The organism is Shewanella sp. MTB7, assembly GCF_027571385.1.
Taxonomy (GTDB): Bacteria; Pseudomonadota; Gammaproteobacteria; order Enterobacterales; family Shewanellaceae; genus Shewanella.
In genome coordinates, this window is the sequence record NZ_CP085636.1 from 806,974 (window position 1) to 922,316 (window position 115,343).

A 115,343-nucleotide genomic window follows, 5' to 3' on the forward strand; every position below is an offset into this window, starting at 1 on the left:
AAATATGGGGTGGTTTCGGTACCAACTACCTAGTGCCGTTTTCGCAGGGTAGTTGGTTTTAGGCAGTAAGTTTTTATGACGTTGATACAAAGCTGCAGGATGATAACTAATCGCGTCACTACCGGAGAGCTGCGCATGGGTGAACTTTTCATGGGGTAAACCCAGCAGTTTGATCACTTCGCCAATCGCGTGGAGCATAGGACCTGCAACGTCATCAACATAGACCTGGTCACCACTGAGCATCAAAAGCGCAGGTCTGGCTTGCGGACCTATATTCTCTTCGAGTTGGCTATCTGCCGCCACTAAAGCATCACCACTGTGATGGTGGGCATTACGGCATGAGCCATGGAGCATATGATCAATTTCAGGCTTGATGACAAAGTTTGGCGTTATTTGTTGGCTGTAGTTCAGGCCATCTATGCCACTGAAAATAGGACCCTGTTGTTTATCTGCTAAAGAGTAGTTTATCTGAACATTGATTGGCAGCAGTTCTGGCTTACTAAGATGAACCATATATTGATAAGCTTGGCTGCCTAACTTGATGCAATCTAGTTGCTCAGTATCTAAACACTCATTGAAAAATGTTTGCTCTTCTCTTACATCGCTAACAAGACAACTGAGTGTCAAAGTGAGGGATGTCATGGGTTGACTGGTAACAAACCAGAGCGTGAAGTTGTCGCGATCACAATGACGGAGCATGGGACCTGCAATTAACAGGGGAAGAGGGGCTACAGACATCATCAACTCAATATATCAAACTTATGTTATTACTTACCAGACTAAACAAGTGGATATGAATTGCAAAGGGAATTCAATGAAAAAGGGTTAATGATAGTTGGGGATTTATAGAGGGTGTTCCTTGTACTGTAAGGAACTGTAGTGAGATCACTCTTCTTTAGTGATAAAGGGATCCGCATAGATATGTTTGATCTCGGCTCCGGCTAAATAGGCTCGCTTTTTCATTTTAGCGACCATTGCTGGGTGCCCGCATAGATATACCTGCCAACCTTTTAAACTCTTATGATTTTTTAGTGCTAGATCGTCAGCGTGTATACGATCAGCCCCTTTCATCTCAGTACCTGAAACAGCGCCGCAGTAATGAAAGTTGCCAAATTTCTTGGCAAGATTGGTCAGGAAATCTTGGCCGTATAGGCCATTTATGGTTCGACTGCCATGATAAAGGTATATGTCGCCTTGATGGTTGTTATCTAGCGCATCGCGGACTATTCCCATCAAAGGAGCAAGTCCACTGCCGGTTCCTATCAGCAGTATAGGTGCTGATTTTGCCATTTTTTGATAGTAACAATGGCCGAAAGGACCACAAATGTCGACGCTGTCTCCCACCGATAACTCTTGATGGATCCATTGACTCATGGTGCCTTTTTCCATCTGCTGAACATGGATTTCAAGCATGCTGTCCTGTGTTGGTAAACTGGCGAGTGAGTAGCTCCGCTTAAGACCATCGGTGCGTTTAAGGTTGATAAACTGCCCCGCGTGATAATCGAATGGTGTTGCGGGATCGAAGGTGACGCGACAGATGCGTTCACTTAAATGTTCAATGGCAGTGACACGGGCAGAGGTAAATATCTCATCTTGCTCTATGGCCGCTAAGGTGAGTTCCCCTTCAGGATGACAAATACAGGGCAGAAAATATCCCAACTCCTTCCAACTGGCGCGTATATCAGGCTGGGAATCTGTGACATCGCCCTGTTCAGCTTGCAACATACAGGTATGGCAGTTGCCACTTTTACAAGAATAAGGCAGGTCAATGCCCTTTCTAAGCAGAGCATCGAGCACACTTTCTTGTTCATTTAATACTATGGTTTGCCCTTGCCAATAGACTTTGAACATTGGCTATAGGCCTAGTACATCATCATGGGTGCTACCAGCGATTGTCATGACCTGTTCGATTAACTCATCAGGCACGCTTAGCTCTTGTAGTGTTGCTTGTAAGTGTCCGGCTACCGTGGTGAAGTGGCTAGTATTGACTCCTTGTTTAAGCAGTGGGGCATGGGCTTCGCGTAATGAAGCGCCTGTGTAGCTATTGGGTCCACCAAATGCCATGGTTAAAAAACTTTTTTGCATTGCTCTCATGCGATCCATATCGACATCATCAAAAAACGGACTAATGCTGTCATCGGTTAACACTTTACGATAGAAAATATCCACTGCCGCATCGACAGCCGCATCGCCACCGAGTTGTTCAAAAAGAGTTGTCATGATCTTTCCTTGTCTTTTTGTTAAAACATAACGAATGGTAGAGACTGATAAGGAGTCTCTGAGTAAACAATAAAAAAATGGTATCTTTTTGAGGTTAGAACACTATTGTCAGACGTCAAGGTTATTGGGTACCTTAGCCTAAGCGAGTAAGTGATAAATAATATTAAGAATCAATAGAGTTTGAGAGACTATGGAAAAATTAATTAACACCCCAATGGGTAGACTAAGTCGGTGCCTCTACCTGATCTTGGCATTAATCAGCTTGCCGTCCGCCGCCGATATCGGTGATACGCCAGTTATCGGTGGTGTGTTTAATGCTAGTGAGATAATGAGAGATCAAATTGTCTCCTCCTTGAGTGCTTCTACTAAGCTGACTCGTGATATCACACTGTTTACCATTGCGGGTGTCTCTCTCGATGTGTACATCCTGACACTTCCTCTGGACAGTAAGGTTAAAGCCAGCGTTATCGCTCAGCTTAGCGATCCGACTTACGCCATTCCCTTGGGTCATTTCCTCTATAGTTTTTACGATCAATATACCGGCGTGAGCGCGGATGATGAGTTTAAGCAGTATCTGAATCGTGTTTATTCTTCTGAGCAACTTAAGGATTTTGAGCACAGTTTGTATCAGTACGGAGATAAGCTAACTCCTGAGGATAAGCAAACATCTGGTGAACAGGATAATAGCCAAGGGATAAAAACGGATAGCCGGTTTATCCCTTCTATGGTGACCATTTATGATGCTTTAGTGGAGATTGGTGAGTGGCAGGATATGGACGCATTACCGCATCACTACACCTACCTTACCCAGAGTCCAACAGATCTAGCTTTGATAGGTAAAATTCAACCAATTATTGTTGAGCTAATGGTAAAAGCGACTGGGGGAATGGAAGCAGGAGAAATGAAAGCTGCGCTACAGACTATCATCGAAGATGGTAAGCCTGAGCATCGAAATCGAGTGGATAATAAGGCCCAAGCGTTAACCATTACCCTAATCGACTTCGTTCGTCTCAATGTACTTAAAGCTTATCGTCAGTTTGTATTTAAGCAAGAACGAGAAGAGGCATTAAATGCTTGGATGCAGGATACCTTTGATGAAAGTCCCGATAGCTTAATTCAGTTTCTAACCTCACAGCAGGAGCGACGTTATGGAGTACAAGTGGCCGTTGATGGTTTGCAACAGGGCTTGCTTGAAGGCCTAATTGACCCATCAACACCTTTTATCAAACATGCTAATCAGATCCACGAATCTCGTACAAGTTTTAAACCTAAAAGTGGGGAGGTCAAACAGCCTGAACATGAGCAGCAAGTTAAGTTTATGGGAATGTTGGCAAAGACTCAGTATGACGATCCCCATTATTTACCTTTCTTTAAGCAATTATATAAAACTAATCGGGACTCAATTGCTCAGGTGGGGATCTCATCGACGCCAACCATTAGTGTGCGTAATCTGCCTATCATAAAAACTGGTGCCAAGGTTTCTGGAGAGCGAGGAACGGGGATCCCCAACTTTCACTTTGTAGACAGAGAAGAGGACAGGGCTTATTACTTCTTTGGTAACGATGCTCTGCAGCTGGACAGGTTAATGGAAAGCTCAGGCGTGCAAACCATGTTTGACCGATTGGCTTACCTCATCACCCTTAATTGCAATGCGCAGTATGATTGGAACGCCCATACCAGTTTTGACGGATTAGTGAATCTGGGATTGGGTGAAGTGCAACGAGATTATGGTGAGAAACGGTGCTTAAGAGAGTTAAAAGATCGCGCTAAGGTTGAAGTTAAACTGCGTCAATTTCGTCAGGGCTTGATTGAGGATATACAGGGCTATCAAGGGATTTATTTTCTCGATATTTTTACTAAATTAACTAAAAAATGGAAAATAGAGCAGAGGATAACTGAACTGGCAAGTCTGGATGGACAAGGGATGCCAGATTTCACCTTGATCTATAACCCCTGGCCGGATCATTTTGCGCATTTTACCGGCCCCTTTAGTGACGAGATCATCATGCCAACGGGGGAGCTAAATAGATTGGATTATTGGCTATCTCGAACTGAGCTAGTTTATAAAGAAGCTGGGATCTATGATCAAACCTTGTGGGGCATGGCTGGAGATCATGGTTTAACACCTGTTTTCTATGCACTCAACCCCGAAAAATCAGTATTTTCAGCGTTGTCAGAGGAGCTAGGGTACCCAATTTTAGTGAAAAAAATATCCTCTGATGAGGGCGAAGGCCCTAAGATCACCAATGCATTGAATTACTCGAGTAACAAAGGCGTTGATATTCTTGTCGCATCGACAGCTGGCGGCAACATGATGATGGATCTGTTTAATTCTGCATTGGGATGGAAGGTGCAGCCGACTTATAAAGAGTTAATTCGCTGGACAGCCATCAATGCAACGGATCCATCCCAGACGATTGATATCGTGGCTGAGACAGTTAACAGATTGGCGGACAGTCTTGATTATATGGTGTTGCGGGAGCAACAGTGTAGGTTTAACCAGTGCCAAATTCGCCTGATTGGATACCGCGACGGGGTACGTCTTGATGAGCTGGTGGAGCTAAGGGGAGATAAGTTGCTCTATACCAGTGTATCCGTTACTGAGTCAGGGGGCGCTGAGCCCGATATTGAGCCAAAGTTGCTCGACATCCAGACTCTCAATCCATATCGAGAGCAGCCGACAGCAGCAGAATTGAACAAATACTCCGCTTTAAAAAACAGATGCTTGCACCAAGCCAAAGAGCAGGAGCCAGAGTCATGGTGCAGTGTCCAACAATGGCGAGCACTAACAAGATTTACCTTAAGGCCTGATGCCGTGAATCAAGTGGCAAGACTGTATGAAGAGGATAGGGCGGGGACAATCAATCTGTTCCCTAAGGCGGGAATAGGCTTCAACACTAAAGTCCCTGGTCGCCATGCTGGTGAAGATTATCTCGAGAAAGACGCCTTTATCGGATTTTGGGGAGCGCCAATAGGTGATGCAGTCACGCCGTTAACGATCGAGGAGAACGGTTCACTGGCGCCAACCATCTATGAATTTTTAACTGGAGAAGCTGTTGTGCCCGGTAAAAATGGTTGGGGCTATCCATCATTGCTTGAAAAGCTAGATGTTCAATAAGTTGAGCGAACTTCAAATAAGAGAGAGAAAGTATATTTATTTTAATAGGCTATTTAGAACTTGTTTTTTCATGTGACTCAAATGCCCTGTTTTCGTGACCTTTCTGTGATATTTAAAGCTTATAGTCGATATTTCCAGTTTAATATATTGACGTTAAATATAGATTTAATCCTTTTAATTACAGTGAGATCTATGACATGGAACATATTAAAAAATTAAGTTTAATGCTTTTTGCGATTTGCTTATCTCCGAGTTTGTTTGCCGAGAGTTATGCCGGTTATCATCGTGAAGCCGTTTATGAAGTGACGGTGACTAATTTGACCAAAGGCATCGCATTTACCCCATTATTAGCAGCGACTCACAAGCCTGAGATGCAGCTGTTTACACTAGGTGAGCCATCCAGTGAGAATATCGCTAATGTTGCTGAAGGTGGTGATATTAGTGGTTTAAAAGATGAACTAGACAGTTCATCTAGAGTCGCCAATACAACAAGCACGGATGGATTGCTGACCAATGGTCAAAGTGTGACTTTTGAAATTAGTGCGAGTCGCAGATTTAGCCGTATCAGTTTGATTTCGATGTTACTGCCAACAAATGACACTTTGGTTTCATTAAGAGCAAAAAAATTACCTAGAAGACGTGGTCAAACTGTTCACTACAATATGCGTGCCTATGATGCAGGTTCAGAAGCAAATGATGAGTTATGTGTGAACATTCCAGGTCCTGTGTGTGGTGGTAATCCCTTCTCTGCACCTGATGCCAGTGATGAAGGTTACTCATACCCAAGCCCAGGTATTCACGGTGAGGCCGATTTAGCTCAGTCACTGTACGATTGGAGTGGTCCTGTTGCTAAAGTCAAAATTAAGCGTATTTACTAACTATTCACTAGCTTTAGTTATTTGATAGATGTTGAATCATTTTGCGAGTCATAAGACTCGCTTTTCCCCCCTGATGATTCCATTTTCTATTCATCAACTTGACAAGTTCTACGTCGCCTTAGGATTAAGGTAAATATCATTAAGCTGATGATACCAAGGGCTGTGACTATCAACCAGAAAAGGTGTTGGTGATGATGGTAAAAGGCGAGTATAGGCGTGAGTTCATCACGGATCAGTACCGGCCCTAAGCCAAAGAGTGTGAGCCAAAGGCCTGTGGCAAGCGTGTTACCGAGCAGAAACTTGTTAAGTGACATCTTGGCCATACCACAACCAATAAAAATGGTCTGTTTAAGGCCTTCAATAAAGCGACTGAGTAACAGAGCGACTAAACCATACTTACCAATAAAACCGTGGAGTTTGGCTTCTGTGCTCTCTTTTATCCAACCTTTTTTTAGTAGAACATCCCCAAATTTGATCCCCAAAAAATAACCTAAACTGTTGCCAATAAAGGCACTGCTACCAGCGACGATAAGTACAAGTGGAAGTGACATCTGTCCTGCAGCAGCAAGCAGGCTGGCGACGATCAACAAGGATTGACCGGGAGCTGGGATCCCTACGCCTTCGATGGCGATAGCAAGCGCTAGAATGAGATAGCCGTATTGCTGCAGCCAAGGTGTCATCTCAGTCATGATATGTTGTAAAGCTTCAGGCATGAGCAGTCTGTCAGAGTGAAGGTGAGCTTGTTCTATAATAACGCTTGTTTACATGATGAAGGCAAATGTTTCCAAAATTTAATCTATCACCTGTTCTACTACTTTGAGCTTCCAGATGATGAGCGATGCCAGTTGCACCAATGCCAGTATGCTTAAAATGTGTAAGCAGGTATTGATATCAGAGCCAGTAAGCCAGAGTACACCGGCGCCTAACCCATAACCCACAGTTTGATATTTAGAAACTAATCCGGTAGCGATCGCTTTGCATCCTTTGCCAGCTAACTGGCACAACAAGGTGGTGATCTGCAGTTGTAAGATGGCGAATGCTCCGCTGAGTAGAGGAACGGCGATGAATAGAATGTGTGGGATCGCCAGTTGCATCAAAGTCAGAGACAGCAGTAACATCATATTGGCCAGCAACATCATTTTAAAATGGTCGACTTTGTTTAATCGGGATGTCAGGCCATGGCTAATGACCATAGTCACAGCGGCTAAGGTCATTAATAAAGAGAGATACTGACTGGTCTCTTCGCTGGAGTAGTGCATCGTCTCTTGTACCATAGGGGTTAGTAAAAAGGTAACGCTGCTGTAGGTGATACAGATTAAGGTGATACAGATAAGCAGGCTATGAGCGAACTTATTGTCGAGCTTACTTTGCCTGAGGTCTTTATTGGTCGCTTCCAGTTCAGTGTTGCCTATGTGTGTCTGAATTGAGCGGCTAAACCTAAACACACTGAATAGACAAATTAGGGGAGCAAAACAGAGGAAGAGTATAGGTGCCAGCCAACCAAGCCAGATTAGGAACATAGCGAGTAGTGGGCCAATAAGCCTGCCAACTGCCATGGTTGCTGACAGTTCTGCCAGTTTTTTCATTGTCTGTTTCACATGGCTTAATTCGGTCAACCAAGCTTGGCAACTCGGTACAATTGCTGAGGCTGTCATGCCATAAATGAGTCTAGAAATGATGAGGATTAATACGACCCATAAAAGCGGCCATTGCAAAGAGGCACTTCCCCACAGTGCCAACAACATCACGATAAAACTCACACTGAAACCTAATATCCCCCTCAATAACACCTGAGCATATCCTAAACGCAGTGAAAGTTTGGCCCAGATAGGAATACTGAATAGAAATAGTATTGAGCCTAGGCTCATCAGCATGGCAAGGCTTTCGATTGAGAGCTTTGTTTTATCGATAAAAATGGGGGTAAATACAACTAAGATACTTTGACTTAATCCTAACAGCGGCGCCGAAACAAACAGAGGCCAGGGACGTTTTTCCATCTTCCATATTCGAATATGTAAACCTTGTTGACATGTTAATGGTAATGATTATCATTTGCAACTTAATATATTGTTAATTAGATACGGGTGTTATAGGGATGTTGAATAACGAGCAGAGTGAGCATGTCGATTTGGCCGCTCAATGTTTTTTTAATGGATTACTGAAAGAGTTCCATGTATGGCGACAGGACGCTAATCATAAATTCGTATCGATAAACTTGCCTGAATGCGGTGTTGAATTGCAGCTTTCGTATGCCCATTTATCCCATTGCGGACCCCATACGTTTACTTTCCCAATTCGTTATCTCGATGGTAATCGTGAAGGCTCATTGAGCTTTGAGCGTGCTTTAGCCTTAATTCTCAATGAGCCTTCGATTGTCGGTGAGCTGTCTGAAGAAAGCAGAGATCTATTTAAAGACAGAGTGATACAAAGTGCCGCGAATACTGCTAATGCAATCAGCAGCAGATTCGATGATCTTGTTCATATCTATAAAGGTAAATTGAACTTTATTGAAGCTGAACAAGCCCTGTTAGTGGGACATAACATGCATCCGGCGCCTAAAAGCCGCAGTGAGTTTAGCGGTGCCGACATTCGTTTTGCTCCTGAGAGTGGTGACAGTTTTGGACTTCACTGGTTTGCGGTTCATCGAACAGCTTGGCAGGGGGAAGTTTACGGCAGTGATGTACAGACGACTATCGCTGTTATTGCTGAAGATCTTAAGTTGGATTTTGGCATTCTACCGGCTGATTTCCAGCTTATGCCGATGCACCCTTGGCAGGCCGCAGTACTTAGAGAACGGGATGATATAACTCACCTATTCGCATCAGAGCTGATTTTAGATCTCGGTATTCACGGCGAAGGCTGGCGGGCGACCACATCACTGCGGGCTATCTATCATCCCGATTGCCGGTTCATGATCAAATACTCATTGAGTGTGAAATTAACTAATTCAGTACGCCATCTTTCGTTGAAAGAGGTGCGCAGAGGCATGTTGCTCGAACAGATATTGGATGCGGATAAGGGGCTGGAGCTGCAGCAGCGTTACCCGGGAATGACCATTATGCGCGAGCCCGGTTTTGCTGCGCTACAAACATTGGAAGGTGAGGCCATAGAGGAGAGCTTGTTTGCCTTTAGGGTCAATAGTTTCTGGAAGCAGCCTGAGCGTGAATCTTTAGTTCTGGCAACCTTGACTCAAGCGGATCCCTTAGGCGGAAACAGTGCATTGGCTAATATGGTACTTGGTCGCGCAGAGGAGCGTGGAGAATCGACATCAAGGGTTGCACAGCAATGGTTCCAAGGGTATTTAGAACAAGTATTGGAACCCTTAGTGACAGCCCGAAGTGATTACGGGGTGATTTTTCTAGCCCACCAGCAAAATATTGTGGTGGATATCGAAGATGGCCTGCCTGTAGGACTCTTCTATCGGGATTGCCAGGGAACGGGTTTCACCTGTGCAGCTCAAGAGTGCTTTGCTGAACAGTTAGGCGATGTCACCCCAGAAAACTTTATGTCACACCAGTTTGTTGACCCCTTTATTAGTTACTACCTGATATTTAATAGCAGTTTTAGCGTGATTAGCTCCATGGCTTCGGCAGACTTGGTGAAAGAGTCTGTACTCCTGACTCAGTTGAGATTGTTTATGGGACATCTACAACAGAAGGGGTATAAAGATCCTGGATTTGTCGACTATCTTCTAAATTCAGAGTCGTTGATATTTAAAGGTAATTTTTTTGTTTACTTGAGCAATATTAATGAAAACAGTATCGAAGATCCAAGTGAAATTTATCAAGAGATCCCAAATCCACTCTATCTAAAGCCGGATGGAAAATGCTTGGTGAAACGCTTGCCAGATCACAGTCTGATGGGATTTACCGAAGGCAATAGAATCTGCGTTGAAACAGCTGAGTGTTTACTCGACGTTTATCTGACTGAGCATGACGGCATGAGAATCTTGCTGCCCGCCAGCCCAAACTGTGAACAGTCACGACTCTCCTATCTACAGATGTTGTCGCTGCTTGAACACAGTATCTTTTGTGGCGTAGCCAAAGGCATCAGTTTGTCGTTATCCCATTGGGGTCAGCTTTGTTATGACAAGCCTGCACGTTGGATGTGTGTCGATGATAATGCGTTGTTTATTGGCATCTCTCAATTTGAACAAAATCCGGATCTGTGGCTACTCATCTCTAACCAGTCCCTGCCCGAGAGTCTAGTTGAGGAGGAAGTTACCCACCCTTTAAGGCCCCATCATCCCCAAGGTGTTTTCTATCGCCGTTTTAGCTATGAACTCGGCCAAGAGCTGAGCTTACGGCTTGTTGATCCTGAGACTGATCTTGAGCTCTTCCACCAATGGATGAATCAAGCGCGAATCGCAGAGTTTTGGGAGCTTGATAAGTCTAAAGAGGAGCTACTTGCATATCTGCACAAGGGAGTGGCGCTGAAGCATCAGTTTCCTGCTATAGGCATGATTAACGGTAATGCTTTTGGCTATTTCGAATATTACTGGACTAAAGAGGACAGACTTGGTCCTTACTATGACGCCGATAATTATGATCGCGGTATTCACCTCTTGATCGGTAATGAAAGGTATCTTGGCAACCAATACTGGAAGGTATGGGGCAATTACTTTATCCAATACAGTTTTCTCGCAGATAGCAGGACAAAACATCTGGTTGGTGAGCCCAGAATAGACAATAAAAATGTGATTAAGCTATGGCAATACTTTGATTTTGAAAAGGTGAAAGAGTTCCACTTCCCCCATAAGCATGCAGCCTTAGTCGTAGGTAAACGTGAGCGCTTTTTCGAGCAGATGGCACGTTACTATCGGGAGAGTCAATCATGAGTAAAGATATGAAGCATTTCGATCTTTTTGGCATCGGCATTGGTCCCTTTAATTTGAGCATTGCCGCGCTCTCTCAAGGCATAAAAGGACTCAATATTGCATTTGCTGATGCCCACAAGTCGATGACTTGGCATCCCGGGTTACTGCTTAATGATGCAAGAATGCAGACCAGCCCCCTAAAAGATATGGTGACGGCTGTTGAGCCGACGAACCCTCTCTCTTTCCTCTCATATCTGGTGAATAAACGTAAGATTTACGCTTACATGGCGGCGCAGATGAATACGATAAGTCGTATCGAGTTTGCCGATTATCTAGCTTGGGTCGCGGATAGAGTGGATAACCTCATGTTTGATAACCCCGTCGATGCGGTGGAGTTTTCCGGTGATAAGTTTCTTATTCACAGTAAGCGGGGGATCTATACCAGTCAGCATATCTGTCTTGGTACGGGCAAAATTGCTCATTTGCCAGCGTGTGTTAAGCCACATATGAGCTCTAAATGCCTCCATGCCAGCCGTTTAGCTTTAAGGGAACGAAATTATCAAGGAAAAACGGTGGCCGTTGTTGGCGGCGGACAAACCGGCGCCGATGTATTTCTTAATCTTCTGCAGCGTCAATGGGGCGAACCTACACGGGTTATCTGGATCTCAAGACGACCTAACTTTCAGGCGTTAGATGAAGGTGTATTTACCGACCAATATTATACGCCGGGCTATGGACAGATTTTCTATGGACTGAGTGACGGAGTTAAGCAGCAAGAAGTGAAACATCAGAAGCTTTCCAGCGACGGTATTACCAATGTGTCACTCAATGAGATATATCAGCATCTTTATCAGGAGCGGTTTATTAAAGGTGAAAAAGATAGTGACAAATGGAGTTTGCGACCCCACAGAACTTTAACTGAGATGCGTCAGCGCGATGACCAGTATGAACTCACATTGGTTAACGGCATCACAGGTAACAGCGAATTGATCAAAGTGGACGAGTTGATTTTATGTACTGGATTTGAGTCGCAGATCCCAAGTTATCTATCGCCGATTAAGCAGAAGCTGGATATCGATCAATATGGTCAGTTTAACCTGAATCGTGAGTTTTCTGTCGCTTGGGATGGACCTAAAACCAACAGGGTCTATGCGGTTAATGCAGGAGTTCATAGTCACGGTATTTTAGAGCCGCAACTTAGTCTCACTGCTTGGCGTAGCGCCACCATCATCAACGACATGCTTGGCTACGCTCACTTCGACCTCTCATTGGAGGAATCAATTATAGATTGGGGCGAGGGAAAGCTGGTCTCAGAAACAAGAAATATTATTAATCATCAGGGAATATAATCGTGTCAAAGTTCAAATTAGCCCCAATATCGACCGCCATTTTGCTCTCCACTTTTGGGGCTGCAGCATGGGCTGAAAGTGATAAACTTAGTTCGGATAACCGGGAGATGGAGATCATTCATGTTACGGCGAAACCTTTCGACACACCGGTTTCTTCACTGCCTGGCACAGTTCAAATTATCGATCAGGAGGCGATTCAGGCACAAATTAGTCTGAGCGCTGATCTCTCTAGCTTGTTGGCGAATCTGGTGCCGAGTTATGGCCCTGAAACTCAGATGATGTCGAGTACTTATCAAGGATTTCGTGGCCGTAAAGCGATTGTCATGATCGATGGTGTGGTTGTGTCGAACAGCTTACGGGATACCAGCCGGGTACTCTCCTCTATTTCGGTGGAGAATATCGCGCGTATCGAGGTGATTCAAGGAGTGAGTGCTGTCTATGGTAATGGTGAGTCCGCTGGAGTGATCAACTTGATCACTCATCAGGCGAGTAGTGAGGCAATTGCATTTTGGAGCGAGGCTAAAATAGCTGGTTCGATCCATGATGCTGACTCAATTGGTTATCAGCTAAGCCAGCGTATCTCTGGGACCCAAGGCCAGTTTAACTATCTGGCTCAGCTTAATTGGCATGACTCGGGTACCTTGTTTGATGGCGAAGGAACTCAAATTCCTTCCGATCCTGCTGGGCGTGGCGGTCAAGGTGAGCTTGAGGATTTCGACGCCTTAGTTAAATTAGGGTATCTGTTCGCTGATGATTCGACCATGACACTCAATCTACACAGCAGAAAGTTAGAAAACCAGCTCAGTTTTTCACGAAAAACCGTGTTCGATGAAACCGTAGTCGTCGATACCTCAAAGCCTTTTAGTGGGGATGCGCCCTACAGTGAAAACAAGTACGTTCAGTTTACCTATAACGCGCCTTCGATGGGGGGTCATCAGGTCAATATTGAGTTAAGTGCTAGCGAGAGTGAGAATACTCAGGCCAACAAGGTATTGACCCAATCTAAAAAATGGGCGCTGCGTATTGCTGCGCAGCCTCTTGTGTTGCCTAGGGAGCAAGATAGGTTGATCTATGGTATCGATTATCAAGTCGATAAAACAAAGCAGATCAGCGCTAAAGGCGTGTGCGAGATCTGTAATGTTGAGCAGACAAATATTGCGCCCTTTGCCGAGTATGAGTTTAATCAAGATAATTTCATGCTGCAGTTTGGGGTGCGTTACGAGAACTTTGACCTTGATGTTCCGGACTATCTGGCAACGGGACGATATGGTTATACCCCCTTTAGTGGCGAAACAATTGAGGGAGGCAGTTTAAGTTATCGTAAACCTGTATTTAATCTAGGTGGTGTTTATCATTTTGAAACGACTGAGATATATGCTGCATTCTCTCAAGGATATGGATTAGGTGATCTACGCCGACTTCGCTCGATTGATGTGGCAGGAGTTGAACAATATGATAACAAAATGGAGCCAACCGAAGCCAATAACTTCGATCTGGGTTACCGAGGGCTGTTCGACAATCTAAGTTTTGACATAGGCTTGTTTTATACTCGGTCTGAGCGGGCTCAAAGCTATGTCGATATTTTGGATCAGGTGATTTTTAGCACGTTAGCTTCTTTAGATCCGCGTCTAGTATACGATCAATCTAAGACGCTAAATCCTGATGCTATCGATGCAGTGGTGAGTCGAGATGAGAAGACCTACGGTATAGAGCTGCTTTCATCCTATGCCATTAATGATATCTTTACCCTTGGCGGGAACTTTAGTTACACCCAAGGCGAGTATCGCCATCCAACAAACGGGTGGGTGAAGATGAATAACGCTCGGATTAGCCCGATGAAGGCTAATATCTTCCTTGATATGAACTTGAACGATGAGTTTGGCGGCCTGTTGCAGGTTAATTATGTTGGCTCACGTGACGAAGGTTCAGAGATAGATTTGGCGCTGCCACAAAATGGCATGTGGGGAACCTTTAAAGGTTACAGTTACTACAATGCACCGACTGAGAGTTATACCACTGTCGACTTGAGTCTATTTTATCGCAGTGACTTAGGTCAGTTTACCTTAGGTATCAAGAATCTGTTCGATAAGGTTTATCGCCCAACCTATGCACAGATGGGCAGCGGAAGTGTATATGGTGGGATAGACCTTCCAAGCGATCCTACGTTAGATCAACTTGAAGGTTTAGTCCGAGACTACGCATTTAAAGATAGCTATAACGCCCAAGGCACCACGTTCACTCTAGGGTATCAGGTTAATTACTAATACCAATTTGCATAAAGACCGATATAGATGAAATAGCAGTAGGTGCCACTTTTGGGCCTACTGCTTTTTACTGCCTTTATATCAATTGACTGTTCATATTGTTGTGCAGAAGATGTGAAAATCATTAGACTAGATGGCAGTTAAGACAATCAAATTTGGAGTTGGAGTGGCAAAAATTATGATCACCGGGGCGACAGGCCTCTTAGGTAGGGCTGTGGTTAAACAGTTGGCATTATCGGGTGAGCATGAGCTGATTGCCACCGGTTTTAGTCGGGCTCAAGCTGGTATATACAAGTTAGATCTTACCGATAATAATGCCATTGAACAGTTTATCGTCTCTCAACAACCAGATGTCATCGTTCATTGCGCTGCGGAGCGCAGGCCAGATGTTTCAGAACAATTCCCTGAAGCTGCGCTGGCACTGAATCTTGGTGCTACAGCCGCGTTAGCTAAGGCCGCTAAGCAGCAAGGAGCTTGGCTTATTTACATCTCCACCGATTATGTGTTCGATGGTACAAAGCCAAGTTATATTGAAAGTGATGCACCCAATCCAGTGAATTTTTATGGCGAATCTAAACTGCGTGGTGAGCAACTGCTGCTTGAAACATCCGCTGACTTTGCAGTACTCAGGCTTCCCATTCTTTATGGTCAAGTGGAGCAAGTAGAGGAATCAGCAGTCTTAGTGTTGCTGAATCAGCTATTGGATAAACAATCACAGAATGTCGACCACTGGGCGATACGTAGTCCGACATCGACACAGGATGTTGCCATAGCTATCGAGAAGATGATCGCGCTTAAACTCGATAATGAGACGCTAAAAGGGGTTTATCATTTCAGTGCCAAAGAGGTGATGAGTAAATATCAGATGTTACTTGTGCTAGGTGAACTCTTGGAACTGGATACCCAACATTTGTCCCCAGTTTCCGAGCCAACAGACAGCGCTAAGCGACCACATGATTGCACCTTAAGTTGCCAACGGTTGGAGAGTATTGGGATCGTTTCTCAAGTGAGCTTCATGCAAGGCTCGCACGATAGTTTAATAAGTTCACCAAAGGCCTTGTCTTTAATCGGTATTGAACTGAGTTAATTGTTATATTTGATACCCAGTGAATTGAGTCGGTGATATTGATGCTAAAAGGTGTTTTTCCACAAGGTTTCCCGAATTTAAACGCGTCGGATCAACTGGTTGCTTTACGTACTTTAGGTCTTGCGCTTAAGTTGGTGCTGACTTTTTTAGTTGCGGAAACGTTTGGGCTTTCAGTGGATAGTCCTGCGATAAAGTATGCGTTAATGCTAGAAACGCTCTACCTAGCGGTAACGTTTAGCGTGCGTAAGCCACTGCAGTTGACGGATTCTGGACTATTTATTGCGCTTTTGCTCGACACCGTTTTTTGGATCACTTGGCTTTACTTTACCGGCGGTGCTACAAACGCATTTATCTCACTCCTTTTACTGCCTATTGCGATAGCTGCGGTGATCTTACCCCGTTGGGCACCATGGACATTAACCTTTATCTCGACGCTTGCTTATAGTTTGATGCTATACAGTGTGCCGTCAGAACAGATGCAGCACCATGGCATGGATATGGGCTCCCATTACTTGGGGATGTGGCTTAATTTTGTGATCTCATCTTTGGTGTTAACCACCAGTGTCGCCTTTATTGCTAAGCGTATGCGTAGGCAAGATGCTGAGCTGGCCTATATGCGTGAAGCCCAGTTAAGACAGGAGAAGTTACTCGCTTTAGGCACAGCTTCGGCTCAAATGGCACATCAGCTCGCGACGCCGTTATCTAGTCTGAGGTTATTGGTTGAGGAGGTGGCTGAGGAGTCCGATGTGAATGCGCCAGCAGTAAAAGAGATGAATGTGGCGTTAAGCCGTTGTGAGAAAACCTTGGCTGATTTACGGCTGGCAACAGAGTCGATTCGGGAACAGAAAAAGTTTGAAATAGATGCTCGCGAGTTGTTACATCAGCTTGAGCAACAGGTGAGTCTGTTTATGCCGCAGGTGTTGCTTGAGATAGCGTCGGATCCAGAAATTCAATACTCCTCAGTTCAAACCGACACGAGCCTGTTACCTGCTATTTTATCGTTAATCGAAAATGCCGCCCACGCCAGTTCAGAGCATATGGGGCTGCAGAAAGTTAACATTGAGCTTGATGTGGATAATGAACTGGCTTGTTTGAGACTAAGGGTCAGAGATTATGGTAACGGGATCCCCAGTGGGCTAGTGATGCAATTGGGGCATAAGCTGGTAGACAGTCCGACAGGTATGGGGGTCGCGCTTATGCTGAGCCATGCGAGTTTTGAACGCTTGGGCGGGCAGTTAATCTTAGGCGCACACTTAGAGGGGGGTACTGTGGCTGAAGTGACGTTACCTTTAAACGGAACCCTATAGATGATTAATCATAGGTTATTGATTATAGAAGATGATCTAGCATTTGCTAGCGTGTTGGATAGGCGCATGTCGCGTCATGGCTTTAGTTGTCTTCAGGCCCATAATGCTAGCCAGGCCCTATTGGAAGCCCGGCAGTTTAAACCCAGCCACATACTGCTTGATATGAAGCTTGAAGAGGATAATGGATTGCGGTTGATCTATCCTCTACGTCAAAGCTTACCTGATGTGGTGATGGTGCTGCTCACCGGTTACGCCAGTATTGCCACCGCAGTCGAAGCGATTCGCTTAGGCGCAGATAATTACTTGGCTAAGCCTGTCGATACCGCCACCTTATTAAATGCGTTAACGGATAACAAGATTAAAGCGGGTAGGGATGATATTCATGAGTTGGATGAGCAGCCTATGACGCCTAAGAGACTGGAGTGGGAGCACATTCAGCAGGTGTTGAATTTAAACAAAGGCAATGTGTCGGAGACAGCTCGTCAACTTGGTATGCATAGGCGAACATTGCAACGCAAACTCCTCAAAAAACCTACCTTAGATAACCGTAAGTCTGAGACGTATTAAGCATTTGTCTGAATTTCTTCTACGCTTAATAAGCAGCCTAATACTATATAAACCATAAGCCGCTTTTCCCTCAATATGTAGGAAGAGCTAAAGTCTGTTACTGCTAAGTCGATATTTCAATTAAATTTTGAAGATTATTCTGATTGGTATTTCACCAAAGGGAGTTGATGATGACGAAAAATGCAGTATTTGAAACCAATAAATTCTTACTCGACAATCCTAATGATTTAATCTCGCTGGATAAATGGCAAAAAACAGTAAACCTGTTAGCTAAATTATTCGATGCCCCTGCCGGTTTTTTGGTGCAACATACCTCCACTGGATTTCAGGTCACTATCGCCAGTGAGCAAGACACTAATCCCTATCCTGCTGGCGTCGTGATTCAACCTGAGGTAAATATCTTCTGCCGTAAGATTGTTGAGACAGGTAAGGAACTCTACGTCTCAAATGCAATCATTGATCCCAGTTGGGACACCAATCCAGAGGTTCATAATGACGGTTTTTCCTCCTATCTTGGGGTTCCCGTTTTTTGGCCTGATGGTAAAGCCTTTGGTACTTTCTGTGTGATGGACTACAAAGAGACCCATTATAAGGAAACTTACCTTGAGCTGATAAGACATCTTAAAGATATTCTCGAAGCCGATCTTTCCATGTTAGGCATGTACGAGCAGGCACAAAAATTAGCCCTTACAGATGCCTTGTGTGGCATCAATAATCGCAGGGGATTTTCAATCTTGGCTGAGCAAAGGATCAGGTTTGCCAAACGAACAAATAGTCAATTGGGACTCCTGTATTTGGATATTGATAAATTTAAATCAATCAATGACCTTTATGGGCACAATAGTGGTGATAAGGTCTTAAAACACTTGGCTTTAGTGCTAAATACCTGTGTACGTCAATCGGATGTTATAGGTCGCATGGGTGGAGATGAGTTTGTTGCTCTGGTTTTGATCGATGGTGAGCAGGATATGGAGAGGATTAAACAGCGAATTACAGCAGGCTTTGCTAAGGCAGATAATAAGGAGGTGACAGAAAAGATCACCGTGTCGATTGGCGAGGTAATAATAGATAACGTGGCAGATATTTTGTCATTAATCGATAAGGCTGATAAAGATATGTTGCTGCATAAACAACGCAACCGCTAGATCTATTTGGAGTTTAACTTTCTAGGACAAGGTTTTTCGGTTAGGTGACTATCAAATGAACTGTTACATATTCTGAAACATCATCTCTACTCTAAAGGTGATAATGGTGTGATCTAATCTCTCTTCGTCGATCTCTTTAGTCCAGCTATATTCAGGAGTGATTTCGAAGAACAGCCATTCCCGAATGAAATTTTGTCGATAGGTTACGGCAATTCTGGCATTTTCAACATAATGATATGGTGTGTCTACACCATAGATACTGGCAATATAGTTAAGGGCCTGTTTGTTACTGATGTAATGATAGAGATTCACACTGCTGCCAAATTCCCAACCATTATTACGATTTTCATATTGAGCAACGGCGCTCCAGCGCAGTAAGAAATCCTCATCGAAAGAGTGTTCAATATCAAATTCGGTAGACTCCCCTGTCATCTTTTTCTCTTGGTAGAGCTTCTGGGTTAGGCGGGCGACAGTGCTTTGTGAAATAGGGTAGGTATAGCGCCACCTCGCTTCTAATTTAGGTTTGAAATTTGCTTTAATATTAAAACTGATACGGTCTTGCGCATACCAGTCATACCTGAGTCCTATATCCCGTTCTCCGTTGTCATTTGGCCCTTTTAGGAATGCGAAGGGATCATCCTCACCTTGTGAGTTAATGATGACTTTAAGTTTTTTGTTAACACCAGGAAGATTAAATCGGGCATTAAGATTTGCTCTATATTTGAAGCCTTCTTTATCGTAATAGGAAAAGTCATTAGTCCAACGTACTAGGGTGCCAGCCCGAGCATCATCTTGAGTTCGCTCATCAACAAAAAAACTATCGAACCAGATAGCAGGCTGACAAAACTTAGTATTGAGATAATCAAAAGCGTTGTCGAAAGTGGTATTGTCAGCAGATTGAGTTAAGCAGGGATCTTCCTCCTCGCCAGCTTGCTTGTCGGGATATTCATCGAAGGCCACGGGCTCTGCTTGTCTAGTTGACGTTGGCTCAGGTTTTATCACTTCAACAGGCAGCTCAATCTCTTTGGCTTGAACTGAGACAAGTGCCATAAGGAAGAAAGAGATAGAAAAACCGAGTGAGCTTATAACCTGCAACAGCTAACATCCAATGTCATTGTAATATTGAGAACTAAGATAGTAACACTAGTAAGGTAATCTTGTTAACTATCAGAATATTGAATCTAAATAGCATTGAAGGGATGACTTAGGTTTAGGGGAGAGGGGATCACTTTAAACCTTCAAATGAAGGCTAGTTGCATTTTCTTATTTAGCTTCTGGCCGATTTGATATTTGCTGGTGTGTTTGAAGGCCGTTCCTTCACTGTTATCTTGGATTGTTTAGCAAAAAGACAAAAGCTTGTTCTCACCACGGAGCGCTGCGCTTCACTTCACGGAGTACACGGAGGTAAAGATGGAGGTAAATCTACTTTGAACAGGGTTACATTTTTTGATTTAGCTTTTGACTGAGTTGGTATTGGGGTTAATCTTTTTTGCCGTTATCCTGAACTAGTTTCAGGATCCAGCTTGTTAGCCTTCGAATGAAGATTGATTACATTTTCTGGTTTGGCTTTCGGCTGAGTTGGTATTGAGCCGGACTGTTGAAGGTTGCACCTTCATTGTTACCTATCACCTGCGGTGGGCGAATGTGCACTATTTCTTTGAGAGGGTTCTGCGAGACGCCGCAAGCACATCTGACCTCCAAGGACGGAGGAAATGTCGAAAAATGTAGGGAACTGAATAGGCCCTGTGGGCTCTACCAAAACATCCATGTTTTGGAAGCTCGCAGCCGAATCTACACCTGGTTATCTATTTCTTCGATTTGATTTTTATTCTTCTTGATGTTAGCTACTTTTAGGATGTTCGATGTCAATCTAGTAAGGTAAGCTGCTTTAAAATGTTTGTAAAATAAAGGTTTGGTAGAATGTCTAATAATCAAAGTTTAATTCAGAGATCAAGTAAGAAACCTGTTTATGAGTTTTTGCGTGATATTTCAGAGATGGGATTAGACCAAGCTATTCCTCTAGTTACTGATGGACAGCTACTTAAAGAGTTACCGATAATAAAATGGCTCTTTTTAGGTAACGAAGTTCATTCGTCTATTCAGTCTGTATTCTTTTTAAAAAAGTATGCGCACTTTATTGGACCAATAGTTAACTATCGAGATGAAGATATTGAAGAATTATTACTTGTTGTAGGTGATGATAAGACTCAAGAGAAGATAGTTGATCAGACTCTCATTTACTTGGACCGTTTTCATACAGAGTTCAAGGCAAAACTACTTGGTGAATTGTTTGTGCAAAATTAGACTTCCAACCTCTAGCTACATCAGGTTTACTGACTTTGCCAATTGGTGCAAGTCGAATGGGGAACTTGGGTGGAGCTACTTTAAATGATAAAGGTAAAAACTTTTATGAGTTCGTAGTCGTTAATTGTTAAGGTTCTAAATTTCTACTTATTTTTGAGTCTCGCTATAAAGTATTTAACTCTGCGTTATGAAAACTATCCACATCGAAGAGATTAATTACCTAGTGAAAATGCGGCTGTAACCGTCCGTGACATGGATGTCACAGAAGTATTTACACATTAGGTCGCTCCTTGGCATCCTGCCACTGCGATATTGGTGCATCCCTGCACGGAAACTTCTGCAACTAATTGATTAAGCGTGAGGTTATGGTTCTCATCAAGAGATCCAAACACCAAACCAGTCCAATGAACCCAACCCCAAAAAGATATGTGAAACTTGTGATTCGACAAGTTCAACCCATTTTAATGTATCAAATCGGAGACCAGTTTCCATTGTCTACGACCTGTCTCTAATATGATGCCAACGGCCAATCCGGCTGCTGTGTTCACCAGTAGACAGATAGCAGCTGTCGAGAGAATGACGAAGATACAGAAAGGTCTACCATCGATTAAGCGTTTCGACCAAGCCAGCTGAGTGCCTGCAATGGCTAACATACTGCCGAGTATTGCCAATGGGATCAGCGATAACATCGTCGCGATCCCGTCTCCCCAAGTGACTGCAATGAGTAAGCAAGCACTCCCGAAGATCGTTGGGGCTATCCAAGTTCTGGCGCCGAAATGATATTGCACTGCGAGACCTCCTGCGCCGTGACACATAGCGGTTGCGCCAAAAGGAGCTAACAACAAGTTGGCTAAGCCTGAGCTGGTGGCCAGGCGTTTAGGGGTAAATTTCTCCTTGTCACAGGGAAACTTTTCAGAGGCTATCGCTGAAATCGCGATCACAGCGTTAGTTAAGGTGAGTGCCAGTTGAGGTAGCACTAACAGGCCTGCCGCAGAGGTCCACTCATCAAGACTTGGCCAACTAGGTTGCCAGCTTGAGTGGCCAGTAAGGTCAAAACTAGGTGCGACGCCGCTATTTACCTGCCAGATAATGCCAAGAATAAGCACTAAAGGCATAGCCAAATACCTCAGAGGCATAAATTTACTGGCAAAGAGGGCCACGAAAGCGGTGATACCGATTAGCCACGTTTCGCTCATCATCTGTCCACCCATCCAGATAAGCTGGAGTCCAATGGCGAGTTGGATACCGATACTGACCGCAGGAGAGAGTTGTTTTGCCATCCAGCTGATGGCACCACTATAGGCGAGGATAAGCAAGATAATGCCCATCATCATGCCGCTGGCCTGTAACATGCCGGGAGTTAACCCCTGTGCAATGACCAGTGCTGCTATCACTTTCATCGGTTGTACCGGGATCGGACGTCGATAATAGAAAGCGGTAAATAGCGCAAATAGGCCGAAACCTAAAAATATCCCTTGGGGGGAAAAGTGATTGAGGGCAATAAGGCCCAATACTAAAGGTAAAAACGTACCAAGATCGGCGAAGGCTCCACTGAGTTCACCTGAGAGTTGATCACATCTGTTAAGAAATGTGCTTTTGCATGTCATATAGCTTGCCGTGAGAAAAGATCCTTGAAGCTAATACAAGTTTAGTGCCAATTTGTAGGAGGTTTTTTACTGGCTTAGTGGAGTAATTTACCGTTATTTTAACAGGTGATCAGACAAGTTGGCTAGATTGCAGAATTGTGCATGACAAAATGTAACTTATTAGCGAAAGCAATATTAGCCGTTTGAGTTGAAAGGGATACGCTTAAGAACGTACCCCTTATATCAAATATTAATTAAGGCTGTTGACGAGTAGCAGCCAGTACGATTTCACGTACGCACACACTTTGTGGTTGCTCAAAAGCAAATAGTGCGGCTTCAGCTATTGTCTCTGGTGAGATGACACCTCCCATCTCCTCTTTCCAGTCGGCATAGCCCGCTTTTATTTCATCGCTGGTTGTGTGGCTGAGCAGTTCAGTTTCAACGGCGCCAGGAGCGATAGTGATTAAACGTACATCATCCATAGCAACTTCTTCACGGATGTTCTCCGTCAATGCGTGCACGGCAAATTTAGTGGCACAGTAAGCAGCGTGGTTGGGGAAGGTCTTACGACCTGCTATTGAGCTGACATTGATGATGGTGCCTGTTTTACGCGCTTTCATGTCGGCAAGTACTGCATGGATACCGTTAAGAACCCCCATTACATTGATATTAAGCATGCTAGCCCATTCAGCTGGATCTTGTACATCAGCTTGGCCAAGTAGCATAACACCAGCGTTATTGATCAGTCCGCCTACAGGTCCAAATTTTTCAACGGCGGTAGCTATTGCATCTTTAATCGCTTCGCCATTTGTCACATCAACACTCATGCATAGGCAATTTTCTAATGCTAATGATTGCATTGGCTCTACACGACGAGCCAGTAACAGTAATGGATGACCCTTAGCGCTAAATGCTTTTGCCATTGCCGCACCAATTCCTGAAGATGCACCTGTAATTACGATAAGTTGTTTCATGGTTTTTCCTCTGTCATTAAGCTAACACTTAGCTGAATGAGATAATTAAATGAATCGATTCGTTTCAGTTGTGACCATTATAGTGATGGGTTTATTGTTGATATATAATTAATAGAGAACATAATTGTTTACATATGGCGTACAATATTAGGTGAAAACTCAAGTTTGCACCTAAACCTAGTTCTAAATCGAAACAAGCTATTGAAAGCGGATAAAGTAATGAATAAAGATCTGAATTTGGCTGATGTTCGAGCCTTCACTGTGATTGCTGAACAGGGCAGTTTTACGCTAGCGGCTGAAGTGCTTGGTTGTTCCCGTTCACACCTGTCAAAACAGTTGCTACAACTCGAAGGTCTGCTTAGTGTAACGCTGATAACCCGTACAACTCGTGCGCAAAGGTTAACCGAACAAGGAACTGAATTTTTTAATGCTTGTCAAAGAGCACTTGAAAACATAGATCAGGCGGTTGCTATGACAGTAGATAGCGCTCAACGCTTACAGGGCAACATCAATATTAATTGTGTTGGCGGAATTATAGGTGAAGAGATCGTTACCGCGTTAGTAAATGATTTTATCTCTGAATACCCTGATATTAGTGTGAATTTGGATTTTAGTAGCTCCAGAGTCGATCTTGTGGTCGATGAGTTTGATCTGGTATTTCGTATGGGGGAGTTAGAAGATTCGAGCATTGTTGCTCGTAAGTTAATGAGTATTGAGAATATGACCATGGCCTCACCAACCTATCTTGAACGTCGCGGTTATCCTGTTCATCCTAAAGAACTTAAAGAGCATTTGTGTATAACAGGTTCTATTGACCGTTGGTTATTTGAGAATAAAGAGGATGCTAAGAGTAAAGTAGAAGTCGATATTAAGGGCAGTTTTAAGTGTAAAAACGGTCGAGTGATGAAGAGTGCCGCCATAGCAGGTAATGGGATCGTTAGATTGCCTAAATTATATTGTCCTAATGAGCTAGCTAATGGTGAGTTAATTTCTGTCTTTGAACAGTGGCGAGTGGCCGATACGCCTTTTTATCTGCTTTACTGTAAAGATCGGTTTCAGCCTGCGAGATTAAGAGCATTTGTGTCATTTACCACTCTGAATTTTATGAAGTATGTCAGTAGTTAAGTATTAAGTATTAATTTACAATATCAAGTTTAGGATTAAGTTTAAGTGAGAAAATCTTCTACTCCTGTTATTCCAAAATATTGAACTGAGCGTTTTATTGCTATTTTCTTTGCGATTAACCCTCCATTTTTGAAAATCTTAACCACCTTCTTTCCCCCTCTGTCATTAGTGGAGTATTCATGATCATCGTTAAGTCTAAGGTTGTCGAATTGGGTTTTCATTATTAGGTGCATAGATTCTCCATCTATCTAACTATTACATATACTTATTTAACTTTAGCAGCTGCAATATGGATGGCTAGTTAGTTTTTCTAGTATTTATACATTTGAATGAATAATAGAGTATGTCCACTCTATAGCTCGAAAACTGGTGAGCTAAACTTGGTTTAACTTAGGGAATTATTCTTAATAACCTACTATTATTTGGTGTAGGAATATATTTTTTGTGTCATTTTAGCGATGAGCTTTATTGTGGGGAAGTTTGAGAACTTCTGTAGACAAGTGACTAGTTAATCTTTTATGGTATTGAATATGAGTGAGTTACCTATTTTATCCGAAGAGGAATTTAAAGAAAAATTCCCTGAAATTCATCAACAAGTCTGTGACGAATTAGGTATGGGATTTGTACCTGCTATTTTTCGCTGTGTGGTTGTTTTAAATCCTGACTTAGCTTTGTCTTCTTGGAATATGGTACGGAAAAATTTGTGCTCAGGTGAGCTTCCAAGAATAACTAAGGAACTAATGTTCTCCTATATTGCTAATAAAAAAGGGTGCAATTACTGTATGATTGCACACCATGCATTAGCCTTGCACCATGGGTTTACTGGGGATGATATGAGCATAATCCTTAATGATATGGAACAGATTAAAAACCCTGCATTAAGGTTGGTGATCAAGTTAGCCGATGCCTCTGTTGATAATAATTTCGATTTAGTGGCGCGAATAGATGAAGAATTGTCCAGTTTAGGTTTTGCTAGAGATGAGATAACTGAGCTTGTTGGCATGATCTCCTGTTCACTGTATATGGTTAATCTCGCGGACAGTATCGGGATTGATATTGATCAACGTTTTATTAATACCATAGCGGAAGCAGGTTAATTTGATGCCTGCTAAAAAGGCTTGGGATTGTGAAGCTGCCACTAAAGGGGAAGGGGCTAAGGAGATTGATAAATCTCTTTTTTATAGCGATTCTACATCAATTAAACAAACTCTTGAGGCCTCGTTAAGATCTGCAAGCTTACTGGAGCTAAGCAGTACCATCAGTGTTGATTCAAATTTTATTCGAGATTTGAAAAGTATCTATCAGAAGACACGTTTCTCCGTCGATATTGATACCTGCGTGTTGTTTCGTTTCGTTAATGGTCTATGGTGGGAGGTGATGCCTATCATTGAAGGTCATAAGTTCATTGATGATTGTCAATGGAAGAAAGTGCCTGCAAACCAAGTTAGTACCATCGAGTCGCTATTTGAAATTCGTGATGAAGTTGTAAGTCATAAAGCGGCTGAGGGTTCAAATTTAGATATTTTCCACCTACTCTCTCAAGGAAGTGTTCATTTTGAACGTTTTAAAACAGAGCATGGTGGGGTCGCATTTAAGCCTTCCGACAGCAAAGTCTTCTCCCAGTATGATAGTGCTTTTTTAGCTTATATTGCAGCGATAATTTCTTTCTGTATAGATAAGGATATTTCGAGTCATTATTTACAAGATGTATATGATTCTCTGCAAGATATTGCAGATAAACTTAATGATAGTAATAGAGATGAGAATACTATCTCGGCGATATATTTGGATCCTGCGACGGGGTTACACAGTAAGTTAGGTTTTTTAAGAGTAATTCAGTTTCTTGTGGACAAAAAACAGAAAAACAGTTTTGTTATTGTTTTATCACTTGAAATGTCGGGTGGTTCGATAAACCTATTAGATGAAGAGGTGAAAAGAGTTTTTTTAAAAATGGCGATAGTACGCTTAAAAGCAATTATTCCCGATAACAACACACTCTCGATTCTAAATAGTAGTGAATTTGCCTTTATTATGATCGACTCCAGCCAAGAAGATGTGATTAAAACGCTATCTGATGTAATGGATTCATTTCTTAATTATTTGTTGGTTGATGGTCACCCTGTTCCCTGTGAGTTGAGGGCTGGTTATAGTTGTTACCCAAGTTGTGAGTCAGAGCCCAATGAACTGCTTAGAATGGCATACATTGCACTCTATCAGGCTAAGAATACACCCTCCAGAAAACCCGTTAGCTATCAAGATGAGATAGTACAGGAGTTAAGACTCCATTTAGAGTTGGCACATTGCTTACCCAGAGCTATTGAATTACAAGAGTTTTTACTCTACTTCCAACCTATCGTCAATCCCACAAAATTGGATGAAGATATTCATCATTATGAAGCTTTGATTCGATGGAAGCATCCTGTTAAAGGGATGATCCCACCGGATCGTTTTATCGATATTGCTGAAAAGAGTGGGGATATTATTGCTATCGGCTATTGGGTTATTCATGAAGTATGTCGCTGCTTGTCACTGCCTTCAGTTCCGAATGATGTTGGTGTATCGATTAACTTATCTCCGGTTCAGTTTAAAGATGAGAGACTTGTTCAAAATATCACTAAGATAGTGAATGAATACGCTATTTCACCGGAAAGAATTACCATTGAAATTACCGAAACGTCGGCAATGCAAGATAATGAATTAACAAAAGAAAAATTCTCAGAATTCCATGCGGCAGGCTTTAAACTTTCCATGGATGATTTTGGTACAGGTTACTCATCATTAAGTTACTTGCTTAACTTTCATTTTGACATCATTAAGATAGATAAGAGCTTTATCGACAATACCTTGGTCGATGTTCAATATGAGATTATTGCACAAACGGTTGTTAAGCTTGCTCATGATTTATCTCTGATTGTAGTTTGTGAAGGGATTGAAACAGATGAACAATTTCAAATGGTTAGTGAATGGGAAACCGATATGATCCAAGGGTATTTAATCAGTAAACCCAAGATTTGGAGTGAGTTTTATTGTAATTAATCTTGCTAATATTTGCTGAGTTTATCGTCCCATAATGTCTAATTTGAACTATCTTTTAATCTGAATGATGAGAAGTACAAAATAAGAATGACATAAAGGGTTGAATAGATGAAATTGCTAAAAGTAGCGCTATGCTGTGTTGTATTATTACCTTCCTGTGTATCTGCTGGACAAGTGTATTATGAAGCTCGTAGTGATGCGATGGGCGGTGCAGGTGTGGCATCTTCTAATCGAGAAGGAGCCGCTTTTATTAATCCCGCTCTTCTTGCATTGCATGGGCCTAAATTCAATGATTTTGCTCTCTTGCTGCCGGTATTAGGCGCCGATGGAGCAGATAAAGATCAGATGGTCGATAAGTTTGATGCGCTGGAGGATTCCTATGACAGTTTAGAGGCCGCAATTAATGCTGTTGATGTCGTGGCAATCGATCGCTTTCGTCTTGAGCTAATTAACGATCTAGAGTCCTTAAAAGGCGACACCGCATATGTAAGTGCTGGTCTTGGCTTTTCACTTGTGATCCCAAGTAAAAACATGCCAATGGCTATCTTTTATAAGAGCTATATCGATGCTGTTGGTGTCACCGCAATCGAGCAATCTGATATTGATAATTTAACCGTACTTGACCCTAATAATCCCCCAGAGATCTCAGACCTTGACTCTCAAGGTGCTGTAGTCGCTGGTGCTGTTTCTGATTTTGGTGTGGCAATAAGCTTCCCCTTATCTATCGTTAATATGCCCATTTCGGTTGGGGTTTCGCCCAAGTTTCAACGTATAGATACTTATAACTATGTGGTGAGTGCGAATAACTTCGACTCCAGTGATTTTAACGATGCTAAATACCGTAATGATGAGACGACATTCAATTTGGATATCGGTGTGGCCATGGAGCCTGTAGAGGGACTTATTGTTGGATTTTCGGGTCGTAATTTAATCAGTAAAGATGTGGAAACCGTTGAAGCACAAGGTCGCAAGTTTACCTACCAGGTTGAACCTTTGTTTACCGCCGGTGTTGCCTATGATTGGGGGAGTCTTACATTGACGACGGATATTGACCTTAACGCTCATGAACGTTTCGATGATATAGAAGGTACTCAGTACTGGCGCTTAGGGGGAGAAGTGAGAGCTACACAGTGGCTGGCGCTACGTCTAGGTTATCGACATGACATGAAGGATAATACGTCGAATATCTACTCCTTAGGTACTGGATTCGCTTTTGGTCAGGCTTTTTATCTGGATGTAACCGGCATGGTCGGCAGTGACGATGCCATAGGTGGTGTGCTACAAACTTCATATCATTTTTAATGACGTTTCGAGGGCGTTCGCGGGCTAACTTAGAGAACGTTTTGCTACGAGAGTGGGAACGAGTACCCTTCGAGTGCGCCAACAAGTTGGCTACGAGGACAAGCAATACGTTGTAGGTTTGTGGCAATTCTCTTTCTCGAAGTATCGCAGATGCGCACTCACAGTGACGAAGTCACGTTCTCGGAGCGAAGCGATCTCGATTTTACAATTCCATTAACGATTTAACCGTCAATACTAATGCATTGATTGAGCATAAGATCAGTGTCATGCTTCTGGTTTTACTCTTATCAACTCTTCCCACTAACCTGCCAGCGACCAAATATCCTAGCACCACTGATGGAAGTAGCATGAGTGAAAGCCAAAGATGCTTAATCTCCAATAATCCTGCGATAGATAAGATGGCTAATGCTATGGCAGAACTAAAGATGAAGAAGGCTGAAAGCGCAGCTCTAAATTGACTCGCATCTTTTCCCGATAACAAAATAGCCAGTGGTGGGCCACCTATGGCTGCAATGTTGCCAAACACACCAGATATCACGCCTGCTGCAAACAAGCTCTTGCGGTTCACCACTAAATTGAATTTAAGTAAACTTAGGATGACCGCTGCCGCCACGATCCCTGCTATGGCTAAGCCGAGAATCGGTTGGGGAGCAAATATTAACAGAGCCGCACCGATAAATCCGCCGGGAATACGACCCAGTAGCGCATACTGTAGGCCATTAAACTCCAGTGCCCCACGTTCTCGATAGAGAGTAAGCAAAGAGATGAAGAAGCCCATAACGATGACGGGGGCCGGAACCAGATCGGGATCAACAAGATAGAGAAGTGGCGAGGCTACCACGGCAAGACCGAAGCCTATCAAGCTCTGAGTGATTGCCCCAAAGAAGATAATAATGGATGCCAGTAGTAAGGTAGTCGGTGCGATTAACTCAAACACATTTCTGTCCATAAATAGTATACCCAAGTGAGCTGGATATATACGGCAATTAAAGAACAATAAAAACAAACAGGGATCGCATCGCATCGCGATCTCTATATCAGTTCCATTAATTATTTGACCTTTCAGCGGGAGTTCAAGGTGCTGCAGGCAAGACTGGAACTTGACGCTAATAGTTATTCTCGGCTCTGGCATCCTCGGTAACTGCTCCTGCGTTACTCTACCTCCTGAATCCATTCAGTCGTGCTTCGCCCTACCTTCTGCATCTGACCTCCAAGGATGGAGGAAATGTCTTATTTTGTATGGAACAAAATAGACCATGCAGTCGTATATCTAAATCACTTAACACAGCATGGAGTACTTTGAAGCCCGCACTACGTGAGCTTTTCAAGCATTCCACTTCTGTGTTGTATTGATTTAAAAGGGAATAACCATTTCTTTATCAATACGCCTTGAATTGAAAAGCTTGAAAGGCTCTGAATTGATCAAATATTTAGTAGAACTGATATTCTTGACTGGAGTAGAGTACTTTCTATATCTAAGTCTCTTGGAACCGCAAGATTCAGTGGTCATTGAATGCGCTTAGAATGGAATTCGCGCAAAGCCACTGAAACGAGCTTTCTTAGAGCGTTAGGGTATTAATAAGGTTACTCGACGTCTTCCCACTCAATGCCCATCTCATCCATCAAGCGTTTTACTTCTACAGGAATGCTGTCAGGTTTATCTTTCGAAAGATCTTCATCATTTGGCAGTGGCTGGCCAGTATAGGCATGCAAAAATGCTTCACAAAGCAGTTCACTGTTGGTGGCGTGACGTAGGTTATTGACCTGACGGCGTGTACGCTCGTCAGTCAGTACCTTAAGCACTTTTAAGGGAATAGAAACAGTAATTTTCTTTACCTGTTCATTCTTCTTGCCGTGTTCAGCATAGGGGCTGATGTAATCGCCATTCCACTCAGTCATTGACTCACCTGTAAATTCAAAATTCGGGGCAGATTTTAACCCTTTAATTTGTACAGTCAAATTATTGCCTCTTATTTCGATTAAATGCAAATAGATTTCCATATGTTCGGACGTCTAAACGTCTAATCGGTTGACGAGGAAGTAACTCTTAGGTACATTTAGACGTCTAGACATCTCATTTTTCTAAATGATATAAAGTATGATGTCAGTAATAGGTATGATGTTTAGTAGTAGTTAGTATTAGGAGCTGTAGATGACCGAACGTAAGTTAGCCACGATTGCCGTGCGTCAGGGGATTGAATCCGATACCCAACATGGTGCCGTAGTACCGCCGATCTATCTTTCCACTAATTATTCCTTCGATGGACACAAGAATCCAAGAGATTTTGATTACAGCCGTTCGGGTAATCCAACGCGCTCTATTCTCGGAGATGCCATTGCAGCGCTTGAAAAAGGAGCCACAGGCGTGGTGACATGTACGGGAATGGCTGCAATAACCTTGGTCACGAGTTTGTTAGGTCCTGATGACCTATTACTGGTTCCCCACGATTGTTATGGTGGCAGTTATCGTCTATTCACCAACTTGGCCAAAAAGGGTCAGTTTAAGTTGATGGTGGTTGATCAAACAGATAGCCAAGCCTTAAGTGAGGCGATAGCGCTTAAACCTAAGATGGTTTGGCTTGAGACTCCATCTAATCCACTGCTAAGGGTTGTCGATATTGAAGCTATTTCAGCTGCAAGCCATGATGTTGATGCGATCGTGGTCGTCGACAACACTTTCTTGTCACCTATTTTGCAGCAGCCACTTTTATTAGGGGCTGATATCGTCATGCATTCGACGACTAAGTACATCAATGGACACAGTGATGTTGTTGGCGGTGCCGTGGTTGCGAAAGATCCTGAATTGGGTGAGTTACTGCATTGGTGGTCAAACACCTTAGGGCTGACTGGATCTGCATTTGATAGTTATCTAGCACTGCGTGGCCTTCGAACTCTACCTATTCGCATCAGAGAGCATCAAGCCAACGCTCAGCGAGTATTAGAGGTACTCACTAACAGCAACGCCGTAGACAAGGTTTACTACCCTGGGCTTAACGATCACCCCGGACATGACATCGCCGCTAAGCAGCAAAAAGGCTTCGGTGCCATGCTCAGTTTCGAGCTAAAAGGTGGTGAAGCTGAATTAGTCGCCTTTCTAGCGCAACTTTCTGTGTTTTCTATCGCAGAAAGTTTAGGTGGGGTAGAGAGTTTAGTCGCCGTTCCTGCGACAATGACCCACAGAGCGATGGAACCAGCGGCGCGAGCCGAAGCAGGGATTAAAGAGACCCTCATTCGCCTTTCTGTTGGTATTGAAGATGCTGATGATTTAGTGGCCGACATTAAAGCGGGACTCGCTGCAGCATCTGCAGTCAGCGGTTTATAAGAGTTAAAAATGACGCGTGGTCATTTAGTCGTAGATAGTTAAGTTGGACTCACTGCTTTATCTGCAGTCAGCTGTTAATTGGTTTATAGGAGTTAGAGATGGCGCGTGGTCATTTACATAAATTTGGTGGTTCTAGTCTAGCGGATGCAGATTGTTATCGCCGTGTGGCTCATATCCTTCTCACTCATGGCAATAGCGACGATCTTGTCGTTGTCTCCGCCGCAGGTAAGAGCACCAATTTTCTTTATAAGTTGCTAGCGTTAAAAGATTCGTCTCAACTGTGGCAAGAAGAATTACAGGTACTGATTAGTTTTCAGCAGAATTTGATTGAACAATTGCTATCAAATGAGCAAGCGAGAAGCTTGCGTGAGCGCTTATCTATAGATAAGTATCAATTGATCAGTTTGTTTTCTCTTGATGAACTTAATGAATATAAGCGCAGCGAAGTCGTGAGCTTTGGTGAACGCTGGTCAGCTCGTTTACTGGCTGCTCTTTTGAGGGAGTCTGGCGTGGCGGCAAGCGATGTCGATGCCAGAAGCCTACTGATTGCCGATGAGGGAGCCATTCCTCAAATCAGGCTTGATGAGTCACGTGTTCGCGTGCAGAAGCGTGTTGAAGGTAGTCCTAACGAACGTTTGATTATTACCGGTTTTATCTGTGCGAACAGCCAAGGCGAAACTTTACTGCTTGGGCGTAATGGCTCTGACTACAGCGCCACGCTAATTGCCAGCCTTGCTGATATTGGTCGTGTGACAATTTGGACTGATGTTGAGGGGGTATTTAATGCTGACCCTAACAAAATCAACGATGCAAAGTTACTCAAGAGTCTCTCTTTAGATGAAGCTAACCGCCTCGCTCATTTAGGCTCACCTGTACTGCATAATCGCTCGTTACAGCCACTGTTTGATACTGATGTGAGCTTAGCTGTGCGTTCTAGTTACGCCTCTCACACAGACTTTACCTTGATTGCACCTAAGAGTTCATCGGCTAGCGCGCCGGTTGTGACTAACCTTGCTTCGGTTTCGCTGTTTAATTTAAGGTTAACAGCAGGTTTGCATAGCGTCCTCGCACTGCTAGCTGAGTCTGGACTTATCCCGCTAGCCCATTGGACATTAGCGCAAAACCGAGTTGAATTAGCCTTCACCAATGAAAACAGTAAACAAGTTCATGCTCTGCTTGAGCTTGAAGCAGAGTCATTGGGGATAGCTGACATCAAAGTGCGGGAAGATCTGGGGTTAGTTGCGCTAGTCAGTGCTGACTCAGGCCTTTATCGCCGTGGTTTTGCTCGCTTGTTAAGTCGCGATGCCAGACCCTTGTTTAACGATGGCTTGAGCTTAGTGACCTTGGTTCCCTTTGGACAAGTTAACCTGCTGACTCAAAAAGTGCATCGTCGATGTGCAGGACCTCGTAAGCGTATCGGTGTGCTGCTGCTTGGGGTTGGTAATATCGGTGAAGCTTGGATAGAGCTATTCACCCGAGCAAGAGCTGCATTGAATAAAGAGTTAGAAGCTAGCGTAGAACTGGTGGGCTTGTTGAGTTCAAAGAAAGCCTTGCTGAAAGAGGAGGGTATTAATCTCGCTTCATGGAAAGAGGAGTTTGAACAGCAAGCCACACCTTGGTTGTATGATCACCTGTTTGAGCAACTTCAGGCGCTAGAATGTGATGAAATTATTGCTTTGGATATCAGTGCCAGTGCAGATTTAACCTTACAATACCCTGCGTTCTTTGCGCGTGGTATCCATGTCGTTAGTGCTAATAAACTTGCAGGTTCAGGTCCCTTAGCTTTCTATAATGAGCTCAAGCAGCAGTTGGGTAATCGCAGATTGTTTTGGCGGTATAATGCCAGCTGTGGTGCAGGATTACCGGTGCAACATGCGCTGAACGATCTACACAACAGTGGTGATAGTATTGAAGCGGTAGGCGGCATTTTCTCTGGCACGCTGTGTTGGTTATTCGAGAACTATGATGCTAAAAAACCGTTTTCACAACTTGTATTAGAAGCGAGAGGGTTAGGGATCACTGAGCCCGATCCTCGTGATGATCTATCCGGTCGTGATATGCAGCGTAAGTTGTTAATTTTAGCCCGTGAGATTGGTCATAATATTGAGCTAGACGATATTAAATTAAACTCGCTTGTTCCTGCGGCATTAGCAGATATTTCACTTGAGCAATTTTTAGTGAGAATAGCTGAGCTTGATGATGACTTGTTGCAGCAGTTTAGTGCGGCAGCGGAACAGAATAAGGTGCTGCGATATGTTGCAGGCTTAGATTTAATTGGTGGCGTTTTAAAGGCTGAAGTGGGCATAGAGTGGGTCGACAGAGACCATGCTTATGCTAATTTAACCCCAGGTGATAATGTGTTTGTTATCCGTAGTTCCTTTTACCAAGACAATCCATTAATTATCCGTGGACCAGGCGCTGGTAGGGAAGTCACCGCTGCCGCAGTTCAGTCAGATCTAGCGCAGATTTGTCGGGATCTGGTGCAGGAGTAAACATTGTAAAGAAGGGCACTTTGCTTTGAGTTCGTTCGAGAGCTCATATCGAGAGCGGAAACAAGTTCCCTTCGAGCTCGCCAACAAGTTGGCTACGAGAAAAGTTTTTTGCTCCTGACTTTTCTTTTCCTCGCAGTCGCCTGCGACGTACTCGAAGGTGCTTCATAGCCGTTCTAGCAGTGACGAAGTCACGTTCTAGTAGCAGCTTTGCTATATCTTATTTGAAATTACTCCTCTTTTAGCTATTGACTTCAATCTCAGCTTCTTTAATATGGATGTATAGACGTCCAAACGTCTAAGTCAGTTCTGCTACTTAAACAGGTTATGAAACAGGTTAAGAAAACAGATTAAGAGAACAGAGAGTAAAGTAGTAGAGGGAATTGAAATGAGTTTTAATCATGCACAACATTCAACATCACTAAACCAGAGCTTGGCTGAGCTGAATGGCGATATTAACGTTTCTTTTGAATTTTTCCCTCCCGCATCACCAGAGATGGAACAGATCCTCTGGAACTCAATTCGTCGCTTAGAGCCACTGAAGCCCAAATTTGTATCAGTGACCTATGGTGCTAACTCAGGGGTTCGTGACCGTACCCATGGTGTGATTGAGCGTATTCAAAAAGAGACTGATCTGGTTGCTGCGCCGCATTTGACATTAGTTGACGCCAGCGACGAAGAGCTTAAAGAGTTGGCTAAGCATTACTGGAGCTCAGGTATTAAAGATATTGTAGCCCTACGTGGGGATCTGCCTGATGGTAGTCCAAAGCCGACTCGTTTTGCTAACGATTTAGTTCGCCTGCTTCGCTCTGTTGCAGATTTTGATATCTCAGTCGCTGCCTATCCTGAAGTTCACCCTGATGCACGCAATGCACAAGCAGACCTTATTAACTTAAAGAAGAAGATCGATGCGGGGGCTAACCGTGCAATAACGCAGTTTTTCTTCGATGTCGAATCATACCTCCGATTCCGCGATCGCTGTGTTGCAGCGGGCATTGATGTTGAAATCGTGCCGGGCATACTGCCTGTGACTAACTTTAAGCAACTGAAGCGTTTTGCTGGCATGACTAATGTGGGCATTCCTGCTTGGTTACATAAGCAGTTTGAAGGCTTGGATGATGATCCTGTTACTCGTCAGATGGTAGGTGCTAACGTTGCTATTGATATGGTTAAAGTGCTCTCTCGTGAAGGAGTCAAAGATTTCCATTTTTACACATTGAATCGAGCTGAATTGACATACGCCATCTGCCACACATTAGGTGTTCGCCCGGGTAAGTAGGCTAACGTGCAGTGATGGATATGGTTAAAGTGCTCTCTCGTGAAGGAGTCAAAGATTTCCATTTTTACACATAGAATCGAGCTGAATTGACATACGCCATCTGCCACACATTAGGTGTTCGCCCGGGTAAGTAGGCTAACGTGCAGTGATGGATATGGTTAAAGTGCTCTCTCGTGAAGGAGTCAAAGATTTCCATTTTTACACATAGAATCGAGCTGAATTGACATACGCCATCTGCCATACGTTAGGTGTGAGACCTGGTCAGTAAGTTTATAGTTTTAAGTTACGAGTACGCTTCGAGTGCCGAGATAAGTTTGGTTGGATAATATTGATGCTCTACCTTAACGGGTGGAGCATTTTTGTTTCCAACTTGTATTTGTTATAAGGTATTAAAAAACAAATTAAGGATAGCTAATGACAACATGGAAAGCTGGCTTGGTATTCTCTTGCGTAGTGTTACTGGCAGCATGCAGTAATGTTTCATTTCGAACTAATATCAGCCCAGATATTGCAGAAGTAGCCACGAGGTCTATCGCTGCTTCAGATGTTAGAGAGTTTACAATTGAAGAGATCTCACGTCGTGATAAAGAGATGCTTGGAGAGGTAAGATCATCATATTGCCAAGCCGGCTTCACAACTCCAGCTCCTTCTCGTGCTTTATTGGCAACGGATATGCGCTACAAAACGACACAACTTGGTGGCAATGTTTATGTCGTAATGGAATGTTTTAATTCATCTTATGCAAGTTGTAACGCTTATATGGAATGCCGTGCTTTAGCGTATGTTGTCACAGATGGTTCCCTTTGATCGTTATTTTGGTCACTGATATTTTTGGTCTGACGGATCATCTCTTGAAACTTCAAAAAAGGATTAATGACTCGGGGTATGATTGTGAAGTGGTCGATCCCTATATTGGTGTTTATCGGCATTTTATTAGTGAGTCGTTAGCGTATCAGACCTTTATGGCTGAGTGCGGTCATGAGCGTTATCGTGATTTGGTTAAAAGCAAAGTTGAAGCTGCTAATAATCCGTGTGTAGTAATAGGCTTCAGCGCCGGAGCTTCTGCGACTTGGAAGGCACTTGAGAAGCTTAATTCTGAAGCAATATTACATTTTATTGGATTTTATCCAAGTCAAATCCGGCATCATCTGAACATCAACCCATCATGTCCTGTGAGCTTTGTTTTTCCTGCTGTTGAAACTCATTTTGACGTTAATGCAGTTATTGAACATTTATCTCAGAAACCTTTGGTGATGATTAGCCTGACTCAATACTTCCATGGCTTTATTAATTTTTATTCATCCGCTTATAATGAGCTAGCCTCAGAGCAATACGTTAATCTTCTCTGTAACTCGCAGCTGTTGAGTGATTCTGCACTAATGCAGACAAATCTTACACATCTATCCAGTGTATAGTCACCCATTAAATCAGTATTACAATTTTCACATTAAAGCCTAAGATGAAACAGTTCATACAAGGGGAATATGATAAAGTGAATTCATTTGAAGAGCGCCTTCCGCTGAATGAACAGACACTTAATGTAATTGGTATGAGGTGATAAGGTGTATCAAGCTCACTGCCATGGCGTTGATGGCCTAGGGTATTACGGACAAGCTGTTGATGGAGGTCAGAGAGACTTGGCTCTAACTCTTACCTAATAAATCCTAAGTAAGAGTCAACACTTCTTAAACTCGAAAAGGTGAGCTAATGACGGATACTACATATAAGTCACTGTGCCATTGTGGTGGAGTTGAGTTGTCACTTTCACTGCCGGATGGCTTGGTCGATCCACGTCGCTGTGATTGCTCCATGTGTCGACGACGAGGTGCGATTGTCGCTTCCATCCCGCTAGCAGATCTCAAGGTGGTGAAAGGCGCTGAGTTATTAAACTTATATCAATTCAATACCATGAGTGCCAAACACTTCTTTTGTTCAAGGTGTGGGATCTATACTCACCATCAGCGACGATCTAACCCGCATTTATATGGATTCAATGTCGCGTGTTTAGAGGGGGATCCTTTTGACATACGCACTTTACTCAAGGAGGGAGTAACCTTGTATGACGGAGTCAATCATCCTGCCGATGCTAAAGAATAAAATATGAATGAAGATGACCAGACGCAATCCATGAACTGTCCATTGTGCCAAAATACCAATAGCTGTGCTCTGAACTCCAATCAGGAGATTGAAGCTTGTTGGTGCAAGAGTGTTAAATTTCCGCCTAAATCTGTTCTGATAGAGAAACAACTTGATGGCAGTGTTTGTATCTGCCAAGGGTGCCTCGAGAGGATTAAACAGGAGCTGGCGTTAGACTTGAAAAGAGTAGACTAACGCGTAAATGTAAGAAAGGCCATCCTTGGCAGACTGAAATCGATGTTGTTTTTATTCTTTTTTTGGTTTTATTCTTATCTATTCAATCACTTTAAACCAGTTCCATACTCTGCTAACTCAATGGCCATGTTAGAACATGCTATATCTAGATTCTTAGGCTCGCTTGGGAAGACTAATAATCTGCTGCTGATATCAGATTAACGCCCCGTTGAAAACATCCGTTGATAAGCCGTTTATGCGTTACGCCTTGCAGCATAAATGAGATATTGTAACGACCCCCTTTTACCGCCTTGAATCACCATGGCCATTTGGCCTTTGGTGACATATTGCCAATCCTCATTCATGATGTTGGCTATCTGATTGTCATACAGATCAAAAATGATGGGATCATCTCCTAGGGCTCGACACTTTACCGTTTCTTCATAAGCCCTATTGTAATTCCGACCTTGTAAATTATTAAAATAGATCATGAATTCTCCCAATAAACGCATGCTGATTATACTTGTAAATATACTATTGTATAGCTGTTTGTTTTTTCTGGCTTGGAATATACTCATTAAACGTTGAAGCGGTACCTTGGTGGGGATGGATTAGTGATGATAAATCGTTAATCTCTTTCAATCTTAAAGACTATAGCACTGAGGTGTAACGTTTTAAGGCCAACAAAGAAGAGTTTTGTCAGTGAATTCAATTTTTATCTTATAGACCCAGCTTAGTTTTTGGCGCAAAATCCTTGACCTCATTTCAGTGCTCTTCATGTGTTCAAGTAGGTTCCTTTGCAACAGAACAATTTCAAAATTGGGTTACTCTTTATCTCAACAGCGGTGTTTTTTTGGGGGATATTGCCGATAGCCCTTAAACTCTCTTCAACCTTTATCGATCCAGTTTCATTAACTTGGTTTAGGTTCTTAGTCGCTTTACTCGTCAGTCTTATCATTCAATATTTTAGTGGTAGGCTGAAACAGTTTGCCTCTTTAGACAGAAGGGCTTGGATAAAGCTGTTGTTTGCTTCAGTCTTTCTGGTGCTTAACTATGTTTCGTTTGTCTATGCGTTAAAATACTTAGCCCCAGGCACTGCGCAGCTTAATTTTCAGACGTCTCCTTTTTTCTTGGCTTTTGGTGGTATGCTCTTTTTTAAAGAGAAGTTGAGTGCTATTCAAATGACCTGTTTCGCGACGTTAGCGCTAGGCATGTTAATGTTCTTTCATCCATTTCTAGAATTTAATCAATCTGAAAACTCAACATTTTGGACCGGGATGATGATCATTCAATTCTCTGTGTGTTCATGGACGAGTTATGCTTTATTGCAAAAGTCACTGTTGGAACAGTTAGATCCCAGTAATGTTCTCCTTTTTATCTATGGAATGGGGGTATTGTTGATGACTGGGTTTGTCGACCTTAATCAGTTCACAAGCATGTCGTTGAATCATTGGGGTATCGCGATGTTTTGTGCCATTAACACCTTGATTGCCTATGGCTGTTTTGGCGCTTCAATGAAGTACTGGCCAACAGCTCAAGTGAGCGCCATGATGGCGCTTACTCCCGTATTAAGTTTTAGCTGTACGGCATATATGGTGAGTTTAGGTTTGTGGCCTGATATGTTTTTTAGTGATGCTTTAGATTTTCTATCCTTAAGTGGGATAGCAGTAATTATCTTCTCTGTCATAGTGTTACAGCTATTACCTACAATAATTTCTCGTAGAGAGAGGTTGATAGCGACGAGAGCATAGTCGAGTGGCTATTTAGCTGTACTATCCATTATTTGATGTTGCTTGATTTGATTCAAGCCAAAGTTTGAGTTTTAAAATAAGTTTATCGGGGTCGATAGGCTTAGCTAAGTAGTCATCCATACCAGACTGAATACATTTATCTTTATCACCCATCATAGCGTTTGCTGTCATCGCTATGATGGTGATCTTTACATACTCTACACCAGCTTGCCCTAACCGTATTGCTCGGGTGGTTTGATACCCATCCATTTCAGGCATCTGGCAGTCCATTATAATAATGTTGAATTTATTGGTCTCGTTATTCAGTTTATCAAGTGCCTCAATGCCATTGGCGGCAACAGTTGGAGTGACACCAAACTCCTCTAGGATCCCTAACACAACAAGCTGATTAACGTAATTGTCTTCAACTAGGAGTATTGAAGCTGTCTGATTCCATTGTTGTGTCACTTTGGTTGGAGCTGGTTCATATTTGTGGCTTAGCGTGGTGAGGTAGTTGTGTGTTACTAGTGGGACTGCATTTTGTAAAGTATCACCAGCATCAACGACGATGGATAGGGCTTCGAATAGATCTTCAGTGGTTGTAGGCTTAGGAAAGTAAGCATGGAAACCTAAATCTGCAAAATATTGTGCATCTCCTTCCTGGGACATAGAGGTCATCATTATGAGTTTTATCTTATTAAAATGCGGGGAAGTTTGCAGTAGCTTACCTAACATGGCGCCATCCATTTTTGGCATGCACATATCCAAAAAAGCGACATCGAAGAGCTGTTTATCTTTTTGTAACCTAGCCTGACAGAGTTTTAGTGCTTGAGGGCCACTGTCTGCTTCTGTAACCTCAGCTCCCCAGAGCTCGAGTTGCCCCTTAAGCACCTCTCTATTGGTTTCGTTATCATCGACAATTAATAAGCTAAGTGAGTTAATATCAATTCTGGGTAGGGTAAGTTGTGAGTGGTCAATTTTTTCCAAATGAATATAGAAGCTAAAACAGCTTCCATGATTAGGTTTTGTGGTAACACTTACATCTCCATTCATCAGCAGGCATAGTTTTTTTACAATGGCTAAACCGAGTCCTGAACCACCAAATACCCGTGTAGTTGAGGCGTCAACTTGACTGAAAGAATCAAACAGTGTCGAAAGCTTATCTTCGGGTATACCTATTCCGGAGTCATTAATTGAGCATTCTAGACACCAATATTTATCATCGAAAGAGTTTAATTTCGCGCTGATTACAATCTCACCCTGTGAGGTGAATTTAATTGAGTTGCCTACTAAGTTTGTGATTATCTGTCTAATTCTTCCAGAATCACCTTTTACGTTCGCATGTTTTATACCTGATAGATCTAATATAAGTTCTAGGTTTTTATTTTGCGCCTCAATAGCCATAGACTTAGCTATTTCTCCCAATATCTGATGCACATTAAAATCTAAATTTTCTAACTCTAATTTCCCCGCATCAACCTTTGAATAATCTAATATATCGTTGATTAAGGTCAGTAAAGATTGGGCGCTGGATTGTGCTAAAAATGCTTTACGTCTTTGTTCCTTTTTTAAATCACCATTGAGCAGGAGCCCAAGCATGCCTAATACGCCATTCATTGGAGTTCGTATTTCATGGCTCATACTTGCCAGAAACTCACTTTTGGCTAGCGCTGCATCTTCGGCTGCATTCTTGGCAATGATTAACTCATTTTCTGACTTTATCCGCTGAGTGATATCCTGATAGTTCCAGACTCGTCCATTTATTTGACCATCGAGTTTCATGGGTAAGGAGACTCGCTCTAATATGCGTCCATCATTAAAATAGAGCTTATCAAAAGTAGGATGTATGTCTTGGGTATTTAATATTGTAGTTTCTAGCAGTGTATTTTTATGTTGTAGTTGTGCATTGAGGTGTTGCTGCATTTGCCCTTTGTCATCTATTTTTAATGTTAAGTTGTCCAGCTTCCAAAGAGCTGAAAACCGTTTATTCATTTTAAAAATATTGCCCTGTGTTCCTGTGACCAATATGCCACTGTCGGTTGACTCTAACGTCGACTCTAACAGTGTAAGAGTTTGTTTTATCTCAAACTCAATTTTTTTACGTTCTTCGATCTCAATATCTAAAAGTACTTTATTGGTTGTGGTTAATTGCAGGTTTTCTGCCATGGTGTTCATGGCATCTCCTAAGGTTGAAATTTCATCATTACCTAGATTAGGTACTCGATAGCTGAGATCGCCATTGCCTATCGCTTCTGAGCCAAGGCGTAAAGTATCTAACCTATTTACTACCCCATGTTTAACGAGAAAATAGAGAAAGCTAGCCAATATAAATGCGCTAAATAGAGATGTTATTAAGATCACTTGAGAGATCTCTTTTAGAGGTTGTAGTACCTTATCCTGGTCATAAACGATCAGAACTTCATTATTTTGAACATGACTACTTCCGTGGTTATGTTTGGCATTCGTTGAGGTCAGCTCCTGAGGTAACGGACTTTTCGTCATTGTTTGTTTTTGTGAGGCTGCGAAGTGTTGTACGAGTACCTGACCTTGTTTAGATCGAATAAAGGCGGCGGTGACATGATTATTTGTATAGTTGAGTTCTTCGACTAACGTTTTAAGAACGGCTTGATTGACCTTATGCCAATCAATTGAAATCACTAACCATCCTATAAACTTGCCACGTTTTTTAATTTTAGTAGCTAGCCATTGGCTTTTATCTTTAGCAACTCCAATAAGGTTGAGGTATGGATCAATGTGGTAGGTACTGTAAAATGTATCCTCTTCTGTTAATGCATTAAATAGTGGATGGATTAAAATATTGTGTAGAAGTAAATTCTCGCCATCTAGCTTTTTATCATTATGATTTCGAGTGCTAGTGGAAAAAACAGAGCCGTCAGGTTCAGTGACTAGCACATAATTAATGAATGGATAAATATAGGGAAGGTCGTTAAGAACTTGGCTAATTCCACGACTGTCGTAGAGATCTAAGGCCTTTTTAATCTCTCGATTACGAGCCGCAACTTTTAGAATATCAAGTATCTGCTGTTGTTTATCATCTATTTTCGTTACTGCTAGTTCAGCATTGCCCTCAATATGACTTGCTTGCATCTCCAACATAAAGCTTCTGACTTGGAACTGGAGATAATATCCCACTGAGCCTATGACAAGAATGACGGTAATAGAGGCCGATACGATTAATTTGGTAATTAGCTTCATGCAATATAACTTGTGATCCTAGATTCAACTGCTCAATTTAGAGCTATGGAGTTATCAGTATTATCTTATCTCTGGCCTCATTTGACAGAACGATACCTAATTGCTTGAGGCTGTCTTTATTTGCTAGAAATAGGGGCGGATTTTGTAGTTCAGTTTCGAGTCTGGTAGGAGAGATCTTCTCCAAGAGGATTTTAGCTGCCTTTTTACCCGCCATCTTACCGAGTGTATAGAAGTCTGCTACGGGGCCAAATGTTGAACCTTGTTCGATACCGCTCTTATTTGAACTAAGGATAGGGAGTTTGTGTTGCAGAGATATATCGATTAATGCCGCTTCACCGCCTCCCTGTAATAGTGTGTCAGTTGTAGTAATAAACAGATCTACTTTGCCAACTTGTTCCATTGCCATTTGTGTTAATTCATTAATATCAGAGGGCTCTAGATTGATGCTGGTGATCCCTTCTCGTTTGAGTAAGCGGATAAGGTTTGCGGCTTGGATATTGGAATTAGGCTCTCCTTTACGGTGAAAAATAGCCACCAATTTAACATTGGGTTGGATGAGGTTAAGTAAAGATATATAGTTGATTAAAGGAATAAAATTACTGGTACCAACCAGATTGTTGCCGGAGTACTCGAAAGACTCGATAAGTCCTGAATCTGCTGGGTAGGTGACAATTGAAAAAACGATAGGCATCTGCTCAGGTAATATTTCCTTCATTATGGCTGTCCCTGGTGTAGTAAGGGAGTAAACCAGATCGACTTTTAAGCGCTTAAATTCTTGTGCTACTTTTTTTTGTAGTTGTTTATCACTGCCTATTTCACCTGCAAGATAACTCACATGTATATGCTCGACGAGACCAGCATCAGCCATTCCATCTTTAAATCCTTGAATGCTAGTATTGTAGCCAGACCAAGCAGCAATCCCCACCCTATATTGAGTGTCAGCTCTCGCCTGATTAAGATGAGTAGTGATGCTAAAAACAATAATAAGAAGTAAGGCGGTTAACCGTTTTTTGTCTACTGAAGAGAAATTTACCATGTGCATAGATTCTTTCATGAATGTTCTTGATATAACAATAGACTAAAATGAATTCTTTCATCTGAAAAGATGGCTATATTAGGTATTTTGATGAGGTTATCCCCGCTTCGGCACGGCATAGGAGATGGGAAGCTATGCCGTGCAGCTTGGAAATGCAGGGTTCAGAGGATTGGCGCAAGCCCACTTCGTTGTTGTATTCGCTTAACAAGGGAGTAAATCGATAGTGAAATGAGTTTACCTTGCTTTAATCAAGATATCTTTAAGCCAATTAATGGCGCTAGTTATACCTAACTTAGTGGCTGGAAATATTTTAATATTGATGTCATCAAGAGCGACCCGTTGATTTAACTGGGGAGGAATATGCTCGTTTTGTCGGTCATGATATAAGATAGCGAGAGCTCTTTGATGCTCAAGAGAAGCCAGACAAAGTTCGGCTTCGAAAGTATAACTGTATTGGTTTTGTTTATTGATGAGCAGCGCAAAATCTCCTGGATAAAAATGGCTGAGGTAATTATCAAGTTCTTCTACCATCTCTATACCTAGCTCAACTCCGCTGTCGACAATAACCTCTGCTATATCACAGTCTAAATGGTTGATAGTGCAGCCAAAACTTAACCTTTTCATGCTTTCCTCTTTGTTGTTTTTTATTGAGAATTGCCATTAATAATATAATTGATTGCGTTGCGGGTTGCAACGCTAGAGTTTTGCGCTGTTAATTATCGGTTATCTAGTTTTATATTTTGTCGTGTGTGATAGGGCAAGGAGTACTAAACAAGGAGTTAGAGTGGGATGGAAAACTGGATGTCATTGTTGTTGGGGCTGGGGTTGTCGGGCTCGCCATTACCGCTAAGTTAAGTACTATGCGTCATAGCGTTGCAATATCGATAGGAAAGTTGATTGTTACAAGCATGCCTGAGTTTTCAGTCTATATATCACCCTCAACCAGTATCATTGATAGCCACTGTCCGAGTTAGCTTAAAACAGACGTTTCTTAGTGTAATTAAAACGTTATTATCCCAATATTGATGCCGAGAAATTACAGCCATTCGGGTATTAAAAAAGGAGCCATTTGGCTCCTTTTTTGTTTATTAGCTCACTTTATAAAAAGTGCACTGATAAATTATTTACTCACTAGCAGGACCTTTACGGTGTGGCTTTCTGTCACCCGTTGGACGACGATCGCGTGGACGACGTGCTGGGCGGCTATCGCCACCAGCAGGTAATTCTGCGCCATCTGCTTCACGTATGTTTAGTGGCTTACCACAAACACGAACTTTTCTAAGGTGCTCAAGCACATCTTTTGGCATTCCATCAGGCAGATCGATAGCTGTTATGTTATCGAATAACTGAATTTGACCAATGTAACGGCTGTCGATGTTTGCTTCGTTAGCCACTGCGCCAACAATGTTACCGACTCCAACACCATGCTCACGGCCTACGTCGATGATGTAACGACACATCTTAACGTCTGGATTGTCTTTTAGTGCATCGGCTTTACCAAGATTAGTTGGAGTCGGACGAGCATCACGACGAGGACGTTCTGCGCGATCACGCGGAGCACGATCACGAGAGTTACGGTCACCACGATCACTTGCATTACGATCATCACGACTGTCACGCTGACGTTCGTTAATTGATGGTAACTGAAGAGGGCGATCTTTTTGAACTTGTTGCAGTAATGCAGCAGCAAGAACGTCAGTATCCACTTCAAGTTGCTGACAAAGTTGTGCAACAGCGCCCTTCATGAAATCTAAAGAGTCTTTAGCAATGATTTCAGAAACTTGTTCACCTAAACGAGATAGACGACGCTCAGTTACTGTCTCTGGACTTGGTACATCCATTGGCGAGATACGGCTGTTAGTCGCACGTTCGATAGTGCGTAGCATACGCATTTCTCTATGAGTGACGAACAGAATCGCCATACCAGTACGACCAGCACGGCCAGTACGGCCAATACGGTGTACATAAGCTTCAGTATCATATGGGATATCGTAGTTAACTACGTGTCCTATGCGCTCAACGTCTAGACCACGGGCCGCTACGTCAGTGGCGATAATGATATCTAGCTTGCCACGCTTAAGCTGATCAACTGCACGCTCACGAGCCTGCTGGTTCATGTCACCGTGTAGTGGTGATGAAGCATAACCGCGAGCTTCTAGCTTTTCAGCTAGCTCAACACAGCTGTTACGAGTACGAACGAAGATGATGATACCTTCAGTCTTCTCAACTTCTAGAACACGTACTAGTGCTTCGAGCTTGTTATGCTGTGATACTTGAACGAAACGCTGTTCAATGGTTTCAACAGTTGTTGTTGTCGTTGCAATTTTAACGTGAACAGGCTCAGTCAAATACTTGCTAGCAACACGCTTAATCTGCTCAGGCATAGTAGCTGAGAAAAGTGCTAGTTGACGCTCTTTAGGTGTGTGCTCAAGGATCCATTCGATATCATCGATGAAGCCCATTTTTAGCATTTCATCAGCTTCGTCAAGTACCATAGCTTTAAGCGAATCTAGCTTAAGAGTGCCACGACGCATATGGTCCATAACACGGCCAGGAGTACCAACGATGATCTGAGGACCACGTCTAAGAGCATTAAGCTGTTGTTGCATGCTCTGACCACCATAAATAGGTAGTACGTGCATGCCCTTCATAAATTTAGCGTAGCTAGCAAATGCTTCAGCAACCTGAACAGCAAGTTCACGTGTTGGCGCTAGTACTAAAATTTGTGGAGAATTAAGGTTAGGGTCAATTCTATTCAAAAGTGGCAGAGCAAAAGCACCGGTTTTACCGGTACCTGTTTGCGCTTGACCTAATATGTCCTTACCGGCCATAAGAGGAGCGATACTCGCAGCTTGAATAGGGGTAGGCTTTTCGTAGCCAAGCTCGTCAAGAGCACGCAGCAAAGGCTCGGAAAGACCGAGTTCGCGGAAAGTTTTTTCTTCGGATGACATGGGTTGTAGCCTTGTGGAATAACAGAGTGCAAATAGTGCACTTAGGTTTATAGACAGAAAATCAACCCCGTGTCGACTTCCCGCAACAAAATTTGCTTTAATAAGCCGATTATTATAGCAGGGTGCAATTGGTATTACCAATTAAATATAAGGCAGCAATGGATAAATACGACTATTTAAAGGTAAATAGCTGGCCAATTAATAAGTTAGCGTAGAAAAAAATAATTTATTAGTCGAATTTATGGTACGTTTTCTAGCTGTAAACTGTTTATTATTAGCAGTTGGTGCGCTGAGGCGGTTACAGCGGCCAGAAATTCAAGATCTATTTTTTCTACGGTGTCGCTAGGTGCATGATAATCTTGATGAGGTGGGACGCCAAAGTAGAGCCAAGGGATCCCCGCTTTATGTAAAGGGTAGTGGTCTGAAGCCCTGAGCCAGTTGATGTGAGCCGCCATGCTTGTACGTTTTCTGGAATGGTAGGCTCTGATACAAAGCCCAGTCTCTTTTATGAGGTTTTGCTGAATTAACGAAAACTGACTGAACCCTCTTCTCCCCTCTAAATGGATCACATTGGAGCGATCTGGTCGACCGACCATATCTAAGTTAACTGCTAGCTCTATCTGCTCGGCATTAGGAATGGAATGAGGCAAGTTCAACCTTTCAACTAGGGCATAGCCACCATAGAGACCGGGCTCTTCTGCATCAGTAGCCACAAACATCAAGTTTGTGTCTTGGTAGAGTGATCTATTCGCAGCAGCATAAGTGGCAAGTTGTAACATGGCTGCAATGCCGGATGCGTTGTCATCGGCGCCTGGGTATATTTTGCCTCTTTTTATGCCTAAATGATCATAGTGGGCGACGATAAGCCGCCAATGTGAAGAGGGGCGTGATGCTGTAAGCACTCCAACGACATTACGACCTTGGCGATGATGAAAACCTTGTGAATAAATAAAGGGAACATCAAAGGCTGCATTTTTGACTTGAGAGTCGATTCGATTATCGAGTGGAGTATGGGGTTGGTCGTTGCTTCTGTGTGGTAATGCCGGATAAAACCAGGGGGTAAGTCCGATCTGAGTGAAACGTTGATTGATATAGATGCGGGTCAAAACGGCGCCTTGACTCCCCGTTTTTCTCCCCTCCAATTCATCAGAGGCAAGTTTAGCAATATCGGTTTGTAGACTCTTAGTATCGACCCAATTTGATGTTAGTTGGGTTTTACAGCTAGGTTTAAACGTGGAACATGCACTGAGTAATAACACAGAGGCCAGCATTAATAAGTGCTGGAGATGGATTTTCTGCAAGAACCTAACCGCGATCTTTTCGTCAGTAAAACCCATCTATATTCCTCTGCTTTTATTTGCCTAGTTTTAGTTTACTTCCAATAAAGGTTTAAGAAAGCGTGCCGTATGAGATTCAGTATTCTCGGCGACCTGCTCAGGTGTTCCTGCAACGAGTATTGTTCCACCGCCATCGCCGCCTTCTGGTCCTAAGTCGATGATCCAATCGGCGGTTTTAATCACATCTAAGTTATGCTCAATAACCACAATGGTGTTGCCGTGAGCCTTTAATCGATGCAATACATCCAGCAAGAGCTGAATATCGGCAAAGTGGAGACCTGTCGTTGGTTCATCGAGAATATAGAGGGTTTGGCCTGTGTCTCGCTTAGAGAGTTCTTTTGCCAGCTTAACACGTTGCGCTTCACCACCGGATAGGGTCGTGGCACTCTGCCCCAAACTGATATAAGAGAGACCTACCTCTATTAAGGTTTGCAGCTTTCTGGCTATGGCTGGCACCGCTTCGAAGAAGGGTCTAGCCTCTTCAACAGTCATGTTCAGCACCTCATGGATGTTCTTACCCTTGTATTTAACTTCTAAGGTTTCACGGTTATAACGTTTACCTTTACAGTCATCACAAGGTACATAAACATCGGGGAGGAAGTGCATTTCAACTTTTATCAGGCCATCCCCCTGACAAGCTTCACAACGTCCGCCTTTGACGTTAAAGGAGAACCGACCAGGCTTATAACCACGGGTTCGAGACTCTTGAGTGGCAGAAAACAGCTCTCTGATAGGCGTAAAGATACCCGTATAAGTGGCTGGGTTTGAGCGTGGAGTACGGCCAATCGGGCTTTGATCGATATCGACAACTTTGTCACAATGATCCATGCCTTTGATCTCACGGTACGGCGATGGTTCATCGACCGTTGCCCCATTAAGTAGTCGATGGGCTATCTTGTAAAAGGTATCGTTGATTAGGGTTGATTTACCTGAGCCTGATACTCCGGTAACACAAGTAAATAGCCCAACAGGTATAATTAGATCGACATCTTTAAGATTGTTACCGCTAGCACCGAAGAGCTCAATAAGCTTATCGCCATTATAGGCAACGCGCTCTTCACTAATGTGGATCTGCTTCTTACCTGAGAGGTATTGGCCAGTGATGGATTCTTCACAATTCAGAATATCCTCTAAGGTACCGTCGCAGATCACTTCACCGCCATGCACACCAGCGCCAGGACCGATATCGATCACATGATCAGCCATTTTTATCGCATCTTCATCGTGTTCGACTACGATAACTGTGTTACCAATGTCACGCAGATGGATAAGTGTCTGCAACAGTCGCTCATTGTCTCTTTGATGCAAGCCGATAGAAGGTTCATCGAGAACATACATCACACCCACTAGACCTGCACCAATTTGACTGGCGAGTCTGATCCGCTGAGCTTCACCACCGGAAAGGGTGTCGGCAGAGCGAGACAGACTCAAATAGTTAAGCCCTACATTGACCAAGAAGCCTAAACGGTCGCCCACCTCTTTGAGTATTTTTTCAGCGATTTGAGCTCTTTTCCCTGTGAGCTTAAGCGTGGAAAAGTACGCCATGGCTTCGCCGATGGACCATTGAGTTAGCTGTGGCATGTTGAGATCATTGATGAAGACGTTACGCGCTTCTTCACGTAGGCGAGAGCCGCTACAGCTTTGACAGGTTTGGGTATTGATAAATTTGGCGAGCTCTTCTCGAACAGCATTTGACTCTGTTTCGCGATAGCGTCTATCCATATTATTGAGGATGCCTTCAAATGGATGATTGCGCACCACGACATCACCGCGATCATTGATGTATTTAAAGGCGATACTCTCCGTTCTTGAACCATAAAGAACGAGTTTCTTTATGTCAGCACTGAGCAGTACAAAAGGCTTTTCAACATCAAACTTGTAATGTTCCGCAAGCGAGCTGAGCATTTGGAAATAATAGAAATTACGTCTGTCCCAACCCCGAATCGCGCCGCCAGCCAATGATAAATCACCATTGACGATGACACGTTCAGGATCGAAATATTGCTGCACGCCAAGACCATCACAAGTGCCACAAGCGCCAGCTGGATTGTTAAATGAGAAGATTCGTGGTTCGAGTTCCGCCATTGAATAGCCACATTGTGGACAGGCAAAATTAGCAGAGAAGAGCAGCTCTTCATCTTTATTTTTTGAGTCACTGTCCATGTCGGCAACGGTGGCAATACCACCTGAAAGCTCGAGTGCCGTTTCAAATGACTCTGCCAGTCGCTGTTGGATATCGTCGCGAACTTTAAAGCGGTCAACGACCACTTCAATGGTGTGCTTTACATGCAGCTCAAGCTCAGGTGGGTCGGTGAGATCCCATACTTCGCCGTCGATACGAGCGCGAATGAAACCTTGTGCCGAGAGTCCTTCGAGCAGTTTAACATGCTCACCCTTACGATTATTGACCACAGGGGCAAGCAGCATTTGCCGGCTGCCGGCTGGGAGTTCTAATACTTTATCCACCATTTGACTGATGGTTTGGGCTGCTAAAGGTTGACCGTGGGTTGGGCAACGTGGTTCACCGATGCGGGCAAACAACAGGCGTAGGTAGTCATAGATCTCAGTGATGGTTCCCACCGTCGATCTAGGGTTGTGTGATGTCGATTTTTGCTCGATCGAGATTGCCGGGCTTAACCCTTCGATATGATCAACATCAGGCTTTTCCATCAAGCTTAAAAATTGACGAGCATAGGCTGAAAGAGATTCAACATATCGCCTTTGACCTTCGGCATAAAGAGTGTCGAATGCCAGAGATGATTTACCTGATCCCGAGAGACCAGTGATCACGATTAATTTATTTCTGGGAATTGTCAGGTTGATGTTTTTTAGATTGTGGGTGCGGGCACCACGTACTTCAATCTTGTCCATCTGTCTCTCTATGCCAAATAAAAAAGAGATCGATTATCGCACAAAAATTAACAAAAGCAGAGAGGATAAAATGAGTGGCAGTGTGGGGAAGATTTAGGATCGAAAGTGGGCAGGGTATAAAAGCCAAAATTTGAGGCGAACAATATTAGCGACGATATAACGGCTTTTGAATACACGGAGCATTGGACTTACGAGAAAGCCAAATGCTTAGCAAGTTATTTTCAGTGTTTTGATTCTATCATCTGCTAGGCAGCGATGAACTCGCAGTTTTTTGATTTTCCTTTTGAGCTAATTAAGGGCTTCGTGATACCATATCCGACTTATTTATGTATTCAGATCAGGGCGGAACATGGCCAATAGCGGACTCTCAAAGACTGAGACGAAAGTCGCGTTTTCTTTAGCCAGTGTATTTGGTTTACGCATGATGGGCTTGTTTATGATCATGCCTGTCTTTGCGCTTTACGGGCAACATCTTGAAGGGTTTTCGCCTTTATGGGTGGGTATTGCCATTGGTGCCTATGGTCTGACTCAAGCTGCATTACAGATCCCTATGGGGATTTTATCGGATAAATTTGGTCGTAAGCCTATTATTCTTATTGGCTTAATGATGTTTGCCTTTGGTAGTCTGGTGGCCGCTAATGCGGACACTATCTATGGCGTAGTGGCAGGCCGTGCGATACAAGGCATGGGCGCTATAGCCGCCGCAGTTCTGGCGCTAGCAGCTGACTTAACTCGGGATGAACAGAGAACTAAGGTGATGGCGATAATCGGTATGTGTATCGGTTTTTCCTTTGCGTTATCACTGCTAGTAGGCCCTATTGTTGCCCAGTTTCTGGGGTTGTCAGGTTTGTTTGCGATAACCGCAGGCCTAGCTGTTTTAGGGATGGTCATCGTACAATTTCTCGTACCAAATCCGATCACTCAAGCGCCTAAAGGGGATACCTTAGCCATGCCGGCTAAGTTGAAAGCTATGGTGACCGATCCTCAACTGTTTCGCTTAGACGTTGGGATTTTTATTCTGCACTTGGTGCTCACTGCCGTATTTGTGGCTTTGCCGCTGGACTTAGTGGATGCGGGGCTGGCGAAAGAAAAACACTGGATGCTTTATTTTCCCGCTTTTATGGGGGCTTTCTTCCTAATGGTGCCGCTCATCATCATAGGTGTGAAGAAGAAGAATACTAAAGCGACGTTTCAAGTTGCTCTGGTTATCATGATGCTGGCATTGGCTTCAATGGCACTGTTTGCCAATAATCTTGTCGTGTTGAGTATCGCAGTTGTGTTGTTTTTTACCGGTTTTAATTATCTGGAAGCATCATTGCCCAGTTTGATTGCCAAGTTCTGTCCTGTCGGAGACAAAGGTTCTGCCATGGGGGTCTACTCAACGAGTCAGTTTCTCGGCGCCTTCTGTGGTGGAATTTTAGGCGGTGGAGCTTATCAGTTAGTCGGTGCTGAAGGGGTGTTTGTGGTCGCATTGGGTTTGATGACGGTGTGGTTATTCTTAACCTTAGGCATGAAGAATCCTGTGTTGCTAAAGAGCTATACCCTTGAAGCAACAGTTGAAGGTAAAGAGCAAGCGAGAGCCATGGCAACTAAGTTATCTGAACTCGCCGGTGTTGCCGAGGCGATAGTGGTGCTTGAAGAGAAGGTCGCTTATTTAAAAGTTGATGAGCATTTCGATTTAAGAGAAGCGCGAGCTGTGTTAGGCTCTGTCAGTTAAGTCGTAATTTCATGTCATTTGACAGGAATTCGGTGTAGAATTTATTGTAATTTGTAAGTATATCTCAGGAGATTTCAATGGCCAGTCGTGGTGTCAATAAGGTAATTTTGGTCGGTAATTTGGGTAAAGACCCTGAAGTTCGTTATATGCCTAATGGCAATGCCGTCGCCAACTTTACAGTGGCGACGAGTGAGTCTTGGAAAGACCAACAAGGTCAACCACAAGAACGTACTGAATGGCACAACATCGTTATGTATCGTCGTCTGGCTGAAATTGCTGGCGAATACCTTAAGAAAGGTTCTAAGGTCTATATCGAAGGGAAACTGCAAACCAGTAAGTGGCAAGATCAGTCTACCGGTCAAGACCGTTATAAGACTGAGATTAATGCTAGTGAAATGCAGATGTTAGATAGCCGTGGCCAAGGTGGTGGGCAACAAGGTGGCGATTATGGCCAACAACAAGGTCAGCAGCAAAACCAATACAATGCACCGCAGCAGCAAGCTCCACAACAAGGTTATGCGCCTAAGCCTCAATCTGCTCCACAGCAGCCTGCTTATGCACCTAAACCTCAGTCAGCTCCTCAGCAGCAAGCACCACAGCAAGGTGGCTACCAGTCACAACAGGGCCAGCAACAAGGTCAGCAGCAAGCTCCTGCCTACGCGCCTAAGCCACAAGCCACGCCGCAGCAGCGTCCAGCACCTGAGCCTCAAAAGGCAGCACCACAGCAGAATTTTACCCCAGATCTTGATGATGGTTGGGATGATGACATCCCCTTTTAGCACTTAAAATCTAAGCTGTCACAATTAGACTAAAGCCTCTTAATTAAGAGGCTTTTTTATTGTCTATTGTTAGCCTCTCCACTCTATCATCTAGCCCAAAAGTATTACTTCTTTCTTCTCGCTTTTTTGTATTTTGATTTTTTGAACATTTTTGTCCGTCAAAAAATATGTATTGCTGATAGTGTAGTTATTCGCTCCAAGCCACAGTATTACAGGGCTTGAGTAAATCCTACTTAGCTGTGTATCGAGTGCCATATAGTGAGCCTTTGTATTGATTGAGGTTGATAACATATGAAAAAGTGGACATGTTTATTATTGTTTCTTTTAACTTTTCCTACTGCAACATTATCGTCTGAAGATGACATTGAAATCAGTGGTTTAGTTATAGATAGGACTCTAACGCGTTTTGGTAAAGACTTTGGTTTTTACTATTCAAGTTACTGGCGAGATCTGACTTTTACTCAGGGCTTCAACGTGACTTTATACGAGACCGTGTTTCCACAGGCAGGAACTCAGCTGACATTAGAGGTTAATGGACAAACCATCTATATCACTCATTTTGGGCGTAGGGCTAACCCGATAAAAGCGCGAGCGGAACAAGCGATTTTACTTACTATTGATTATATAGCCCAGATAAAGGCGAATGCGGTTACTGGTGAATTAGTCAGCATCGATGACGGCTATTAGCCACAGAGATTAGGATAATAATTATGAATTACAGGATGTTAATTTTGGCTGCAAGTATAACTATTAGCAGCGCTCAGGCGACAGAGTTAGTCTATACCCCCATTAATCCAAGTTTCGGTGGTTCACCGCTCAATGGATCTTACTTGCTCAATAAGGCAAATGCGCAAAATGATCATGTGGCAGAGAGCTCAGATAAAGATTTTGTCACCCGTTTTAAAGAGTCATTGGAGCGTAATATTCTCAATGAAATAACCAGAAAGGTTGCTCAAGGTGAAGTTACTGATGGTACCTATGATACTGGGGACTTTCGTATCGAAGTGGCAACGATTGGCAGTGGAGTGATGTTAACGATTACTAACCTGCTAACTGGCGAAGTCACTGTGATTGAGATGCCTGTATATGGCGGGGGATAACTGATGAAAAATGTATTGATTCTGATTGCCTTATTTTCCTTATCAGCCTGTGGGTTAATCGCTAAACCTGATTTGAACATTACTCAAGCTGAAATTAATCCAGTAAGTGAAACCATGAAAGAGTTACAGGATAAACAGGGTCCTAAATACCCCATTCCTGTCGCTGTCTATTCGTTTCGGGATCAAACTGGACAATATAAACCTCAACAGAATGTCAGCTCATTCTCTACCGCGGTGACTCAAGGTGCCACCTCAATGCTAATACAAACTTTACTCGAGTCACGTTGGTTTATACCGGTGGAACGTGAAGGATTACAAAATCTATTAACTGAAAGAAAAATAACCAAAAAACAACCGGTTAAAAATAAAGAGTCCGAAGTGCCTCTACTGACCAATGCACGACTGCTATTGGAGGGGGGGATTATCAGTTATGAGACGAATGTGAGCACTGGCGGCATCGGACTTGAATATTATGGCATCGGTGCTTCTGAGCTTTATCGTGAAGATCAAGTCACTATCTATTTGAGGGCCGTCGATGTTCATAGCGGTAAAGTGATGATTTCTGTGTCGACAACTAAGCGCGTGTTCTCTCAGGAGATGAGGGCTGGTCTGATCCGTTTTACCAGTTTGAACCGCTTAGCCGAAGCTGAGATAGGGTTTACCACTAATGAACCTGTGCAGTTTTGTGTCCTGCAAGCGATTGAGTTAGCCGTTGCTGAAATGGTGGATAAAGGCATTGAGCTAGGGTACTGGAGTTCAGAGTCTTGAGGGACAAGGGTTAAATTGATTTTAGCCCGTTTTTTATTCAGTTTATCTGTATAAAATATCCCTTAGTAGATGATAAGTCTAGTATGTGTAAGTTTACAGCTATAATCCTGCGTTTATAGTTTATTTTCTGGTAATTTATATCGTTTTGTTATAATAATGAATTCCAAAGGTAAATAGAATGTATCAACTCTTATGGACCAGAGAGTATTTTTATGTTTTTTTCAGGGTAAGAACATAAAGGGTATCGACAAGGAGAATTTATATGAACCAAATCGATGAACTTGTCTTTTTTCATCAAATCGAGGCGCCATGTCACTTAGCTATTTTGGCCGACTCTATCGGATTAAAGACGCGTATTATCAGTAAGTCTTCAGAACTATTTAATGGGTTAATGTCAAATAGCTTTTGTTTTATCGCTCAAAAAGGGGAAGCGTTAGATAATAAGGGTATTCCTTTGATTGCATCTAGACTTGCTTCACAGTTTCCAGTTGCACTTCATCAGGTTGAACCTAATTCATTGCAGGCTGAGTCAGCCTTGTTATTGGGCATAAAAGGGGTTCTATACTCAAATCAAGGTATGGATTCACTGATGTCAGGTATTACCAATATGGTGGAAGGAGAGCTGTATTTTGACCGGCAATTGATCAGCAAGGTTTTTAGCCGTCTCGTGCGAAAGTTAGACAGTGCTAATGATACTTTGCAAGACAGTGCTGTGATGATGCAGATGCTGACCAGCAGAGAAAGAACGATTATTAGCTTGGTGTCCAGCGGAGCTAGAAATAAAGAAATTGCTCATAGACTATGCATTAGTGAGCATACCGTTAAGGCACATATCTCTTCTATTTTCAGAAAGACTCAGTCCCGTAATCGAGTTGAGTTGTTGAGATGGGCACAAAGTTATCAGAGTCAGTTGGAGTTATGTTCTTAAATTAACTCTATTCGAATAATAAAAAAGGGAGCCGTTATAGGCTCCCTTTTTTATGTATTGCTATTTAACACTAGTTTTGAATAACAGTTGCTGTATTGAAGTCTCCGGTTTGGGTCACAGATATCGTGTTGTCCATTCCAGTTTGAGAACCCATAACCAGGTTGTCATTGCCGGTTTGGGCAATCGTTAGACTGTTATTATCACCAGTGACGGAAAAGGCACCATTATCAACACTACCAACCCAGTTACCGTTGCCCGTTTGTGTGATTAAGCCAATGTTTTCATCGCCAGTTATAATGAGATCAATAAGGTTGAGATCGCCATCTTGTGTCATCTCTACATCGCTATTATTCATCCCAACCACAGTGACTAGCGTTTCGTTATCACTGCCATCTTGCTCAATATCGACATCATTATCGTTACCCGTTATCTCGGCATATCCGAAGTTGGCGTCACCTTCCTGGCTAATATCAATATTGTTATCATCACCAGTAGCGAATGCGGTTACTTCCCCATTATCGCCATCACTTCTTAGATCGAAATCATTGTTGTCGCCATAAGCACCAAACGTAGCAAAGTTGGTATCACCTTCTTGATCTAAGGTGACATCATTATCGTCGCCGAAAATCTGGAATTCAGCTCCGTTATTGTCACCCTCTTGATCGATATTGATATCGTTATCACCACCTTGAATTTCAGCAATAAGCGTGTCACCAATTGTGTTGCTATCACCAATTTGAACTATTTCAATATAATTATCATCGCCTTGAGTGAAGGCCAGATAAGATGTGTTGTCGTTTCCTTCTTGATCTATTTCGATTTCATTATCAGAACCAGAGAGTCCGTACACAAAACCTGTATTGTCATCACCGATTTGGCTAACCACGAAGTTGTTGTCATCGCCTGCAACACCTTTAACCGCACCTAGGTTGCCATTTCCCTCTTGGTAAACCTCAACATCGTTGTTATTGCCTACGTTTGGTGTGATATCAAGGGAGACCATACCAGCAACGTTATTGTTACCAGATTGTGTAATGGCACCGTCATTATCATCACCTTGTACTCGGAAGACACCAAAGTTATCATCACCATCTTGATTGATGACTGCGGTATTGTTATCACCAATTAACTCAACGACGGCTTCACTTTCTGAGCCATCTTGTGCCACATCTACGCTGTTGTTGTTTCCTGTGACATCAATATTGGTGACATTGGAGAAGTCGAATTGAGCAACGTAAGTTTCGTTATCGTTACCTGTTACGTCGACATTGGTTTTGTGTGATTCATCGGCTTGATCAACTTCAGTATTGTTACCTAAACCAGTGGAGTTAACATAAGCTTCTACAGAAGAACCTTCTTGCACGACAGTAGTTGATTGGTTATCACCTTCTTGGCTCACAACGGCAACACTAAGGGTGCCAGTCTGCTCGACATAGGCTTCTTGTCCTTGAACAGTATCAGCCGTATTGGTGGTTTGTGTAATAGTTGCGGAATTATCTGAGCCAGCAAATGCTGAGCTAGTCATGCCTAATCCTGCAGTGATCGCTAGCGCAAGTATTGTTTTTTTAGTCTGAGATCTCATATGACTTTCCCTGTTTAATATTGTGTTATGGTTATTTCAGCACCATCAGCAATCTGCTCGATGGAGAAGTTAGCACTGCCAAGTTGATTTAAATTAACCAAGTTATCGTTGCCAACTTGTGTAATTGAGGCTTGGTTATCACCACCAACCTGAATCAGCTCTACTTGATTATTCTTCCCATATTGAACGATATCAGCCTGGTTGCTTTCCCCTAACTGCAGCAGATCAGTGTAATTGTAACTACCGACTTGCAAAATATTTGCAGTATTAAGGTTGCCTAGCTGAACTAGGTTAACTAGGTTTTCTCGGCCATTGCTTTCAAGAAGAGTTTGTAGAGTGACAGGCAGTTCATAGGTACTCGAAGTGTCTAGCGCATCATCTGCCAACACCCAAGTGCTGCAACAAAGAGTGATAAACAGTAAGAGTACAGAGTTAAGTATTGACACTTTAATACCTCTTATCTATTGATGATTTTTAGGCTTGTTTCGTTTTCAAACCCAATCGAACTCGTTTTACTATCCCTAAGAACTGCTGTCTAAAGTTTGCGGCAACAGATCCAGATGAGGGTTCAAGTTACAGACATGTGAAAATGCCGCAATCGGAAGAAAGTCTATTTATCAAAGTCTCTCCAATAAAAAAGTTTTATCAAACCTTATTGGTGTTAACTGTTTGTTTGCATTTTGTTTAATAGTATTTTCTAGATTGACTTCTAATCGTTTTGCTTAAAGTGCTAAGGCAATGGACGTAGTAAGAAGGTTGTAAAGCCCGTGAGTCAGCTTTCAAAATAGCGAGCGTTGTGGCAACAATCCTGACTGTGAAATGCACCGGAATTTACTTTGAGACTTTCTTGGGGAGAGGATTAATACCGAGAAAAGGGTCTTAGTTGGATTTGATTCCGGATATAGAATTTAGGGATAAAAAGGAAGTCAGAATATGTTTAATAAGATTTCACCGATTGCACTTGCCATAGCGGCTGCAATTACGGTCTCCGCAGCGCCAGTTCAGGCAAAAGTCACTCAACATGAATACGTTAAAGATTCGATCCTTGTTGTCTATAAAGATAATGCCACTCAGTCAGAGCGTCTTTCTGCACAACGTTTAGTTCGCGGTTCAATCCGTGACGCTAATGCTGATGGTGTTGATGATAAGTTTGCCAATTTAATGAATGGTAAGTTAGCAAGTCTATCACTACGTTCAGGATCTGATGTAATAAAAGCAATTAAAATGATCAGTCAACATCCAGCGGTAAAATATGCTGAGCCAAACTATGTTATCAAGGCGCTAGGTATGCCTGATGATCCTCGTTACCCTGAAATGTGGGGGCTTAATAATACCGGTCAGGATGGTGGCACCGCTGGTGCTGATATCGATGCAGTAACGGCTTGGGATACGTCGACAGGTGACACTGATGTCATTGTTGCTGTGATCGATACCGGTGTTGATTACAACCATGAGGATCTCCAAGGTAACATTTGGACTAACCCAAATGAGATTGCAGGTAACGGTATTGATGATGACGGCAACGGCGTAATTGATGATGTCCATGGTTACAGTGCTATCGATGATGATGGTGATCCGATGGATGGTAACGGCCATGGTACTCACGTTTCTGGCACGATCGGAGCAAAAGGTAACAATGGTGTCGGTGTTGTCGGTGTTAACTGGGATGTGTCCATTATTGGTTGTCAGTTCCTCGATGCAGGAGGTTCAGGTTCTACTGAAGGCGCGATTGCGTGTATCGATTACTTGACTGATCTTAAAGTTAATCATGGTATTGATATCAAGGCGAGTAATAACTCGTGGGGAGGCGGTGCTTTCAGCCAGGCGTTGAAAGATTCCATCGAAGCCAGTGGTGATGAAGGCATTCTGTTTGTCGCTGCGGCAGGTAATTGTAGGGCTGGAGCACCTGCACGTGATATCGATCAGGAGCCAAGCTACCCGGCTTCATACGACTCCGATGCTGTTTTGGCTGTCTCCATGACTACCCGTAATGACACTCTGGATAGCTGTTCTCATTGGGGGCCAACATCTGTGGATATGGGCGCACCGGGTAGCAGCATTCTGTCTACTACGCCGGGTAATAATTACTCTGTATTCAGCGGGACGTCCATGGCCAGTCCTCACGTTGCCGGTGCTGCTGCACTCGTATGGTCAATTAATCCAGATCTCACGATTGGTGAGATGAAGCAACTGCTGATGGATTCTGGTGATGCCAATGCAGACTTAACGGGTAAGACCGTTTCTGGTGCTCGCTTGAACATAGCAACAGCACTGGATATGGCTGATCCATCTCCAAGTTATCGTTTCACAGTAACGCCATCTTCACAAACTATCGTAGCGGGAATGTCTGCTAGTTATGACTTCAGCGTTGGTAGTGTTGCAGGGTGGGATGAGTCTGTTGCGTTAAGTGTTGAGGTGACTCCAGCGCTTGCTGGTGTGTCTCTATCTGCTGATACTGTAATGGATGGCGATAGCTTTACACTTGATGTGATGACTGAAGCTGCAACTGCTTGGGGTGATTACACGATTACCGTTTCTGGTGATGATGGCACTATTCAGAAGAGCAAAACTGTGTCATTAGGTGTACTGCCTCAGGGTATTGAAGATTACCCTTATGGCAATGATGACCCAATGGATATTCCAGATAGTGATCCAACGGGTATCGTTAGTACTATTGAAGTGACGGATGACATTCAAGTGTTTGGCGTCACTGCAGATGTCGATATTACCCACACTTGGAGTGGCGATCTTATCGTAACTCTGACATCTCCTGAAGGAACGGAAAGCGTGCTACATAACCGTTCTGGCGGTAGCACTGATGACGTGGTTATGAGTTGGGATCTTGCTGACTTTAACGGTGAGATGGCGATAGGAACTTGGACTCTGGCTGTTAGCGATAATGCTGCTGCGGATCTAGGAACACTGAATAACTGGGGTATCGTTATCTCAGGTGTCGGTGATAGCGTTCCTACTGTTCCAGTTGCCAGCTTTGAATACAGTGTTGATGGTTACAATGTCAGCTTTACCAATACTAGTACCGATGCCGACGATGATATCGTTAGCTACAGCTGGGACTTTGGTGATATGGACACTTCAACTGATATGAGCCCTACTCATTCTTACGCTGCAGCGGGTAGCTATGCCGTATCACTTACCGTCACAGATGCTGAAGGTAACACTGATACAGCCAGCATGAATGTTGATGTATTTGATAACGTCATTACAGCTGAAATACTTCGCGCTAAGTTGTCTCGTCGTGGCAGTGCGTTAGTTGACCTGCTTTGGGATGGCGCAAATGGAAACTCTGTTGCTATTTACCGTGATGGAGAGATGGTAGCAACTACAAACAATGACGGTCGTTACCGTGATCGTTTCAGAGATGCGCCAGCATCGGTTGAGTATACTGTTTGTGAAACGGGAACGAGCTTATGCTCAGATCCAATCACTGCGCAGTTCTAAGTAATTAAAATTACTTGTCATTAGCGGTCCTCGGGCCGCTTTTTTATCTCTGTAGAAAGCCATTTCAAGATATCTTCATACATTAACTGTTTTAGAACTGCGTTTATGTATACCAATCAGTATAAGAAGTTGATCTACTCAGAGTATGTTATGGCAATAATCCTGACTTGAAATGCAACGGAATTTACTTTGAGACTTACACGGGAAAGGATGTTTGTTATGAATTCATTTACAAAAATTTCAGCGTTAGGAATTTTACTGCCCCTGCTAACCGCCAGCACATTGGCAATTGCAGAGGAGAAGAAAGTATGGATAACCATAGGCAGTGATGCGCAGTACCAAGCTACTCAGGTCGGCGCTCAACTCGCTCCCGCATTGCAGTATTCCGAGATAGATCAATTGCCTGTTCTTATCTATCAAGCTAATGAAACACAACTGCAAAACTTGACTCAGATCATGCATGAACAGAAGCATCGTTGTGGCGGTTATATTGTTCATAGCAGTTATCAAGAGGCGGTTGACGCCTTGCAGGGACCGAAGCAGAAGTTGGCGTTTAATGCGCCGCCAATTCAGCATAGTGATAAGGTCAATGCACTTCTTCCCCAAATCGAAGCGGGAAAGATCAAAACTACCATTCAATCTTTGAGTGGCTTTACTAATCGATACTATACCAGCAGTACAGGAAAGCAGGCTGCCGATTGGCTTGCGAGCCACTGGGGTCAACTGGCCAGTCAACATGCTTGGGCCAGTGTAGAGTCATATAACCACAGTGGTTGGGGTCAAGACTCAGTTATTTTGAAAATAACGGGCAGCCAGTATCCTGATGAAATATTGGTGATGGGCGGGCATCTCGACTCTACCGCTGGCTATGGAACAGGGGAGGGAACGGTGGCCCCTGGCGCAGATGATGATGCGTCGGGCATTGCGTCGCTTACCAATGTTGTCAGTGCTTTATTGGAGAGTGGTGAGCAACCCCAGCGTAGTATTCATATTATGGGTTATGCCGCCGAAGAGGTTGGATTAAGAGGTTCAAGTGAGATCGCAGCAGCTTATAAAGCGAGGGGCGAGCAAGTATTAGCGGCCCTTCAACTTGATATGACTAACTATCATGGCTCAACTGAAGATATTGTGTTTATGACTGATTATATCGACAGCAGCTTTGCTCTTTATATGAAGCAACTACTCGATATTTATCAGCCACAGATCGTTTACGGTGATGATAGTTGTGGTTATGCCTGTTCCGATCACGCCTCTTGGTATGACCAAGGTTATCCAACCACGATGCCATTTGAATCTAATTTAAATGACTATAACCCCAATATTCACTCAAGACATGACACATTAGCAAACAGCGATTCAGAAGCCGAAAACTCGGTGCCTTTTGCCCGTTTAGCTTTGAGTTTTGCTATCGAAATGGGGAACCCAGATGCTGGCGATACACCGATTGAACCCGTCGCCAGTTTTACGACTCAATGCAACGAACTGAATTGCCAATTCGACTCTTCACCTTCTAGCGGGGAGCTTTCCAGCTATCAATGGAGTTTTGGTGATGGTAATGCAAGTAGTGCTACTTCTCCTGTTCATGTTTATGGCGTTGGAGGGCAATATCAAGTGACGTTGACGGTGACAGACATCAATGACTTATCTGATAGTGACAGTCAGTCGATTTCTGTTTCCGAAGGTTCTGCGACGCCAGTTGCCAGTTTTGAATCTAGTGTTGATGGTTTGAGTGTTAGCTTCACGAATACAAGTACCGATGCTGACGATGATATCGTTAGCTATAGCTGGGACTTCGGTGATATGGGCACTTCAACAGATATGAGCCCTGCGCACACTTACGCATCAGCGGGCAGCTATGCTGTATCACTTACCGTCACAGATTCTGAAGATAACACTGATACCGCTAACATGAATGTTGATGTGTCTGATAGCGACATTACAGCTGAAATACTTCGCGTTAAGTTGTCTCGTCGTGGCAGTGCACTAGTTGACCTAACTTGGGATGGTGCAAATGGCAGCTCAGTTGCTATCTACCGTGATGGAGAGATGGTAGCGACAACCAACAATGATGGTCGTTACCGTGACCGTTTCAAAGATGCCCCTGCATCGGTTGTTTATACAATCTGTGAAGCTGGAACGAGCTTATGCTCAGATCCAATCACTGCGCAGTTCTAAGTAATAAAATTACTTGTCATTAGCGGCCTTAGGGCCGCTTTTTTATATCTCTGTAGAAAGCTAAAGGCTTACTTTCTAGTATGAAGATTTATACTTGTAGGCATAAAAAAGACGCTAGAAGAGAACCTCTAACGCCTGCTCTATCTCTATGAGAGTTACTTTATCTCTGCTTGTACAGCGACTCCATAACTTGCTATTTCGCTTTGTAGTGTAATGTAATACCAACCTGAGACTGGATCACTGACAGTGAAGCTCTCGTTAGTGCTATCAGGGTTAGTCGAGGCTGCATCATAATTAGTGGCATTAGGCCAAGATGCACCGCCATAGAGGCTAACATCTCCACTGCCATAAGCTGAACTGACGGTAAGCTCACTTGTGCCCTCATCGATCCAAAGCGAATAGTAGTTGATACCATCGGCGGCACAAATGGCCGTACCTGATGCGAGTCGGCCATCACTGACCGGATTGAGCGTTAGACAGGCATCAGTTATCGTGCCTGAGCTTGGTGGAGTGACTGGCGGTATGGGTGTTGTATTAGTGTTCAGGTTGACAATGATTGTCACGCCACTGAATTCACTCTCAGAATCGACGGTAATATAGCGCCAGCCTCTATTAGCCGTGACCTGTAAAGTTTCACTATTCCCTGTATTAATTGAGCTAGCCTGATGGTTGGTGCTACTGGCCCAACTGTCAGCATGGAAGTAAAGATCTGCATCACCGCTTCCGCCTGCTGTGGTGATGGTTAGTTGGGTATTATCTTCTTCAACAAAGAGGTAAAGGCTATTTTTACCTCCACTGATACACTCACTTGTTCCCAGTGTGAGTTGACCATAGCTGATGGTTGCAGCTCCGCAATCTTCAACAGGTAATGGTGGTGTTTCCCCGCCATTGTCACCGCCTTGTGCAGGATCTGGGTCAGCCACAACTTCAGTTGTACTTACTAGCATATTAGCGCCGCCGAAATCGCCGGATAAGGTAATATAGTGCCAATATTCATTGGGATTCATGGTGACCTTAATCACCTCATGATTACCATTACCTATTCCATAACCCTCATTAGATTCTCCGCTCGCCCAACCTGTGGTGCTGTAGTAGATGTCAGCATCGCCCCAGCCTCCGCCAACCTTGATCCAGAGCTCTTGATTGGAATTGTCTACATTGGCAATGGCAAAACTGGCTCTGCCATTTTGCGAGTCGATACACTCCATCGGTATGTCGATCTTAAGGCTAGCGTCTTTGCTATAGCGGTTCGCTTCATCGGTGACAACACAAGGGGAGTAATCGGTGCTAATCGTTGATTTAGGGCCTGCCCAGTTGCCATCTGTACCACTTGGGAGCGCATCGGCATCCGATGGACCTAGATCTATGATGCCATTTTCGGCAGTGGTCAACCCACTGGTGAGCCAGCCAGTCCACTCGTTGTCATAACGTGTGCCGATACTGTCCATAAAGACTTGGTATTCCTCGTACTGATCGTTACGAAGGTAAGCTAAGATCTGATCCACATCTGACTTATGATTTTCGAACATGAAGCGTACTGCTAGGTATCCCCAGCGGTAGATACGATCTTGACCAGAGTCATAGTTGTTCTTAAAGATCGTTGAGATCGGGAACTCCGTTGTTTCTCCCATAGTGATCGCGGTGGTATTAGCATCTCGATAGGAGATATACTCTGCCAGTCCCTCTATCCACCAGATGGTGTTTGCTGAGATACCGCGTCCAAAATCACCATGCAGATTATAGCGGCCATCTAAATAGTGCACATATTCGTGTTGTAAATTCCAAATATGGAAATCAGGCTGACGCCACTGTGCTTCATAGGCGATAAATCGTGCCTGATTTTTAATGCCAGCAGGTGAACCTTCAAGGTACATTCCGCCATTATTGGTGTTGATACCAAAAAAGGTGCCCGCATAGGATTGGTAGTCACTTGAACTATCAAAAACGATCAATTCAAGGGCGGCATTATTATCGTTATTCACCGGGGTGTTATTTGTGCCTAACTTACTGTGGAAGTAAGTTTCTTGCCCGCCGAGTACTTCACAGGCCCATTTGGCTTGATCTTGGTATAGTGCCTGAGCTCTCATGGTTAGGGTGTCTGAGCATTGCCAGTTAAAGCTGAGGGTATTGGCTTCAAGTTGGGCTTTAAAACCACAGATATCATAAAAATTACAGTTGGCTCGGTCGTAATAGTCAGCCATCTCTGCTGCGGCCAGCCAAATCACTTTGGATTCATCGTTTTTATTGCTGCTATCGAGTACGGCCTTGACTAAGGTGGTGACCTTGCTGGTCATCTCGGGAATATGATACAGGCGAGCCATTTCACGCACGCCATTAAGCAACACATATTCGGCATCGGTTCCGACTAAGTGTCGATTGTTGAGCTGAAAGTTATTGAGAGAGTCGAGAATGCTATGGTCGGTAGCAAACAGTGCCTTCATGGCATCATCCCACTGAGCGCGAAATAGGGTGGTGAAGATAGCGTTTGCTGCACCATTCATGCCCCAACTGGCCTGCCAATCGGCATTGTATTTACTCAATACTTGCTTAGTGACGTGGTTGAAGTCGGCGCCTAATCCTGCTGAATCAATTAAGATTAATGACTCTTTTAAGACGCCAGCATTTTCCTCTGAAACAGTCCAGATATTGGTATTACTAAAGATACTAGTGACCGCTGTTTTGATGTTTGCTTTCACTGCACTGCTGTAGGCGGGGACATCTTCTGGACTGTAAAACTGCACATAGAGAGCAGCGCGTTGAAAATAGATAAGTGACTCGATGCCTGTGCTATCAACCCCCGTATATTCAGGTGCACGGGAGTTAATTCCCGTGGCAACGCTGATCATATTCGCTTCACTAAATAAGGCGGTAGCATCACTGCCTTTAAGGTTATAAAGCGGGTTAACACATTGTGGTGATGATTTTGCCAGCTCACTGACAAGAGCAGCACCGCTTAATCCAATAAAGGGGCTGCAGTCGTTTGCCGCAGCGGGCCCACTGGGTCCAGTTAACCCAGGAGCTGCGCTAATGAGTTGCTCAGTCACCCAAGGTGAAAGTGTTTGAGTTAAGGTGTTGGTGGATGTCAGGGCTTGGGCTCCCAAGTGATGATCTTGAGGGATATTTGTCTTGCTTATGGCGTTAAAGCTTGTGGCTAGACTTATTGCGGCGACCAGATATGTTAATTTCATGGGATCTCCATTTGTTATTTTATCTTGCGGCTTCATGCTGCAAGGGCTGAAGTGTCTGCTGAACAGATCTTTTTAAGCTAACTGTTATGTGGTCTTTCTCAGGGAACTCCAGTTAACATAGTTGCAACAGTATAGTTATTGAGTTAAATATACAATATTCAATGGGCGGTTTTAGTTCTTTTTTTGAACGTTTTTAAACTTGAGTGTATAGAAGCCTTTAAAAATCTGGCTTACAGGAGATCTCTGTTAAATTTTGTTCTTAGCCATGAGTTTCGGAACTATTTATGATTGATCTGTGATAGTTTGAGGTGTATCTATAGGGTATATTAATCCACAAAGTCATCGTTTATGTCCGGTTATTCACTTCCTTCACATTATGTTCATATAACCTATGACCAGCCAGGTCAGCCAGATGTTCTGCGAATGGTACGTTCTCCCTTACCCGTTATTCAGGGTGATCAGGTGTTAATTAAAGTATATGCAGCAGGTGTTAATGGACCCGATATCGCTCAACGTAAGGGGCTATATCCTTCACCGGAAGGAGCGAGTCCTATTCTAGGATTAGAGGTTGCTGGTGAAATAGTTAAAGTCGGTGATGGAGTCACTCGGTGGCAGCTTGGTGATAAGGTTTGTGCCTTAGTTCCTGGCGGTGGCTATGGCGAATATGTGGCGACCTATGCTGAGCATTGCTTACCAATCCCTGAAGGTTGGCGTTACCAAGAGGCGAGCGCCATTGTGGAAACCTTTTTCACCGTTTGGGGGAATCTGTTTATGCGCGCCGGATTAAAGGCGGGCGAAACTGTACTAATTCATGGCGGTTCAGGGGGAATAGGCAGCGCGGCTATTGTGTTGGCTAAGGCATTTGGCGCTCACGTGATAGCGACCTCTGGTAGCGAGGATAAATGTCATTACTGTCGTGGTTTAGGTGCCGATGTTGCAATCAATTACCATGACGATTTTGTTGAACAAGTCATGGACTATACCCAAGAACGTGGCGTTGAAGTGGTGCTAGATATAGCGGGGGGCGATTTTATCAATCAGAATTTAAAAGCGTTAGCGCTGGATGGTCGTATGGTGTCAGTCGCTATGCAGCGAGGTGCTAAAGCTGAAGTAGATATTTTTCGCATTATGGCAAAACGACTTACTTGGACGGGTTCAACCTTAAGGCCGCAGAGTGTCACAGCAAAAGCAGAGATTGCAGAACAATTATTAGAGAAAGTCTGGCCATTGTTGGCTAATGACTCTGGTAATCTCCATCAACTTAAGCCGCATGTTTTTGCAGAGTTTGTCTTAGTTGAGTGTGCGAAAGCTCATAGTTTGATGGAGTCAGGAAACCATAGGGGGAAGCTAGTATTAGTCATTTGAGCTTATAAATGGATAAGACAGATATGTAAACCTGCTTGTTTTAGTTAATTTTTCACTGACATATAAGTGATATTTGAAGTGAGATATTTTTTGTTCTGATATAGATATTAGACCGATTATTTAAATTCTCTTTTATCAAATGGTTTAAATTAGTTTTGTTGAGTTATTGCTTGATGTTTGTTGCTTTCAAAAATGAAACTTGGGTAACTCAATTTTTAGACTAAATTCAATCTGAGTTCAGAAACACACTTTTTATTGAGTGCCTTAAGCTGGATTTCGATGAATATTTTGATGAGCTGGTACGCATCAATTTGATGTAAGCCTAATTTGAAATAGCATAGGTTGGTAAGGTCTCTGACTTGTTCGTTGGCCTTGTGTTCCACCTGTATGTGTTGATTTAAGGATGTTGGCATATATGTATAATACAGTGAAAACACCAATTTGGTATGGCGAGTTAAGAACGGCTCGTGGCAATGCCATTGTCATTCATGACAAGCAGTTTCCAGAGGCTTCAGCTGGGCGTATTTATCTCTATAATACCCAACGTGATTCGATAATCGAATATGCAGAAGATATAGTGAAAAACAGCCTTCATGATCTCGATCGTGTGTCCGTTGAGGCGGCTGAAGATAAATATGGTACAGCCTGGAACAGTACACGCTGTGAGTTTATGAGCAAGCATGAAGGCTGGGTAGAAGCAAACTCTTCTAAACCGAAATCGTTAGTCAAAAATAAGACGATGAAAAAAGAGACGGACAAAGATAAAACCAATGGTGCCGAGGTCGATCTTGACGATGGTTCAGAAAGTCTGGACAGAGAGTTTGCAGATGGCTGGTCCGGTGGACTTGAGGAGTAGTCTGTTCTGTTAGTATTTATTATTTGCCTTAGATGAACTAAGGCTTATATTATTCACTTACCCCAAATTGGTAGCGGCTTATATGATGGTAAACCTGATCGGGTTTTATCCATGGATCGCTAATCAATTTGGTTTGATTCGGTCCGTCCGGGATCTGTTGAGGCTCTATGCAGATAGCTTGGTGACGGGCTAACACTTGCTCATTTCTTCCTTTTTCACCCTGTAAGAAATTCGCCCCATATATCTGTACACTTGGCTGATTAGTGTATAGCGTCATGGTTCTACCGGATTTTGGTGCACTTAGGCACCCAAAACGGGTTAATTCAGCGCTTTTAGCTGAAGTTAAATAACAGTGATCTATACCGGAAGTGGTGGGAAATGCATTATCTTCCTGTACCACACCAAATGATTTAGCTTGCTGAAAATCCAGTAAACTGCCAGCGATATTCTTTGTCCCGCTCGGAAGACCTAATTGATTGAGAGTGAGTAGAGTTTGACTGTCAATTTGCAGTTTGTGGTCTCGATTCGAGCTTGACTGCGCTCCCTCTAAATTAAAGTAACTGTGCTGAGTTAAGCTAATGGGACAAGCCTTATCTGTGGAAGCAAAAATCTCCATGCAGAGGTTGTTTGCTACTAAGCGATAATCCAGTTGCAGGTTACAGTTCCCTGGAAATCCCATATCTCCGTCTGGACTGGTTAAACTGAGCCTGACCCCATCGGGGAGTGGGCCAATATGCCAATGTTTACGGTTGAAGCCTTCACTGCCACCATGAAGGCAGTTGGTAGCTTGATTGACATTCAGCTGGTAGGACTCACCTTGGTAGCTCATCTGACCATTAGCCACCCTATTGGCGTAACGGCCAGCAATAGCGCCTAAGTGTGCACCTTGAGCTAAGTAGTCTTCAATAGAGTCACAACCTAAAACGATATTACCCCGCTCGCCATCTTTATCTGGTGCCCAGAGAGAACGAATGATCCCACCTAAACTCAGTACCTCTAATGCTATGATGCCGTTATCTATTCTGACTCGTTCAATTTGACCACCTCGGGGATCTTGCCAAGGTTCTAACGGGCGAAAACGCATCATAAAAGCCTCCCTTGATAATGGAAATGTACCGATTGGTATCTGCGGTTAATAAAAATCTTCATCGACTCGCGTAGCACCGTTACATGCAGAGCAAAGGTAAACGGTTGCTTCTAGACCCGTTTTCCTTGGATATTGATCTTCAATTGCTTCGACGACTGCATCGGTTAACTCATGCTCGACTAACGCGACGACGCAGCCACCAAAACCGCCGCCAGTCATTCTGACTCCACCATGCTGACCCACTACCGATGAGATGATATCGACAAGGGTGTCAATTTCTGGCACTGAGATTTCAAAGTCATCGCGCATGGATGCATGGGATTGCGCCATTAATTGACTGAGTTTAGCAATATTGCCTGCTTCCAGTGCATGGGCAGCATTCTGAGTACGTCTGTTTTCAGTCAGCACATGTCTTGCTCGTCGGTAACACACGTCGCTAAGCTCAGATTTTGATGCTACGAGTCGAGCGAGATCTAGATGCCTTAAGGTATCAAGGCCAAAATGCTCGGCGACACTTTCACACTGCTCACGTCTACGATTATATTCAGACTCGACCAATCCACGTTGCACGTTGGAGTTGACGATGATCAAGCTCAGGCTATCTGGAATAGGGACAGATTCACTGTCGAAATCCTCACAATCAATAAGCAAGGCATGATCTTGCTGACCCAAGGCACTGATCATCTGGTCCATAATGCCGCAGGCACAATCGACATATTGGTTCTCACCGCGTTGGGCCATTTGAGCGACAGCTAGGGGGGACAACCTTAACTGACTGCAATCGTTAACGGCAGTTCCAAATGCGAGTTCTAATGCGGCAGACGAAGAGAGACCAGCTCCTAAGGGCACGTTACTAACAACGGAGAGATCCAGCCCTTTAGTTGGTAGGCCCGACGCTGCCATGGCTGCGGTAAATCCTTTGAGGTAGTTGCTCCAGCCGTCTTGTGGATTCATGACTCCCTCATTGCCAAATTCCCACTCTTTTATGCTATTGGGAAATGCATCGGAAATAGCACGGAATAGTGAATCTTCTCGGCGTTTTACAGCAATAATGGTATAAAAATTAATGGCAGCTGGAAGTACAAATCCGTCATTATAATCTGTATGTTCACCGATTAAGTTGACTCGGCCAGGTGCCATATAAAGCGCATCTGCGGTGGTACCAAAAGTTTGCACAAACAACTTGTTTGCGCGTTGAGCAGGATTTGACATGCTATAAAACTATCCTAAATTATATTGGTTTAACTTTTTATACTGATATTCGTATATGACCTTCTGATTAATTTATATCATGAGTTCATAGCAATCGGTATAAGAAAGTGATCGACTAGGGGGGATTTCTGGTAAATGAACGCAGGTAAAATCAGGGATGAAATGGAAGTTGAATGGTTTTTCGTTATTTTAAGAGGCAACAGATGACCGAAAACACTGCTTGAAGTTGAATTCTAGTGCACCTGTTAATCTATTAATCCTTCGATATTATAAGGACTATCTGTGCAGCTGCACCTCCTCTACTTGAGCCAACTTATCTGCATCGATGGTGTTTTTTGCAAGTAAATCTTTGACAACATGGTCGACAAAACCCGCCCCTGCAGCTTCGTAAAGATTATAGACGCAATGTACGCCACTTTCTCTTAAAGACTGGGCATCTTCACTGTATTGCACTATGGCGCTCAATTTACCTTTATAGTTAAGTCTGTTGAGCTGCTCTACTGCAAACTGATTACCAATATGATGCGGCATAGCTAATAGGACGAGTTCTAGATTCGGCGCGTGATCGAGCTTTTCCCAGAAATCGGTATCGGAAGCATCACCTTGTACTACATTTCGTCCCTGACTTTGATGAAAGTCAGCGAGATCTTGCTTATGTTCTATGCCTAAGATTTCACCATCAAATTTAGCCTTTAGTTCATCGTAAGCGCCGCAACCGATCCGGCCCATACCTAAGATCAAAAACCTCGGGTTCCCGACGGGGATGGGTCTGTCCTCAGGGTGTAGCGGGTGTTTTTCAAGCTTGATTAAACGTCGCTGTAACGTTTGATATATTCTACTTGATAAGACGTTAAGTGGTGCAGCTAAGAGGAAACTCATGCTCAACGCAACGGCAAGGATCACCATCCATTGAGGCGGGAGCCAGCCTTTACTCGTCGCAACGGCTGCCACAATTAAACCAAACTCACTGTAGTTACCTAAGTTAAACGAGCTCATTAACGCAGTACGAGATCTGAGTTTGAAATGGGTCAATAGGTAGAGGAAAAGCAAAATCTTAATTGGAATGATGAGGACTAATATCGTGGCCAGTCCAATATCGGAAAAGCTGGGTAAACCGTTAAGCCCTACGGTTAAGAAGAAGGCGACCAGAAAAAGTTCTTTAAAGTAAAATAGTGATTTAGCCAGTTCTGAAGATTTAGCGTGTCCCGCTAACAAGATACCGATAATCAGGGCTCCCAGATCTGGTTTTAGGCCGACAAGTTCGAAGAGCCAAGCTCCTAATACTAAGGCCATGACTAAGCCAAATAATACCAGTAGCTCACCATGACCTACTCGATCAAAGGCGCGATAGATAAGCGGCTTTGCTAGTGGCAGCAGCAGGAGTCCAAATGCCCATACCGAAGGGATATCACCCTTTGAAATGGTGAGGAAAGCAACGGCAAAGATATCCTGCATAATCAAGATGCCGATGGCGACGCGGCCATAGAGTGACTGCATGTCACCTTTATCTTCGAGTACCTTAACGGCAAAAATAGTACTGGAGAAACTTAAAGCGAAAGCCAATAGTGCTAACTGGTTAAATTCGAGCCCAGTTAATTGCTCAAGCCCCAGCATTCCCAGCAGCTTAAGCAAAGGGATAAAGAAGATCATGGAGCCCATTAGATGTAGACTGGAACCGGCCCAAACCTCAGCTTTAAACAGGCTTTTAATATCAAGTTTAAGACCTATTGCAAATAGGAGCAGAGTGACGCCAAGTTCAGCCAGTTGCTGCAATAAAGGTAGACTCGATTCATCAATACCAAACAGGAATAACACAAAACCCGCGACGAGATAGCCAATAAGAGGCGGTAGGCCTATTCGGCTAACAAGCATGCCACAGGCTAGCGTGATAATAAGAATGGCAGGTTCCATGATTCTCCAGGTGGAATTTAGTTAACTGCCTATTATTGTATAATATTTCGATGAATTATAAATAAAAATTAATCGAAACAGGTATCTTTTAGGAAAATGATGGGATAGGAAATAATACTCGTCAGTATAAGAAGTTGATCTACTCAGAGTGTTTTTTGGCAAACTAATTCAAGGCGAATGGATGACATAATAGTTGTTTCCTTATGAGTTCATTCAACGTAGAAGTAGACAGCCAACAACACTCCTTACAGGCGAGTTTTAGCGCACCCGACGCTGTGATCGCAAGGGAAAAAGAAACCTCCTAATAGAGGTCTCTTTTTTTTGTTTGAAATGGCTTATTTAGCCAGTAACAGATCCAAGTGTTTAGCAAAAGGTTCAGGTTTCATAAAACCAGTGACTCTGAGTTCGTCACTTATCCCACCTGAGCTATCAAACATGAGCAGGGTGGGCAGTCCTAATACATCATAGTGTTCCAATAGCTCAATATCTTGCATATCATTTTTAGTGACATCAGCTTGTAGGAAGACTATTTGAGATAAGCGCTCCTGCACTTGTGGATCCTTAAATGTCACGGCTTCAAACTCTTTGCAGGCAACGCACCAATCGGCATATAGGTCTAACATGACCGGCTTACCTTGCGCTGCTGCATTGGCCACTTCAGTCTCTAAATCGGCGATAGACTTAATGCGTTTATGGCCATGTAGTTGTACTTCTCCCTCTTTGTTGTGGCCTTGTACTCCAAGCTCTGTCATTACGGCTTGGAACCCATAGGAGAAACTGGCCAATAAGCATAGAGTGAGCAACACTGAGCGAGTCGACTGTTTCCAGTTAAATTCGGTCAGTTTGTTCTGATGCATAAGGTAGCCTATCAGAGCAACGCCCCAAATTGACCACAAGATATCGGAGACAACACCCGGCCAAATTCGACCTATCATCACAACCGAAACGGCAATTAATAGGAAACCAAATATGGTCTTGATGATGTCCATCCAGCTGCCAGCTCTTGGTAAGAGTTTACCACCAGAAGTGCCGATGATAAGCAGAGGTAAGCCCATGCCCATACTTAATACGTATAAAGCTAGGAAGCCTTGCAGAAGATCACCGGTTTGGGCGACATAGACAAGGGCACCAGACAGTGGTGCAGTCGTGCAAGGGGAGGCGACTAGACCTGAAATGATCCCCATCACGAAGACACCAATGACATTGCCTCCTTTTTGGTTATTGGAGAAACGGTTCATCTTCTCCTGCCAACTAGCGGGGAGCTTCAGATCATATAAGCCGAACATCGACAAACTCAAAACAAAGAAGAGTATGGCTAAGACGATAAGCACAGCAGGGTGCTGTAGCGCTGCTTGGTATTTCATTCCCGCAGACGCGACTACAAGTCCTAGTAGGGAGTATGTAATTGCCATGCCTTGGACATAAACCATAGACAGGGTAAAAGCTTTGGCCGTGGATAGTTTTTCGCCTTGGCCCACTATAATACCGGACAGAATAGGGTACATAGGGAAGACGCAGGGAGTCAGTGCTAGGCCAATACCTAAACCGAAGAAGATCACTAAGGTCCAGAGTAAACTGTCACCAGATAACATCTGACTTAGACTATCTTGCTGGGTTATCGGCGCGGAGACTATCTCGTTGTCTAGGGTATTGCCTGCATCTAGAGTTTCAGCATGACTGCTTAGCAGGCCATCATTCGGAGCAACTTCTGATAATAGGGCTTGTTTTTTGGTTGGTGGGAAGCAAAGTTTACCTTCGGCGCAACCCATAAAGGTGACGGTTACAGTCCCTTGTTCATTGGCTTGCTTGAGTGCCATTGGGATCTCGATAAAGGAGTAATAAACCTCCTGCTCACCAAAGTATTCATCGTTATGACTTTTACCTTTAGGCAAAGCAATTTCGCCAAGCTGAGCCCCTTCGGCTTCAAATTTGAGTTTATCACGGTACATATAGTAACCGTCAGCAATGACCCAGCTGATCTTTAATTGATCACCTTCTTGTTTGAAATCGAAGACGAAGGCTTCATCGACGGGCATCAATGTCGGTTCATTCTGAAGGAAACTGAATTTACTGTTACTGAAAACCCCTTCGCTATGTGCTAAAGGAGTCAAAAGTAGTAGAGAGCTTGTGAGCACTAGTGAAAGTGCCAGAGTGATTATTTTTTTCATGCTTATCTTGTTTCTTTTATCCAATCAAAAATCGGTGGCTGGCCCAGATACTACGGTTAAAGTGGCCAAGATGATAGATTCTCTACTATTTTCGCGTATTCACTTTAGGTAGTCAGGTAGACCATGGTTTAATGAAATGGCGACAATTTCTGGCACTTCATAGAAATTCATCTTGCATATTTATCGGTATCTCATTAGTCCCTTAGATTAAGTATTTAAAATTGGCTTAAGCTAAGGGCGGTAAACTTACAGGATCGATGTGTCTATTTTATGCAAGCTACTTTACGTGTTTTCATATTCGCTTGCATTAAGGCATCGCTAAAATAGTGAGCTTATCCCAATGTTCAGTGTCTTAAAAAACAAGCAATGAGACGCTTTACTTGAAAATAGACCCGTAAACCCCCATTTAGGTTTCATATTGGGTACAATTGTTTTTTATCTGCCGGAATTTGTGAGGTCGATGTGTTTTTCGTTTTTATAGTCATTTTTATTCTCGTTCCTGTGATTGAACTAAATGTTTTGATCCGTGTTGGTGAATCTTTGGGCAGCTGGACGACAGTAGGTTTAGTCTTTTTGACTGCGATTGTCGGCGTATCTTTAGTGCGCAGTCAGGGAATAAGCACTTTGATGCAAGTTCAGCAAAAGCTAGCTCGTGGAGAAGCTCCGGGGCAAGAGATCGTTGAGGGGATGATGTTGGCGCTTGCAGGCTTATTGCTATTAATACCTGGGTTTGTCACTGATGCCATTGGTTTGCTGTTATTGACGCCTATAACTCGAACGCCTGTCGCCGGGTTCCTCTATAAAAGAATGCAAGTAAGAGTCGCGGCTAACGGTGGTTTTCAGGGAGGGTTTGGTGCTGGCCCTCATTCACAAAGTGGTTCTTCATTCGGCCAAAATTCGTTCAACTCAGATAGCCGAAATCCGCAAGGAGGTAATACCTTCGATGGTGATTTTGAGCATAAAGCAGAACCGAACGAGCATAAGATTGAACATAAAGAGGATAATAAAGAGGATTCTAGACGTTAGCAGAATGCAGGCTTTAGCTGCTATTCTTTAGTGTCTACTTTAGTGTCTACTTTAGGGTTCTTGGGATAATACCACTCATCTTTACTGTCGATATGACTGAATCTACGTGTGTTTTTGTATGGCAATTTCATGAAGCCTGATACACCTTTTCCTTGTATCTTATCCACATGACTCAATATTCTGTCGAGACTCGCCCTAAATGCTGCTTGTTTCCTAGGGTTTAGCAGCCTTAGGTAGCTATGAACTTTCATGTGTTTCGGTAACACCTCGAAGATGATACATCCTGTGTGATGGATCTTATTAATCCAACTGAGTTCGGTCATTATTTCATTGGGGAGCTCGAGGTTTTCATCTGGGTCGCGTCCATCTTCAAAGTAAGAGTGTAGGCGGGACTTATCCTCGAGGGAGGGGACTCTGCCAACTTCAAATGGTAGCTGTTGATTTGGATCAATGAGGAAAGGCTGCTCTATACTGTCTCGCTCTAAGTGTAAGGTATCGCGGGCATTGAAGAAGCACGCCTTAAATACACCAATACGTTTTATTCCCCTTGCGAGCGTCACCATGTTATTAACCGCTAAAATAAGTGGTTCTCTCTCTTCTCGGCTATAGAGTGCTAGGTTTGAATCGATAAATACGCCTGTTTCTTGCCAATGTATCGCAAGTCCACCGACGATGGAATATTGACTTAACCGACCTACAGCAGCAATAAACCCTTTTTCGGTATCCCCCATGCCCGCCATAAAATTACGGTAATATTTTTCGAGTTGCAGATCGTCCATCTTCTTAATTGGATCATCATTTGTATGCTCCTTAAGAAAGGATTTTCGGGAGCTGTAAATAACGGTTTCAACGTCGCGCTCGCGGTTGAGCTCCCAAATCGGGATATCCTCAACTAAGGGGGAAGCATTAATAACTGGTAGGTGCAGTCTGTGACTGTGAAGCATACTCTTTAGGAAATAGTCTCCAGCACGTTTTCTCTGCTCTGGATCTTCGCTGAGCATACCATCCAGGGTTCTGGCAAGTTCTACCGGCAGCCCTATGCTGGTGGCTTTTATTACTTTACTACCAAAGCGACTGGCTTGCCCTGATGCAATGGCGTAGAGGGTTGCAGCGGCGCCTTGCTCATCAAATCGAGTGCTTGATAATGCACCGTTAAGCTGCTCTTCACCGATGAAGTAAACATCTCCCATTCTGGCATTGGTGTGTTGTTGATCGCTTGAGAGTAGATCCAGCACATTACCATTGACCGGATTGCCTCGGGCATCACGTTGTGCGAATACGGCTGAACCCCAGTCGATAAGGGAGAGGTGATTAGTCTTCACATCATAAACTAAGTTAGAGGGTTTGATGTCGCCATGAACCATAGGCCGACCATGATGTAGATATTGTAGAATATTAGCGAGTTGCCTCGCAATGTTCATCACCATGTAGGCGGGCAAGGCACCTCTTTTCAGGCAAAGTTGTTCGAGATCTTCTCCTCGAGCTCTCGCCATGACTAAGATCCCTTGTTTCCCGCCATGGGCAAACTTGATCATGGGCGGGACATTGGGGTGCTTGACTAAAGAGAGCATGAAAGCCTCCTCTTCGAGACGGTCCTGAACATGCTGAGGCAAAGTGACTCGTGAGAATTTGAACACATGAGCGACACCGTTTGGATCTATGCCAGAAAATACGAATCCATAGGCTCCTTTACCTACTAAGTCCAAGTCCACATAACCTAACTTGGACAGCTGTTGCTTACATAAGCGGATCCAGGCTCGATGTTTGCGTGCATCATTGGCTTTGAGTAGATAGATAGACTGTTCTTCAGAAATATAGAAATGTTGCAGCTGAGGTGTAGCTATTTCTAACTGTGAGTGAGAGTCAGTCTGCTTAGATGGCGGTAGGGTGTTCGGCATATTGGGCAATTTACACTCGTATTAAGGGCTCTCTATCATTAAATCAATAAGCAGAGCCTTATGCCAATATCTTTTAATAAAAAGCTATTCTAAGTTCTATTTAGAAGGTGAATGTATCTCTATAAAAGCATTAATAGAGATATATTAGCCCTATCGAACCATATCGGTCATGACCTTGACCTACATCAATTCAGAGACAAACTTTGGCAGGTAATCTCATTAACAGGTTTTTTATTATCTCGTATCACTAAGTGTCTCTGTGATTTTCTATGAGGCACCATCAAAAAATAAGGAGGGCATACAGTGAATAAAGCCCTATTAATCGAACTACTCGACTACCCCAGAAAACGCATTGTTCAATCGATGGAGTTGAGATTTTGTCCCCATGCTGGATTTTTTAATGTCAGTGATGAGCAATGCCTGACTTGTCATCAAGGGATGGAGTGCGTATGGATGAATCACAACGATGAGCTCGTTGCGGTCGAAGAGAAATCGGTGAAAGATATCAAGCAACAACTTTTGATAGCAATGGATTTTATTGATTCAAGTTTGACGCCACATCATCTATCTAGAAGAAACTGTGAATGCGAGAATTGTGTTTGGCTTAGAAGAGCACAAAAAGTATTGGCCATCGAGTGAGCTCACAAGCTAGCCGCGATTGATTGGCAAATAAAACAACGCTTTGCATCTAAGATCTGTTCCTATTAGAGTATTGGAAAATAATGACTCTTTTATCGAGAAAATCATTTCTCGACTCAAATTGAACAGGACAGATGTATGGAACCCAGTTTTTGGCATAGTAAGTGGGACGCAAAGCAGATAGGTTTCCATCAAAACGAGGTAAATCCTCTGTTGATCCAACACTGGTCTAGCTTGAACTTATCATCCGATTGTGAGGTCTTTGTTCCTCTGTGCGGTAAAACGTTAGATATCTGTTATCTGGCAGAACTTGGGCATACAGTACTCGGTTGTGAACTCAGTCAGACTGCGGTCAAGCAATTCTTTGCTGAGAATGAGTTAACCTACTCGATGAAGCCAGTTATAACATCGAATGGTCAACTTAATATGTTTAGTGCCGAGCAGGTAACTTTTTATCAAGGGGATATTTTCGCGTTAACCGCCGACGAACTTCCTCCATTAAACAGCTTCTATGACAGAGCCGCTCTGATTGCATGGCCAGAGTCGATGCGCCAAGCCTATGTCGAAAAGCTTGCGGTACTACTTCCTCCTCAGAGTCTCGGCTTGCTTATTACGTTAGATTATCCTCAAGAAGCACTGAAAGGCCCGCCTTTTGCTGTCTCTAATGATTGGGTCATGGAGAATATGGCTGACTATTTCGATGTTGAACTTCTTAGCTGTGAAGATGTGTTAAGTGATAACCCCCGCTTCGTTAACAAGCAAGTGCCTTGGTTAACCGAATCTGTTTATAAACTAAGAAGGAAAGGATAGGCGCTTTTCTGTCTACTCATCACAGTCTCATTTCTCTTAGGCACAAAAAAAGCGACCATTTAGTCGCTTTTTAGCTTATTCACTAAGTGAAATTAGAAGTTGTAACGCATTCCCACTGTGAATACGTTGTCGTCTTCTAGGTCAATCTTAGCGCCAGCAAGCTTGTAGTCACCTTGGTACATAGCATAGTGACCATATACCATAGTTGATTTAGAGATCTTGTAGTCAGCACCAACAGTGATGTTTTGAACATTTACATCACTAACTGAAGCTAGTACTGCATTTGTTTCATTAGGATCAGTTTCTTTATCATCTGGATTGATATATCCGAACGAGTTAGTAAAGTACTTACTTAGACCTGATTCGTCAGCACCGTATTGAACTTTCAAGTTAACACCGTTTAGGTTGTAAACTGCGTTTACAAAGTAAGTGTTACCTTCTAGGTTGTCATATTTTTGGCTTTCAGTGTCTTGGAAGAAACCACCAACTTTAAAGTCACCAAACTTAGCTTGAGCTACAGCGCGGTATGCATCAATGTTTGAAATGCCTTTGTTGTAAGCTGTTGCAAAGTAGTAGTTTTGTGCTTTGAACTTCTTGTCACCAAGAGTCGCGCTTAACGCGTACTGAGCATCAGAGTCTGAACCAGCGCCTTGGTTGTTGTCAGTCATTAGGTAAGTCGCGTTCAATGTTACTAGGTCAGCGATTTTTGGAGAGTAGTACCAGATACCATCTGCTGCACGAGTTTGGCCTGCAACTAGTCGGTCGATATCGGCGTTAGTGTTACCGAATGCATCGATGCCACCTTCAGCTTGCTTGAATACTGTGTCGTTACGACCAACAAGTACAGTACCTGCAACTGTTTTAAGACCTAAGAATGTGTTACGTGCTTTGAATACGTCACCTTCACTTGAAGTGTTTTCTACCTGAAACTCCATCTGGTAGATAATGTCGATGTTATTCGTTAGGCTTTCGCTGCCTTTTAGTCCTATATGAGAGAAGTTATTTTCGAGGTAAGTTCCACTTTCGCCAACAGTTGCACCGTTAGTACCACCTTGAAGGGTAGTGCTTTGATCTGAATGAGTTACAGCAAGATCAAGACGACCATAGAAATTTGGACCTTCGGCTAGCGCGCCGAATGAAGCCAGAGTGAGTACTGATGCAACTGATGCAGAAATAAGTGTTTTTTTCATGTCTTTTTTTGCTCCCAAGAACGTAGGTTCTTATCCATTAACTAATGGTTATTTATGATTGTCTATTTGTTTCAAGCATCCAATCTAGTAACAAATATGAGGTCGAAGTTTATATATTTCGTATAAAAATAGTATGTGCAAGATCAAAGTTTCGCTCTTAGTTACGGCTTAGTGTTTATTTGTATAATAAACTCACATATACGGAGTGGAAATTGTACAGCTTGATTTAATCGTAACCTAAATATAGAGCTATTTTGAAAAACAACTCACAATTATTGAAATGTTAATGCTGATAGAATTCTCTTTCATTATTATATTTAGACTGCTGCTTTATTGAACGCCTGCTTTAATTCTATGCATAAAGACAGGATAACAAAGTATTGTTAGCGATCAGCTTTGTCATTGAGGTCTATTCAAATTAATTTTGTTGTAAGAGTTTGGCACAGAAGTGGAACTTCGTTTTGTGATTATTGTCGCAAAATGCCGATTAAATGGCGGCTTGGTATATTTATGGCAAAGATTTTCTCTTGATTGTTATGGTATTGATATGATTTATGATTACTAACATGGTTAGGAGGGCTTTCGCGATAGCCGTTACAATGTGTGGGCTATTGAAGTGGAAACAAGTTTGAGTTATTAAAGTTGAAATAAGATAAAATCAATTTAATTATTTTTCATGGCTTAATTTCTTTCTAGAGACCTAGGTTTTTAGCTGTATAGAGGTTAGGTATAAAATTTGGAGTTTGTGTTGGAAGAGTTGGTGCTTTCTGAAGCCTATATCAATCGTTTTGCCGGTATTGGCCGTTTGTATGGTCAAAAAGCCTTAAGGCAATTTTCCCTATCACATGTTGCTGTAGTAGGCATCGGTGGCGTCGGGACTTGGGTCGCGGAGTCCTTAGCCAGAAGTGGGATTGGGGAGATCACACTTATTGATCTTGATGATATCTGTGTGACCAATACCAATCGCCAAATTCATGCCCTTAAAGAGACAATAGGGCAATCTAAAGTTGAAGTGATGGCTGAGCGTATTTTACAGATTAATCCGGATTGTAAGGTTAACCAGATTGAAGACTTTATTACTCCAGAAAATTTAGGCGATTATTTTATTGGTCGAAGGCAAGAGGGGGATTTAGATTTTGTGGTTGATTGTATTGATGCCGTGAAACCTAAGGCTGCATTAATTGCTTGGTGTAAGCGACAAAAGCTTTCCATCGTTACCGTTGGCGGGGCTGGTGGACAGGTGGATCCTACTCAGGTTCAAGTGACTGATTTATCCAAGACTTACCAAGACCCCTTGTTGGCTAAAGTACGTAACATATTGCGACGCGAGCATCATTTTTCTAAAAATCTGCAGCGACGTTTTAGTATTGAAGCGGTATTTTCAACGGAGCAACTTGTTTATCCTCAGGCTGACGGCAGTGTATGTAATACCAAAGCGAACGCTGACGGTAGCATGCGAATGGATTGTGCATCAGGTTTTGGTGCGGTAACGGTTGTCACCGGAACTTTTGGTTTTATTGCCGCCAGTAGAGTGTTGATTAAATTAGCTAGAAAAGTAGAATAGAAATAGAATGGCGTAATTTAATTTTCGCCTTTTTATTTATCCTATCTGAGTCGTTTTAAGCCTTTAAATAATAGCCTCCTTTCTACACCTGTCGCTATATAGTGTTAACTCACGTCACGCTTTTAATTCTGTAAACTTTGATGTAGGTCTAATGATTGCCGGGGTGACCTTGTTAGAATCTGGCTACTTTATACTTTAGGTCACCAATTATGAGACAAGCATTATTAACGCGTTTTCTACGTTATATAAAGATTGATACTCAGTCTAACGGCAGTAATGTTCAGTCCCCAAGTACGCCCTCACAATTCAAATTTGCGGGTATGTTGAAGGTGGAACTTGAAGAGCTTGGCTTTTATCGTGTCGAGTTAAACAGTTCAGGCTACTTGACGGCGAGTGTGCCAAAGACAGTCGATGGGGCGCCCTGTATTGGCTTTATTGCCCATTTAGATACGGCTCCCGATTTTAATGGGGCTAACATTAATCCACAGATAATCGAAGATTATAATGGTGACGATATCTTGCTCGGTGAATGCGATCTGCTGAGCACTGAACAGTTTCCTAGTTTGCTTAACTATATTGGCCAAACACTGATCACCACTGATGGCATGAGTTTACTGGGAGGAGATGATAAAGCGGGCATTGCCGAAATTATCACTGCACTGGCTTACCTTTTAGTGCACCCTGAGATCCCTCATGGGGAGATTCGGTTATGCTTTACTCCTGATGAAGAGATAGGGCGAGGCGCTGATCATTTCGATGTCCCAGCTTTTGGTGCTCAGTGGGCTTACACCATAGATGGTGGAGAGATTGGGGAACTGGAGTTTGAGAACTTTAATGCTGCCACAGCAATTATTCGGGCTAAAGGCAATAATTGTCACCCCGGAACGGCTTATGGGGTGATGGTTAATGCGCAAACTATGGCAGCACGTTTTCACGCTAAGATGCCATTACAAGATACCCCTGAGGGGAGCAAAGATTACGATGGTTTCTTTCACCTTGTGAATATGCATGGGCAAACAGAAGAAGCTGAATTAACCTATCTTATACGTGATTTTGACATCGATATTTTTGAAAAGCGTAAGCAATGGTTAACTGACAGGGTGAATAGCTATAATACTGATTTAGTCGTGGGCAGTTTAGAGATTGAGCTCACCGACAGCTATTTCAATATGAAAGAGCAGATTTTACCCTATCCACACGTTATTGATATTGCTAAGCAAGCAATGATAAGCCAAGGCATTACGCCTATTATCAAGCCTATCCGCGGCGGCACTGATGGAGCCCGACTCTCTTATATGGAGCTACCTTGTCCAAATATCTTTACCGGAGGACATAACTTCCATGGTAAGCATGAATACATTTGTCTCGAGTCTATGGAAAAGGCAGTAGATGTGATTATCGCAATCTGTAAGCTTACTGGGCAGGAGTCTTTATCTGAGTAATAGCGTTTGGGGAGTCTTGCTTATTAATATCGATTGGTAAAAGCCTGACTCTCTCTTATCGATCTTAGTTTAAGTTTTCGAAAAAAATATCTGAATCTAATAGTTCATCTTCAACAACCTCTACAGGGAAACTTATAGAGAAACACGCACCACCGAGTTCACATTCTTGAATGAGCTTGATACTTCCTTTTAGCAGAGTCGTCGCGTTAAAAGCGGCTGATAGGCCTAAACCTGTGCCACCTTTATGGCGGGATGTGGTAAAGAAAGGTTCAAAAATACGACTACGGTCCTCCTTTTTAATCCCTGAACCATTATCTTGAATCAAAATGTTAAGCTGTTCACCTTCGAGTTCAACTTTAATGCTTATCATCGGAGATTCTACCTGTTTAAATGCATGTGAGTATGCATTAGATAGCACATTGGTGATGATCTGTTTAAGCAGGTTATGGTTGGTTTTAACCGAGAGTGTCGGCATTAACTCGAGTTGCACATCCACTTGAATTTCAGAGAATAAAATTTTAACGGACTCATGGCTGTCGATGAGTGCCTGTTGAAGGTTAAAACTGCGTTTCTCCTCTTGACTTTGCTGAGCTGCAACGGTTTTGAATTTCTGGATTAAGCTACTCGCACGGGTGATATTATTGACTATGAGCTCACAACTGATTTGGTGCTCCTCTAAAATGGAGTTGAGCTCCTCTAACGTTGCATTTTCACTGTGGATGACTTTAATCAACTCATCAATATGATTAAGTTGCGAACTGGCCGCTGTTAAACATATGCCGATAGGTGTATTAATTTCGTGAGCAACACCGGAGACCAAACCACCAAGCGCCGCCATTTTTTCTTGTTCGACTAATACTTCCTGAGCTCGCTTAAGCACGAGTAATGACTGTTCCAACTCCTGAGTCTGCTCTTTGACTTGACTGGATAGCTCCTCTTTATAACTCGTTTCAAGTGCCAATAACCGTTCTCTATCTGTTAACGCGTCTTGCAGTTCCTGTTTAGATCGTTTGATATCAGAGAATGAGGTTCTTAACTGCTGCTGCATGGTATTGATGGCATGGGATACTTGATGGAACTCGTCATTTTTATTTTCATTTTGATCGAAACTCAAAGGTTCAAACGGAGAATCTAGGTCGATTTTTTGACAGTACTGGCTTAAGCGATTCAAGTGGCGTGTGACCATGTACCAAACTAAAAAGAGTATAAAGCCTGCCACGATGAAGGTTTTAATGGCATTGGATAACAAGATTATAATGGTACGATCCAATAACTTGTCGTAAACCGTATTGAGATCGGCTTGTATTAGTAAGGTACCAACAGGGATGAGATCGTTACCTGAACGGTATGAGAGTTCGAAGGATTTTTCGATAGTATTTTCCAGTGAAGGCTCCCCTGAAATCCACTCTTGTCCGCTATCGTCGTTAATTGAGATATAGGTAATATCTTGTAGTTGAATCAGACCATGGATTTGCGTGTTGATCAGGCGATCATCAATGACCCAGATACTGGCTGCCAGTACATCTAGGTTAACTTTCTCTATATTAGTAAATTGCCGTTCGATCCTGTCGACATCGCTTTTATAGTCACTAACGAGTTGGAAGCCTGTGGTTAATATTGTAATTAACGAGCTAAAAATAATAATTGATAGCGTCAGCTTAAAACCGATAGGGCTATGGATCAGCTGGCCAGTAAATGTCTGCATTAATCCTTTTCTTATGTGACTAAAGAGGTACCTTAGTTCAATATTCCATACTTATTCTGATTGTGCTAATTTTTATTGTTATAAGCATAGACGGGTAATTAGGTTGGTGATGGTGAAAATTAACTATCAATAAGGAAAATAAGAACATAGGGATTACTGTTTTTACAGTGGCTTGATGGCATCAATATTGCACTGTATTAGACCTGTCCAGTTTATTGACACTAGGTCTGTATATGCAGGAACTCAAATCAAAAAAATTTAAGCTATTAAGTTCTAAACAGTTGAGCTTCAACTTAATGTTGTGGGTCGCGATAGTCAGTGGCGCTCTGCTTTTTATGCCTGAACCTCTGTTGCGGATGCTAAATTTGGATGCATCTGTGACCGCTAATTCACATTTTATTGGTTTAGGCCTCATTATTGGTGTTGCTTACCTGTTGACTCAAATTCTTAATTATTTTCTTGATGAAGCGATAACTTATCTTAAAGGTAAACGCATAATCGAAGTAATAGAGGAGAAAGTCAGATTGTTGGATCCTGCAGAACGGGCACTATTAAGGGAGTTTTTTTTGCAAGGAGAGACGATTTTGACTCTCCCTCAGGAGGAACCAGCGGTTAAAAGTTTACTTGCGACACATATTATTGAAAACTTAGGTAATCAAAAGCACTACGCTATTCAGGGGGCGACTGCAGATTATAAAATATCAATGAGAGCTAGAATTTACTTAAATCGTCAAGTATTAAGGCTACCAACGGGTGAACCTAGCCAGGAAGAGATGAAAAATCTTATTAAGGCCAGACCTCACTTTGTAAATAATATTGTGAACCCACGTAAGCATGCAGCTTAATTGCATCAATAAAATTGATTAAGTTGTTAAACCGTTGAGATAACTAATAGGGGGTAACCACTCCCCCTTGGCGTTTAAAATAGCGCAAATATCAATGAAAGATAAACTCTGATAGTGATTGTCGCATTCTGCTTGGAAATATATTGGTAGGTTCCCTACTTATCAGGTTTAGATTTTTGAATAAACATCCACATCAGATATGACATGATCCCTATAGTGCAGAAGATAACGATCATTGATAGCAGTCCTATCGGATTACCAAACATTAAATCTAGCCAGAAAAGCATGTGTAAGTCCTTTTTCAAAATATTCTCTTTTTGTTAAATTAGCCTTGATTGGATTTGGGTGAACTGATCTCGATCAATAAAGTTAACGTAATTGTTGTTAAAATGTGCGTACAACATTAAATCTCTGATGAGTATTGAGTTTTACTTATTTATTGTTTAAGTCGAGAGTGAAATTAATCACTTTTTGAAGTGGTTAATGCTTGTTTGAAAATGATGCATTATGGATGTATTATCATCAAACGCTATCGGTTGAGTGTAAAAAGTGCTCAGTTGGTAAGTTTATGGCTTTTAGGGGCTTGCCATTATTAGCGGCAAAGGTATAATCGCCATCACTTACTGAGGTCCTCGGATGTCAATAAGGCTATTTAATGATGCCGGTGTGGTGGAATTGGTAGACACGACGGATTCAAAATCCGTTGCTTTCGAGCGTGACGGTTCAAGTCCGTCCTCCGGTACCAATAAAATAGAAAAGCCTGCCTTCGAGCAGGTTTTTTATATCTAAATTAAGGGCTTACGCCTATTCTTAGTCTATGGGGTTCCATAGGCATCTTGTGAAATCCAGACATTTATGTAACCCTCGATGTAACCCCAAATTGAGAGTTGAGCAGAATCGATGGCTAAGAAAGTAACCCCTCTTACTAATACTCAAGTCAAACAAGCTAAGCCTAAAGATAAAGAGTATTCTATCAATGATGGTGATGGTTTAGCGCTTCGAGTTCGACCTAATGGTGGTAAGTCTTGGTTTTTTACTTATGTTGTTCCTGTAACTAAAAAACGCTTTAAAATTAGTTTTGGTAGTTATCCTGATGTAACCCTAGCGCAAGCCAGAAGAAAAAGAGACGAGTCTAGAAGTTTAGTTGCTGCTGAAGTTGATCCTCAAAAACACAAAGCTTTGGCCGAGGCCAAAGAACGTAACGCCTTAGAAAACACCTTTCAAAGTATCTCAAATCGATGGTTGCTTCAAAAGCAAGAAACCAAGCAACAAAGTACATATTTGAAACGAGAACGTTTACTAGCTAAATACTTATTTCCCCAGTTTGCTCTTATTTAATGGCTATGATGTGTGACCAAATCGGTAACGTTATTTTTTTCGCCTTACTGTTTTCGGTTGAATGTTGATCTAAATCATCAGTTGTTAAGTTTGATAAATTATTAATTAGTCTCCTTGTTTTTTTCATGATAATGATATTTTGCGTTGTTGTGTTTAACATAAGGATATTGTTCACATGCGATATACATCTGTGCGTTACTTCTCCCTTTTAGCGTGTTTCAGCAGTTTTGTTGGTTACGCTTATGCTAATACTGTTCCATTAGCTGGTCAGTTCAAGGTCAATGAACAAGGGGCTGCAACATATACTTTACCCATTGAATCCCCAACTGCTAGAGGCGGACTACGCCCAGGAATTGCTTTAACTTATTCCTCTTCAGGTGGTGACGGGTATCTAGGCCAAGGCTGGAGTCTATCGGCCAGCTCAGTGATTTCACGTTGCCCTCAATCTTTTGCTCAAGACGGCCTACTAAAAGGCGTAAATTTATCCATGGATGATAAATTTTGCCTAGATGGTATGCGTTTGGTATTGGTGTCTGGCGTTTATGGTGAAGCAGATTCAGAGTATAGAAAAGAGATTGATGACGCATCGTTCATTACAGCGTTAGGGCAAACCTCTGGTGGCGGCCCCGCGGCTTTTCAGGTGGAGACCAAGGCTGGTGAAACCCATTACTTCGGTAATATCAGCGCACACAGCAATAAACAATTCAATAATGTAGATGGAAACAATATCACAGGTGATTCCGCTATCACCATTGATACTGAAAATGGTGAGGTAACCCGTCTATGGGCGCTCAAGGCCATTGAAGATAATGTGGGTAACTACATATCTTATCATTATACACAAACCGCCTCCGAACAAATGCTGTCAAGTATCGATTATGCTGGGCACAGTGACGGTACAGCTCCCTATGTGAGCGTGAAATTTCATTATATGACCAACCCTAAGCCTAAAAGTGGGTACGTCTATGGGGCTGAGTTCAGCTTAACCAAGTTATTAAATCGCATTGAAGTCGAACTCGACGGTCAGCATCAAAAATCCTATTTTCTAGATTACAGTACTTCAAACAAGGTAGAAGATAAAAACTTCATTGACAGTATTCAAGCTTGTGTCGATGTTGATAGGAATGACTGTACGCGTGCTATCGCATTTGACTGGACCCGTCGCCCGTTTAATAACTGGTCATTCACTCCATTTGTGGCAAGCGCTTCACACACTATGCCTATAGGAGAAAACCTGACTTCGCAGATGTTCGACATGGACGGTGATGGCTTTACTGACATCATTTATGTGCGTAGCGGAGCATGGTATAAACGTACGCTTGCTACTGGAGATGAGGAGCGTTTAACGGGTTTTGGTAGTAATAAAGCGCACTTTGCTCAAAGTATTGATTTTAATGGTGATGGTCAGCGAGATTTACTTATTGCGACTAGTGAAACCAGCAACTGGCATGTTATTAGTTTTAAGCCATCAATAGTGACTACTCCTTCCTGTGAGCCCAACGGTGGTGGAACTCATTTATGTGAAGATGTTGACCGGGTGGTGGCATACACCCTCACCGATTTAAAGCGTAAAGCCTTAGGTTATGACGGTAGTACATTAGTGGTGGATGTGAATGGTGATGCGCTTGAAGATATCTTGTTTTTAAAAAGTGGTCAAATTCAATGGTATAAAAATTTAGGGGGAAGGTTTGATGTTGCAAGGACGCTGTATACATTCAGTTCTCAGGATACCGCTTATTTCGAACCTGATGTGATTGAGAGTGCTCCCAGTTTCAAAACCAGTGCTGCAGTGGATGTTAATGGTGATGGTTTAACGGATTTACTGCTTAAAGTAAGAAGTCAGTTCAACTATTGCAGTACTGGTGGAGGGTTGATATACGATGTTTCCTACGGTGAATGTGTCGGTGATTTGCAGGGGCAGTGGCGGAGTTATGATTCGACCGATTGGCAGCTTTTCGTTTCCAATGGAGCAAGATTTATAAAACGACAGAATATTCCCACTACAAAGGATGTGAAGCATTTACGGGTTGCCGATTTAAATGGAGACGGGTTAACTGATATTGTCTATGTACAAAACGGTACCTGGCGTCAGCGACTCTCTAATGGCGTTCATTTCCTTGGTGAGACCAATATAGGTGTCAACTCAAGTGACTCCTTGGCTAAGGGGACGTATTTCTTGGATGTCAATGGTGATGGACGGGCTGATATGTTGCATCCAGTCACAACGTCGGAGGCGATCCGTGTTCGGCTATCTAAACCTGCAATACGAGTAGACACTGTAGATTGGGAGGACCGTGGGCATTTTTTATTACCAAGTGGGTCGAGAGAAACAATTCGTTTTGCTGATACCTTAGGGGATGGCCGCACAAGTCTATATTATGCCGAAAACAACCGATGGAGGATTAATCGACCAGTAGTGTCAGCACACAATAATACCATACATGCCATTACGGATGGATTTGGGGTTAAGACTAATATTACCTATGACCACGTTACTCGTAAAGGGGCTGAAAGTGTTTATAAAACACAGGTATCTTCCAATCTAGACTCAAGTAAAAACTTCTCAACTATTCCACCACTTCGCGTCGTAAAACGGGTGCAAACTGAGACCGGGCCCAATTCGAGTGTTGGTGTTAAGTTTGAGTATGGTGGCTTATTGGTCAATCGATTAGGTCGCGGTTTTCAAGGGTTTGAACTGCTAAGAAGTATTGACGAGCAATCGGGAGTGGTGACTGAAACTCAGTACGCACAACTGTTCCCTGCGACAGGGTTACCTTTGGCAACCAAACAACATTATCAAGGCAATAGTCTATCTCTGTCTACTAATCACTATACCTTTGTTGAAGTGGAGAGTAATGAACATAACAAGATATATCGTCGTACAGAGATGGAGACCGTTGATATTAGTCGTCAATACGGCTCCGATGATGTGGTTCGGGAGTTAATCAGGACAGAAACGCACAATGAATACGATGAGTGGGGCAATTTAACCCAGAGTACGGCGGAGAAACATGACCTCTCGTCGACCGGTATCTCAAATCGAATCATCACCACCAACCTTTATGATGGTGCCGGTGGTGGTGCACAGAAAGGTCGATTAAGCAGTTCGGTGGTGAGCTCTTCTCGTTGGGGAGAGGGAGATGCTCCTACAATTACAAAGCGCAGTAGCTTTAGTTATTACAGTAATGGTTTATTGAAAACCTCTATCCTATCTCCTGATATTCCTCGATATAGACTCACTACCACAAACCATTACGACCGATTTGGCAATACGACTCGGGTGGATATCACGGGCGGCACTCAAGCATCGGGCGCAGCTGCGCAAACTCGCTCTACTCATACCGCTTATGATGCGCGAGGGCGCTTTGTTCATAGTGCCACTAACGGTGCGGGAGATGTGGCTATTAGCCAGTACAATCAACAGTCTGCAAATTCCGTAACGGGTCGCATTACCAGTGCAGCGGTGACCGATGCTAATGGTAGAAAAATCACCAAGTATTTTGATATTTGGGGGCGAGTCATAAGGGAGGTCAATCCCGATGCTACTCAGATAACGTATCGCTATGAGCTATGCAGTCAATCGGACTGTACCCCGCTGGTTAATGGCGTCATGCTTACAACAAAAAACCAGTTAGGGAGTCCGACAGAGCAAGTTATTACTGATAAGTACGGTAGAGAGGTGGGCAGTAAGGTCAAAGGGTTTAATGGTGATTGGATTGTGACCGCTAAATCTTATGATAAGAAGGGGCGGATGTCACGTCAATATGAGCCAGCCTTTGATTCGGTTAGCTCGTATTATAGTCAGCTTAGTTACGATGATTTTAATCGAGTTATCAGTGAACGGATGCCAAATGACAGCGTCAGTACTCGCTATTACCAAGGGTTGGAGACCTTGTATCAAGATGGTATGGGCAAGCAGCAAACTAAGCAGGTTAATATTTTTGGTGAGCAATCGAAAGTCATTGATGAGCTTTATAATGAATTGAGTTTTGAGTATGACGCGACAGGTAATCTTCTTCGCAGTTATGTGCAGTCAAGTGGTGGTCAGAAAGTCCTGCGTACATCTCTTGAATATGACCAACATGGGCGCAAAACGACATCAAGGGATTTGGATAAAGGATTATGGCGTTATACCTATAATGCATTTGGGGAGTTGCTAACCCAAACGAATGCCAGTGGACAAGTCACCACACTTTTTTATGACGCATTAGGGCGCAAGATAAGAAGAACTGAGCTCGAAGGCACATCGTGTTGGTTGTATGGCAACCGCGCCACTAAAAATGCAGGCATGTTAGTGACTGAGCGTATTTTCGGCAGCCAGACGACCAATTGTAATGCCGGAGGTTACCTGCAACAAAAAACATTGGGTTATGATAATTACGGACGGTTGGACACAACAACAACACATATAGGCGCAGATGCGTATATCACACAATTTACTTATGATGCGGCTGGCCGAATTGATACCTTAAGGTACCCCAAGAACTTAGTTGCAATCGAGAACCGTTATAACGATGCCGGTTACCTATTTCAGCGCAAGGATAAAACCACCGGACTTGTTTATCAAACCGTCAGTAATATGAATGCTCGCGGGCAGGTTACTGAAGTTAATTACGGTAATGGTGCTCAAGAGAGTACGTCATATCAATCAGATACGGGGTGGATAGATACTATCCAACTGAATAAAGGCGGGTTGTTGCATCAGCTAGCTTATCGCTTTGATGAGATGGGGAATCTGGATTGGCGTCAACATCAATTGACCAGTGCTCCGGCAACCTTTGCTGAAAACTACACTTATGATGATTTATATCGCTTGTATGACCGCACTATTACCGTCAGTAGTGGAGGAAGTACATTGCCTGTCGATTTTAAATCGACGCAAAATATACGTTATGACGATTGGGGGAATATCGTATCCAAGACGGGTACAGGGCATTATCGGTATGATGCGACCAACCCTTATAAATTATTGGGCATATCACAAACCCCAGCCATAACGGCAGCGATTAAGTCGTGCCCAGTTGGGTACTCTTTAAATGCCGCAACCAGTGCTTGTGTTAAGGCTGAGTCTCGATCTGCAACTGCAGTCTGTGCCAGTGGTTACTCTTGGAATGGCAGCAGTTGTCAAAAGACGGTATCTACCTCAGCTATTGTGGTTTGTTCAGCAGGTTATAACTATTCGAGTACTTCAAATAAGTGTGTAGACGTGCTCGTTAAGAGACCTTTATGGGTATGTTCTGGTGGGGGAGGAGGGGACCCAAAGAGTGTTCAACAACGAGGTTGTAATTGGAAGTGCCCATCAGGTTACCAGTTAATTGGCTATGACAGTCACTGTGAAAAAACAGTGTATGCCAACGTCACTTATAGCTGTCCTAGTGGGGCTACGCTATCTGGTAGCACTTGTTCAACAAAGTTCAATAAGCCAAATACATGGAGATGTCCTTCAGGCACAACATTATCAGGAACCCAATGTCAGCAAATACTGACACAAATACCAAGTGGTTGGTCTTGTCCTGCTGGTTGGTCATTAACAGGAACGAATTGCAATCGGACATTAACGGCTTCGGTTATCAAGTCATGCCCTGCTGGTACGACGCTTAATGGTTCTAATTGTATCAGTCAGACCAGTTCGACGCATGCCATGACCTATGATGCAAGAGGGAACATTACATCCGATAGTCAGCGTAATTTCAACTACACCTCATATGACTTAATTGACACCATTACGCAAGGTCGTGAATCCAGTAGTTTTGAATATGATGCTGGACGAGCCCGATACAAACGGGCAGACATCAAAATTGAAGCTGGAGTTAATGCCTATTACACAACCTACTATGTGGGCAGTCACTATGAGAAAGTGATGCGCACCGGAGGCGGCAAGGCTGCACTTACCGAGCAAAAGTATTATGTGGGCAACGTGGTGATAACTAAGCGAAGTAATAACACCACCGATACTTTCTATTTGCACAAAGACCACCAAGGTTCAACTACCACAGTAACTAATGCTGCGGGCATTGTAGTGCAACAATTCACCTATGACCCTTGGGGTAAACAAACCGCGGCCTATAGCAATTCGCGACTCAATGGGGTTATCTCTCCATCGGCCAGCAAGGGCTATACCGGGCATGAAGGGATAGATCATATGGATATTATTCATATGAATGGGCGGATTTATGATGCCAATATTGGTCGTTTTTTACAGGCTGACCCTTTTATCCAACAAGCGGACAATCTGCAAAACTATAACCGTTATGCTTATGTGTTGAATAATCCAATGAGTTATAGCGACCCTACTGGATTCTTTTTCGATAAAATTTGGAAAGCGATTAAGAAATATTGGAAACCCATTTTGGCGATTGTCGTTGCTGTCGTGACCTATGGCGCGGCATCTGAGTGGGCATTTTATCAGTTGGGAATGGTCACTTCTGCTTCATCTGGAGTGGGGCTTAGTGCTGTTACAACTTACAGTTTATCGGCTGGTGGCTATGCTTTAGCTGGTGCGGCAGCGGGGGCTGTTGCTGGAGGGATAACAACAGGAAGTTTAAGTGGCGCGGCAAAAGGTGCGTTAACTGGTGCCATTATGGGGGGAGTCACGGGGGCATTAAGCAGTACAGGAACCAGTTTTTCTGATTCAGCGTATCGGTTGTCATTGTCAGCAGTGGGAGGGTGTACTGCAGGAGCGGTATCTGGAGGCTCTTGTGGTGAAGGAGCAAAGCTTGCTGTGATAGCGCAGGGGTTAAAGATTACCATGGACAGTTATTCAGGCTATGAGTCTTCCTTAAAAACCTCAAAAGGCAATGCGGTTATTAAGCTTGAGGGTGATGGGGTTCAAAATAGTTCAGTGTCAAATACAGGCACATCGGTAGAAGTGGAGTTGGGTTCTCTAGCTGCACAAAAAGGGCTTGTTGGCAGGGATATTTCAACGCTTAATGCGCAGGAGATTCAAATGTTGAAGGCCTCTTTAGTTAACAAAGGTACCATGGATTTTTACAGCTGGTCGGCAGCTCAAAATCGCGTGGAGTTTAACTCTTTCAATCATAACTACTGGATGTCTGAGTATTCACCAGTATTAAGTTTGACTTCAAGGGGGGGGGTTGGCGTCAGGGCATTTTCGGTATTTCATGATAAATGGATGGCAAATTGGGATATCAGTAGCACCGGAGTGTTAATTGCCACCATCCCGCCGGCTGTTGTTGGGCAATATTATGCGTTGGGTGTCGGGAACTATTATTATTACATGAATAATTTGGAGGAGTAGCCTATGCGTCACGTTACGAAACTGCTAGCGATTATGTCCATTGTACTTATCCTGAACGGCTGTGCGTATTACGTTTACAACACTGGAAGTGCGTATGGGTTAACAAATGTTGAAACGACAAAATATCTAGGGCACCAGCAAAACACGGGTTACAGCTCCCCTATATTTACTCCAATTGTTACGCTGGATAACGGGGTTCAAGTAAAGCTTCATTTCTCTGGTGGGTATAGTCGTCCTCCAGGGGAAAGTGATTCAGAACACTTTAATAACCTAAGAATAGAGATATTTATTACTTCCTTAGAAGAGGGGATTCGCTTAGATACACAACATATCATGATGGACCAGTATCGTATTAGTAAGAAAGCTAAGGTTAATTTTTTAGAGATGAAACGATACCCGAGTAAAGCGCGGAATAGTTACGGTATTGATGTGTGTCAATATCCGCCAGAGGATGTTCAAGTCGACAGCAATTCTTTTGATATTTTCTATGATTTCTATCAGAAAGACAGCATTAGTATCCCTTATCGACAAGTTGATTTTAATTTACTCCCAGTACACTTACTTAGAATCGATACTAATATTTTGTGCGGAATATTAGTTGCAATGAACACCAACCTAGCGGGAGATCAAGGTTTCTTTACGCTTACACTCCCTTTTATAGAAGAGGGACAAATCACTGAATATACCCTATATGTTTATCCTGTTGAGTATCGATTTACGGCTAAGTGATGGTTTTTTAGCTGGCGAAGAGCCTGCAGAACTATAACCGTTATGCTTATGTGTTGAATAATCCAATGAGTTATAGCGACCCTACTGGATTCTTTTTCGATAAGATTTGGAAAGCGATTAAATCAGTTGTTTCGATAATTATCGTTGCTGTGGCTTCCTATTTTTGTGCCGGAACTTGTACCACAGCCATATGGGCAGCGATAGGTGCTGCGTCGGGGGCAGTAAGTGCCGCAGTGAATGGTGGGAATATCTTTATGGGGGCTCTTATTGGAGGTGTAACTGCGGGAGTGGGGGCTGAGATGGCTGGCTCTGGTTTGTTTGAGACATTTATGGCTAATGGGGTTGTGGGAGGTATTGCAAGTGAAGTTTCTGGAGGTAACTTCGGCCACGGCTTTGCGGCAGCAGGATTGAGTAGCTTAGCAGGTGGTGCAATAGGTAAAATAGATGATGCTGTGGTGCGTGTTGTGGTGCGCGGGGTGATTGGTGGTACCATTTCAGAAGCGACTGGGGGTAAGTTTGCCAACGGAGCAAAGAGTGCAGCCTTTGCTCAAGCTGTGGGAGAGTTATCAAACTATGCCACGACAGAATCTGAGAGCAGGCCGAATCAAGTGGAGGGTTGGACTCAAGCAGATGAAGATTGGTTACAAGAGACTATGGCCCAGACCGCGATAGATTTAGATAATGGCGATGTTTATGCTTATGAGCCAGCGTGGATGCGGCAGCAAGAGCGAGCACTATTGGATGGCGAGTTTGGTGCTGGCACTTATACAGATGTGATGAGTGACGCAGGTGGGATTGCGATTGGTGGGGCTTTGACTCTGTATGGTGGTGGATATGGAGTGTATAGAGGTGGTTATAAGCTCTATAAAGCCACAGGATTAAAAGTGGATGGTTTTTCTAAAGGATTAAGTCATGGAAATGGTCGCGTTTTTCAAATTAGATCAACTAAAGGCGGGCCAGTATTTAGATTAGATTATCACCCAAACCCCTCACCCGTAAGGCTACATATGCACTTTGGTAACATGTCTCATCATAGGCCTTGGTTTGCCCCATGGAAAACCTATTAGGAGTTTCAATGAATAATTTCTTAAACTATCCTGAACCATTGTATTTCGAGATAGAGAATGATTATAAAAAAGAAATAGTGGCCTTATTTTCTAAGTTGATAGAAGAAGAGAAATGGTTGAAATTGATTTCTGTTGATAATAAAGGAGTTGTGAAAGTGGAGGAGGATATTCCCGTGAAATGTTTTTGTTCGGCTTTTTTGTTCTCAAAGCTTGATTCTTTGGGTGAGGCACCTAATTTGTATTTATTAATCAATTCGAAATTCAGCTGCAAAAACCTACAAGAGATCCTGTGTAAAGTCTCCTATCAGAACTTTGTATATACTCCTTCCCTGCAAGAATGTTTAGTGGAGGAAGTAGGAGGGAGTTTAATATTTAGAGATAATGATTCTGATAGGCTTGTCGCGGTCAATAAACGAACAGGTTAACATGCTTAGTTCTGCGCATGAACTTACGGCCATGAGATGAGCAATGTTGATGGTGTTGTATTAAATAGGGAATTATGAATATATATGGTGCAAAGTGACAGATGGGTATCCATTTAAATACATGGGAAATAAAAATGTAGGGATTAGGTTTGATTTTGCTTAAATTGATAAGCGTCAGTTTGGTATAGATTTTACACAAGTTCAGGAGCTCCAGGGCACTATAATCATGGCATGAAGCGGACTGGTTGGTCAAAACGACCTAGTAATAAACTGGTTTTTGAAACTCGTGGAGCGGGGAAGCATATAGAAGATAAGGGTCATTTTATGATTAAAGTGAAGGACCTAGATAAATGGTAAATATGAGCGAGAAGAGTACCGATTTGCATGATTTTATTATGAACCTGTGTAACAGTAGTTTTAATGGTAGAGCTGTGTTTTCTTTAATTGAACATGAACTTTATTATGAATATTTATTAAAGCCTCGAAATAATGAAGGGAGTGAAATTAACATCCTTTTAGATAAAATAGAGCCTATCGAACTGTTTGTTAGTTTAGGAGAAAGTAGTACTTACATCGAGTATGAGGCAGGTAATGAATTTGATAGAAATATGTTAGTTAATCTATTCGATATAGCTATTAACGGTAGATTGAAAGAGATAAAGTATTTTTTCTTTAATTATCAAATTAGATTGGATTCGGTAGTCGAAAATACAGATAGCCCTGTCGTACTGATTGGGTATAAATCATTTTTTTACTACATACTTCCCATTACGTCTGTCTATGAGGTTAATTATAAGTCATGGTAAGTTAGACCTATTGCATTAAAAATTAGGTATGTATTGTACTGGAATTAAGATCTAACTATTTTTCTAGAAGGAGTTTTACTCAGTCCTAAGTATCGAACGTCAGTATTGGCGTTCGAGTCATGCTGGGGTTTAATCGCTTCTGTGTCCAATACAGGCACATCGGTAGAAGTGGAGTTGGGTTCTCTAGCTGCACGAAAAGGGCTTGTTGGCAGGGATATTTCAACGCTTAACGTGCAGGAGGTTCAAATGTTGAAGGCCTCTTTAGTTAACAAAGGTACCATGGATTTTTACAGCTGGTCGGCAGCTCAAAATCGCGTGGAGTTTAACTCTTTTAATCATAACTACTGGATGTCTGAGTATTCACCAGTGTTAAGTTTGACTTCAAGGGGGAGGGGGTGGCGTCAGGGCATTTTCGGTATTTCATGATAAATGGATGGCAAATTGGGATATCAGTAGCACCGGAGTGTTAATTGCCACCATCCCGCCGGCTGTTGTTGGGCAATATTATGCGTTGGGTGTCGGGAACTATTATTATTACATGAATAATTTGGAGGAGTAGCCTATGCGTCACGTTACGAAACTGCTAGCGATTATGTCCATTGTACTTATCCTGAACGGCTGTGCGTATTACGTTTACAACACTGGAAGTGCGTATGGGTTAACAAATGTTGAAACGACAAAATATCTAGGGCACCAGCAAAACACGGGTTACAGCTCCCCTATATTTACTCCAATTGTTACGCTGGATAACGGGGTTCAAGTAAAGCTTCATTTCTCTGGTGGGTATAGTCGTCCTCCAGGGGAAAGTGATTCAGAACACTTTAATAACCTAAGAATAGAGATATTTATTACTTCCTTAGAAGAGGGGATTCGCTTAGATACACAACATATCATGATGGACCAGTATCGTATTAGTAAGAAAGCTAAGGTTAATTTTTTAGAGATGAAACGATACCCGAGTAAAGCGCGGAATAGTTACGGTATTGATGTGTGTCAATATCCGCCAGAGGATGTTCAAGTCGACAGCAATTCTTTTGATATTTTCTATGATTTCTATCAGAAAGACAGCATTAGTATCCCTTATCGACAAGTTGATTTTAATTTACTCCCAGTACACTTACTTGCAATCGATACTAATATTTTGTGCGGAATATTAGTTGCAATGAACACCAACCTAGCGGGAGATCAAGGTTTCTTTACGCTTACACTCCCTTTTATAGAAGAGGGACAAATCACTGAATATACCCTATATGTTTATCCTGTTGAGTATCGATTTACGGCTAAGTGATGGTTTTTTAGCTGGCGAAGAACCTGCAAAACTATAACCGTTATGCTTATGTGTTGAATAATCCAATGAGTTATAGCGACCCTACTGGATTCTTTTTCGATAAAATTTGGAAAGCGATTAAGAAATATTGGAAACCCATTTTGGCGATTGTCGTTGCTGTCGTGACTTATGGCGCGGCATCTGAGTGAGTATTTTATCAGTTGGGAATGGGTCTCTTCCGTTTCATCTGGAGTGGGGCTTAGTATTGTTACAACTTACAGTTTATCGACTGGTGGCTATGCTTTAGCTGGTGCGGCAGCGGGGGCTGTTGCTGGAGGGATAACAACAGGAAGTTTAAGTGGCGCGGCAAAAGGTGCGTTAACTGGTGCCATTATGGGGGGAGTCACGGGGGCATTAAGCAGTACAGGAACCAGTTTTTCTGATTCAGCATATCGGTTGTCATTGTCAGCAGTGGGAGGGTGTACTGCAGGATCTGTATCTGGAGGCTCTTGTGGTGAAGGAGCAAAGCTGGCAGTGATAGCGCAGGGACTAAAGATAGGTTTGGATCATATTGCTAGAACGAATACGTCTCTAGCAACATCCCAAGGGGAGGCTGTCGTAAAACCTGATGGACGCTTGAAGGCTAAATGGATAAAGGAAGGTAAGTATGTCGATTGGTTGGATAAAAATGTTGATAATACAGGGATGGGAGTAACTGTAGATAATCTTGACTATGAGGATCTAGTAGGGCTTCCTGTGTCACAAGCAAAGACCATTTTACTGCGGCAAGGAATTGTTCCGGGCAGTGTTTTAAATAATCTGGGGTTAATGGGGGAGTCAAGTCCGTATATGAGTTATTTGTCTCAGAATTTACCTGGTTTTAGTGGCTCATCAATTACTCATGATAGTTTAGTCGGTGTAGTGGAGCGTGCTGCTGGTATCGAGCATACTTGGTATGGAACTGCATTTACCATTGGATCCATTCCTCCCTCATTTGTGGCTCAATACGGAGCTTATGGTGTATATAGTTCTAAGTATTACTACAGTAATATAAACAAGGAATAAGTTGTGAAATATTTATTGTGCTTAATTTATATATTGTTCATAAATGCTTGTACCTCAACCACTATAGAGGTTGTAAGTATACCTTCAATCAAACCATGGGATTTGGTTAAGGATGAGCATGTGTATAAATATGATGAAAGTTTGGAGAGTTATATAGAGTTAGGTAGTGTAGATCTTTCATTGATACTTTCTAATTATGAAACCAAGTATAGAGGGAGCTCTATACTTGGTATTGAAATGAACCACTTGCCTGACAGTGTATTCGATAGTGATGAAATCAAATTATCCTTAGGTGTTACGCCTAAGAAAAATGTTGATATAAGCACAAGGAATATTACTTTAGTGGTTAATATCGATGGTGTTGAGTCATACATTAAGCCATATAAAGTTTTTAGGTATTCTCCGTCTGTTTTTTGTGGCTTTGATCGTTACGCACTAACAGGGAACAGTTATAATAGCGTAGAGGTTAATAATGATAAAGATGAACTGTTGGTCGGGAGTGGGTATAAGGACAATTGTTATAATTTATTTTTTAAGTTTACGCGTACTATGTTGAATGCTGATTTTGCTGTTGAATTTAAAGGTTCATTATTGCCTTTGGAGTATGAGAGGATATATTTTCATAAAAAAATAATCATGTGGAGAACTTCAAATTAATATCTCAAAATATATTTGTTTGTGTCGACCTAGCTACCGGCAAGCACCGATTTGGGTGGAGCGGAAAAAATGGCTCTGACCAGTATAAGTTGATGTATCGATACAAGAAAGCCCATATCCCTACAGGAATCAAAATACAACGGGTACATCCAAGCAAGGGGTGATAAATAGAAGTTTTAGAAGAAGAAATGTTTTCATATATAGATCAAAAATTAAAGACCGGCAGTCAGAGTTCTTTAGATAAATTGAATTCTCTTTGTATGAAAGATAAAGAGGTCAAAATAGGCGAGAAGAAATGCAAAGAAAATAGTTGGACTGAGCCTTTATCTGACGGAGTTATTTTTATTGTAGAAATTTCATTTAAAAAATGTTTTTTTGATGTTGTATTTACAAAAGGGGTGTTATTTATGGGTTTGAACAGAACATTTTTCTCTCAGGAAGAAATGTGGGACTTAGGTTTTGGTTAGAAGTTTTTTTTCGATTGGATTTGGGAAGCGATTAAGAGATATTGGAAACCTATTTTGGCGATTGTCGTTGCTGTCGTGACTTATGGCGCGGCATCTGAGTGAGTATTTTATCAGTTGGGAATGGGTCTCTTCCGTTTCATCTGGAGTGGGGCTTAGTATTGTTACAACTTACAGTTTATCGACTGGTGGCTATGCTTTAGTTAGAGCGACAGCCGGTGGGGGCATTATTTACCAATTAATAATTATAGCGTTGGGCTTGATTTGTTTATTATTGGTTTTTTATCCTTCTTGGTTTCTTATATATTTCTACTTATTAAAAATTTTGTAACAGGAAAGCCCTAGGTAGGTAATCAAATACTTCATTTTCTTACCTTAGTAGATTACTGTTTTTGTCAACAGTTTTGTTGCAAACTCACATCGAGCAGCTATAAATTGAGGAGAATGACTCTCTCAGATTCGGCTAGTCTGTTAAATAATTATTCGATTTAAGGCTTCAAGGCTTCAACTAAGAACTCTCTTAGTACGACTAAGTTGTTGTCAAAACTTTTTCGATGTGCCACGACCATATTTAACGGTGACTTTTCTTTGCAGTAATCTGGCAGTAGCGATACTAAACGCCCCGCGGCAATATCCTCACGTACATCTAAGCAGGTTTTATAGACGATACCCATTCCCTTAACGGCCAATAAACGAAGGTAATCGCCATCGTCTGATAAATGATTACCACTTACTTTCACCGAAACAGTACTGGTATCTTTAAAAAATCGCCAATGACTGTTTAACATGTCGTCACTGTAAAAGTGTAAACAGTTATGTTTTACCAAGTCTTCCGGCGTTTTCGGCGTGCCATAGCGGGTTAAATAATTAGGTGAGGCGCATAATTCCCGGACAGCATTACGCAGTATGGGTAAACACACTAAGGCCGAATCTTCGGGCTCACCATAACGTAACCCCACATCTACCGTTTGAGAATAAAAGTCTGCGTATTTATCACTTAACTTAACCTTCAAATTGATGTCTGGATGGTATAGTTGGAAATCCATCAAACAGCTAAGCAAAGTGTTTCTACCCAGGTCGGAAGGCACTGATAAGGTAATACTGCCTTTAAGCTTATCCCCTAAAACAGCCCTCTTTCCAATATCTAGGTTTTTCAATGCCTTAAGTGCATAAGGTAAAAAGTTACGACCACTTTGGGTTAATGTTAAACTGCGTGTAGATCGCTGTAATAACCGAGTGTTCAATTCAGCTTCCAGCCGCTTTACGGCGGCACTAGTAGCGGCAGGAGTAATTGACAATTCACGGGCTACGGCAGAAAGATTCTTAAGTTCGCATGCAAGCACGAATATTCTGACGTCAAAAAATTTCATCATGATTTTCAATTTCTCGTTGAAAGTGTTTTCGATTTTAAAGATATTATAAGAAAAAACAATAACCTTTATGCTGTTTGAAATCACCAAAGGAGAGTTACACATGACACTATTTCGTTCCCTAAAACTGGCTACTGTTACCCTGGCGACTTCGTTAATATTAAGCTTGTCGGCTCACGCCAGCAATTTCGAAAAGTTCCCATTTGAAAAAACACTATTTGACCAACTTCAAGCCCAAGGCGATACAGTTTTAATTGATGTATTTGCTCCTTGGTGTCCAACGTGTAAGAAACAACAAGAGGTTATAGGCGACTATTTTGCTGCCTACCCCGATAGCGAGATAAAGGTGCTTGTCGTTAACTTTGATGATCAGCCTCAATGGGTAAAGTTCTTTAAGGCGCCACGCCAATCAAGCCTGTATCTATACAAAAATGGCGAGCAGCTTTGGTTCAGTGTGGCTGAAACCCGTGAGCAAAAGATCTTTTCCGCTTTGAATTCAGTGAGCATGTAATATGGATACCTTTGCCATACCACTAGCGTTTGCCGCTGGCATACTAAGCCTGTTATCGCCCTGTGTATTACCAATGATACCAGTTGTCGCAAGCTCTGCAATGCGCAGTTCTCGCAAGGGTATAATTACCTTAGCGTTAGGGCTGAGTCTATCCTTTGCGTTTGCTGGAACCGTGCTCACTTTCGCGCTGATTAGTTTAGGGCTATCGCCAGAGGTATTGCGTTACTTCTCGGCGACTTTGCTGCTGATTATTGCCGTTGCCATTTTAATCCCCAAAGCTGGAGACTGGCTCACAATAAAACTGTCAATGCTCACTAGTCGACTGCCAAATCATCAAGTTGATGGCGAAGGTGTAGTGACACAGTTTGCCGTTGGCGCATCATTAGGTCTAGTGTGGCTGCCCTGCGTTGGCCCAACGTTAGGGGCAGCTATTGCCCTTGCATCAACAGGTCAAAGTATGGGCTCTGCATTCATCATTATGCTGGCTTTTGGTATCGGTACTGCAATTCCTTTGATTGGTTTCAGCCTGTTAATGAAAAACTCACTGGGAAAATGGATCAGTGGTGGCGCGGCAGCCAAAAAAGTAATGGGATTATCTTTAATCATTTTGTCATTGACCATTTTCACAGGATTTGATCGCACATTAGAAGCGTTAGCACTTGAAATTATGCCAGAGTGGCTCTACAACATATAAGAGAATACGATATGAAACTTACTCATTCCGTCATCATACTTGTCGGCTTAACCGCACTCGCCTCATTGGCAAGTGCAACAGATAACCCTGTTAATACGCCTCAAGTTTTACCCAAAGTTATTTTCTTTGACGTTAATGAAACACTGTTGGATTTAGGCAATGTGGCCCAGTCTGTCACTCAAGCATTAGATGGTCGTGACGACTTGGTGAATAGCTGGTTCACTACCATGCTGCATTACTCCTTGGTGAGTAACGCTATTGGTGAATATCATCACTTCGGCGATATTGGCGTAGCAGCGCTGCAATTAGTCGCTAAACAAAATGGTATAGCCATATCTGAGGCTGAAGCAAGTCAAGCTATTCAAGCGCCATTTCGTGACTTACAACCTCATCTTGATGTCATTACGGGCCTTAAAAAGCTACAAGCCTCAGGCATTAAACTGGTCACATTGACTAACTCCTCAGATGCAGGCATAGAGAGTCAGTTGAAAAATGCCAATTTAATCCAGTACTTTGACGATTCATTAACCGTTCAACACCTGCAAGTGTTTAAGCCTGATTTACGCGTATATCGGTGGGCGCTTGAACAGATGCAGGTCGAAGCAGATGAGGCTATGCTTATCGCCGCCCATACATGGGACATTGCCGGAGCAGCCAAAGCTGGCATGCAAACGGGCTTTATTCAGCGCTCCGGTCAATATCAGTTTGCGCTAACAAAAAAGGCGGATTATGTGGCGGTTGACCTGATTCAGTTGTCAGAGCAAGTGTTAACCAAGAAGCCATAACGTAGATAGATATTCAGTTACGCAATATCAACGTCTCAGAGTGGGACGTTGATCCCTTGCTCTGTGTAATAAATACAGGAGGCATAACAGGTCTATACACCTCATGTGTAAGGATTGTTATCACCTCGCCTAAGTATGACCGTCGTAGAGGTGGCACGGGTGAAGGTGTCTCATTTAAAATCTTGTATTATTGGTGCGATAGACTCAGAAAAGAAGGTCAACCCGTGCCAGGTAAAACATTAACGGTTCTGTCGCAAACTGATAACTCGTCGCAATAAATTGAGGAGATAGGACCCTCTAGGTCGTTAAAAATCGATATGTTGATTTTAAGCCTACCTTTGCTTGTGTTTTGTAAAGAGTTAAGTCTGCATTACCTCATGTATAAACCCTTATGCAGGTGATTTACACACTCCTAACAAACAAATTGCAGAGCAGATTGCTCTTGAATTAATAATGACAAATCTACACTCGATACAATATTAGAATTGAACTTTGGGGTGTAAAGAATTTTATTATCGTCTAAAGTTATGACTGCTGCCTATTTGAAATTTCCACTGATTTTGTGAATGTGAGAACGAGTATTGATGTCGAACAGAGATATACTTGATTTGTTTGCATCACTCTCCCATTTCGTGCAATCACATCATCTAGATTACCATTTCCTAGAATTTCAGATGACTGTTGCTCAATGTTGCCAGCCACGTTGAATGAATTGTCTATCTTAACTTCGTACACATGACCTTGAGTAACAGTGCCTTCTAACGTTGAAGTAACAAGGTATAGCATGTTTTTAACTTATCGAAATCGATCCCGTTCACGCCGTTTCTGTTTAGCTCAGGAGCAGTAATTAATGTAGAATAAGAAATAGATGTACCATTAAATGTCGTTAGCTATTGCTGGGCGGTCAGTTGCTATGGCCTTTACTATTTCCCTTATGTCTCAGGCGGTGACGCTATCGACGTTAATGGTTCCTATATGGGGGCTATGTCTTTGCGATAGATGTGTTCTGGCGTGTTTGAGTCTTTTGATTTTATAATTTGATCATTTCAGTAGTACATGATTTTTACAGTGTTCAATGGAACTAGTGCAATATTTAGTATTAGTGATATCTTATATTCTGAAGTATGGTTTCAAGTTGCTTTAGAAGATGATGCTGGTCTTGAATTTTACCGGACGTATTGGTGCTAATTCAGAATGATAAAAATTGGCTATAGTGTTACTTTTTAGGAATAAACAATTAACAGTTGCTCTTGATGAGAATGCAAATGATAGTGATTCTCGGTACCAGGTCGGGTGTGGGACGATGTAAGTAAAATAGTTATAATTTAGTTATTAATTAAAATGTGATTCATTCTTGATGTAACCCTTCTTGTTTTGCCTCTTAATAAATATCATTATAATCAGTTAGTTATTACTTGGTGCTGAGTCCGTCCTCCGGTACCAATAAAATAGAAAAGCCTGCCTTCGAGCAGGTTTTTTTATGTCTGCGATTTGATGAAAGATTTTTAAGCCTTTATTGGAAGGCTCATTTTGGGGCTGTTTAAGCGTTAACTTTGTAAGATCTGTAAAGGCAGGCTCAACATATCATCGCCTGTTCCGGCCAAGTACCAGATAATGCCAATGAGTGCGCCGACTGTTAATAGGTACCAGACAGTTGAGAATATCTGCCCATATCTATCTAGTGGGAGAAGGTGGCTTTGATGGCGGGTTTTCCACTCAAAGACTATTTCAGCGCTACCTATCAAGAGTAAAAATCCCAATAATGCCAAGCCTAAAGTGTAACTTATATATACACCTATTGCTGCGCCTGCAATGCAGGCTGCTAAGCCCATAACGCTGTTCATAGAGAAACTTACACTCTTTAATATATGCCCACCGTCTAATGGCAATATTGGAAGTAGGTTGAACAGGTTTAATAGGGCGTTGAACGCGGCTAAGCCTGCGAAGAAGGGATTTTCAGTTATCCAAAAAGCCACTAATGCCATGATGGACATCAAGAGACCAAATGTGGGTCCCATGATCGATATCACCACATCTTGCCAACGGGTATTTATCTTTTCATCGCTGAGCGCGAGTCCACCCATAAATGGGATGAGATAGATCCCTTTGGTTTTCATGCCAAAGTATTTCATGGCTTTTATATGACCATATTCGTGGAAAACCAGGCAGGCGATAAGGGCCAGAGCAAACTGAAAGGAAAATAACCAAGAGTAAGCGGCTACACTCGCCCCAGCTAGAACCACTTTGATGACTTTTGCACTTTTAAGCAGTTTGAAGCCAAGAGAGGCCAGTCCAACCATGCTAAACTGTCGCTTTACTTTAACAGGTATCACTGGTATTTGACGCTCAATATCCTTGCTATTTCGGCTGCCTTCAGCAACTAAAACATCATCGACAATCAAACGGTAATCCAGATGGAAGGGCTGCCAGACCAAATCTGTCTCAAGGTTCACATTGATCGTTCTAGCGTTAACTTGTTCAGTTAACGCTAGAGAATCAGGGGATAATACTGGGTTGTCATGAGTGATTTTAAGCGGTGGTGAGAGCTCAAATTGATGGTTTTTAAGACCTTCGTTATCGGCAGAAGCTTGTTTTACTGAAACGAGTTCACCGCCCCAAAACAGTTGCTGCCAGCCTGCCATCGAACCTTCCAATCTTAACTCTTTTCCTAAACAATCAATTTTTAGTAGTTCCACTCTGTTCTCTTAGCATTATGTGAATTCTAATATAGCAGGGAAATATACATCGAAAGAGGGGGGAGTGCGAGTGGAAAGCGAGTAGCGTACTTAAACGAATTTAAGTACGCTACTCTAAATGAGGAGTTAATGTTTAGTTTCGTAATCGAATTTCAGTTCAGGGCCTTGATTGAAGACCATACATGTTCCATGTTCACGTTGGGTGCGGTTAAAAGCTTGTCCAATATGCAGTTCTACGTTGGCAAAAATATGCTTATGTGCTTCAACATGGTAATCCCGGTAGTAGTTGACAATGTCTTGTTGAAGTTTTTCATATTCAGCTTCTTCAATGGCTCGTCGAGCTATGAGTTCATTTTTTTCATCGAGCATCATCTGTACTTGCTCTACCATCATCTCATCGTTTTGCCATTCACTTTTTGGTGGAAGCTTTCGTAATCTGGCTTCTACATCAAGCCCGCTAACGACCATAGCTTTAATGCTTTGATCTAACTCTTTAGCTTGCAGTTTTAGCTCGCTCTGTTTCATTGCGCAGAAAACTTCAGTTTTTGTTCCAGCAGTGGCACCAATTACAACCGCTATGACTCCGTTATCAGCTTTAACAATACCGCCAACTAAATCGCCTCGTCGTCCATTAGGGTCACTAACCGTCAGCTTTTGTCTCGTTTGGGTATAGCTGTGTAGTAATTGCTTGGTGACTAAAATCTCACCTTCAGCTTCTAAATCTGAATATTGAATAAATTGAGCACAAATTTGCCCTTTGGCTCGAATTTTGGTGGACAACTCTTTCTCTTTTAGCTGTCTGCCTATGATTCCTTTACTGACAATGACATCCCCTTCTGCAATTAAGGTTGCTGAGTCGACAAAGCCCATGACAGTGATATCTCCGCTACTTTTGACCACCATACCTTCATGAACATCACCCGTGACTAAAATACTGCCTTTAAAGTCGACATTACCATAACCAACATCGACGTCTTTAATGTTGAGTACATCATCGACTTGCATTCCCGTTTTGGTTTCTACTGGTTGACCAGCAACGGAAGCAATAAGGTGATTGGAATTAGTACTGGAGAGTTCAGTGCCATCGCCAACGGTGAGCAATATGTCTTTACCTGGAACAGGGATTAAAATTTCACCGTGAATAGTGTAGCCGCTGGTTCCTTCAGTGGCGGGGTGTTTGACTAGAAGAAGATCTTTGGGGTCGACCATGATGACTGCACCCAAATTATGCATATCGACAGTCCCATCTTCTCTTTCTTGCGGTTGTAATAATCGTTCTCGGGCAAGGGGAACTTTGCGTTCAATAGAGGCATTGATGCCGTTTTTGCATTGTTTACCAGTGGCAATAATGGATTCACTGGTTTCACCAGCTTGTTTTTTTGAAAGGTCTTTGAGTAATGCCTGAATCTTTATCTTGCTCAATCCCATACACACATTACTGGTCTTAAGTGCTTGAAGAATACCTTGTATGGTTATCTTCTCTCCGCCCCAAGGAGCGGTAAGCTCCATCTGCGCTGACATTCTATCTTCGGCTATTTTAACTTTAATCTGACCATCAACACGTTCTGCAATCTTGAAAAACTGTTCAAATTGACCGTCTTCTTGATCACACAGTTGATTTACCTGAGTCACCGCTGTTTGAATTACATTTTGTAACGGATGCAGCTGATTAAATTCTGGTAATGCCAGCAGTGCCATAACCGCACCCTCCGAAAGTGGTCCGTGGGTATTGGGGATCACCTTAAATTCAACAAACTCTTTATCAATACTTAATTCAATGAGTTCTGGAGCCAGCATATTTAATTCCATTTTTGATGATTCGTTATTTTTATTTTTCTCATTTGAGTATAACAGTATAAAGTTTGGCCATAGAAGGACTAGAGAACCGAAAAGTGATCCAAGATAACCTGTTTATTTATAATAGAAGTAATGTGCGAAGGTAGGGAGAGAAAAGCGAGAGTGGCATTGAATTCTAATGTCACTCAAAGGGTTGGTTAAATCGACTCTTTAATGGCTTATTTGTTCGAGTAAACTTTGTACTTATTGTTCTCTACCAGCACATTTACCTGTCCGAAAAACTCAGAAATTGTGTCGCTATAGGGTAAATGTCGATTAGCAACAATATGCCAGTAACCTCCATGTGCAAGTTTTTGTACACTTTCTCTTACAAAGGTTTTGGCAATATCAGTCGTGCTCTTTAAGCCATCATGAAAAGGAGGGTTTGAAATGATGCCATTAAAATGACCTTGGGTTTGAGATAATCCATCAGAAGGGTACGTTTCTGCAGTAAAATTATTGGCAGCTAAGGTCAGTTCACAAGATTTTAGGGCCATCGCATTAATATCGACACACTCTAGCTTGAGCTCGGGCTGAGCTTTGAGCAGTGCTGCTGCTATAACGCCTGCTCCGCAGCCGAAATCTAATACTCTGCCAGATAATTTAGGCAGATGTGACAGTAGCAATTTAGTTCCTTCATCCAGATGTTTTTCACTGAATACACCGACCAAATTACAGATGGTGACCTCACCTTGTGGTGTATCGAGTTTATATTCACTGATCCAGTCGGCTAACTTAATAATAGGAGCCTTTTTGATAAGTTGGCTAATGAACAATAAGCAGTGTCGTGCATTGTCTCGTTTAAAGGGAGTGTCGAAATAGTCTGGTATCTGTTTAACGATTGAGCGCACGCCCCCTTTATTTTCACCTACGATAATGAGATCGCCATCTTGGCACAGGTGTTGTCCTGCGAGGTTGATTAGGTAAGCAGCTAAAGCTTTAGCTTTTGGATAATAAATAATAACGCTATCAAATACTTCATCGGAGGTAGGTAGCTGGTGACCAAAATGAAGAGTCAAATTTGTTGTACTGTGCTTACTCATAATCAAATGATGAGTATAGTCGAGCGATAAAGCGGTAACGCTTGCGGCACTTTCAAGTAACTGTTTAGGCAACAGATCGCCTTCATAGTTGAGAACTAATACATTTTGATTGCTAAAGAGGTCGCTATTTTTAAGGATAAGTTGAGATGGATTAGTTAGCACAGACGATCACGGTTAAAAAATTTGTTGATGATTATATCGTAAAAAAGTGTGTGTACAGTAGTTGATTTTTATTCAGTTGAGAATCTTATCTGGAAGGTATAGTCGCTATGTTCTAGAAACAAAGGGGGGTTACACGGCTCTATTTAATTGTTTCTTGTGCTAAATCCTGTGATTTTTAATCACTGAACAATTATTAATAATATCAAACAGCATCAAACCAATGACTGATTGTGTAAATATTAAGGCGATTTGGCATTTATTTGCCTAAGCTGTAATTGATTGTGGCTCTGTAGCCACTTAAGTTTAAGTCATAGTAAAAACACCACGGAGTTTAGTGGTGGATATAGTTGAGAGAAGGAGTTCTTCTGATGCGTTTGGTGGCTACATGGATGTTACTGTTTTACTTATTCTGCGCTCATTCGACTGCGGCTCAAGTGATTGTGAATGATTCTGTTATCGAATATCCCCTTCCAGAACAAGAGCTACGCCTTATTTTTTCGATGCAGAAAACCTACTGGCCAGATGGCAATAAAATTCATGTTTTCATTCTTTCTCCAAGCTCTGAATTGCATAAAGAATTTTGTTTTCAACAGCTGGATATGATGCCTTATATGTTGCAAAGGCGATGGGATCGTCTGGTTTTTTCAGGAACAGGTGAAAGGCCACAGATAGTAAAGTCCGAAGCTGAAATGAAATTGTTGATTTCACAAACCCTAGGTGCCATTGGCTATGTCAGTAACAGAGTATCTTTTACTGGAGGTGGTTATGTCTACACCCGTTAAATGCAATATATTAGTGATGTTATCAATTGTCTCTTCAACTTCGTTTGCTACAGAACTGCAGTTCAGTGGCTTTATCGGACAAGGCTATGTTACTGCAGATGATACTCAATTTATTGTAGGTAGCGATGATCAGGCTTTTGATATCACAGAGGCGGCTTTTGCTGTCTCATGGAAGCCTGTTGAACATGTTAGAGTTGCTAGCGCATTAAGTTTTAGACAATGGGGGGATCTTTATAACTCTGCAGTGAAGTTCGATTACCTCTTTGCTGAGTTCACACATCAGCTTGGTGAGCAGACCTTAGGTGTACGTGGTGGTTTATTTAAAACTGAAATAGGCTTCTACTCCAGTACTCGTGACGTCCCTTTTACCCGTCCTAGTATCATGTTGCCTCAATCCATCTACAGTGACTATTTTCGTGATGCTCAACTGCACGTTGAAGGGGGAGATCTATTTGGGACGCATCAGATTTTCGATGGCATGCTCAATTGGCAACTGACTTTTGGTAAAATTGATGTAACCGAAGATTTAGAGCGTAACGTGATGGGAGGGACTGATTTAGGGAAATTTGATTCTGAACATTATTATGCTGCGGATATCGAGTTTCAAAATAACAGTATTAGACTTGGTGTGACCTATTATGATGCAGAGGTGAGCTATAGCCCTTCTATTATTGGTGGATATTTCCCCGGCGATATCCAATTAATTAATTGGGTGTTTTCTGGTCAGATTAGGTATAAAAACTTTGAGCTAACAGGCGAGTATCTAACTGGCGATAGAATGATTAATGGCCTCGTTTTACCTGCTGAATTTGGAGAGCTTAAAGAACCAAGCTTAGGTTACTACATGGATCTAAGAAGCTACCTTTCTAACGAGGTTGAAGTTTTTGTTCGATTTGATAAGCATATTGACAATTCAAATGATAGCAATGGTCATGATTATGAGATGAGTACTGGTTCTCCAGCCTATTTTGCTTACTCCGATGATTGGACGTTTGGCGCGCGCTGGTACCCAAGCCATGATTGGTTATTGGCTATCGAGTATCATCAAGTGGAAGGTGCTTCTTGGGTTACGCCAGTGATATTGCCCAACTCCTCCGTGCAGTCAAAGCATTGGTCCATGTTTGCTATGCAAATCTCATATCGATTCCAGTGGTGAATCAATGACATTCCCTGATAATAAAAGCTTTTTTTTCAGTTTAAAATGGAAACTTTTGATAGCGGTTCTAGTCATGCTAACGATGCTAGGTGGAGTATTGGGCGCTTTTACATTCAATCAACTCCTCAATCAGCAGAACTATTTGCTCGAGTCTCAACGAACTCAGCTATCTCAAAATCTAGATAGTGCTATTTCATTAACTGTTGATAATTCCATGGTAGCTGCAGAGCAAATTGCTTTACTGATTAATGAGCAGAAGAGTGTTACATCTGATATCAGTCAATATCAGATTATGTTGGACAAACGTTGGGCAGATATTCAGCTTCATTGGGAGCTTGAAACCATGCGTCTTATGACACCGTCTGGAGATATGTTAGCCCATGCTGGAAAATCAATTGATGTGGATGAGCTTCAATGGTTTGAAACTGGACAAACAAATGGTAAGCCTCGTTGGCAGATCGTTTGCCATCAGGAATGTGTGATTCAAGTCTTAGTGCTTACTTTAATTAATGGTGATCCTTTTCTACTGTTTATCGAGTCAGGTTTAACTCGTATTCTGTCCATTTTTAGAGTCACTGAAACTTTCGAATTAGCTGTGCTAGGCTCGAGGGTTGAGCATCCCGTAGGTCAACACTATTGGGATCGAGAGTTATATGGTTTAAGCAATAAACGCACTAGCTTACCTTTGTTGGAGCAAGTCGCGGAGTTTTTCTCATGGGAACATATTGTCAAGAATGGCGGTGTTTACGAGGTCAATAATGAGCATTCTGCAATCTGGGTGTTTCCTTTAGCAGAGGGTAGTAACTCTCCAGTCGTACTGGTAATTAATAACATTGATAATTGGCAGCGACTCCTAAATGAGTTTCAAGAGAGTATGTTAGGCACTTTATTAATTACCCTATTGTTATCTGGTTGTCTGGTTATCTTAGTGGCTTGGGCGCCAGTGGTTAGCTTAAGTCGTCACGCGACTCTGTTACCTTTGCTTGCCGAGCATGAGTTTGAGACGTTAAAACAACTGTTTCCTAAAACGACTTCATTATTTGTAGATGAAGTCGATCTGATTAATATCGCTACTCATCAGCTTGCCGACAGGCTGCAATTTCTTGAATTAGAAGTTGATGAATATACCGCTGAGTTAGAACGGCTTGCCATGTTAGACACATTGACGGGGCTACCTAATAAGGCAATGTTAATGCATGAGTTGAATAAGACGATAGCCTGTGTGGGAAGCACCCAAGATCAAGTCGCCTTGATGTACCTAGATCTTGATGAGTTTAAACGGATTAATGACTCCTTAGGCCATACTCAAGGAGATGAACTATTAAAAATCGTTGCTACTAGATTAAGTAATAATGTCAGAGCTATGGATACCGTATTTAGGCAAGGTGGTGATGAGTTTCTTATTCTGTTGAGGGGAATACGTTCTGATCAAGATGTTCGAAAGGTTATTCATCAAATTTTCTCCTCTTTGCAGCAACCTGTAGCCCTAGGGAATCACAAATTGATCATTACAACTAGCATAGGAGTTGCCTACTGTAAAAGCATGAGTATGAGGGCTGATGAACTCATAAAGTATGCGGATCTGGCTATGTACCAAGCTAAAGATGCCGGTCGCAGTAACTATCGTGTATTTACCGAAGACATGCTACTTAAAGCCAATAATAAATTGATGATTGAGCAAGACATTGGCACGGCAATCGAGCAAAAGCAATTGTCTCTTTTTCTTCAACCAATTGTGGCTCTTCCAAATGCAGAACTTAAAGGCTTTGAGGCGCTTATTCGTTGGTTTCATCCTGAACGAGGTTTGATTATGCCCGGAGATTTTATTCCGGATATTGAGGATAGCGAAGCCATCATTCAGGTCGGTAATTATGTATTGGAAGAGGGAGGAGCCATGTTATCTCGTCTAAGAAAGCAAGGTTGGAACGATCTGTATTTAGCGGTAAATCTCTCTGCTAAGCACTATATGGATACAGGCCTTATTCCACTGGTTCAGCATATCTTATCTAAGTATGATCTTCCTCCCGAGAGTTTGTTATTAGAGGTGACCGAGGAGAGTGTGATAGAGCAAGTGGAGCTGGCGATGTCATCGATGAAGTCGTTAAAGGAGTTAGGAGTGCGTATCGCAATCGATGATTTTGGTACTGGTTACTCATCCCTTAGTTATCTTAAACAGCTGCCCTTCGATGTATTGAAAAT

The 115,343-nt window shown here is 42.7% G+C and carries 91 protein-coding genes, 1 tRNA gene and 2 pseudogenes (2 of these 94 only partly in view); 60 read left to right on the plus strand and 34 right to left on the minus strand.

The features are described 5' to 3' along the window. The 3 genes from HWQ47_RS03305 to HWQ47_RS03315 form a co-directional block, all read right to left on the minus strand. On the minus strand, positions 1-741 hold the 5' portion of the coding sequence (locus HWQ47_RS03305; protein WP_269969774.1) for an alkaline phosphatase D family protein. Its footprint begins 1,215 nt before the window's first position; the window shows 741 of its 1,956 coding nt (coding positions 1-741); its start codon is at positions 739-741; the stop codon falls past the left edge of the window. A 144-nt stretch (positions 742-885) separates the two neighbouring features. Further along, the gene (locus tag HWQ47_RS03310; protein WP_269969775.1) at positions 886-1,851 is read right to left on the minus strand and encodes a 2Fe-2S iron-sulfur cluster-binding protein; all 966 of its coding nucleotides are present in this window, start codon (positions 1,849-1,851) and stop codon (positions 886-888) included. A gap of 3 nt (positions 1,852-1,854) precedes the next feature. Continuing rightward, positions 1,855-2,220 (minus strand): group I truncated hemoglobin, encoded by a 366-nt coding sequence (locus tag HWQ47_RS03315; protein ID WP_269969776.1) that lies wholly within the window; start codon positions 2,218-2,220, stop codon positions 1,855-1,857. 190 nt (positions 2,221-2,410) lie between these two features. Here HWQ47_RS03315 and HWQ47_RS03320 point away from each other — a divergent pair, with 190 nt between their 5' ends. Together HWQ47_RS03320 and HWQ47_RS03325 are read left to right on the plus strand one after the other, a co-directional pair. Continuing rightward, a complete protein-coding gene (locus tag HWQ47_RS03320; RefSeq protein ID WP_269969777.1) occupies positions 2,411-5,338 on the plus strand; it encodes an alkaline phosphatase family protein in 2,928 nt (975 codons plus the stop codon). A 197-nt stretch (positions 5,339-5,535) separates the two neighbouring features. Further along, a complete protein-coding gene (locus HWQ47_RS03325) occupies positions 5,536-6,216 on the plus strand; it encodes a spondin domain-containing protein (RefSeq protein WP_269969778.1) in 681 nt (226 codons plus the stop codon). Between the two features lie 86 nt (positions 6,217-6,302). Here the strand turns inward: HWQ47_RS03325 and HWQ47_RS03330 are convergent, their stop codons facing one another. Together HWQ47_RS03330 and HWQ47_RS03335 are read right to left on the minus strand one after the other, a co-directional pair. Beyond that, a complete protein-coding gene (locus HWQ47_RS03330; protein WP_269969779.1) occupies positions 6,303-6,929 on the minus strand; it encodes a DedA family protein in 627 nt (208 codons plus the stop codon). A gap of 78 nt (positions 6,930-7,007) precedes the next feature. After that, positions 7,008-8,213: an MFS transporter gene (locus HWQ47_RS03335; RefSeq protein ID WP_269969780.1), complete on the minus strand. Its 1,206-nt coding sequence runs from the start codon at positions 8,211-8,213 to the stop codon at positions 7,008-7,010. A gap of 98 nt (positions 8,214-8,311) precedes the next feature. Here HWQ47_RS03335 and HWQ47_RS03340 point away from each other — a divergent pair, with 98 nt between their 5' ends. The 7 genes from HWQ47_RS03340 to HWQ47_RS03370 all read left to right on the plus strand — a co-directional run bounded on the left by HWQ47_RS03340 (position 8,312) and on the right by HWQ47_RS03370 (position 18,751). Beyond that, positions 8,312-11,053: a GNAT family N-acetyltransferase gene (locus HWQ47_RS03340; protein ID WP_269969781.1), complete on the plus strand. Its 2,742-nt coding sequence runs from the start codon at positions 8,312-8,314 to the stop codon at positions 11,051-11,053. Further along, entirely contained in the window at positions 11,050-12,381 is a 1,332-nt protein-coding gene (locus tag HWQ47_RS03345) for a lysine N(6)-hydroxylase/L-ornithine N(5)-oxygenase family protein (RefSeq protein WP_269969782.1), read from the plus strand. The genes HWQ47_RS03340 and HWQ47_RS03345 overlap by 4 nt, the downstream gene beginning before the upstream one ends. A gap of 2 nt (positions 12,382-12,383) precedes the next feature. After that, positions 12,384-14,645 carry a TonB-dependent receptor gene (locus HWQ47_RS03350; protein ID WP_269969783.1) on the plus strand — a complete coding sequence of 754 codons (2,262 nt, stop codon included), beginning with the start codon at positions 12,384-12,386 and terminating at the stop codon, positions 14,643-14,645. Positions 14,646-14,811: 166 nt separating this feature from the next. Then, entirely contained in the window at positions 14,812-15,732 is a 921-nt protein-coding gene (locus HWQ47_RS03355) for a dTDP-4-dehydrorhamnose reductase family protein (protein WP_269969784.1), read from the plus strand. Between the two features lie 41 nt (positions 15,733-15,773). After that, positions 15,774-17,039: a sensor histidine kinase gene (locus tag HWQ47_RS03360; RefSeq protein ID WP_269969785.1), complete on the plus strand. Its 1,266-nt coding sequence runs from the start codon at positions 15,774-15,776 to the stop codon at positions 17,037-17,039. Then, positions 17,040-17,606, plus strand: a complete 567-nt coding sequence (locus HWQ47_RS03365) for a response regulator transcription factor (protein WP_269969786.1) — start codon at positions 17,040-17,042, stop codon at positions 17,604-17,606. Positions 17,607-17,773: 167 nt separating this feature from the next. Further along, a complete protein-coding gene (locus HWQ47_RS03370; RefSeq protein WP_269969787.1) occupies positions 17,774-18,751 on the plus strand; it encodes a sensor domain-containing diguanylate cyclase in 978 nt (325 codons plus the stop codon). Between the two features lie 63 nt (positions 18,752-18,814). Here the strand turns inward: HWQ47_RS03370 and HWQ47_RS03375 are convergent, their stop codons facing one another. Next, positions 18,815-19,846 (minus strand): hypothetical protein, encoded by a 1,032-nt coding sequence (locus tag HWQ47_RS03375; protein WP_269969788.1) that lies wholly within the window; start codon positions 19,844-19,846, stop codon positions 18,815-18,817. A gap of 825 nt (positions 19,847-20,671) precedes the next feature. Between HWQ47_RS03375 and HWQ47_RS03380 the strand changes: the two genes are divergently transcribed. Next, positions 20,672-21,055 carry a hypothetical protein gene (locus tag HWQ47_RS03380; RefSeq protein ID WP_269969789.1) on the plus strand — a complete coding sequence of 128 codons (384 nt, stop codon included), beginning with the start codon at positions 20,672-20,674 and terminating at the stop codon, positions 21,053-21,055. A 461-nt stretch (positions 21,056-21,516) separates the two neighbouring features. Here HWQ47_RS03380 and HWQ47_RS03385 read toward each other — a convergent pair whose 3' ends face one another. Together HWQ47_RS03385 and HWQ47_RS03390 are read right to left on the minus strand one after the other, a co-directional pair. Next, complete coding sequence (locus HWQ47_RS03385; RefSeq protein WP_269969790.1) at positions 21,517-22,662, minus strand: putative sulfate/molybdate transporter; 1,146 nt, start codon at positions 22,660-22,662, stop codon at positions 21,517-21,519. Positions 22,663-22,895: 233 nt separating this feature from the next. Next, on the minus strand, positions 22,896-23,615 hold the full coding sequence (locus HWQ47_RS03390) for an SDR family oxidoreductase (protein ID WP_269969791.1): 720 nt from the start codon (positions 23,613-23,615) through the stop codon (positions 22,896-22,898). A gap of 219 nt (positions 23,616-23,834) precedes the next feature. On the opposite strand from HWQ47_RS03390, the gene HWQ47_RS03395 reads away from it, so the two are divergent. Continuing rightward, positions 23,835-24,740 carry a LysR family transcriptional regulator gene (locus HWQ47_RS03395; RefSeq protein ID WP_269969792.1) on the plus strand — a complete coding sequence of 302 codons (906 nt, stop codon included), beginning with the start codon at positions 23,835-23,837 and terminating at the stop codon, positions 24,738-24,740. 41 nt (positions 24,741-24,781) lie between these two features. Here HWQ47_RS03395 and HWQ47_RS03400 read toward each other — a convergent pair whose 3' ends face one another. Further along, positions 24,782-24,973, minus strand: coding sequence for a hypothetical protein (locus tag HWQ47_RS03400; RefSeq protein WP_269969793.1), 192 nt, complete (start codon positions 24,971-24,973; stop codon positions 24,782-24,784). A gap of 297 nt (positions 24,974-25,270) precedes the next feature. Here HWQ47_RS03400 and HWQ47_RS03405 point away from each other — a divergent pair, with 297 nt between their 5' ends. From HWQ47_RS03405 to traF, 3 genes are all read left to right on the plus strand, one after another. Then, positions 25,271-25,837 carry a hypothetical protein gene (locus HWQ47_RS03405; RefSeq protein ID WP_269969794.1) on the plus strand — a complete coding sequence of 189 codons (567 nt, stop codon included), beginning with the start codon at positions 25,271-25,273 and terminating at the stop codon, positions 25,835-25,837. A 4-nt stretch (positions 25,838-25,841) separates the two neighbouring features. Continuing rightward, positions 25,842-27,776 carry a putative bifunctional diguanylate cyclase/phosphodiesterase gene (locus tag HWQ47_RS03410; protein WP_269969795.1) on the plus strand — a complete coding sequence of 645 codons (1,935 nt, stop codon included), beginning with the start codon at positions 25,842-25,844 and terminating at the stop codon, positions 27,774-27,776. Positions 27,777-27,884: 108 nt separating this feature from the next. Then, on the plus strand, positions 27,885-29,078 hold the full coding sequence (gene traF, locus HWQ47_RS03415; protein WP_269969796.1) for a conjugal transfer protein TraF: 1,194 nt from the start codon (positions 27,885-27,887) through the stop codon (positions 29,076-29,078). A gap of 202 nt (positions 29,079-29,280) precedes the next feature. Here traF and HWQ47_RS03420 read toward each other — a convergent pair whose 3' ends face one another. Continuing rightward, entirely contained in the window at positions 29,281-30,015 is a 735-nt protein-coding gene (locus HWQ47_RS03420; protein WP_269971649.1) for a sulfite exporter TauE/SafE family protein, read from the minus strand. A gap of 647 nt (positions 30,016-30,662) precedes the next feature. Continuing rightward, positions 30,663-30,977, minus strand: a complete 315-nt coding sequence (gene metJ, locus HWQ47_RS03425; RefSeq protein WP_269969797.1) for a met regulon transcriptional regulator MetJ — start codon at positions 30,975-30,977, stop codon at positions 30,663-30,665. Between the two features lie 253 nt (positions 30,978-31,230). On the opposite strand from metJ, the gene metB reads away from it, so the two are divergent. The 8 genes and pseudogenes from metB to HWQ47_RS03465 all read left to right on the plus strand — a co-directional run bounded on the left by metB (position 31,231) and on the right by HWQ47_RS03465 (position 38,499). After that, positions 31,231-32,400 carry a cystathionine gamma-synthase gene (gene metB, locus HWQ47_RS03430; protein WP_269969798.1) on the plus strand — a complete coding sequence of 390 codons (1,170 nt, stop codon included), beginning with the start codon at positions 31,231-31,233 and terminating at the stop codon, positions 32,398-32,400. Positions 32,401-32,498: 98 nt separating this feature from the next. Continuing rightward, the gene (locus HWQ47_RS03435) at positions 32,499-34,892 is read left to right on the plus strand and encodes a bifunctional aspartate kinase/homoserine dehydrogenase II (RefSeq protein ID WP_269969799.1); all 2,394 of its coding nucleotides are present in this window, start codon (positions 32,499-32,501) and stop codon (positions 34,890-34,892) included. 385 nt (positions 34,893-35,277) lie between these two features. Further along, positions 35,278-36,168, plus strand: a complete 891-nt coding sequence (gene metF, locus HWQ47_RS03440; protein ID WP_269969800.1) for a methylenetetrahydrofolate reductase — start codon at positions 35,278-35,280, stop codon at positions 36,166-36,168. 148 nt (positions 36,169-36,316) lie between these two features. Further along, a pseudogene (locus HWQ47_RS03445) lies at positions 36,317-36,436 on the plus strand (methylenetetrahydrofolate reductase); the annotation flags it as partial. Positions 36,437-36,582: 146 nt separating this feature from the next. Then, positions 36,583-36,975, plus strand: coding sequence for a hypothetical protein (locus tag HWQ47_RS03450; protein ID WP_269969801.1), 393 nt, complete (start codon positions 36,583-36,585; stop codon positions 36,973-36,975). A gap of 44 nt (positions 36,976-37,019) precedes the next feature. Then, complete coding sequence (locus tag HWQ47_RS03455; protein ID WP_442802066.1) at positions 37,020-37,583, plus strand: hypothetical protein; 564 nt, start codon at positions 37,020-37,022, stop codon at positions 37,581-37,583. Between the two features lie 292 nt (positions 37,584-37,875). Then, entirely contained in the window at positions 37,876-38,265 is a 390-nt protein-coding gene (locus HWQ47_RS03460; RefSeq protein WP_269969803.1) for a GFA family protein, read from the plus strand. A gap of 3 nt (positions 38,266-38,268) precedes the next feature. Further along, positions 38,269-38,499, plus strand: coding sequence for a cysteine-rich CWC family protein (locus HWQ47_RS03465; RefSeq protein ID WP_269969804.1), 231 nt, complete (start codon positions 38,269-38,271; stop codon positions 38,497-38,499). 233 nt (positions 38,500-38,732) lie between these two features. Here the strand turns inward: HWQ47_RS03465 and HWQ47_RS03470 are convergent, their stop codons facing one another. Beyond that, complete coding sequence (locus HWQ47_RS03470) at positions 38,733-38,969, minus strand: hypothetical protein (protein ID WP_269969805.1); 237 nt, start codon at positions 38,967-38,969, stop codon at positions 38,733-38,735. A 306-nt stretch (positions 38,970-39,275) separates the two neighbouring features. Between HWQ47_RS03470 and HWQ47_RS03475 the strand changes: the two genes are divergently transcribed. Further along, the gene (locus HWQ47_RS03475) at positions 39,276-40,229 is read left to right on the plus strand and encodes a DMT family transporter (protein ID WP_269969806.1); all 954 of its coding nucleotides are present in this window, start codon (positions 39,276-39,278) and stop codon (positions 40,227-40,229) included. 21 nt (positions 40,230-40,250) lie between these two features. Here the strand turns inward: HWQ47_RS03475 and HWQ47_RS03480 are convergent, their stop codons facing one another. The 3 genes from HWQ47_RS03480 to HWQ47_RS03490 form a co-directional block, all read right to left on the minus strand. Then, positions 40,251-43,424, minus strand: a complete 3,174-nt coding sequence (locus tag HWQ47_RS03480) for a response regulator (RefSeq protein ID WP_269969807.1) — start codon at positions 43,422-43,424, stop codon at positions 40,251-40,253. A 43-nt stretch (positions 43,425-43,467) separates the two neighbouring features. Continuing rightward, positions 43,468-44,478 carry an ABC transporter substrate-binding protein gene (locus tag HWQ47_RS03485; protein WP_269969808.1) on the minus strand — a complete coding sequence of 337 codons (1,011 nt, stop codon included), beginning with the start codon at positions 44,476-44,478 and terminating at the stop codon, positions 43,468-43,470. A gap of 216 nt (positions 44,479-44,694) precedes the next feature. After that, on the minus strand, positions 44,695-45,084 hold the full coding sequence (locus HWQ47_RS03490; protein ID WP_269969809.1) for a hypothetical protein: 390 nt from the start codon (positions 45,082-45,084) through the stop codon (positions 44,695-44,697). Positions 45,085-45,200: 116 nt separating this feature from the next. On the opposite strand from HWQ47_RS03490, the gene HWQ47_RS03495 reads away from it, so the two are divergent. Further along, positions 45,201-45,434, plus strand: a complete 234-nt coding sequence (locus HWQ47_RS03495) for a hypothetical protein (RefSeq protein WP_269969810.1) — start codon at positions 45,201-45,203, stop codon at positions 45,432-45,434. Positions 45,435-45,584: 150 nt separating this feature from the next. On the opposite strand, the gene HWQ47_RS03500 is transcribed toward HWQ47_RS03495, so the two are convergent. The 3 genes from HWQ47_RS03500 to uvrA all read right to left on the minus strand — a co-directional run bounded on the left by HWQ47_RS03500 (position 45,585) and on the right by uvrA (position 51,619). After that, a complete protein-coding gene (locus tag HWQ47_RS03500) occupies positions 45,585-47,411 on the minus strand; it encodes a DEAD/DEAH box helicase (protein ID WP_269969811.1) in 1,827 nt (608 codons plus the stop codon). Positions 47,412-47,650: 239 nt separating this feature from the next. Then, the gene (locus HWQ47_RS03505) at positions 47,651-48,748 is read right to left on the minus strand and encodes a M28 family peptidase (RefSeq protein WP_269969812.1); all 1,098 of its coding nucleotides are present in this window, start codon (positions 48,746-48,748) and stop codon (positions 47,651-47,653) included. 30 nt (positions 48,749-48,778) lie between these two features. Next, positions 48,779-51,619 (minus strand): excinuclease ABC subunit UvrA, encoded by a 2,841-nt coding sequence (gene uvrA / locus HWQ47_RS03510; RefSeq protein WP_269969813.1) that lies wholly within the window; start codon positions 51,617-51,619, stop codon positions 48,779-48,781. Between the two features lie 349 nt (positions 51,620-51,968). On the opposite strand from uvrA, the gene HWQ47_RS03515 reads away from it, so the two are divergent. From HWQ47_RS03515 to HWQ47_RS03540, 6 genes are all read left to right on the plus strand, one after another. Next, positions 51,969-53,336, plus strand: a complete 1,368-nt coding sequence (locus tag HWQ47_RS03515; protein ID WP_269969814.1) for an MFS transporter — start codon at positions 51,969-51,971, stop codon at positions 53,334-53,336. A gap of 77 nt (positions 53,337-53,413) precedes the next feature. Continuing rightward, a complete protein-coding gene (locus HWQ47_RS03520) occupies positions 53,414-54,115 on the plus strand; it encodes a single-stranded DNA-binding protein (protein WP_269969815.1) in 702 nt (233 codons plus the stop codon). 291 nt (positions 54,116-54,406) lie between these two features. Continuing rightward, positions 54,407-54,802 (plus strand): curli production assembly/transport protein CsgE, encoded by a 396-nt coding sequence (locus HWQ47_RS03525; protein ID WP_269969816.1) that lies wholly within the window; start codon positions 54,407-54,409, stop codon positions 54,800-54,802. Positions 54,803-54,825: 23 nt separating this feature from the next. Next, positions 54,826-55,215, plus strand: coding sequence for a curli assembly protein CsgF (locus tag HWQ47_RS03530; RefSeq protein WP_269969817.1), 390 nt, complete (start codon positions 54,826-54,828; stop codon positions 55,213-55,215). Between the two features lie 3 nt (positions 55,216-55,218). Further along, positions 55,219-55,983 (plus strand): CsgG/HfaB family protein, encoded by a 765-nt coding sequence (locus HWQ47_RS03535; RefSeq protein ID WP_442802065.1) that lies wholly within the window; start codon positions 55,219-55,221, stop codon positions 55,981-55,983. A 262-nt stretch (positions 55,984-56,245) separates the two neighbouring features. Further along, complete coding sequence (locus HWQ47_RS03540) at positions 56,246-56,911, plus strand: response regulator transcription factor (RefSeq protein ID WP_269969818.1); 666 nt, start codon at positions 56,246-56,248, stop codon at positions 56,909-56,911. A 70-nt stretch (positions 56,912-56,981) separates the two neighbouring features. Here HWQ47_RS03540 and HWQ47_RS03545 read toward each other — a convergent pair whose 3' ends face one another. Next, positions 56,982-58,493 carry a curlin gene (locus HWQ47_RS03545; protein ID WP_269969819.1) on the minus strand — a complete coding sequence of 504 codons (1,512 nt, stop codon included), beginning with the start codon at positions 58,491-58,493 and terminating at the stop codon, positions 56,982-56,984. 14 nt (positions 58,494-58,507) lie between these two features. Then, on the minus strand, positions 58,508-58,939 hold the full coding sequence (locus HWQ47_RS03550) for a curlin (protein ID WP_269969820.1): 432 nt from the start codon (positions 58,937-58,939) through the stop codon (positions 58,508-58,510). Between the two features lie 487 nt (positions 58,940-59,426). On the opposite strand from HWQ47_RS03550, the gene HWQ47_RS03555 reads away from it, so the two are divergent. Together HWQ47_RS03555 and HWQ47_RS03560 are read left to right on the plus strand one after the other, a co-directional pair. Then, complete coding sequence (locus HWQ47_RS03555; protein WP_269969821.1) at positions 59,427-61,952, plus strand: S8 family serine peptidase; 2,526 nt, start codon at positions 59,427-59,429, stop codon at positions 61,950-61,952. 219 nt (positions 61,953-62,171) lie between these two features. Next, a complete protein-coding gene (locus HWQ47_RS03560) occupies positions 62,172-64,127 on the plus strand; it encodes a M20/M25/M40 family metallo-hydrolase (protein WP_269969822.1) in 1,956 nt (651 codons plus the stop codon). 155 nt (positions 64,128-64,282) lie between these two features. Here HWQ47_RS03560 and HWQ47_RS03565 read toward each other — a convergent pair whose 3' ends face one another. Beyond that, positions 64,283-67,315 (minus strand): M9 family metallopeptidase, encoded by a 3,033-nt coding sequence (locus HWQ47_RS03565; RefSeq protein ID WP_269969823.1) that lies wholly within the window; start codon positions 67,313-67,315, stop codon positions 64,283-64,285. 348 nt (positions 67,316-67,663) lie between these two features. On the opposite strand from HWQ47_RS03565, the gene HWQ47_RS03570 reads away from it, so the two are divergent. Next, a complete protein-coding gene (locus HWQ47_RS03570; protein ID WP_269969824.1) occupies positions 67,664-68,680 on the plus strand; it encodes an NAD(P)H-quinone oxidoreductase in 1,017 nt (338 codons plus the stop codon). Between the two features lie 415 nt (positions 68,681-69,095). Next, on the plus strand, positions 69,096-69,536 hold the full coding sequence (locus HWQ47_RS03575; RefSeq protein WP_269969825.1) for a hypothetical protein: 441 nt from the start codon (positions 69,096-69,098) through the stop codon (positions 69,534-69,536). Positions 69,537-69,585: 49 nt separating this feature from the next. Here HWQ47_RS03575 and HWQ47_RS03580 read toward each other — a convergent pair whose 3' ends face one another. The 4 genes from HWQ47_RS03580 to HWQ47_RS03595 form a co-directional block, all read right to left on the minus strand. Further along, complete coding sequence (locus tag HWQ47_RS03580) at positions 69,586-70,623, minus strand: aldose epimerase family protein (protein WP_269969826.1); 1,038 nt, start codon at positions 70,621-70,623, stop codon at positions 69,586-69,588. A 45-nt stretch (positions 70,624-70,668) separates the two neighbouring features. Continuing rightward, on the minus strand, positions 70,669-71,835 hold the full coding sequence (galK, locus tag HWQ47_RS03585; protein ID WP_269969827.1) for a galactokinase: 1,167 nt from the start codon (positions 71,833-71,835) through the stop codon (positions 70,669-70,671). Positions 71,836-72,111: 276 nt separating this feature from the next. Then, positions 72,112-73,746: a cation:proton antiporter family protein gene (locus tag HWQ47_RS03590; RefSeq protein WP_269969828.1), complete on the minus strand. Its 1,635-nt coding sequence runs from the start codon at positions 73,744-73,746 to the stop codon at positions 72,112-72,114. A 335-nt stretch (positions 73,747-74,081) separates the two neighbouring features. Next, the gene (locus HWQ47_RS03595) at positions 74,082-75,914 is read right to left on the minus strand and encodes a protein-disulfide reductase DsbD (RefSeq protein ID WP_269969829.1); all 1,833 of its coding nucleotides are present in this window, start codon (positions 75,912-75,914) and stop codon (positions 74,082-74,084) included. A 462-nt stretch (positions 75,915-76,376) separates the two neighbouring features. Here HWQ47_RS03595 and HWQ47_RS03600 point away from each other — a divergent pair, with 462 nt between their 5' ends. Further along, complete coding sequence (locus tag HWQ47_RS03600; RefSeq protein ID WP_269969830.1) at positions 76,377-76,940, plus strand: FxsA family protein; 564 nt, start codon at positions 76,377-76,379, stop codon at positions 76,938-76,940. Between the two features lie 20 nt (positions 76,941-76,960). Here HWQ47_RS03600 and HWQ47_RS03605 read toward each other — a convergent pair whose 3' ends face one another. After that, positions 76,961-78,784, minus strand: a complete 1,824-nt coding sequence (locus HWQ47_RS03605; protein WP_269971651.1) for a serine/threonine protein kinase — start codon at positions 78,782-78,784, stop codon at positions 76,961-76,963. A gap of 417 nt (positions 78,785-79,201) precedes the next feature. On the opposite strand from HWQ47_RS03605, the gene HWQ47_RS03610 reads away from it, so the two are divergent. After that, entirely contained in the window at positions 79,202-79,477 is a 276-nt protein-coding gene (locus HWQ47_RS03610) for a hypothetical protein (protein WP_269971652.1), read from the plus strand. A gap of 138 nt (positions 79,478-79,615) precedes the next feature. Beyond that, positions 79,616-80,287 (plus strand): thiopurine S-methyltransferase, encoded by a 672-nt coding sequence (locus HWQ47_RS03615; protein WP_269969831.1) that lies wholly within the window; start codon positions 79,616-79,618, stop codon positions 80,285-80,287. 92 nt (positions 80,288-80,379) lie between these two features. On the opposite strand, the gene HWQ47_RS03620 is transcribed toward HWQ47_RS03615, so the two are convergent. Continuing rightward, positions 80,380-81,477, minus strand: coding sequence for a porin (locus HWQ47_RS03620; RefSeq protein ID WP_269969832.1), 1,098 nt, complete (start codon positions 81,475-81,477; stop codon positions 80,380-80,382). Positions 81,478-82,225: 748 nt separating this feature from the next. Between HWQ47_RS03620 and tcdA the strand changes: the two genes are divergently transcribed. Beyond that, a complete protein-coding gene (gene tcdA / locus HWQ47_RS03625; RefSeq protein ID WP_269971653.1) occupies positions 82,226-83,041 on the plus strand; it encodes a tRNA cyclic N6-threonylcarbamoyladenosine(37) synthase TcdA in 816 nt (271 codons plus the stop codon). Positions 83,042-83,250: 209 nt separating this feature from the next. Further along, positions 83,251-84,483, plus strand: coding sequence for a peptidase T (gene pepT, locus HWQ47_RS03630; protein WP_269969833.1), 1,233 nt, complete (start codon positions 83,251-83,253; stop codon positions 84,481-84,483). A 64-nt stretch (positions 84,484-84,547) separates the two neighbouring features. Here the strand turns inward: pepT and HWQ47_RS03635 are convergent, their stop codons facing one another. Beyond that, the gene (locus HWQ47_RS03635; protein ID WP_269969834.1) at positions 84,548-86,188 is read right to left on the minus strand and encodes an ATP-binding protein; all 1,641 of its coding nucleotides are present in this window, start codon (positions 86,186-86,188) and stop codon (positions 84,548-84,550) included. 233 nt (positions 86,189-86,421) lie between these two features. On the opposite strand from HWQ47_RS03635, the gene HWQ47_RS03640 reads away from it, so the two are divergent. Further along, positions 86,422-87,033: a superinfection exclusion B family protein gene (locus HWQ47_RS03640; protein ID WP_269969835.1), complete on the plus strand. Its 612-nt coding sequence runs from the start codon at positions 86,422-86,424 to the stop codon at positions 87,031-87,033. Positions 87,034-87,188: 155 nt separating this feature from the next. Here the strand turns inward: HWQ47_RS03640 and HWQ47_RS03645 are convergent, their stop codons facing one another. After that, positions 87,189-87,320, minus strand: a complete 132-nt coding sequence (locus HWQ47_RS03645) for a DUF3149 domain-containing protein (protein ID WP_269969836.1) — start codon at positions 87,318-87,320, stop codon at positions 87,189-87,191. Positions 87,321-87,693: 373 nt separating this feature from the next. Here HWQ47_RS03645 and HWQ47_RS03650 point away from each other — a divergent pair. From HWQ47_RS03650 to HWQ47_RS03710, 13 genes are all read left to right on the plus strand, one after another. Next, positions 87,694-87,778: transfer RNA gene (locus HWQ47_RS03650), tRNA-Leu, on the plus strand. A 155-nt stretch (positions 87,779-87,933) separates the two neighbouring features. Continuing rightward, a complete protein-coding gene (locus tag HWQ47_RS03655) occupies positions 87,934-88,371 on the plus strand; it encodes an integrase arm-type DNA-binding domain-containing protein (protein ID WP_269969837.1) in 438 nt (145 codons plus the stop codon). Between the two features lie 175 nt (positions 88,372-88,546). After that, positions 88,547-95,629, plus strand: coding sequence for a toxin TcdB middle/N-terminal domain-containing protein (locus HWQ47_RS03660; protein WP_269969838.1), 7,083 nt, complete (start codon positions 88,547-88,549; stop codon positions 95,627-95,629). A 3-nt stretch (positions 95,630-95,632) separates the two neighbouring features. Next, positions 95,633-96,358, plus strand: coding sequence for a hypothetical protein (locus tag HWQ47_RS03665; protein WP_269969839.1), 726 nt, complete (start codon positions 95,633-95,635; stop codon positions 96,356-96,358). A gap of 65 nt (positions 96,359-96,423) precedes the next feature. Beyond that, complete coding sequence (locus tag HWQ47_RS03670) at positions 96,424-97,425, plus strand: hypothetical protein (protein ID WP_269969840.1); 1,002 nt, start codon at positions 96,424-96,426, stop codon at positions 97,423-97,425. A gap of 8 nt (positions 97,426-97,433) precedes the next feature. Beyond that, positions 97,434-97,850 (plus strand): hypothetical protein, encoded by a 417-nt coding sequence (locus HWQ47_RS03675; RefSeq protein WP_269969841.1) that lies wholly within the window; start codon positions 97,434-97,436, stop codon positions 97,848-97,850. Between the two features lie 350 nt (positions 97,851-98,200). Then, positions 98,201-98,656 carry a hypothetical protein gene (locus HWQ47_RS03680; protein ID WP_269969842.1) on the plus strand — a complete coding sequence of 152 codons (456 nt, stop codon included), beginning with the start codon at positions 98,201-98,203 and terminating at the stop codon, positions 98,654-98,656. A 246-nt stretch (positions 98,657-98,902) separates the two neighbouring features. Then, positions 98,903-99,082: a hypothetical protein gene (locus tag HWQ47_RS03685; protein WP_269969843.1), complete on the plus strand. Its 180-nt coding sequence runs from the start codon at positions 98,903-98,905 to the stop codon at positions 99,080-99,082. A gap of 136 nt (positions 99,083-99,218) precedes the next feature. Beyond that, positions 99,219-99,944 carry a hypothetical protein gene (locus tag HWQ47_RS03690; RefSeq protein WP_269969844.1) on the plus strand — a complete coding sequence of 242 codons (726 nt, stop codon included), beginning with the start codon at positions 99,219-99,221 and terminating at the stop codon, positions 99,942-99,944. A 65-nt stretch (positions 99,945-100,009) separates the two neighbouring features. Continuing rightward, positions 100,010-100,132 (plus strand): hypothetical protein, encoded by a 123-nt coding sequence (locus HWQ47_RS03695; protein WP_269969845.1) that lies wholly within the window; start codon positions 100,010-100,012, stop codon positions 100,130-100,132. Continuing rightward, complete coding sequence (locus HWQ47_RS03700) at positions 100,113-100,988, plus strand: hypothetical protein (RefSeq protein ID WP_269969846.1); 876 nt, start codon at positions 100,113-100,115, stop codon at positions 100,986-100,988. The genes HWQ47_RS03695 and HWQ47_RS03700 overlap by 20 nt, the downstream gene beginning before the upstream one ends. A gap of 3 nt (positions 100,989-100,991) precedes the next feature. Continuing rightward, a complete protein-coding gene (locus HWQ47_RS03705) occupies positions 100,992-101,645 on the plus strand; it encodes a hypothetical protein (RefSeq protein WP_269969847.1) in 654 nt (217 codons plus the stop codon). Positions 101,646-101,905: 260 nt separating this feature from the next. After that, the gene (locus HWQ47_RS03710) at positions 101,906-102,112 is read left to right on the plus strand and encodes a hypothetical protein (protein ID WP_269969848.1); all 207 of its coding nucleotides are present in this window, start codon (positions 101,906-101,908) and stop codon (positions 102,110-102,112) included. 485 nt (positions 102,113-102,597) lie between these two features. Here the strand turns inward: HWQ47_RS03710 and HWQ47_RS03715 are convergent, their stop codons facing one another. Continuing rightward, entirely contained in the window at positions 102,598-103,482 is an 885-nt protein-coding gene (locus HWQ47_RS03715) for a LysR family transcriptional regulator (protein WP_269969849.1), read from the minus strand. A 100-nt stretch (positions 103,483-103,582) separates the two neighbouring features. Between HWQ47_RS03715 and HWQ47_RS03720 the strand changes: the two genes are divergently transcribed. From HWQ47_RS03720 to HWQ47_RS03735, 4 genes and pseudogenes are all read left to right on the plus strand, one after another. Next, entirely contained in the window at positions 103,583-103,990 is a 408-nt protein-coding gene (locus HWQ47_RS03720; RefSeq protein WP_269969850.1) for a thioredoxin family protein, read from the plus strand. Position 103,991: 1 nt separating this feature from the next. Continuing rightward, positions 103,992-104,684 (plus strand): cytochrome c biogenesis CcdA family protein, encoded by a 693-nt coding sequence (locus HWQ47_RS03725; protein WP_269969851.1) that lies wholly within the window; start codon positions 103,992-103,994, stop codon positions 104,682-104,684. A gap of 11 nt (positions 104,685-104,695) precedes the next feature. Continuing rightward, a complete protein-coding gene (locus HWQ47_RS03730) occupies positions 104,696-105,469 on the plus strand; it encodes a haloacid dehalogenase type II (protein ID WP_269969852.1) in 774 nt (257 codons plus the stop codon). Positions 105,470-105,583: 114 nt separating this feature from the next. Then, positions 105,584-105,714, plus strand: a pseudogene (locus HWQ47_RS03735) (helix-turn-helix domain-containing protein); the annotation flags it as partial. Between the two features lie 280 nt (positions 105,715-105,994). On the opposite strand, the gene HWQ47_RS03740 reads toward HWQ47_RS03735, so the two are convergent. The 4 genes from HWQ47_RS03740 to HWQ47_RS03755 all read right to left on the minus strand — a co-directional run bounded on the left by HWQ47_RS03740 (position 105,995) and on the right by HWQ47_RS03755 (position 111,206). After that, the gene (locus HWQ47_RS03740; protein ID WP_269969853.1) at positions 105,995-106,255 is read right to left on the minus strand and encodes a hypothetical protein; all 261 of its coding nucleotides are present in this window, start codon (positions 106,253-106,255) and stop codon (positions 105,995-105,997) included. Positions 106,256-107,016: 761 nt separating this feature from the next. Continuing rightward, a complete protein-coding gene (locus HWQ47_RS03745) occupies positions 107,017-108,165 on the minus strand; it encodes a site-2 protease family protein (protein ID WP_269969854.1) in 1,149 nt (382 codons plus the stop codon). A 126-nt stretch (positions 108,166-108,291) separates the two neighbouring features. After that, complete coding sequence (locus tag HWQ47_RS03750; protein ID WP_269969855.1) at positions 108,292-109,962, minus strand: DUF342 domain-containing protein; 1,671 nt, start codon at positions 109,960-109,962, stop codon at positions 108,292-108,294. A gap of 218 nt (positions 109,963-110,180) precedes the next feature. Then, positions 110,181-111,206, minus strand: a complete 1,026-nt coding sequence (locus tag HWQ47_RS03755; protein WP_269969856.1) for a methyltransferase — start codon at positions 111,204-111,206, stop codon at positions 110,181-110,183. A gap of 368 nt (positions 111,207-111,574) precedes the next feature. Between HWQ47_RS03755 and HWQ47_RS03760 the strand changes: the two genes are divergently transcribed. The 3 genes from HWQ47_RS03760 to HWQ47_RS03770 form a co-directional block, all read left to right on the plus strand. Beyond that, positions 111,575-111,988 (plus strand): hypothetical protein, encoded by a 414-nt coding sequence (locus tag HWQ47_RS03760; protein ID WP_269969857.1) that lies wholly within the window; start codon positions 111,575-111,577, stop codon positions 111,986-111,988. Next, complete coding sequence (locus HWQ47_RS03765) at positions 111,972-113,144, plus strand: hypothetical protein (RefSeq protein WP_269969858.1); 1,173 nt, start codon at positions 111,972-111,974, stop codon at positions 113,142-113,144. The genes HWQ47_RS03760 and HWQ47_RS03765 overlap by 17 nt, the downstream gene beginning before the upstream one ends. 73 nt (positions 113,145-113,217) lie before the next feature. Next, on the plus strand, positions 113,218-115,343 hold the 5' portion of the coding sequence (locus tag HWQ47_RS03770) for a putative bifunctional diguanylate cyclase/phosphodiesterase (RefSeq protein ID WP_269969859.1). Its footprint extends 286 nt past the window's final position; 2,126 of the gene's 2,412 nt are visible here — the first part of the coding sequence; it begins with the start codon at positions 113,218-113,220; its stop codon lies off the right edge, out of view.

What these genes read in the sequence shown, in the direction of transcription:
- HWQ47_RS03310 (WP_269969775.1), bottom strand. Translation starts at nt 1,851, where the DNA reads ATGTTCAAAGTCTATTGGCAAGGGCAAACCATAGTATTAAATGAACAA.
- HWQ47_RS03315 (WP_269969776.1), bottom strand. Translation starts at nt 2,220, where the DNA reads ATGACAACTCTTTTTGAACAACTCGGTGGCGATGCGGCTGTCGATGCG.
- HWQ47_RS03320 (WP_269969777.1), top strand. Translation starts at nt 2,411, where the DNA reads ATGGAAAAATTAATTAACACCCCAATGGGTAGACTAAGTCGGTGCCTC.
- HWQ47_RS03325 (WP_269969778.1), top strand. Translation starts at nt 5,536, where the DNA reads ATGGAACATATTAAAAAATTAAGTTTAATGCTTTTTGCGATTTGCTTA.
- HWQ47_RS03330 (WP_269969779.1), bottom strand. Translation starts at nt 6,929, where the DNA reads ATGCCTGAAGCTTTACAACATATCATGACTGAGATGACACCTTGGCTG.
- HWQ47_RS03335 (WP_269969780.1), bottom strand. Translation starts at nt 8,213, where the DNA reads ATGGAAAAACGTCCCTGGCCTCTGTTTGTTTCGGCGCCGCTGTTAGGA.
- HWQ47_RS03340 (WP_269969781.1), top strand. Translation starts at nt 8,312, where the DNA reads ATGTTGAATAACGAGCAGAGTGAGCATGTCGATTTGGCCGCTCAATGT.
- HWQ47_RS03345 (WP_269969782.1), top strand. Translation starts at nt 11,050, where the DNA reads ATGAGTAAAGATATGAAGCATTTCGATCTTTTTGGCATCGGCATTGGT.
- HWQ47_RS03360 (WP_269969785.1), top strand. Translation starts at nt 15,774, where the DNA reads ATGCTAAAAGGTGTTTTTCCACAAGGTTTCCCGAATTTAAACGCGTCG.
- HWQ47_RS03365 (WP_269969786.1), top strand. Translation starts at nt 17,040, where the DNA reads ATGATTAATCATAGGTTATTGATTATAGAAGATGATCTAGCATTTGCT.
- HWQ47_RS03370 (WP_269969787.1), top strand. Translation starts at nt 17,774, where the DNA reads ATGATGACGAAAAATGCAGTATTTGAAACCAATAAATTCTTACTCGAC.
- HWQ47_RS03380 (WP_269969789.1), top strand. Translation starts at nt 20,672, where the DNA reads ATGTCTAATAATCAAAGTTTAATTCAGAGATCAAGTAAGAAACCTGTT.
- HWQ47_RS03385 (WP_269969790.1), bottom strand. Translation starts at nt 22,662, where the DNA reads ATGACATGCAAAAGCACATTTCTTAACAGATGTGATCAACTCTCAGGT.
- HWQ47_RS03390 (WP_269969791.1), bottom strand. Translation starts at nt 23,615, where the DNA reads ATGAAACAACTTATCGTAATTACAGGTGCATCTTCAGGAATTGGTGCG.
- HWQ47_RS03395 (WP_269969792.1), top strand. Translation starts at nt 23,835, where the DNA reads ATGAATAAAGATCTGAATTTGGCTGATGTTCGAGCCTTCACTGTGATT.
- HWQ47_RS03400 (WP_269969793.1), bottom strand. Translation starts at nt 24,973, where the DNA reads ATGCACCTAATAATGAAAACCCAATTCGACAACCTTAGACTTAACGAT.
- HWQ47_RS03405 (WP_269969794.1), top strand. Translation starts at nt 25,271, where the DNA reads ATGAGTGAGTTACCTATTTTATCCGAAGAGGAATTTAAAGAAAAATTC.
- HWQ47_RS03410 (WP_269969795.1), top strand. Translation starts at nt 25,842, where the DNA reads ATGCCTGCTAAAAAGGCTTGGGATTGTGAAGCTGCCACTAAAGGGGAA.
- traF (WP_269969796.1), top strand. Translation starts at nt 27,885, where the DNA reads ATGAAATTGCTAAAAGTAGCGCTATGCTGTGTTGTATTATTACCTTCC.
- metJ (WP_269969797.1), bottom strand. Translation starts at nt 30,977, where the DNA reads ATGACTGAGTGGAATGGCGATTACATCAGCCCCTATGCTGAACACGGC.
- metB (WP_269969798.1), top strand. Translation starts at nt 31,231, where the DNA reads ATGACCGAACGTAAGTTAGCCACGATTGCCGTGCGTCAGGGGATTGAA.
- HWQ47_RS03435 (WP_269969799.1), top strand. Translation starts at nt 32,499, where the DNA reads ATGGCGCGTGGTCATTTACATAAATTTGGTGGTTCTAGTCTAGCGGAT.
- metF (WP_269969800.1), top strand. Translation starts at nt 35,278, where the DNA reads ATGAGTTTTAATCATGCACAACATTCAACATCACTAAACCAGAGCTTG.
- HWQ47_RS03450 (WP_269969801.1), top strand. Translation starts at nt 36,583, where the DNA reads ATGACAACATGGAAAGCTGGCTTGGTATTCTCTTGCGTAGTGTTACTG.
- HWQ47_RS03460 (WP_269969803.1), top strand. Translation starts at nt 37,876, where the DNA reads ATGACGGATACTACATATAAGTCACTGTGCCATTGTGGTGGAGTTGAG.
- HWQ47_RS03465 (WP_269969804.1), top strand. Translation starts at nt 38,269, where the DNA reads ATGAATGAAGATGACCAGACGCAATCCATGAACTGTCCATTGTGCCAA.
- HWQ47_RS03470 (WP_269969805.1), bottom strand. Translation starts at nt 38,969, where the DNA reads ATGATCTATTTTAATAATTTACAAGGTCGGAATTACAATAGGGCTTAT.
- HWQ47_RS03480 (WP_269969807.1), bottom strand. Translation starts at nt 43,424, where the DNA reads ATGAAGCTAATTACCAAATTAATCGTATCGGCCTCTATTACCGTCATT.
- HWQ47_RS03485 (WP_269969808.1), bottom strand. Translation starts at nt 44,478, where the DNA reads ATGAAAGAATCTATGCACATGGTAAATTTCTCTTCAGTAGACAAAAAA.
- HWQ47_RS03490 (WP_269969809.1), bottom strand. Translation starts at nt 45,084, where the DNA reads ATGAAAAGGTTAAGTTTTGGCTGCACTATCAACCATTTAGACTGTGAT.
- HWQ47_RS03500 (WP_269969811.1), bottom strand. Translation starts at nt 47,411, where the DNA reads ATGTCATCCGAAGAAAAAACTTTCCGCGAACTCGGTCTTTCCGAGCCT.
- HWQ47_RS03505 (WP_269969812.1), bottom strand. Translation starts at nt 48,748, where the DNA reads ATGGGTTTTACTGACGAAAAGATCGCGGTTAGGTTCTTGCAGAAAATC.
- uvrA (WP_269969813.1), bottom strand. Translation starts at nt 51,619, where the DNA reads ATGGACAAGATTGAAGTACGTGGTGCCCGCACCCACAATCTAAAAAAC.
- HWQ47_RS03515 (WP_269969814.1), top strand. Translation starts at nt 51,969, where the DNA reads ATGGCCAATAGCGGACTCTCAAAGACTGAGACGAAAGTCGCGTTTTCT.
- HWQ47_RS03520 (WP_269969815.1), top strand. Translation starts at nt 53,414, where the DNA reads ATGGCCAGTCGTGGTGTCAATAAGGTAATTTTGGTCGGTAATTTGGGT.
- HWQ47_RS03525 (WP_269969816.1), top strand. Translation starts at nt 54,407, where the DNA reads ATGAAAAAGTGGACATGTTTATTATTGTTTCTTTTAACTTTTCCTACT.
- HWQ47_RS03530 (WP_269969817.1), top strand. Translation starts at nt 54,826, where the DNA reads ATGAATTACAGGATGTTAATTTTGGCTGCAAGTATAACTATTAGCAGC.
- HWQ47_RS03535 (WP_442802065.1), top strand. Translation starts at nt 55,219, where the DNA reads ATGAAAAATGTATTGATTCTGATTGCCTTATTTTCCTTATCAGCCTGT.
- HWQ47_RS03540 (WP_269969818.1), top strand. Translation starts at nt 56,246, where the DNA reads ATGAACCAAATCGATGAACTTGTCTTTTTTCATCAAATCGAGGCGCCA.
- HWQ47_RS03545 (WP_269969819.1), bottom strand. Translation starts at nt 58,493, where the DNA reads ATGAGATCTCAGACTAAAAAAACAATACTTGCGCTAGCGATCACTGCA.
- HWQ47_RS03555 (WP_269969821.1), top strand. Translation starts at nt 59,427, where the DNA reads ATGTTTAATAAGATTTCACCGATTGCACTTGCCATAGCGGCTGCAATT.
- HWQ47_RS03560 (WP_269969822.1), top strand. Translation starts at nt 62,172, where the DNA reads ATGAATTCATTTACAAAAATTTCAGCGTTAGGAATTTTACTGCCCCTG.
- HWQ47_RS03565 (WP_269969823.1), bottom strand. Translation starts at nt 67,315, where the DNA reads ATGAAATTAACATATCTGGTCGCCGCAATAAGTCTAGCCACAAGCTTT.
- HWQ47_RS03570 (WP_269969824.1), top strand. Translation starts at nt 67,664, where the DNA reads ATGTCCGGTTATTCACTTCCTTCACATTATGTTCATATAACCTATGAC.
- HWQ47_RS03575 (WP_269969825.1), top strand. Translation starts at nt 69,096, where the DNA reads ATGTATAATACAGTGAAAACACCAATTTGGTATGGCGAGTTAAGAACG.
- HWQ47_RS03580 (WP_269969826.1), bottom strand. Translation starts at nt 70,623, where the DNA reads ATGATGCGTTTTCGCCCGTTAGAACCTTGGCAAGATCCCCGAGGTGGT.
- galK (WP_269969827.1), bottom strand. Translation starts at nt 71,835, where the DNA reads ATGTCAAATCCTGCTCAACGCGCAAACAAGTTGTTTGTGCAAACTTTT.
- HWQ47_RS03590 (WP_269969828.1), bottom strand. Translation starts at nt 73,746, where the DNA reads ATGGAACCTGCCATTCTTATTATCACGCTAGCCTGTGGCATGCTTGTT.
- HWQ47_RS03595 (WP_269969829.1), bottom strand. Translation starts at nt 75,914, where the DNA reads ATGAAAAAAATAATCACTCTGGCACTTTCACTAGTGCTCACAAGCTCT.
- HWQ47_RS03610 (WP_269971652.1), top strand. Translation starts at nt 79,202, where the DNA reads ATGGAGTTGAGATTTTGTCCCCATGCTGGATTTTTTAATGTCAGTGAT.
- HWQ47_RS03615 (WP_269969831.1), top strand. Translation starts at nt 79,616, where the DNA reads ATGGAACCCAGTTTTTGGCATAGTAAGTGGGACGCAAAGCAGATAGGT.
- HWQ47_RS03620 (WP_269969832.1), bottom strand. Translation starts at nt 81,477, where the DNA reads ATGAAAAAAACACTTATTTCTGCATCAGTTGCATCAGTACTCACTCTG.
- pepT (WP_269969833.1), top strand. Translation starts at nt 83,251, where the DNA reads ATGAGACAAGCATTATTAACGCGTTTTCTACGTTATATAAAGATTGAT.
- HWQ47_RS03635 (WP_269969834.1), bottom strand. Translation starts at nt 86,188, where the DNA reads ATGCAGACATTTACTGGCCAGCTGATCCATAGCCCTATCGGTTTTAAG.
- HWQ47_RS03640 (WP_269969835.1), top strand. Translation starts at nt 86,422, where the DNA reads ATGCAGGAACTCAAATCAAAAAAATTTAAGCTATTAAGTTCTAAACAG.
- HWQ47_RS03645 (WP_269969836.1), bottom strand. Translation starts at nt 87,320, where the DNA reads ATGCTTTTCTGGCTAGATTTAATGTTTGGTAATCCGATAGGACTGCTA.
- HWQ47_RS03655 (WP_269969837.1), top strand. Translation starts at nt 87,934, where the DNA reads ATGGCTAAGAAAGTAACCCCTCTTACTAATACTCAAGTCAAACAAGCT.
- HWQ47_RS03660 (WP_269969838.1), top strand. Translation starts at nt 88,547, where the DNA reads ATGCGATATACATCTGTGCGTTACTTCTCCCTTTTAGCGTGTTTCAGC.
- HWQ47_RS03665 (WP_269969839.1), top strand. Translation starts at nt 95,633, where the DNA reads ATGCGTCACGTTACGAAACTGCTAGCGATTATGTCCATTGTACTTATC.
- HWQ47_RS03670 (WP_269969840.1), top strand. Translation starts at nt 96,424, where the DNA reads ATGAGTTATAGCGACCCTACTGGATTCTTTTTCGATAAGATTTGGAAA.
- HWQ47_RS03675 (WP_269969841.1), top strand. Translation starts at nt 97,434, where the DNA reads ATGAATAATTTCTTAAACTATCCTGAACCATTGTATTTCGAGATAGAG.
- HWQ47_RS03680 (WP_269969842.1), top strand. Translation starts at nt 98,201, where the DNA reads ATGGTAAATATGAGCGAGAAGAGTACCGATTTGCATGATTTTATTATG.
- HWQ47_RS03685 (WP_269969843.1), top strand. Translation starts at nt 98,903, where the DNA reads ATGTTGAAGGCCTCTTTAGTTAACAAAGGTACCATGGATTTTTACAGC.
- HWQ47_RS03690 (WP_269969844.1), top strand. Translation starts at nt 99,219, where the DNA reads ATGCGTCACGTTACGAAACTGCTAGCGATTATGTCCATTGTACTTATC.
- HWQ47_RS03695 (WP_269969845.1), top strand. Translation starts at nt 100,010, where the DNA reads ATGAGTTATAGCGACCCTACTGGATTCTTTTTCGATAAAATTTGGAAA.
- HWQ47_RS03700 (WP_269969846.1), top strand. Translation starts at nt 100,113, where the DNA reads ATGGCGCGGCATCTGAGTGAGTATTTTATCAGTTGGGAATGGGTCTCT.
- HWQ47_RS03710 (WP_269969848.1), top strand. Translation starts at nt 101,906, where the DNA reads ATGAAAGATAAAGAGGTCAAAATAGGCGAGAAGAAATGCAAAGAAAAT.
- HWQ47_RS03715 (WP_269969849.1), bottom strand. Translation starts at nt 103,482, where the DNA reads ATGATGAAATTTTTTGACGTCAGAATATTCGTGCTTGCATGCGAACTT.
- HWQ47_RS03720 (WP_269969850.1), top strand. Translation starts at nt 103,583, where the DNA reads ATGACACTATTTCGTTCCCTAAAACTGGCTACTGTTACCCTGGCGACT.
- HWQ47_RS03725 (WP_269969851.1), top strand. Translation starts at nt 103,992, where the DNA reads ATGGATACCTTTGCCATACCACTAGCGTTTGCCGCTGGCATACTAAGC.
- HWQ47_RS03730 (WP_269969852.1), top strand. Translation starts at nt 104,696, where the DNA reads ATGAAACTTACTCATTCCGTCATCATACTTGTCGGCTTAACCGCACTC.
- HWQ47_RS03740 (WP_269969853.1), bottom strand. Translation starts at nt 106,255, where the DNA reads ATGCTATACCTTGTTACTTCAACGTTAGAAGGCACTGTTACTCAAGGT.
- HWQ47_RS03750 (WP_269969855.1), bottom strand. Translation starts at nt 109,962, where the DNA reads ATGCTGGCTCCAGAACTCATTGAATTAAGTATTGATAAAGAGTTTGTT.
- HWQ47_RS03760 (WP_269969857.1), top strand. Translation starts at nt 111,575, where the DNA reads ATGCGTTTGGTGGCTACATGGATGTTACTGTTTTACTTATTCTGCGCT.
- HWQ47_RS03765 (WP_269969858.1), top strand. Translation starts at nt 111,972, where the DNA reads ATGTCTACACCCGTTAAATGCAATATATTAGTGATGTTATCAATTGTC.